The sequence below is a fragment of the Ramlibacter lithotrophicus genome, from assembly GCF_012184415.1.
GTDB classification, from domain to species: Bacteria; Pseudomonadota; Gammaproteobacteria; order Burkholderiales; family Burkholderiaceae_C; genus Ramlibacter; species Ramlibacter lithotrophicus.
On record NZ_VTOX01000003.1, the window covers coordinates 447,956 to 537,681 of the forward strand.

Below are 89,726 nucleotides of genomic sequence, written 5' to 3' on the forward strand. Positions count from 1 at the left end.
TGTGCTGCTGCAGCGCGGCGCGGGCCTGGTGGTACGGCGCCAGTTCCTGCTCGTCGCCGGAAATCGTGAAGCCGCGGTGGCCGTTCTGCAGGTCGACCAGCGCCGCGCGGGTGCGGGCGATCGTGGTCAGCACCTCCTGGGTGTGCGTCACCCACGCAGCGGCCCGGTTCTGCTGCAGCGAGAGCCAGTACGCGGCGCACGCAAGCACCACCGCGACGCAGGCGGCGGCGATGAAGCCGGACAACGTGAGGTCGCCGCGGCCGGATGGAACAGTCTCGGCGTGCACAGGAGTGGGAGGTACTACGGGGTTCGGCGATTCTAGGAAGTGCCCGGCCGCCCGGGGCGCGGCGATCGGCCCGCGCTTGACGTGCATCAATCGGCGGCGCGCGATTTCCGCTATGCCCATGCTGCCCGCGTGGCCATGGCCGCCCTCGCCGGCGGCTGGCCGTTGCGGCGCCAGCACGGGCGAAGGTCAATTCTCACGCACGCAGCCCGACCTGCGAGCCGCTTGAGAAATCTCTGGTGGCCCGCCGCCCGCTCCCCTTATCTTGTCTTCGTTGCGAAGCGCCGCCGCCGGCGCCGCGTGGCAGCCGTCGCAGTCCACCCTTCACCGTTGTCTTCAGCATGACCCCTCCCCTTTCTCCCGCCCGCGCACCGGCCCCGGCCACGCCCGTGGTGATGTTCCTCACCGGGCCGGCCGGCTGCGGCAAGACGACGCTGGCCGAAGCCTGGGTGCGCCACCAGATCCGCCACGGCCAGCCATGGACGCTCCTGGACAAGGACCTCGTCGGCGGCCTGCACGGCCAGCGGCTGCTGGAACTGCTCGGCGCCGATCCCAAGGACCGCGACAGCCCGCTGTTCAAGAAGGAGGTGCGCCACCTCGATTACGCCGCGACCCTGCAGGTGGCGGCAGCACAGCTGGCGCTCGGCGGCTCGGTCATCCTGCCGGGGCCGTGGACGCAGGAACTGGTCGAAGGCCTGCTGGCCGATCCGGTGCGGATCGGACTGCCGCCGGTACCGTCGGTCGTGGCCTGGCTCTCGATCTCGGACGCCACCCGCCGCCAGCGCATCGTCGAACGCGGCCATCCGCTGGACGCCTGGAAGCTGGCGCACTGGGAGTTCTACTCCAAGGGATCGCGCAACGGGGAGCCGCCACCGTGCCGCGGCCCGGCGCCGGACGTGATCGCGGCGGAACTGCCGCTGGCCGCGCAGATGGAGGCATTGGCCCGGCTGGTGGAAGCCAGGCGCCACGGCGACGTGCCGCAGGCGCCAGCACCGAAACACGGCGGCCAGCTGGCCCGGACCGGCGGCTGGGGCCTGCCGTCGCCGCAGCCGTCGGACCGCCAGCGCCTGTAACCCGGCGCGTCCGCCGGATGCACGCCGGTGCGCCGGCGTGTCCGGGATTACTCCGCGGTGATCTTGCGCTGGCGCACGATGTCGCCCCACTGCGCCGACTCCTTGCGCATGAACGCCAGCAGTTCCGGCCGCGTCGTCGGGTGCGGCGTGAGGCCATGCCTGGCCAGCGCCTCGCGCACCGAAGCGTCGTTGAGCACCTTGACGATCTCCTGGTTCCAGCGATCCAGGAGCGGCACGGGGGTCTTTGCGCTGGCGACGAAGCAGTACCAGTTCAGCGCCTCGAAACCCGGAAAGCCCGACTCGGCCACCGTCGGCAGGTTGGGCATGTAGGCCGGCCGGGTGAGCCCGGTCGTCGCGATCGGCGTCAGCCTGCCGGCCTCGATGTGCGGCAGCGCGGTGGGTGGCGCCGCGAAGTAGCCGGTGATGCGCCCAGCCAGCAGGTCCTGCATCGCCGGCGCGCCGCCGCGGTACGGCACGTGCACCAGCTCCACGTTGGCGCGCTGGGCGAACAGTTCGCCGGTGAGGTGCGACGCGGAGCCCGAGCCCGTCGACGCGAAGGTGATCGACCTCGGCTCCTTTTTCGCCTGCGCGATGTAGTCGGCCAGGTTCTTGATGCTGGAACTGGCATTGACCACCAGCACGTTGGGGAAGTGCACCGCCCCCGAGACCGGCGCCAGGTCCCTGAACGGGTCGTACGGCAGCTTCATCATGTGCGGTGCGATGGTCAGCGGACCGATCGAGCCGAACAGCAGCAGCGATCCGTCGGACGGGCCATTGGCGGTGAGCTGGTGGGCGATGTTGCCGCCGGCGCCGGCCTTGTTCTCCACCAGCACCGTCTGGCCGATGTTCTCGGTCAGCTTCTTGGCGATCAGGCGGGCGGCCGCATCGGCAGCGCCGCCGGGCGCGAAGCCCACCATCAGCGTGACGGGCTTTTTCGGCGGGAAGTCCTGGGTCCAGCCGGCCCCGGCGAGCAGCAGCGCGCCGGCTCCGAGTACGGCAACGCGCAGCAGGTGGCGCTTGTTCATCGTGTCAGTCTCCATTGAAAGAATGCGGCGGCGCCGCCCGGGCGCCCCGTGGGATCGGGGAAGGCGTGAGGGTACACCAGCGCCTGCGCGACGGCGTCGCCGCCGCCTCACCAGGCGGCGGACTGCCAGGCGCCGTGGCGATACCAGTGCACCTGGTCACGCCACAACAGCGAGCGATCGTCCAGGATCGCGCGCTCGCCGGTCACGCCCGACGCCAGCGCCGGCCGGGTGACCAGCCGCTGCCCGGCCACGTCGATCTCGAACCGCTGCAACTCGGTCCGGGTGAACTGGTACCACGTGTTCGCCGCGGCCGGCGCACCCGGCGACGGGGTCTCGTGCAGGCTCACCGGGAGGCTGGCGCGCACCGTGCCGCCCACCGTCTGCAGGGCGATCCCGTGGTGGTCGTGCAGCACCGTGGCGTCGGTCCCGCGCCGGCCGATCACCGTGCGGTCCGCCTCGCGCGGCCGCGCCGGGTCGCTCACGTCGATCAGCGAGACCTTCACGCCCTGGTACCAGGCAAACCGGCCGTCGCCGGCGCCCCCGTCCACCACCGCATCCTTGCCGACCCCGAGCAGGAGCGTCTCGCTCACCGGGAACAGGTAATCGGAATAGCCTTCCACGTGCAGCTCGCCGGCCATCTTCGGGTCGGCCGGATCGGACAGGTCCAGGACGTACAGCGGGTCGGTGAGGCGGTACGTGACGAGGTAGCCGCGAGCACCGATGAAGCGCGACGCATACAGCTGCTCACCCGGCTTGCCGAGCGGCTGCGGCCGTGCCGCGTTGGGCAGTTCGCCGACCACTGCCAGCGCGCCGCCGCGCTCCTGCAGCACCGTGAGGCGCGCCGGCGAGTCGATCGCCGCGGCCGGCGCGGCCGCCATGGCCATCGGAATGCCTATCCATTGCTCCTGAGTCTGCGTCACCACGCGCAGCGAGCCGTCGTGCTCGCCCAGGCGGAACGACTTGCGGTTCTGGTCGAAGCCGAGGTGGCCGCTCACGTTGCCCGAGCCGCGGTAGGCGATGTCGAGGCCGTCGAGCGCGAACTTGTGGATGTCGGTGCTGGTTTGCGGCGCGTACACGGGCAGCCCGCCGCTGGCGGCATAGGCGGTCCGGGTGGTGGCGAGATACAGGTTGCGCTCGGACATGTAGAACGCCTCGGTGCCGCCGACGAAGCAGCGCGCCGCGTGCCGGTCGCCGGCCAGGTCGATGCCGACGATGGTGACGATGTCCGGCGTGCGCTGGGCGTTGTCCTCCTGCACCAGGCACGAGGACGGCGACACCAGGGGCTGCGGCGCCGCGCCGTTCACCGAGATGGTCGGCAGCACCTGCGCCGGCTGCAGCGACTCCAGCAGGGTCCGGTTCGCCTCGGTCCGCGCCGGGCTCCACCAGGGATCGAATCCCGGCACCTGCGCCGGGTTGCGCAGCACCAGGTACAAGGTGGCGCCGATGCGGCGCGAGCCGATCAGGTGCGCTGCGATGCGCAAGGTGCGGCGCGGCTGCAGCGGCGCGGCCGCCCCGGCTGTGGCCAGCACCACCTCCGTGGCGCCCTCGCCCCACGACCACGGCGAGAACCACAGGTCGTACACGCCCCAGCCGGCCGGCCTGCGGCCCAGCGCAGCCACCTGCTGGCGCTCCTCGTCGAGATACAGCCCGGCGCCGCTGACGTCGGGCGAGAACGGAAGCTGCAGGCTGTCGACCGGCGCCAGCGCCGGCGCGCTCTCGTCCAGGCGCTGGCGGCGCAGCATGGTGCGCTGGCTCGAGTTCGTGCCCGGCGCGGCCGGATCGAGGCTGAAGACGTGGACGCCGTCGCTCTTGATCAGGTCGGCCTCGTCGACGCCGCTTTCCTGCAGCGTCGTGCCGGAGAACGCAGGTGCCGCCGGGACCGCGGCGGCGTCCATGGCCGTGACGCCCACGACGGTGCCCCAGCCGAACCCGCGGGGGCTCGTCGGGCCGAGGGCTTCGCGCAACCAGGCCGCCAGCCGCGCTTCGTCCGCGGCAACCAGCCGCCAGGGCGCGGGCGCGCCCGGCGGCGGGGCGGCGCCACCGCCGCCGCCGCATCCTGCCACCAGCACGCCAGCCATCAGGAAACCGGCAAGCTGCACCGCCTGCCGCAGTCGCAAGGCCATCGAAACCTCCACCTGGGCCGGCACCGGCCGGCGCGGCGGGACGAGCGCCGCCCCGCGGCGAAAGTGTGCGACCGGCACGCCGCCCCGGGTGTGACCGGCGTCACAGTCGGTCGAGAACGACCTGCGCCTCCTGCAGCAGCGAGCGCGCCAGCGGCACGCATGGCCCTTGCAGCGCCAGCACGATGCCGATGCGGCGCACCGGGGCACGGTCGGGCAGGGGGATGCGGACGATGCGAAGTCCTCCGCTCCACAGCGGCGGCCAGTCGGGCAGCAAGGCGACGCCGAGGCCCTGGTCGACCAGCGCGGCAATGGCCGCCAGGCTGTCGATCTCCAGCCGCTGGCGCGGGCGGATGCCATGGTCCCGCAGGTAGCGGTCAGCCAGCTGGCCGCCCACCGACATGCGGTCGTAGCGGATGTAGGGCTCGCGCGCCAGCAGGACATGGGCGTCGCTGCCGGCCAGCGCCGCCGGCGCGACCACGACCAGCGGCTCCTCGGTCAAGGCATGCCACTCGCAGTTCTTGGCCACGACGAATTGCGGCTCCACCACGATGGCGGCGTCGAGTTCGCCGGCGGCCACCCGGCGGCACAGGTCCACCGAGCTGCCCGGCGACACGAACACCGACAGCTCGGGGTGGCGCTGGTACAGGCGCCGCAGCACCGGGGGCAACACGCTGGTCAGCGCCGAAGAGAAGACACCCAGGCGCAACTCACCCGGCAGGTTGCTGTCATGGGCAATGGCACGCAGGTCGCGCAAATCGCGCAGCAGCCCGCGGGCGCGCTCGAGGATCTTGAGTCCGGCTTCGGTCACGCGCACCGAGCGGCCGGCCCGCTGGATCAGCGGCGTGCCGAGTTCCGCTTCCAGGGCGTGCAGCCGCGCCGCGACGGCAGCCGGCGTGATGTCCAGGCGCCGCGCGGCCTGCGCCATCGAGCCGGCCTCGGCCACGGTGACGAAGCTGTGCAGGAACTCGATGTTCATGGCCGGGAGTATCGCGCAGCGGCGACGCTCCCCAGCCGCGGGCGCTCAGGCCTTCGGCACGCGATCCACTGTCTGCGGCGGGCGCAGGAAGTCGAAGTCGACACCCTGGTCGGCCTGCGTCACCGTGTCGAGGAACAGCTTGCGGTAGCCGCGGTCGGCGCTGGGCACGGTCACCGGCGACTCCTTGGCGCGCCGCGCCAGTTCCTCCGCCGACACCAGCAGGCTGATCTCGCGCTGGCTCACCGACAGCCGGATCCGGTCGCCGGTGCGCACGTAGCCCAGGGGGCCGCCGATGGCCGACTCCGGCGTGACGTGCAGCACGATCGTGCCGAACGCGGTGCCGCTCATGCGGCCGTCGGAGATGCGCACCATGTCCTTGACGCCCTGGCGCGCGAGCTTGCGCGGCAGCGGGATGTAGCCGGCCTCGGGCATCCCGGGCGCGCCCTTGGGACCGATGTTCTTGAGCACCAGGATGTCGTCGGCGTTGACGTCGAGGTCGTCGCTGTCGATGCGCGCCGCCAGGTCGGCCAGCCCTTCGAACACGACGGCGCGGCCTTCGTGCTCCATCAGCTTCGGGTCGGCCGCGGACTGCTTGATGATGGCGCCGCCGGGCGCCAGGTTGCCTTCCAGCACGGCGATGCCGCCCTGCGGATAGATCGGGTTGTCGCGCGAGCGGATCACGTCCTGGCTGAATGGCGGCGCCGCCCGCTCCAGTTCCTCGCCGAGCGTGCGTCCGGTCACCGTCAGCGCGTCGAGGTGCAGCAGGGGCTTGAGTTCTCGCAGCAGCGTGGTCATGCCGCCGGCGGCGTGGAAATGCTCCATGTAGTGCTGGCCCGAAGGCTTGAGGTCGACCAGCACCGGCGTCTCGCGGCCCATGCGGTCCAGCGCTTTCAGGTCGATCTCGAATCCCATGCGGCCGGCGATGGCCGTCAGGTGCACGATGCCGTTGGTCGAGCCGCCGATGGCGAGCAGCACCCGCATCGCGTTCTCGAAGGCCCTGGCGGTCAGCACCTTGTCGATGGTGAGCCTGGCCTTGGCCATCTGCACGGCCACGGTGCCGGTCTCCTCGGCCACCCGCATGCGTGCCGACGTGACGGCGGGCGGCGCGGCGCCGCCCGGCACGGTCATGCCCAGCGCCTCGGCGATGCACGCCATCGTGCTCGCCGTCCCCATCACCGAGCAGGTGCCGACGCTGGCGACCAGCTGGTTGTTGACGTCGGCGATCTCGGTGGCGTCGATTTCGTCGGCGCGGTACTTGCCCCAGAAGCGGCGGCAGTCGGTGCACGCGCCGACGGTCTCGCCGCGATGCGAACCGGTGAGCATCGAACCGGTGATCAACTGGATCGCGGGCAGGCCGGCCGAGGCGGCGCCCATCAACTGGGCCGGCACGGTCTTGTCGCAGCCGCCGATCAGCACCACCGCGTCCATCGGCTGCGCCCGCAGCATCTCCTCGGTGTCCATGGACATCAGGTTGCGCAGGTACATGCTGGTGGGCTGCGCGAAGCTCTCGCCGATCGAGATGGTCGGGAACTTCACCGGCAGGCCGCCGGCCAGCATCACGCCGCGCTGCACGGCCTCGACCAGCTGCGGCATGTTGCCGTGGCACGGGTTGTAGCCGCTGCCGGTGTCGGCGATGCCGATCACCGGGCGGTCGAGGGCGTGGTCGGTCAGGCCGGCGCCCTTGATGAAGGCCTTGCGCAGGAACAGCGAGAAGCCGGCGTCGCCGTAGTTGACCAGGCCGCGGCTCATGCCGGTGGCGTCGCCGCCGCCGGGTTTCTTGGGATCGAATGGGGATGAGGACATGGGGAAACGCCTGGTGAATCCCCGATTATTCGTCGGCCCTGATGCCGGTCTGGTCGATCACCCTGGCCCATTTGGCGATTTCGCCCTTCAGGCGCTCGGCCGCGAGCGCGGGCGTCTGCGGCGCCAGCACGTAGACGCCCTGCTGCAGGAACTGCTCCCTGGCGGCCGCGTCCTGCATGACCTTGCCGATCTCGCTGTTGAGCCTGGCGACGATGTCGGCTGGCGTGCCGGCGGGCACCAGGACGCCGAAGGTGGAGGTCACGTCGAAATCCTTCCAGGCGGCCTCGGCCACCGTCGGCACCTCCGGCAGCATGGAGATGCGCTGCGGCGTGGTCACGGCCAGCGCCCGCAGCTTGCCCGCCTTGACCTGCTGAAGCGCCGCCGGCACCGTCTCGGCCATCATCAGCACCTGGCCGCCGACCAGGTCGTTCATGGCCGGGCCGCTGCCCTTGTACGGCACGTGGATCATGTCGGCGCCGGCCTGCAGCCGGAACATCTCGGCGGCCATGCGCTGCGGCGCGCCGGCGCCCGAGGATGCGTAGGTGAGCTTGCCGGGGTTGGACCTGGCGTAGGAGACCAGCTGGCCGAAGTTCTGCACCGGCACCGACGGGTGCACCACGAACACCAGCGGGACGTAGCCGACCACCTGCACCGCCGTGAGGTCCTTCTGCAGGTCGTAAGGGAGCTTGCCGCGCTCCAGCCTGGCCATGGTCGAATGCGAGGTCATGGCGCCCATCAGGATGGTGTAGCCGTCCGGTTTCGCCTTGGCCACGGCATCGGCGCCGATGTTGCCGCCGGCGCCGCCGCGGTTGTCGACGACCACCTGCTGGCCCAGGGCCGTCGACAGGCGCTGCGCCACGATGCGGCCGATGACGTCGGTCGCTCCGCCGGGCGGATACGGAACGATCATGCGGATGGGCTTGTCGGGATAGGCGGCCCAGGCCAAGGCGGGCAATAGCGCGGCGGCAGCGGCGGCGGCGCACAGGCCCCGGCGCAGGAAGCTGGCAATGGCGGTCATGTCCTTCATCTCCGGTTTGTTCCAGGAAGGGCGGCAGTGTCCGGCGGCGTCCGCGGGACGGCAAGCTGCCGGGCTTATCTTCACAAGAAAGAATTTCTGGGGCCGATGCGGTGAAAATCGGCCGGTCTGGCCGTCGAGCGGCGCCGCAAGGCCCGTCCGCGCGACCCGGCCCAGCCGTTTTCCAGTCGTTCACACGAGACCACCGTCATGACCACAGCACGCCTGAAGGGCATCTTCTCGCCCGTCCTCACGCCGTTCAACCCGGACTACACGCCGGATCCGGTACGCTTGCAGCGCCATTGCCGCTGGCTGCTGGAGCAGGACGTGGGGCTGGCGATCTTCGGCACCAATTCCGAGGCCAATTCGCTGTCGGTCGCCGAGAAGCGGCGCCTGCTCGGTGCGCTGCTGGAAGCCGGCCTGCCGGCCGCGCGCATGATGCCCGGCACCGGCGCCTGCGCCCTGCCCGATGCCATCGAGCTGACCAGGGCGGCCGTGGAAGCCGGCTGCGGCGGCGTGCTGATGCTGCCGCCCTTCTATTACAAGGGCGTGAGCGAAGAGGGCCTCTACCGCGCCTTCGCCAGCGTGATCGACGCGGTGGCCGACGAGCGACTGCGCATCTACCTGTACCACATCCCGCCGGTGTCGCAGGTGCCGATCACGCGCGGCCTGATCGCGCGGCTGCTGAAGGCCTATCCGCGCGCGATCGCCGGCATGAAGGACAGCTCGGGCGACTGGAACAACACCAAGGCGATGCTCGAGGAATTCGCGCCTCAGGGCTTCGACGTGTTCGCCGGCAGCGAGAACTTCCTGCTGCGCAACCTGCGCGGCGGCGGCGCCGGCTGCATCACCGCCACCGGCAACGTGAATCCGGGCGCCATCGTCCAGCTGTACAAGACCTGGCAGGGCAGCGAGGCCGACGCGCAGCAGGCGAACCTGGACGCCGTCCGTGCCGTGTTCGCGCAGTTCCCCATGATTCCGGCGATGAAGGCCGCGATCGCCTGGAAGAGCGGCCGGGACGCATGGCGGACGGTGCGCCCGCCGCTGGTGGAGCTCGACGCGCAGCAGCAGCAGGCGCTGCAGGCGGCGCTGGACCAGGCCGGGTTTGCCATGCCCAACGCTGCGTCGCTCGCCTGAACATGGCGGGCCAGCAGGAGCACCACCGCTTCAGCGCCGACGCGCTCGAGACGTTCGCGCGGACGCTGCTCGTGAAGTCCGGCCTGGCCGGCGACAAGGCGGCGGCCGTCGCGACCGTCCTGGTCGAGGGCGACCTGCTGGGGCACGCGACGCACGGACTGCAGCTGCTCGCCGGCTACCTGGACGACATCGCCAGCGGCGCGATGACCACCGACGGCGCTCCGGAGGTGGTGGCCGATCACGGTGCGGTGCTCACGTGGGACGCGAGGCGCCTGCCCGGCCCCTGGATCATGCTGGAGGCGCTGGACGCCGCCTGCGAACGGGCGCAGCGCTTCGGCATTGGCGCGGTGTCGGTGCGCCGCAGCCACCACATCGCCGCGCTGGCGCCGTATGCCCGGCGGGTCGCCGAGCGCGGCATGGTGCTGCTGCTCATGACCTCGGCGCCGTCCGGGGGCAGCGTGGCGCCGTACGGCGGCACCGGGCCGCTGTTCTCGCCGAGCCCGATCGGCGTCGGCTTCCCCACCGGCGCCGAGCCGGTGCTGGTGGATGTGTCGACCTCGATCACCACCAACGGCATGACCAACCTGCTGGCGCGCGAGGGCCGCAAGCTGCCTGGCCCGTGGCTGATGGACGAGGCCGGGCACGCCACGGACGATCCCACCGTCGCCGTGGCGCCGCGCAAGGGCACGCTGTTGCCCTTGGGCGGCATGGACGCCGGCCACAAGGGATACGGCCTCGGCCTGATGGTCGAGGCCTTCACGGCGGGCCTCGCCGGGCACGGGCGGTCCGACCCCGGACCGCGCTTCGGGGCGACCTTGTTCGTGCAGGTCCTCGATCCGCGTGCCTTCAGCGGCGCGCAGGCCTTCACCGGCCAGATGGACTGGATTGCCGAACGCTGCCACCAGAACCCGCCGCTCGATCCGGCGCGGCCGGTGCGCCTGCCCGGCGAACGCGGCCTCGCCCTGCGCCGGGAGCAGTTGGCCGGCGGGGTGCGGCTGCACGCGCGCATCGTGCAGGCCCTGTCGAAGTGGGCCGAGCAACTGGACGTGCCCCTGCCGGCAGCCCTCTGAAACGCTCGCCCGCCGGGGGCAGCAGCCCCGGCCGCAGCCTCCCACTCACCGACGGGCTTCCGCCCCATGGCTGTCCGCCGCCGCATCGCGGCGGCGCGCACCATCTCGCGCCACGCAGCTAACACTTTCTCGCCAATACTGCACGGCGGAATCAGTTCAACCCTATTGTCCTGCTGGTTTTTTGGGAACAGAATCCATCTGGTGGACATGGTCAATACCTGAAAACGACGAGATCTCCTGTTCCTTGCCGACGGGACGGGTGTGGGCCAACGGGAGTTCCGCCAGGAGGACGCCACTGCTGTCCAGGCGCCCATCTCTCTCGAACGTTTTTTCATGGGGGCCCACGTGGCGCGATTTGACCTAATCAGGAAGAGCCGCTGGATCGGGTTCGGGGCTGCGAGCTTGCTCGCGATCGCCCTGGCCGGATGCGGCGGTGGTGGTGGATCAACTGAACCGGAGGTGGTGACACCGCCGCCTGTCGTGACACCGCCGCCGGCGACCGGCACGGTCGTGAACGTGAGCGGCGTCCTCGCGCCCAGCGGCACCGTGGATGCCGCGGCGATGACGCCGGCGGAGTTCGCGGCCCTCGCACCCAGGGGAGCGATCACCAGCGTTTCCGTCCAGAGCCCGCCCGTGGTGACCTTCCAGCTGACGGATGGCGCCAACCGCGGCATCAAGGGCCTCGGGTTCACCAGCCAGAACGCGACCGCGCTGCGCCCCGGACTGAGCAACCTGGCGTTCGCGATGGCGAAGCTGGTGCCCGGCGCCAATGGCGCGCCGAGCAAGTGGGTGAGCTACATCGTGACCACCTCGCCGACGACGACGACGGGCGAGGTCCCGACGCGGCCGACGACCGACAACATCGGCACGCTGGTCGACAACGGCGACGGCACCTACAAGTACACGTTCCACCGCGACATCACCAAGGTGAAGGACGCCGTCGCGGCGGCGGCGCTGGCGGCTCCCAACGTGGCGGCCGACCTCGGCGACCTCACCTGGGATCCCACGAAGCTGCACCGCCTGGTGATCCAGGTCGGCGGCAACGCGCGCGGCACGGGGACCAACACCGCCAACGGCGCGAACTCCGGCGTCGCATCCGTGCCCATGGGGGCGCCGGCGAACGTCGTGCTCGACTGGTATCCGGCCACCGGAAAGGTGGTGACGAAGACCGAGGCCGACCAGCGCGAGGTCGTCTCCATCGACAACTGCAACGAGTGCCACGGCAAGCTGGCGTTCCACGGCGGCAACCGGGTCGACACCCGGTTCTGCGTCGTGTGCCACACGAACCAGCGCAAGTACGGCCAGGTCAACGTGGCATCCACCAACGGCAAGTTCCCGGCCCTGAAGGAAACGGCCACGGTCAACGCCACCACCGGCATCACCAGCTTCAGCTACTCGCCCGAAACGCGTGTCGCTGACGGCGAAGTCTCCGGCGACTTCACGACCATGATCCACAAGATCCACATGGGCAAGGAGCTGGTGAAGGAAAACTACAACTACGCCAACGTCGCCTTCAACAACAAGGGCTATTCGATGCTTGGCGGCGGCCAGCGCATGTGCAGCAAGTGCCACGACAACACCAAGGCGGCCCAGGCCGACAACTGGAAAGCCAAGCCCAGCCGGCTGGCCTGCGGCGCCTGCCACGACGGCATCAACTGGGCGACCGGTGCCGGCATGACCCTGGCCGACAAGGCGGCCGGCCGCACGACGGGATCCGGCCACGCCGGCAAGCAGGCAGCCGACGACTCGATGTGCGCCACTTGCCACCGGGCCGACCTGACGGTGTTGAACCACCAGACGGAAAACCTGACGAAGCACAATCCGGTCCTGCCGGCCGGCCTGAAGAACATCAAGTACGAGATCAAGTCCGCCGCGGTCGACGCGACGAACAAGGCCACGGTGGTGTTCCGCGTGCTCGTCGACGGCACCCCCGCGACGTTCAAGCCGGCTGCTGCCGGCATGTCGGCCCCGCTCGAAGGGTTCACCGGCGGTCCGAGCTTCCTGCTGGCCTACGCGACGGACGCCTCGGCCACTGACGGCATCGGTGCGCCGGCGGACTACACCAATGCCGGCGTCAAGCAGGCCCAGGCGATCAGCGTTTCGCTGGCGAACCTGCTCGACACGACCAAGGCCGCCGACGGTTCGCTGGCTGGCCCGGATGCGAGCGGCTACTACACGGCGACGCTGCTGGGCACGGGCACCAAGAAGTTCCCGGTCGGCGCGAAGATGCGCGCGGTGGCCCTGCAAGGCTATTTCACGCAGGTGAGCCCGGCCGCAGCGCGCCATGCGATCTCGGTCGTCAAGGAAGTTTCCGGCGACGCCGTGCGCCGCAAGGTCGTCGATCCCGAGAAATGCTCCAACTGCCACGAGTGGTTCGAAGGCCACGGCGGCAACCGCGTGTACGAGACGCAAGTCTGCGTGATGTGCCACACGCCCGGGCTGGCCACGAGCGGCCGCGGGATTGCGGATTCGGTGATGAATCCCTGGAACTTCGTTGGCGAAGCGCTGAAGATCGTGAACTGGTGGGGGTTCGACAAGACCAAGGCCAATGCCGCGCTGGCATTGCCGGTCACGACGAACAACTTCAAGGACATGATCCACGGCATCCACGCCGGCAGGGACCGCGTCAATCCGTTCCGTGATGCGCGGGATCGCACGCCCAGCACGATTCAGCTCCTTGATTTCGCGCGCATGGACTTCCCGGGCCGGTTGAACAACTGCGAAACCTGCCACATTGCCGGCACCTACAGCAGCGTGCCGCTCAATGCGTTGCCCTCGACGTACGAGTCGGTCGACGCGGCGTACGACGCGGCGATCGCCGCCGGGACCGCGACGCCGGCGCTGGCCAAGGCCGCCCTGTCGACCAACAGCGGCACCGACCGGGTCACGTCGCCGTTTGCCGGCGCCTGCGTGAGCTGCCACGACTCGGCCGCGACGAAGTCGCACATCCGTTTGCAGGGCGGGCAATTGCAGGTCAACCGCAACTCCGGCGTCGCCGGCAGCGAGTCGTGCGTGACCTGCCACGGTCCCGGCCGCAGCGAAGACCCGGCGATCGCCCACAAGCGGTAGGGAACGGACCGCGCGGCCACTGGCCGCGCGGCGTTCCAAAGCATCGAAGCCCCGCACCACCATCGGTGGTGCGGGGCTTCTCTGTTGCTGGCTGTCGAGCGCGTCTCAGCGCACCAGCGCCGGCCGCTTCGGATCGAACTTCCACCCAGGAACCAGGAACTGCATTCCGACCGCGTCGTCGCGAGCGCCCAGTCCGTGCTGGCGGTACAAGGCGTGAGCCTTTTCCACTTGGGCCAGGTCGATCTCGATGCCGAGGCCCGGCTTCTTCGGCACCTGCACGAAGCCGCCTTCGATCTTCAGCGGCTCCTTCGTCAGGCGCTGGCCGTCCTGCCAGATCCAGTGGGTGTCGATCGCCGTCACCTTGCCCGGCGCGGCGGCGCCGACGTGGGTGAACATCGCGAGCGAAATGTCGAAGTGGTTGTTGGAGTGCGAGCCCCAGGTCAGGCCCCAGTCCCGGCAGGTCTGCGCCACCCGCACCGAGCCGGCCATGGTCCAGAAATGCGGGTCGGCCAGCGGAATGTCGACCGACTGCAGCGCGAGCGAATGGGCCAGTTGGCGCCAGTCGGTGGCCACCATGTTGGTCGCCGTCGGCAGCCCCGTGGCGCGGCGGAATTCCGCCATCACCTCGCGGCCGGAGAAGCCTTCTTCCGCGCCGCACGGATCCTCGGCATACGCCAGCACGCCGTGCATGTCCCGCATCAGCCGGATCGCGTCCTTCAGCAGCCAGCCTCCGTTGGGGTCCAGCGTCACGCGCGCCTGCGGGAAGCGCTCGTGCAGTGCGCGGATCGCCTCGACCTCGTCCTCGCCGCGCAGCACGCCGCCCTTGAGCTTGAAGTCCTGGAAGCCGTAGCGAGCCTGCGCCGCCTCGGCAAGGCGCACCACGGCTTGCGGCGTGAGGGCCTCTTCGTGGCGCAGGCGGAACCAGTCGTTGCCGGCATCGGGCTCGCTGGCATACGGCAGGTCTGTCTTCCTGCGGTCGCCGACGTAGAACAGGTAGCCGAGCATCTGCACGGCGTCGCGCTGCTGGCCCTCGCCGAGCAGTGCCGCCACGGGCACGCCCAGGAACTGGCCCTGCAGGTCGAGCAACGCCGATTCGACCGCGGTCACGGCGTGGATGGTCGTGCGCAGGTCGAAGGTCTGCAGGCCGCGGCCGCCGGCGTCGCGGTCGGCGAATTTCGCGCGCATCGCATTGAGGATCGCCTGCAGGTCGCCGATCTGGCGGCCCTCCACCAGCGGGCGCGCATCCTCCAGCGTCTGCCGGATCTTCTCGCCGCCGGGCACTTCGCCGAGCCCGACATGGCCGGCGCTGTCCGTCGCGATGACGATGTTGCGCGTGAAGAAGGGCGCGTGCGCGCCCGAGAGATTGAGCAGCATGCCGTCCCGGCCGGCGACCGGGACGACCCGCATGCTCCTGACGACGGGAGTGCTCATGCGCCTTTCAGTCCGCGGTGATCTTGCCGGTCTCGATCACCTTCTTCCAGCGCGCGAACTCGTCGGCCTGGAACTTCGTGAACTGCTCCGGGGTGTTGGCGACGACCTCGAATCCCTGGGCGACGAGCTTCGCCTTGACCGCCTCGTCGTTGATCGAAGCCACCAGCGCCGCATGCAGCTTCGCCTTCAGGTCGGCCGGCAGTCCCTTCGGCGCCGCCACGGCCTGCCACGAGTACACGTCCACGCCCTTGATGCCGGCTTCGGCCAGCGTCGGCACCTGGGGCAGCAGCGGCGAGCGCTGCGCCGACGTGATCGCCAGCGCGCGCAGCTTGCCGGCCGCGACGTGCTGCACGACGGCGTTGATGTTCTGGAACGAGGCGTGCACCTGGCCGCCCAGGATGTCGTTCATGGCCGGGCCGCCGCCCTTGTACGGGACATGCAGCCCCTGGGTGCCGGTCTGCTGCCAGAAGAGTTCGGCCGTCAGGTGGTCGGACGAACCGTTGCCGGAGGAGGCGAAGCTCATCTTGCCGGGATTCTTCCGGTGCTCGGCGAGCACGTCGGCCACGCTCTTGAGCGGCGAGGCGACGGGCACCACCAGCACGTTCGGCGCCTGCACGGCGACGGTGAGGTAGTCGAAGTCCTTCAGCGGGTCGTACTGGACGCCCTTGATCAGGTGGGGAGCGATCACGAAGGGGCCGAGCGACGACACGAACAACGTGTAGCCGTCCGGCGCCGCCCGCTTGACGATCGCCGCGCCGATGGTGCCGGTGGCGCCCGCCTTGTTGTCCACGACGAAGGTGCCGCCGAGCTTCTCCTGCAGCTTGGGCGCCAGCACGCGGGCGATGGTGTCGGTGGAGCCGCCAGGGGGGAACGGCACAACCAGCGTGACGGGCTTTTCGGGATAGGCAGCCAGCGCCGCGGCGCCGGCGGCCGCCAGGGCAAGGGTCAGCAGGATCTTCTTCACGGGGTCTCCTTGGGTTGAAAAGACGTCACTGGGGGCCGAGCGTGCGGATCAGCGCCGCCAGCTGCTCGACTTCCGCCGGCTTGAGGTCCGCGAGCGGCGGGCGCACCGGCCCGGCGCCCTTGCCGACGATGGCCGCGCCGGCCTTGACGATGCTCACCGCGTAGCCCTCGCCCTTGTTGCGGATCTCGAGGTACGGCAGGAAGAAGTCCCTGATCAGGCGGCTGGTGGTCGCCGTGTCTCCGGCGGCGTAGGCGTCGTAGAACTCGATCGCCGTGCGCGGCACGAAGTTGAAGATCGCGGACGAGTACACCGGCACGCCCAGCGCCTTGTAGGGCGCAGCGTAGACCTCGTGAGTCGGCATGCCGCCGACGTAGACGAAGCGGTCGCCCAGCTTCTGCCGGATCGACACGATGCGCTCGATGTCGCCCAGGCCGTCCTTGAAGCCGATCAGGTTGGGGCAGCGCTCGGCCAGCTTCGCGAGCGAGTCCGCCGTCAGCTTGCAGGCGCCGCGGTTGTAGACGACCACGCCGATCTTCACGCTCTGGCACACCGCTTCCACGTGCGCCACCAGCCCGTCCTGGCCGGCTTCGGTCAGGTAGTGCGGCAGCAGCAGGATGCCTTGCGCGCCGCAGCGCTCGGCCTGCTGCGCGTAGCTGATCGCCAGCCGGGTGCCGCCGCCGGCGCCGGCGACGATGGGCACGCGGCCGCGGCAGGTCTCGGCGGCCGTGCGGATCACGTCGGCGTACTCGGCCGGTTCGAGCGAGAAGAACTCGCCGGTGCCGCCGGCCGCGAACAGCACGCTGGCGCCGTACGGCATCAGCCATTCCAGCCGCGCCGCGTAGCCGCGGGCATCGAAGCACAGCTCGCGGTCGAAGTCGGTGAGGGGGAAGGAGAGCAGGCCGGAGGAAAGGGCGGTCTTGAGTTCGGAAGGGGTCATGCAGAAATCCGATTGAGGTAAGACATCGTACAACCTCGCCGACTCGCGCGCAGCGATGTCCAACCGAGCCCAGAGGCTATTCAGCCGCGCCGGACAGCTTGCGCGGCGGCGCGCTGGCGCCGCTCCTTGCTGTTGGCGAGATGGGTGCGCATGGCCGCCCTCGCCCCTTCGGCGTCCTGCCGTTCGATGGCCTGCAGGATGTTCTCGTGCTCGGCGTTCACGCGGCGCAGGTACGCTTCGCGCTCCGCCGTGGCCGGCTGGGTGCGATCCAGGCGCGCGCGCGGGATCATGGAGCCGCCGAGGGTTGCCATGAGCTGCGCGAAGTGGGGGTTGCGAGTCGCGCGGGCGATCTCCAGGTGGAACTGGAAATCGGCACCGGCGCCGTCGCGGCCGTCGCGGATGGCGGAGCCGATTGCCTCGAGGGCGGCGCGCATCGCAACCAGGTTCTCGGCGGTGCGGCGCATCGCGGCCAGGGCCGCGCCCTCCGTCTCCATCCCGATCCGCAGCTCCAGCACGCCGATCACGTCCTGCAGCGTCGCCGTATCGATGCGAAACGTCGTCGCTTCGCCCTGCCCGAGGACGAAGGTGCCGATGCCGTGCCTGGTCTCGAGCACGTTGGCCGCCTGCAGCCGCGAGATGGCCTCGCGGACCACCGTCCGGCTGACACCGAACTCGGCCATGATGGCGCCTTCGGTCGGCAACTTGCTGCCGGCCGGCCAGCGGCCGTCGCGCACCCGGTCGCCCAGCGCCTGGACCAGGTCGGCGGTGAGGGAACGGGGGCGGCGCACGGCCGGGGTCTGCATGATCGTATTATGTCGTACGATGACTCAGGCAGCGCAGGCGTCGTGCCTCATCGTTCCCATCCCCCACCCCGCAGTACCCATGCCTTCCGCCTCCGAGCCCCTCTCCATCCTGATGCACCCCGCCGACAACGTCGCCATCGTCGCCAACGACGGGGGGCTTCCCGCCGGCACCACCTTCCCGTCCGGCCTCACTTTGCGCGAAAAGGTCCCGCAGGGCCACAAGGTAGCGCTGATCGACCTGCCGGCCGGCAGTGCCGTGCGCCGCTATGACGTTCCCATCGGCTACGCCACGCAGGACATCGCCGCCGGCAGCTGGGTCCACGAGCGCCTGTTGCGGATGCCCGAGGCGCGCGGACTGGACGACCTGCCGATGGCCACGCAGTGCGAGCCGCTGCCGCCGCTGGAGGGCTACACGTTCGAGGGCTACCGCAACGCGGACGGCTCGGTCGGCACCCGCAACATCCTGGCCATCACGCAGACGGTGCAGTGCGTGGCCGGGGTGACAGCGTTCGCCGTCGAGCGGATCAGGAAGGAGTTGCTGCCGCGCTATCCCAACGTCGACGACGTCGTCGCCCTCGAGCACGGCTACGGCTGCGGCGTGGCGATCGATGCAGCCGACGCCGTCGTGCCGATCCGCACGCTGCGCAACATCAGCCTGAACCCGAACTTCGGCGGCGAGGTGATGCTGGTCAGCCTGGGCTGCGAGAAGCTGCAGCCCGAGCGCCTGATGCCGCCCGGCACCATTCCGCTGGTCGACGAGCGCGACGCGAACGCCGGGCTCGACGTCGTGTGCCTGCAGGACGAGCAGCACGTCGGCTTCATGTCGATGGTGGAATCGATCATGAGCCAGGCGCAGCGGCACCTCGAGCGCCTGAACGCCCGCCGGCGCGAGACGGTGCCCGCGAGCGAGCTGGTGGTCGGAGTGCAGTGCGGCGGCAGCGACGCGTTCTCGGGCGTGACGGCCAATCCGGCGGTGGGGTTCTGCGCGGACCTGCTGGTGCGGGCCGGCGCCAGCGTCATGTTCTCGGAGACGACCGAGGTGCGCGACGGTGTCGCCCAGCTCACGGCGCGCGCCGCAAATCCGGAGGTCGCACGCGCCATCGTCCGTGAAATGGCCTGGTACGACGCCTACCTGCAGCGCGGCAGCGTCGACCGCAGCGCCAACACCAGCCCGGGCAACAAGAAGGGCGGGCTGTCGAACATCGTGGAGAAGGCGATGGGCTCGATCGTGAAGTCCGGCTCGGCGCCGATCACCGGCGTGCTCGCGCCAGGCGAGAAGCTCAAGCAGCGCGGCCTGACCTACGCAGCCACGCCGGCCAGCGATTTCATCTGCGGCACGCTGCAACTGGCCGCCGGCATGAACCTGCACGTGTTCACGACCGGGCGCGGCACGCCATACGGGCTGGCCGAGGTGCCGGTGATCAAGGTGGCGACCCGGACGGACCTCGCGCGGCGCTGGCACGACCTGATGGACGTGAATGCCGGCAAGATCGCCGACGGCGCCGCGACCATCGAACAGGTCGGCTGGGAGCTGTTCCGGCTGATGCTCGACGTGGCGAGCGGGCGCAGCAAGACCTGGGCCGAGCACTGGAAGCTGCACAACGCACTGGTGCTGTTCAATCCGGCGCCGGTGACCTGAACGGTCCGGCAGCCGTTGTGCGCCGGGTCACACCCAGGCTCAACGATTGCTTACAGCGACGCGGCAGGCGCCAGCCGGCGGTCTACATTGCGGCCGAGGCGGCCCCCTGCCGCCCGAGGGAGACCGCATGAGGAAACACCATCTCGTCGCGACGGTCGCGCTGGCCGTGCTGGGCCTCGCGGCCCCCGTCGCGCACGCCGCCGGCGACGCCACTTCCCGGCCCGTGGCCGGCAAGACCGCCAAGAAGTCGGTGAAGAAGAGCGTCCGGAAAGCCTCCAGGAAGCCGGCGGCGCCGCAGCCGCGGACCGCGTCGGGGACGGCCAGGTCCAAACTCGCGGCGCAGCCGGCCCGAAAGCCGGTCGCCGCCGGCCGGTCGGTGCAGCTGCCGGCGCAGACGATCAGTGCCGCGCAACATCGCACCGACGTGCGCAGCCGCCTCACCAGGCCGGGCGACTACCGGTTCGCACTCCAGCACGACGGCCGCACGCGCACGTACCGGGTGCACGTGCCGCCGGGCCTGGACTTCCACGAGCCGGCGCCGCTGCTGGTGGCGCTGCACGGGGGCGGCGCAGGCGAACAGGCCAATGCCGGCCTGTACGGGCTGGCGCACGAATCGGACCGCCAGCGTTTCGTCACCGTGTTTCCCGACGCCTACAAGGCGCCGGGCAGCCGCGCGGCCTGGAATGGCGCGGACCCGGCGTCCACGGACGACGTGGGCTTCATCGAGAAGGTCGTCGACAACGTGTTCCGGCAGCTGAGCATTTCGCGCCTGGAGATCTATGCCGCCGGCATGGCCGACGGCGGCAGCATGGCGTACCGGCTGGCGTGCGAGCGGCCGCACCTCTTCCGGGCCGTCGCGTCCGTCGGCGGGCCCGACCCGACCACGCAATGCGCACCCGACAAGCCGGTTTCGGTCCTGCACTTCCAGGCGAAGAACGATGCTGCCACGGTGCTGGCGTCGCTCGGCGGGGCCGGCGGCAGCGGCTCGGGCCAGGGCACGCAGGCGGCAGCCGCAACGGCCGCCAAGTGGGCGAAGCTGAACGGTTGCATGGAAGCGCCCCAACGCATCCTGGACATGTCGGGCGCGTATTGCGAGGCGTATTCGTACTGCCGCCAGCAGACCGAGGTGCGCCTGTGCGTGACCGATGGCGGCGGTCCGGCCTGGCCCGGGGCGCCCAAGCCCGGCGCCCGCCCGGCGTCGCACGCGATCTCCGCGACCAGCACGATGTGGGGCTTCTTCAGCAGCCGCTGAAAGGCGGCGCGGCGGCGGTGGATCCCTCCGCAGCGTCTCACCCGAACGGATTGGCCGTCGCGAACCACAGGCCGATGCCGGTGGCGATGATGAAGGCGCCGTCGGTCACTCCCACGGCCAGGAAGAACTTCGTCTGCAGCGCGGGCATCAGTTCGGGCTGGCGCGCGCTGGCTTCGAGCAGCTTCATCGAGGCCAGCCCGATGCCGATGCACGAACCCAGGGCGGGGATGCCGATGAGAAGCGCGACCGCGAGGGGAAGCAGGTTGTTGTCGGTCATGGAACCTCCGCAAGTCAGGATGCGGCCAGTGTGAATGCGGCGCGCGCGCCCGTCGATGACCTGTCAGGTAATCGCTTCGGGCCGGGCGGCGACTGCACGGCGCCGTGTAGCGGCGCGTCACAGGCTTCACGCGCGCTTTGCGCTCGGCGGTCGTCGCTGCAACACGCCGCGCGTTGAATGAGGGAACGGCAGGCTGGCCTGCCGCGGAAGGAGACGGAGTGACTCACCTCAAGGACGCACGAAGCACGCAGTTCCGCTTGTGCTTCCGGTCGCTGTTCGACAGCGGCCGCGGCTATGCCTTTCCCTGCGACAGCGACGGCAGGGTGAACCTCAACGATCTGAGCGAGGGCGCCCGCAACAACTACCTGTATGCCAGGGCGATGGTCGGACGGGAGGTCGCGGCGCCGGCCGTGGAGTTGGTCGAGCTGCACTAGGGCTTTCCCTCTGCGGGCATTCCCTCTGCGGACTTACCCGCAGCGCGGGCCAGCGCTTGATTCACGTCAAGGCCGCCACGGCGCGACGCGTTACGGTCGCCGGTTTTCTTCGCGGGACAGGACCGGCAGCGTGACTTCGTTGGACAGCAAGCTCTTTGCGTGGCAGCGTCTGCAGGTGCAGTGCGACGCCGCCCGCGTCCGCCTCAGGCAGGCCATGGGCAGCCCCACCGACGACCTCGGCATCGCCACCCTCCACGCCGACCTGCAGCGCCTGCAGGACGAGATGGCCGCCCTGCTGGCGGAGATCGACGCCATGCGGCGGCCGCGGTCCGCGCCCGAGCCGGACCACCGCTGAGCGGATTCCACCAGCCCCGGCGCCGCGCGCCGATGACCCGCACGGCGTGACGGCTTTAGGGTGCTGCGGTTTAAAGATGCACGTATGATGCATCTATTCCCGCCACCCGCCCCATTGCCGACCATGCTGCAAGTCGAACAGGAAGCCCCGCTGGTGCAGGCGCTGCAACAGCCGTACCGCCACGGCTTCGTGACGGACATCGAATCCGACAGCCTGCCGCCCGGCCTGGACGAGGACACGATCCGCGCCATCTCGCGGCGCAAGCGCGAGCCGGAATTCCTGCTGCGCTGGCGGCTCGCTGCGTTCGAGCGCTGGCTGGCGATGCCGCAGCCGGACTGGGCGCAACTGCGCATCGAGCCGATCGACTTCCAGGCCCTGTCGTACTACTCGGCGCCGAAGTCGCTCAAGGACGGCCCCAAGAGCCTGGACGAGGTCGATCCCAAGCTGCTGGAGACCTACGAGAAGCTGAACGTGCCGCTGCACGAGCGGGCCCGACTTGCCGGTGTCGCCGTGGATGCGGTGTTCGACAGCGTTTCGGTGGGCACGACGTTCCGTGAACAGCTGGCGGCCGTGGGTGTCGTCTTCTGTTCGTTCTCGCACGCGGTGGAACACCACCCCGAGCTGATCGAGCGCTACCTGGGCACCGTGGTGCCGCCCGGCGACAACTTCTATGCGGCGCTGAACTCCGCCGTGTTCTCCGACGGATCCTTCGTCTACGTACCGCAAGGCGTGCGCTGCCCGATGGAGCTGTCGTCCTATTTCCGCATCAACGCGCGCAACACGGGCCAGTTCGAGCGCACCCTGATCATCGCCGAGGCCGGCAGCCACGTGAGCTACCTGGAAGGCTGCACCGCCCCGCAGCGCGACGAACACCAGTTGCACGCCGCCGTGGTGGAACTGGTCGCGCACGACGACGCCGCGATCAAGTATTCGACGGTGCAGAACTGGTATCCGGGCGACGAACAGGGCCGCGGCGGCATCTACAACTTCGTCACCAAGCGCGGCCTGGCGGCCGGCAAGCGGTCCCGCATCGCCTGGACGCAGATCGAGACCGGATCGGCGATCACGTGGAAATACCCCAGCGTCGTCCTGCGCGGCGATGAGTCCAACGGCGAGTTCCACTCGATCGCGGTGTCGAACCACCGCCAGCAGGCCGACACCGGCACCAAGATGATCCACCTCGGGCGCGACACCACCAGCCGCATCGTGTCCAAGGGCATCAGCGCCGGACATGCCCAGAACAGCTACCGCGGGCTGGTGCGCGTCGCGCCGACGGCCGGCGGCGCGCGCAACCACACACAGTGCGACTCGCTGCTGATCGGCCCGCGCTGCGGCGCGCACACGTTTCCGTATGTCGACGCGGCGCGCGACGACGCGGTCGTCGAACACGAGGCGACCACCACCAGGATTTCCGAGGAGCGCCTCTTCTACTGCCAGCAGCGTGGCATCGCGCCGGAAGAAGCGACGGCGCTGATCGTCGGCGGCTTCTGCCAGGCCGTGCTGGAGGAACTGCCGATGGAGTTCGCGCTGGAAGCCAGGGCATTGCTGGCCGTGTCGCTGGAAGGCGCCGTGGGCTGATGCGCAACGACGAGAGCCAAGGAACCATGATGAACCAATCCCAACCCCTGTTGCAGCTCTCCGGCCTGCGCGTGGACATCGCCGGACGCAACGTGCTCAAGTCGGTTTCGCTCGACATCGACGCCGGCGCGCTGGTCGTGCTGATGGGCGCCAACGGCAGCGGCAAGAGCACGCTGGGCCTCACGCTGGCCGGGCATCCGCGCTACCGCGTCACCGGCGGCGAGGCCCGCCTGGGCGGACAGGACCTGCTGGCCATGAACGTCGAGGAGCGCGCGCGCGCCGGCCTGTTCCTGTCGTTCCAGGCGCCGCCGGACATCCCCGGGGTCAAGAACAACCTGTTCATCCGCAGTGCGGTCAACGCCGTGCGCGAAGCCCGCGGCGAGGCGCCGCTGGACGCATTCGACTTCCTCGGCGATGCGCGCGCGGCCGCCACCCGGCTCGGCCTGCCCGAAGCGATGCTGGGCCGGCCGGTCAACGACGGCTTTTCCGGCGGTGAGCGCAAGCGCAACGAACTGCTGCAACTGGCGCTGCTGCAGCCGAGGCTCGCGATCCTGGACGAGATCGATTCGGGCATGGACGTCGACGGCCTGCGCGCCACCGTGGACCTGGTGCAGTCGCTGCGGGCCAAGGGGACGGCGTTCCTCATCGTCTCGCATTACCTCAACCTGATCGAGTCGCTGGCGCCTGACGCCGTGCTGCGGCTGGAGCAGGGTTGCATCGCCGAGCACGGCGACATCGAGCTGGCGCGCGAGATCGCGCGCAGCGGCTTCGTGCGTGTCTCCGAACCAGCCGTGGCCTGACATGGATAGCGCACGCGCCGACGCCCTCGCCGCCCGCAGCCACCTCGAGCGGGGAGGCTGGATTCCGCGCAACTCGGAGCCGTTCCGGCACCTGCTGCCGCCGCAGGCCAGCGTGTGGCTGGGCGACGAGCCGGACGCCGCCTGCACCGCCTCGCGCCTCGAAGGCGGCTGGCAGCTGCACCCGGTTCCCACCACGCCCGGCGTGAGCGTGGAGGCGCGCTGGCTGGACGCCGCCGATGCCGGCCAACGCCGCGAGCTGCTCGCCGGGCTGCCCTCGCCCGGCGACGGCCCGGCCGCTCCGTACGCCTGGGCCCATCGCGCGCTGGTGCGCGACGGCTTGCGGCTGCGCGTCGGCGGGCAGGCGCGCGGCGACGCGCCCGTGTGGCTCCGCCTGGATCGCCGCCCGGGGGCGGCCGTCGAGGCGCCGTTGCTGGTGATCGAGCTGCTGCCGGGCGCGCGCTGCGTGCTCGTCGAATCGCACGAGCGCGACCTGGCGGCCACCGGCGGCGCCTGCTCGCACGGCACCGTGCAGAACCTGCAGGTGCACGTGCGGCTGGCCGCAGGCGCAACGCTGCAGCACCTGCGGCTGGCGCTGCCGGGCGCGGACGACCACATCGCCCACCACGTGGACGTGCGGCTGGAGCGCGACGCCGTGTACCAGCAGTGCCTGCTCGCCGGCGGCAGCCGCTACCACCTGCAGCGCCTCGCCCTCGACCTGGACGGCGCCCGGGCCTCGGCGCGCGCGGCCAGCGTGCTGCTCGCCGCCGACACCGCGCTGGACCAGCAGGTCCAGGTGCGGCACGCCGCGCCGCACACCCGCAGCAGCATGCACGCGCTGGCGCTTGGCAGCGGCAAGGCGCGCATGGTGGCCAACGCGCACGCGGCGATCGAGCCTGGCTGCGACGAGGCACAGGTGCGCCAGCGCCTGGCCGGCATCCCGACCGGCGGCCAGCCGAAGCTGGTGCTGCGCCCGCATCTCGAGATCCACCACGACCAGGTCCAGGCCTCGCACGGGGCGACCTGGGGCGCGCTGCCGCCCGAGGCGCTTTTCCACGCCCGCCAGCGCGGGCTGGACGAGCGCGCCGCCAAGGCGATGATCCTGCAGGGGCTGGCCGGCGCCGCGTTGGCCGGCGCACTGGGCGAGCAGGGCGTGCTGGAGGAAGCCGCCATCGAGCAGCGCCTCGCGCACGCCGTTGAGCGCCACCTCGCGGCGGAAAGCAGGGAGCCTAGCCATGGGTGACCTCCTCCAGCGCACCACGCTGCCTGGCGTCTTCCCGTGCCTGGCCCAGTCGGTCAACGGCGTGCCGCTGGCCTACCTCGACAACGCCGCGACGACCCACATGCCGCTGGCCGTTCTGGACGCGATGAGCGCCTTCGAAGGCCGGGACCGCTCCAACATCCACCGCGGCGTGCACACCTTGAGCCAGCGCGCCACCGACGCGTTCGAGCAGGCCCGCAGCGACCTCAAGCGCTTCGTCGGCGCCGGCCCCGCGCACGAACTGGTGTTCACGTCCGGCACCACCGACGCGCTGAACATGGTGGCCAACGGACTCGCCCTGGCCGGCGACGGACCGCCCTGGCTGCAGCCGGGCGACGAGATCATCGTCAGCGGGCTGGAGCACCACGCCAACCTGGTACCGTGGCAGCAGGCCGCCCGCCGCAGCGGCGCGCTGCTGCGCGTCCTGCGGCCCGACGCGCAGGGCCGGCTGCACGTCGACGACCTCGCCCGGCTGCTGACGCCGCGCACGATGGTGTTCGCCGTCACGGCGTGCGCCAACGCCACCGGCGAACGCCCGCCATACGAGGAGCTGCTGGCGCTGGCGTCCGAGGCCGGCGCCCTCACGGTGCTGGACGCGGCGCAGGCGGTGGCGCACGAAACGCCGCAGCTGATGGCACTGGCGTGCGACTTCATGGCGTTCTCGGGCCACAAGATGTACGGCCCCATGGGCACCGGCGCACTGGCGGGCCGGCGCAAGTCGCTGGAGCGGCTGACGCCCCTGCGTTTCGGCGGCGACATGGTGGAGCGCGTCGGCGAGCAGGACGCCTCGTTCGCGCCGCTGCCGGCGCGGCTGGAAGGCGGCACGCCCAATGTCGCCGGCGCCGTTGGCCTGGCCGCCGCAGCCGCCTTCATCGAGCAGACCGGCCGCGGCGCGATCGACGCCCACCTGCGCGCGCTGCGGGCGCACGCCGCCAAGGGCCTCGCGGCGCTGGATGGCGTGACGGTCCTCGCACCGCACGCGCACGGATCGGCCATCGTCTCCTTCGTCGCGCGCAACGCCCATCCGCACGACCTGGGGACCTTGCTCGACGAGCGCGGCATCGCGGTGCGCACCGGCCACCACTGCGCCCAGCCGCTGCTCGATCACCTGGGGCTTGGCCCGACGACGCGGGCTTCGTTCGCCATCTACAACACGCACGAGGAAGTGGAGCGCCTGCTCGCGGGGGTGGCGCAGGCGCTGGAGGTGCTGGGATGAACGCCGCCGATCTGCTCTACCAGGAAGTGGTGGTCGAACACAAGCGCGCGCCGCGCCACTTCGGAACACTCGAGGCGCCGACCCACGAGGCGCGCGGCCGCAATCCGCAATGCGGCGACGAGGTCGAGGTGCAACTGCGCGTGGAAGACGGCCGCGTCGCCGACATCGCCTTCCACGGGCAGGGCTGCGCCATCTGCATCGCGTCGTCGTCGATGATGACCGAGGCGGTGCTGGGCCGCGACGTCGGCGCGGCACGCGAGCTGCAGCAGCGCTTCCGCGCGGTGCTGACCGGGCAGGCGGAACCGCAGGCCGAGACCCTTGGCAAACTGGTCAGCCTGTCGGGCGTGTGCCGCTATCCCAGCCGCATCAAGTGCGCCCTGCTCGGCTGGCATGCCTTGATGCACGCGATCGGCGAAGCGTCCGATGCGCCCGACGAGGCGAAGGCGCTGCCATGAGGCGCCAGCGCGAATCCGTCGTCTTTCGCCGCCCGGTCCAGGTGGAGCGGATTCCCGACGGCGGGCGCTTCGAGCTGGATGCCGGAACGCTCGGCGAGATCACGCAGGCGCTCGGCACCAGCTTCACCATTCACGTCGACGGGCGCCTGGTGCGCCTGAAGGGTGCGGACGCCGACGCGATCGGCAAACCCGTACCGCTGGCCCCGGCGGCGGCGGACGATGAGCCGGGCGACCTGCAGGCGCGCATCTGGCGCACGATGAAGACGTGCTACGACCCCGAGATCCCGGTCGACATCGTCGAGCTGGGCCTCATCTACGGCTGCGAGCTGAGCCCGATGGAGGGCGGCCGCACCAGCGTCGCCATCAAGCTCACGCTCACCGCCCCCGGCTGCGGCATGGGCGAGGCGCTGGGCAACGAGGTCGCCGAGAAGGTGCTCGCGATCGAGGAGGTCGGCGAAGTCAGCGTCGACCTCGTGTTCGACCCGCCCTGGGACCGCTCGCGCATGTCCGAAGCGGCCCTGCTGAGCCTGGGCATGTGACGTTCATTCCTTTCTTTTCCGCCGAATTCCAATGACCTTGAAGATCCTGCTGCTGGAGGACGTCCATGCCAGCGCGACGCCGGTGCTCGAGACCATTCCGCGCGCCGAGATCACGCGGCTGCGCCACGCCCCCGACGCCGCCGAATTGAAGGCGCTGCTCGCCGACACCGACGTGCTGGGCCTGCGCTCGCGCACGGCGCTGGACGCGGCCATGCTGGCGCAGGCGCCGCGGCTGCGCGCCGTCGGCGCCTACTGCACGGGCACCAACAACATCGACCTGCAGGCCGCGGCCGAGCGCGGCGTCGCCGTGTTCAACGGTCCGTTCTCCAACACCCGGTCGGTCGCCGAACTGGTGATCGGCCATGCCATCCACCTGCTGCGGCGGGTTCCCGAGCGCCACGCGGCCGCCAGGCGCGGACAATGGTTGAAGGATTCGAAGGGCTCCAACGAGGTCCGCGGCAAGACGCTGGGCATCGTGGGCTACGGCAAGATCGGGACCCAGACCGGGCTGCTCGCCGAGGCGATCGGCATGCGCGTTGTCTTCCACGACGTCGAGGCCAGGCTGCCGCTGGGCAACGCCAGGCCCGCGCCGGACCTCGCCGCGCTGCTGCAGGAGGCGGACGTGGTCACGCTGCACGTGCCGCAGACGCCGCAAACCCGAAACCTGATCGACCGCGAGCGGCTGGCGCAGATGAAGCCGGGGGCCGCGCTGATCAACCTGGCGCGCGGCCACGCCGTCGACATCGCCGCGCTGCACGATGCCTTGCAAGGTGGCCACCTGCGCGGCGCCGCCATCGACGTCTTTCCGGTCGAGCCGGCCTCGGCGTCGCAGCAGTTCGAGTCGCCGCTGCGCGAGCTGGACAACGTGATCCTGACGCCGCATGTCGGCGGCTCCACCGTGGAGGCGCAGCGCAACCTGGGCGTGGAGGTCTCCGAAAAGCTGCGCGACTACCTGACGCTCGGCGCGGTGCGCGGCAGCGTCAACCTGCCCGAGCTCGGCGTGGGCGCCGTGCGCGGCGCGGCACGCCTGGTGCACCTGCACCGCGACCAGCCCGGCGTGATGTCGCATCTCAACGCGGTGCTGGCCGACGCCGGCCTCAACGTCACCCACCTGCACCTGGAGACCGATCGCGGCATCGGCATCGCGGCGGTCGACCTCAACCGCGTGCCGGACGCCGCGACCCTCGCCGCGGTCAGGCGGATCGAAGCCACGCTCGCGACGTTCACGGCCGCACAGGCCGATCCCGACGCGCGAGAACAGATATATTCCGTGCATGTTTGAGCCCCACGCCCCGCGGGGCCACGGGATTGCAGCATTGCCGGAGGCCGCATGCGTCTTGCCGAGTACACCGACTACACCTTGCGCGTGCTGATGTATTGCGCCGCGAATCCGGACCGCCTGATCACCATCGCGGAGATCGCGGAGGCGCACGCCCTGTCGAAGAACCACCTGATGAAGATCGTGAGCGACCTGGCGCGCCAGGGGCTCGTCGAGACCACGCGCGGCCGCGGCGGCGGCATTCGCCTGATCAAGCCCCCATCGCAGATCCGCATCGGCGACGTGGTGCGCGCGTCGGAGACCGACTTCCGGCTGGTCGAGTGCTTCGACCCGGACACCAGCACCTGCTCGATCTCGGCCTCCTGCCGCACGAAGGGCCTGTTCGGCCGCGCGCTGGCCGCGTACTTCCGCGAGCTCGACTCGGCGACCCTCGAGGACATGGTGGCGCCACCGCCCCGGCGCGGCTCGGTGATCCCGATCCGTGCGGCGCGGGCGGCGGCCCCGGCGGCCAGGCCGGGTCGCGCGAAGGGCTGACGCGAACGCACCGTGAAGCGCTCTCCCGAACTGGTGCCGCTGTCGCGGGAACATCACGAAGCCCTGGTGCTTGCGCGGCGCGCCTGCGAGCCGCAGCGCGCCGGCCCCGAGCCGGCGGCCTTGCGCGAGCACGTGCTGCAGCGGTGGGCGGAGCAGTTCGAGCCGCACTTCGCCGTCGAGGAACAGGTGCTGCTGCCGGCGCTCGCCGCCGCCGGCGCCGAGGCGGCTGCGGCGACCGCATGGCGCCAGCACCGCGGCCTGCACGCGCTGATCGCCCTGGTGCGCGCCGGCGACCTGTCGGCACTGCCCCGCTGGGGCGCGGCCATGCGCGAACACGTCCAGTTCGAGGAACGCGAGCTGTTCCCGCTGGCCCAGCGCGAGCTCGATCTCGCGCCGCTCACCGCCGGCCTGTCCCGGCCCGACTGAGGAGTACCACCATGCACGCTGCCGCCTTTCCGGAATTCTTCGCCGCCGCGCCGCGCATCCGGCTGCGCGATCCGCTCGCCGACTTTCTCGGCGCGTCCGCCGACGGCGTCCTCGAATACACATACGCCGACGTCGTGAAGCTGGCCGGCCACTCGTGTCCGACCGTGGCATCCGCCTACCTGATGGTGCGTGCCGCCTTGTACGCGCTCTTTCCCGGTACGGTGCCGGAGCGCGGCGCGGTGCGCGTCGACATGCCGCAGCCGGCGCACGAAGGCGTCAGCGGCGTTATGGGCAACGTGATCGCGTTCGTGACCGGCGCGGCCGGCGAAGGCGGGTTCCACGGGATCGGCAGCCGCTTCGACCGGCGCGACTTGCTGTCGTACGGTGCGTCCAACCTTGGCGACCAGGTGCGCTTTGCCCGGGGTGACACCGGAGCAGCCGTCGGCGTGCAGGCGCGGGCCGAGCGCGTGCCCGGCGACCCGCGCATCCGCGCGCTGATCCCGCGTTGCCTGGCGGGCGTGGCGACGCCCGACGAAGCGCAGCTGTTCCGCAGCCTCTGGCAGGACCGGGTGCGCCGGCTGCTGACCGAGCACGCCGATGATCCCGAGGTGATCGTGGTGACGGCGGCGGACTGACGGCGGCCGCCGTGCCATGCAGCTTGCGCCGCAATTCGTCCGGCGCAAGCGCAGCAACTCCCATGGCTGTGTACGGGACTGTAGGCGACGCCTTGCGCGGATCGCCGAACGCTGCTGATCCCGGCCCGCGGGCTCGCGGCGCACCCTGTACTCACAGTCGCGCATTCTCAAGCGCGGTAAGGAGTAACTCATGAAAGCGTATTACCTACTCGCCCCGCTGGGCCTGGCACTGGCCGGGTGCTCGGTCTACCCCCCGGCGCCGGTGGCCGTGGAACGGGTCTATACCCAGCCGGCGACCGTGGCCGTCACGCCGCCGAGCACCGTGGTGATGGGCGCGCCGCCCAGCCCGCACCTGATCGACAGCGATGCGGACGGCCACGCCAACTCGGTGGACCGCTACCCGTACGACGCGCTGCGCTACTGAGTGCCACCGGGGGCCGCGCCGGGCCGCAGCGCATCCGTGCGGCGGCCCGGCCGCGATGAGTAACAGGTGATGTCAGCCGCCCCGCCCGCCGCCCGTCTGGCGAGAATCGGGCGCATGAGATTGACGTACACGCCGCAGGCCCACCCGGGAACGGAATTCGAAATCGAGGCTGATCGCCATGGCAGCTACGTCATCCGCCTGAACGGAAAGGTGATCAGGCGCGTGACGGCGCTCTCCGATTACGTGGGCAAGCCGAAGTGGGGGAGCCGCAAGCTCGAGGCCGACGCGATCGAAGACGCCAAACGCGACATCGAGGCGCTCGCGGCACGCCCCAGCGAGGTTCGCTGACCGGTCCGCCGCTGCTACGACAGCGTCGCGCCGCCGTGGCTTCGCAGCCGCGCCGCGGCCTCGGCCGCCATGCGCTCGACGATCGTCCCCGCCGGCTCGATCGAGTGGATCACTCCCGCCGCCTCGCCGAACCAGACGGCGGTGTGGTCGGGGTCGCCGGCCTCGAACGCCTGCCGATAGCGCGGGCCTTCCTCGGCGACCGCCGCCTCCAGCGCGTCCTCGCGGCCGTGCCATCGGTCGGTGAACGCGTTGCGGCGGACGCGCGCGGTGAAGCCGCGCGGCCACGGAATCTGCCGGGCGATGTCGGGGACGCGCGTGCGCAGCGTCCCGTCGCCGTCGGTCTCGACGATGGCGCGATGGTGGCGCTCCTTCACCAGCGCCTCGGCCGACGCCCACAACCGCGTTCCCACCAGCACGCCGTCGGCGCCGAGCATCAGGGCGGCCGCGAGGGCGCGGCCGTCGCCGATGCCGCCGGCGGCCAGCAGCAGCGTGCGCGGCGCGTGCTGGGCGAGGTGGTCGGCCGCCTCCGGCACGAAGGCCAGCGTGCCGCGCAAGGCACCGTGCCCGCCCGCCTCCGCGCCCTGCGCGACGACGACGTCCGCGCCGACCTCGACGGCATCCATCACGTGGGCCATGTCCTGGCACTGGCAGATCAGCGTCGCGCCGGCGCCGCGGATTTCGTCGGCGAACGGCCGCGGGTCGCCGAACGACAGCATCACCGCGGCCGGGCGGTGCTTCAGCACGTCGGTCAGCAGCGACGGCGACTTGCGCAGTGACCAGGTGATGAAACCCACGCCCACCCGCGCGCCATCCGCCGCGGCGAACTGCTGCTCGAGCCAGGCCGGGTCGCCGTAGCCGCCGCCGATCAGCCCGAGGCCGCCGGCGCGGCTCACGGCCGCCGCGAGGGCGCCGCCGCCGGCGAACGCCATCGGGGCCGAGACGATCGGGTGGCGCAGGTCGAGGTTGCGGGTCAGGCGGGTGGCGAGTGCGGTCATCGTCGGGTCCACGGGCGTTGCAGGAGACGGACATTGTCGCCAACGCTGGAGGTGAAGCTGTAGTCGCTTTCCCACACCAGGACTCGCCTCGCGCCGACAGCCCGCGGGCGTGCGTCATCCATTGATAGAGGGTTCATCCATTCACGTAAAAGGAAACCGTCATGCACAAGCACCTCACCGCCTTCACGCTCACCCTGGCCGCCGCTTTCGCCGGCAGCGCGTTCGCCGCGGACGGCATGGACAAGGCCGCCTACAAGTCGGCCAAGGACAAGATCGAAGAGCAGGCCAAGGCCGACAAGAAGGCGTGCGAGTCGATGAAGGAAAACGCCAAGGACGTCTGCCAGGCCGAGGCGAAGGCCAAGGAAAAGATCGCCAAGGCCGAACTCGACGCGCAGAACAAGCCCGGTGCCAAGGCCGACGAGAAGGTGCGGATGATGAAGGCCGAGGGCGAGTACGAGGTCGCCAAGGAGAAGTGCGAAGACCAGAAGGGCAAGGAAATGGCGGCCTGCAAGAAGGATGCGAAGGTCGCCTACGACAAGGCCAAGGCCGACGCGCGCCAGGCCACCGCCCCCGCCGCCGCTCCGGCCAAGAAGTCCTGAGCGAGATCTCGCCGCCGCGCTGCGGCCGCAAGCCGCCGGCGGCCGTGCGGCGGCAGCACCATCATCCTCTTGGGCGACCCGCGCCCTCGGGTCGTGCCGCGCGCTGGCGGGCAGCCACTCGCGTCAGGTAAGCCGAGCCACTGTCTTCCCCGGTGAGCGCCGCGACGACCTCGCGGTTGCGCAGGTATTCGGCGCGGACCTGCGCTCGGGTTCGAACCGTTCGTCGGCTCGCCCGCAGTTCGCTTCCGGTGCGCGTCGCATGGTGCCGCGGCGGCCGCACGACGTGGCTCGCCGGGCGGCCATCCGCAGCAGGACTCATCTGACCCCGCGGACCGGCGCGAACCGGCTCGGCGTGTCCGGCTGCATTCAGCTGTGCAGGGCTCGCCGCCGGCCAATCGCTCGAGGATGGCGCAAGCTTGGCTCCGGCGGCCGGAGGGAGCGGCGGGAGCTCGACGGCTGCCACGATCTGTTCGCGTACCGGCTGTGGTACCGCCTTGGGCTGCGGCGGATCACGCGCAGTCCGGTGCCCGATGGCCAGCGACAGGGCGAGGAGCACGACGGCCGTGACCAGGCGCGACCACGAAATGCCGTCGCCGGCGATCACGTCGGCAATCAGGGCCGGCGGTGGCGGTGACTCGCGCATGAAACGTCAGACCATAGACTTGTACGGTGCCTTGGCCCTCGCACAAACTCTGCTGCTGCCGACGAAGACTCCCGGAATCCGCGCCTGCAGCACCATCGTACGCCGTACGCTGCGCGCCGGCCGTGCCCGTCATTCGACGGTCACGCTCTTTGCAAGGTTGCGCGGTTTGTCTACATCCGTGCCCCGGGCGCAGGCGGTGTGATAGGCCAGCAACTGCAGTGGCACCACGTGCAGCAGCGGGCTGAGCGGCCCGTAGTGCTCCGGCATCCGGATCACGTGAATGCCGTCGCTGCTCTCGATGCGCGAGTCGGCGTCGGCGAGCACGTAGAGCACGCCGCCGCGGGCGCGGACTTCCTGCATGTTGCTCTTCAACTTTTCCAGCAACGCGTCGTTCGGCGCAACAGTGACCACCGGCATCTCGTCCGTCACCAGCGCGAGCGGGCCGTGCTTGAGCTCGCCCGCCGCGTAGGCCTCGGCGTGGATGTAGGTGATCTCCTTGAGCTTCAGCGCGCCTTCCAGGGCGATCGGGTAATGCAGGCCGCGTCCGAGGAACAGTGCATGCTCCTTGTTGGCGAAGTCCTCGGCCCAGCTGATCACCTGCGGCTCCAGCGCCAGCACCGCCGCCAGCGCGGCCGGCAGGTGGCGCATGGCCTTCAGGTGGGCCGCTTCCTGCTCCTCGCTCAGACGGCCTTTCACCTGCGCGAGTGCCAGCGTCAGCAGGAACAGCCCGGCAAGCTGGGTCGTGAATGCCTTGGTCGATGCCACGCCGATCTCGACGCCGGCACGCGTGATGTAGGCCAGCTTGCATTCGCGAACCATCGCCGACGTCGCGACGTTGCACACCGTCAGCGTCTTGTTCATTCCCAGGCTCTGCGCGTGGCGCAGCGCGGCCAGCGTGTCGGCCGTCTCGCCGGACTGGCTGATGGTGACGACCAGCGTGCCCGGGTGCGGCACGGTGTCGCGGTAGCGGTACTCGCTGGCGATCTCCACCTGGGTCGGAATCTTCGCGATGCTCTCCAGCCAGTACTTCGCGGTGCAGCCGCTGTAGTAACTGGTGCCGCACGCCAGGATCAGGACCGAGTCGACTTCCTTGAAGACGCGGTGCGCCCCGTCGCCGAACAGCTCCGGCGTGATGCCTTGCACGCCTTCCAGCGTGTCGGCCACCGCGCGCGGCTGCTCGAAGATTTCCTTCTGCATGTAGTGGCGGTACGGACCCAGTTCGGCCGCGCCGCTGTGCGCCTGCACCGTGCGCACCTGGCGCTCCGCCGGCTTGTGCGACCTGTCGACGATCCAGTAGCGCCCCAGTTGCAGGTCGACGAGGTCGCCTTCCTCGAGGTACACGATCTGGTCGGTCACGCCGGCCAGCGCCATGGCGTCGCTGGCCAGGAAGTTCTCGCCGCCTTCCTTGCCCACGCCCAGGATCAGCGGCGAGCCGGCGCGCGCGCCCACCACGCGGTGCGGCTCGTCCTTGCAGAACGCCGCGATGGCGTACGCGCCGTGCAACTGCGAGCTGGCCTCCTTCACCGCCTCGAACAGGTCGCCGTCGTAGACGCTGTCGATCAGGTGGCAGATGACCTCGGTGTCGGTCTGGCTGGCGAAGTGGTAGCCCTTGCGCTGCAGGGCCGCGCGCAACTCCTCGTGGTTCTCGATGATGCCGTTGTGCACGATGGCGATCCGGCCCGCCTTGCCGCCGGCGTCCTTGCCGGGGCCATGGCTGAAGTGCGGGTGCGCGTTGTGGACGGCCGGCGCGCCATGGGTCGCCCAGCGGGTGTGGGCGATACCGGTCGTGCCCGTCACGCTCTCCTGCTGCACCTGCTCCAGCAGCTTGGCCACCCGGTCGGTGCTGCGTGCGCGCTTGAGGCCGTCCGAGTAGACCGCGACACCGCAGGAGTCATAGCCTCGGTATTCCAGCCGCTGCAGGCCCTGCACCAGGATCGGAACGATATCGCGCGTGGAAACGGCGCCGACAATGCCACACATGGAAGACCTCCCTATGGAAGGGAGGGACTGTAGGATCTTGCGATTGAAATATGTCTTCTATTTTCTGCGCTAGATGAATGACTATTTCACCAATGACGCTTCTCGGAATATACTTTCACGGATTGGATGACGCCGGAAGCAATGATTACTCTCGACCAGGTGGACATGGCTCTTTTGGACCAGCTCCAGACCGATGCCTCGCTGAACAACCAGGAGTTGGCCGAGCGTGTCCACGTGTCGCCGCCCACCTGTCTGCGGCGCGTGAAGAGACTGCGGGACGCCGGGCTGATCGAGCGGCAGGTGGCGATCCTGGACTGGAACCGGCTCGCGCCCGAGCTTGGCCACGGGTTGCAGGCGGTGGTGGAGATCACGCTGGACCGCCAGGGAGAGGAGTTCCAGCGCGCCTTCGAGGAGCGGGTCGTGCGCGACGGCGCGGTGCAGCAGTGCTACCGCGTCTCACCCGGCCCGGACTTCATCCTGATCGTGCAGACCCGCGACATGCCCGACTACCTGGCGCTCACCCAGCGGCTGTTCACGAGCGACGCGAACGTGCGCAACGTCAAGACCTTCTTTGCGGTGCGGCGCGCGAAGTTCGACCCGCGGGTTTCGCTGGGCCCGGCCTAGCCTTTGGGCGCCTTCTTCGGCCGCTGCCACCCCTCGATCGCCACCTGCCGGCCGCGCGCCACCGCCAGCGTGCCCGGCGCCGCGTCCTTGGTGATCGTCGAGCCGCCGCCCACCGTCGCGCCGCGCCCGATCTTCACCGGCGCCACCAGCACGCAGTTGCTGCCGATGTGCACGTCGTCCTCGATCACGGTGCGATGCTTGTTGGCGCCGTCGTAATTGGCCGTGATCGAGCCGGCGCCGTAGTTCACGCGCTCGCCGACCACGGCGTCGCCCAGGTAGGCCAGGTGATTGGCCTTGGCGCCACGCGCCAGCGACGAGTTCTTGATCTCGACGAAGTTGCCGACGTGCACGTCCGGGCCCAGGTCGGCGCCGGGCCGCAGGCGGGCGAACGGCCCGACCAGGGCGCCCTCCCCGACCTTGACGCCGCCGCGTTCGCCGTCGATGTGGGTGAACGGGTGGATCACGGCGCCGGCGGCGATGGCGGCATTCGCGATCACGCAGTTGGCGCCGATGCGCACCCCGTCGCCCAGTGACACGTTGCCCTCGAAGACGCAATTGACGTCGATGTCCACGTCCTGCCCACAGTCGAGCTGGCCGCGCACGTCGAACCGCGCCGGGTCGGCCAGCCGCACGCCTTGTTCCATGAGGCGCCGCGCCTGACGCAGCTGGAAGGCGCGTTCGAGCTGCGCCAGTTGCAGCGGGCTGTTGACGCCTTCGACCTGCAGCGGATCCGCGGCCTGGACCGCCACCACCTTGACGCCGTCCTTCACGGCCAGTTGCACGATGTCCGTCAGGTAGTACTCGCCCTGCGCGTTGTCGTTGGTGAGGCGCGACAGCCAGCGCTTGAGCATCGCATTGGGTACCGCCATGAAGCCGGTGTACACCTCGCGGATGCGGCGCTGTTCCTCGCTGGCGTCCTTCTGCTCGACGATCGCGCGCACCGACCCGCCTTGGCGGATGATGCGGCCGTAACCGCTGGGATCCACCATCTCCACGCTCAGCAATGCGAGTTGCTCGGCGTCGCCCTGCTCCAGCAAGCGGCGCAAGGTGGCGGCCTCGATCAGCGGCACGTCGCCGTTGAGGATCAGCGTGGTGCCGTCGTCGGGCAGCAGCGGCAGCGCCTGCTGCACCGCGTGACCGGTGCCCAGTTGCGGCTCCTGGCGCGCGAAGCGCGGCGGCTCGGCCCCACCGGCCTGCGCCCAACCGCTCACCGCCGCCTCGACGTCGGCAGCGCCGTTGCCGGTGATCACCACCACGCGCCGGGCGGCAAGGCTGTGGACCGTGTCCATCACGTGCCGCAGCAACGCACGGCCGGCCAAAGAATGCAACACTTTGGGCAGGCGGCTCTTCATGCGCGTTCCCTTGCCCGCTGCCATGACGACCACATCGATTGCTGACATGCAACTTCCTTCTTGCTGGAGGGCGCCTGCGTTGAGGCTTGCCCGGATTATGGTGCTGCTGACTGTGGCCGCGGGGCTCGCCGCCTGCAGCGCAGTCCGTTTGGGCTACAACACGCTGGGCGACGTCGCGTACTGGTGGCTCGACAGTTACCTGGACTTCACCCCGCAGCAGGCCAGCCGTGTGCGCGAGGACCTGGTGCGGCTGCATCAGTGGCATCGCTCCGAGGAACTGCCACGCTTCGAGCAGATGCTGCAGCGCATGGAGCAGCTGGTGCCGCGCGACGTGACGCCGGAGCAGGCGTGCGGCTTCATGACCGAGTTCCGCGAACGCCTGCTCGCCGTCGCCCGGCAAGCCGAAACGGCCGCCGTGCCGCTGGCAACAGGGCTCGAGCCCGACCAGTTGCTGCACCTCCAGCACAAGTACGAGAAGAACAACGCCGACTACACCAGCGAGTGGGTCCGGCTCGGTCCCGCCGAGCAGAAGGAAAAGCGCTACCGCCAGTTCCTCGACCGCGCCGAGATGATCTACGGCCGCCTGGACGAGCCGCAGCGCCAGGAACTGCGGCGCGACGTCGATCGCTCGATCTTCGATCCGAAGCGCATCCTCACCGAACGCCAGCGGCGCCAGCAGGATGCGCTGCAGACGGTCGGACGCATCGTGCGCGAGCGCGTGGCCTTCGACGAGGCGCGAGTGATGCTGCGCGGCTATGTCGAGCGCGCCCTGACGCCGCCCGGCGCGGCGGCGCGTGCCTACCAGGATGCGCTGGTGACCGAGGGCTGCCGACATTTCGCGATCCTGCACAACAGCACCACCTTGGCGCAGCGCGAAGCCGCGGTGCGCCGGCTGCGTGCCTGGCAGCGCGACCTGCGGGAACTGGCAACCGGCCGATGACGGCCATGTCCGTCGTCTGGCGGCTGGCCTTCGCCACCAGCCTGATCGTGCTGGCCTTTGCCATCGCCGCGCCGGTGCTGGCCATCATCCTTCAGCAGGCGGGACACGGCACGACGACGGTCGGTGCCTTCGCGATGATTCCGTTCCTGATGGTGGCCCTGCTGATTCCGGTGGTGCCGCGCGTGCTCGCCCGCTGGGGCATCGTGCGCGCCTACCGCTGGGGCTGCGTGCTGCAACTGGCGGCGATCCTTGGGTACGCGCTGGGCGACGGGTTGGCCGTCTGGTCGATCGCGGCCGTGTCGGGTGGGATCGGCGCCGCAGCCCTCTGGAACGCCACCGAAGCACTGCTCGCCCGCGAAGCGCCGCCGGAGCGCCGCGGGCGCGTGATGGGGCTGTACCAGACGGGACTTGGCGCGGCGCTGGCGCTCGGCCCGTTCGTGCCGGCGCTGCTCGGCTGGAGCGCCCGGCCCGTGCTGTGGGCCGCCGTGGTGCTGGTGGCCATCTGCTGCGCCATTGCCGTCGCCGTGCCGCGGCATGCGACGACCGAGCCGGCGCCCCACCCGGCCGCCGGCACCTGGCATGCGCTGCGCGCGGCACCGCTGCTGGCGGCGATCGCGTTGATCGGCGGGGTGTTCGAAGCGGGACTTTCGTCGGTCAGCGCCGCGTACGCCTCCGCCACCGGACTGGGGCTGGGTGCCGCCGCCACCGTCGCCGGCGCGATCGGCGTCGGCAGCTTCGCCTGCCAGTACCCCGCGGGCTACGCGGCCGACCACTTCCGGCCCGCCAACGTCTTCGCCGCGGCCGCCCTGCTGCTGTTCGCCGCCAGCGTGGCAGTGGCCTTCGCTGGCGTCGCGCCATGGCTGTTGTGGGCGGCGGGCGTGGTGTGGGGCGGGGTCGGAGGAGCGCTCTACACGCTCACCATGGTGCAGGTGGCGCACCAGTTCGACGGCCGCGCCACGGCGGGCGGCGCGGCAGCCATGATCACCGGGTACACCGCCGGGGGCACCGTCGGTCCGCTGGCCAGCGGGACGGCGCTCGATTTCGCCGGCGTCGGCGGGCTGGCCGCGACTCTGGGGCTGCTGGCCCTGGTGGCCTTGTGGGCGGCGCTGCGTCTGGAGGAACCGCGCCCCCGCTGATCAGCGCTCGCCCTTCGAGTGCGACTTGCCTTCGCGCTCGGCGGACTCCATGTCGCGCGCTTCCTGGTCGGAACGCGGCTTGGCCTTCTCGGCGTCGGCGTCGACGTCGGCCTTCTTCAGGTAGTCCTTGATGTTCTTCTGGTAGTCGCGCGTCGCCTCGTAACTGCCTTCCCCCATGTCCTGCTGGCCGGACTCGGCGCCGGGCTTGCGCTGCAAGTCGCTCGAGCCCGACTGCTGCTGTTCGAGGTCGGAGTCGCGCTCGGGTTGCTGCTGGAGGATGCGTGGCGTCTTGTCGGAAGGCATGGCTGGCTCCTGTTCACGGGTCGGCGAGAGGGGCAGCTTAGGAGTGGGAGCACAGCCGTTTTGTCGTCCGTGGCCCGCCGGAGATGTAGTCGTGCGCCTACGCAGAAGAACGCCAGATGAAATGTCGAGGGACCTGCGCTTTCCCGTGCGCCCGTACGTGCGGATGTCCGATTTCAAGCCTGCAAGGAGGCCCACATCTCCTTGTCCCGCTCGGCGGTCCAGATCCGCGGGTTCTTGATGCCGCGCGCCTCGTCGTAGGCCCGGCTCACGTCGAACGGCAGGCAGTGCTCGTAGATGAACACCTGGCCGAAGATCGGGTCCATGGCCTTGCGCGTGTGCGCCATCGCCGCCTTCAGGTCCATGTCCGCCGCGGCCGCTTCCCGCGCGCAGCGGTACAGCGTCTCCACCCAGCGCTTCGTGTAATCCAGCGCCTCGTTCACCTTCGCCGAGCCGCGCATGGCGGGGCCGCGCCCCGGCACCAGCGCCTGCGCGCCCAGCGCGCGCAGCGCCTCGAGCGTCGCGGGCCATTCCTCGAGATGGGCATCGCCGGTGTACACGCCGGCGTTGTATTCCACCAGGTCGCCCGAAAAGAGCACCTGCTCCGCGCCGACCCAGGCAATCGTGTCGCCGCGCGTATGGCCCGGCCCCGGATGCCACACCTGGACCTGCACGCCGCCCAGGTCCAGCGTCAGCCGGCCCGGCACCTCACCCTTGGTCGGGTCGCCGCCGCCGATCACCAGCGTCGGCCAGGTGAGGCCGGGCACCGATTCGGCGTTGCGGAACAGGCGCGGGAAGCGCTCCATCTCCGACTGCATGTCTTCCTTGCCGCGCTCGGCAATGAGCTCGTACGTGCCCTGGCTGGCGATGATCTCGGTCGCCCCTTCGGCGGCATATGCGCTGGCGCCGAGCACCCGCACCGCGTGGTAGTGCGTGAGCAACACGTACTTGATCGGCTTGTCGCTGACGGTGCGGATGCGCGCGATGAGGTCGCGGGCCATCGCCGGCGTCGCCGTGGCATCGCTGACCATGATGAACCGGTCGCCGACGATCACGCCCGAATTCGGGTCGCCCTCGGCGGTATAGGCCCAGCAATGCGGACTCAGCTGCTCGAAGGTGATCTTCTTGTCGGCCAGGTCGGCCTGGCTCGCGAATGCCTTGGACATATGCCACTCCCGTTGCGCCCCGGCGGGGCACACGCATGGTACTCAAGGCGCCGCCGGTCAGGCGGCCTGCGCCAGCCAGGCCACGGCGCGCGCGGCCACTTCGTCCAGCGGCAGGCTGGCATCCACCGACAGCACACCCGCCTCGCCGGACGGGTGCTCCAGCGCCTCGAACTGGCTGGCGACCAGGCTGGGCGGATAGAAGTGGCCGTCGCGCGCCGCCACCCGCTGCAGCGCCTGTTCCTGCGTGAGCGCCAGGTGGACGAAGCGCAGCGACCGCACGAAGCCCCGCAGCCGGTCGCGATACGAACGCTTGAGCGCCGAGCAGGTCAGCACGGCGCCGCCGGGGCGGGCCTGCAGTTCCTGGCCCAGCCGGTCGAGCCAGCCGGCGCGGTCCTCGTCCTGCAAGGCGATGCCGCGCCTCATCTTCTCGATGTTGGCCGGCGGGTGGAATTCGTCGCCTTCGACCAGCGGCAGGCCGGTGGACCGGGCGATCCGCTGCCCCACCGCCGACTTGCCGCACCCGGCCACGCCCATGACCACCACGAACAGGCCGGTCATGGCGCCGGGCCGGGGTTGGTGACCGGGCCCGCGGGCCTCCTCAAATGACTTCTCTGCCGGCATCCGCCCGATTATGCGGGCGCCCTCCCGTGAGCGCCGGCTACCTGCGCAAGACGCCTCGCCAGCGCCCGGATCGCCCGGCCCAGCCCCGCCGCGGACGCATCGCAGTCTGCCGCCCTAGCCTCCAGAGCCACGGCACCAGCGGGGTCGGCGACCGGCCGCCATTCGATCTGCGCTTCCTGCCCGTTCCTGGCCGCCTCCAGCACGAGCCGCTCGCCGGGCCGCAGCATGATCATCTCGCCGGCCTCCAGCACGTAGTCGCCACGGTCGTTGCCGGGTCCGGGGTGCGGCCCGTCGAAGGTGGCCCACACGCCGCCACGCACGACCCGCACCAAGCCGGCCCGCGCCGACTTCAGGCTCCACGCGTGCCCAGGCGCCAGGCGCCACGGACCCGCGGGGGGACAGGTTGTCGATGTGAATTGGACATTGGTGTCTGCCACGGCTTCGCTCCCGATGATGTCCTGGATGATGGACGCGCCGGGGTTGGCGGTCCAATGAATTCGAGTTAGGCTATTGATGTTCTACGGGCATCAATCATCGTGCGAAATTCGTCTCCCCTGCGAACCCGGCCGGTGTCGGCCGGGGCCTTGCGGACCTTCGAAGCCGTGGCACGGCACCTGAACTTCCGCGCCGCCGCCGCGGAACTGGCGCTGACGCAGCCGGCGGTCAGCCGCCAGATCCAGGCGCTGGAGGACGAGGTCGGGGTACGACTGTTCCTGCGCCACACCCGCGCCGTGGAACTGACCGGCGCCGGCGCCCTGCTGCTGGGCGCGGTGACGCACGCCCTCCCGCGCATCGATGCCGCCGTGCGGCAGGTCCGCCAGACCGCCGGCCGGCGCATCGTGGCCCTGAGCACCTTTGCGTCCTTCGCCTCGCTGTGGCTCATTCCGCGCATGGAACAGTTCCAGCGTGACCACCCGGACATCGACATCCGCATCGATGCGACTGACACCCCGGTGGACATGGACGTCGCGGACGTGGACCTGGCGCTGCGCCACGGACCGGACGCCACCATGCCGCCCGGTGCGACCCGCCTGTTCGGCGAGGAAGTGACGCCGCTGGCCAGCCCCTGGCTGCTGCGCAGCGCGGCGCCGCTGCGCGACGCTCGGGATCTGCTGCGGTTCGCGCTGATCGAGGATGCGCTGGTGGGGCGGCAGGAATGGCTGACCTGGCGCCACTGGTTCGACCAGCACGGCTTCGCCGCGCTCCAGCCGAAACGCTGGCTCTATTTCAACTACAGCTACCAGATGGTGCAGGCGGCGCTGAGCGGCCAGGGGATCGTGCTGGCACGGCTGCCGCTGGTGGCCGAGAACGTGGCGCGCGGCGAACTGGTGGAGGTGCTCCCGGGCCTGCGCATCGTCTCGCCCTGGGCGTACTGGCTGGTACCGGGCCCGCGAGCCAGGCCGCGTCCCGAGATCGAGGCCTTCGGCGCCTGGCTGCTGGCGCAGGCGGAGGTGACGCGGCACGCCACCGGCGAAGCGGCGGCCTCAGTCTCCGCCGAGCCGCCTCAAGGAGACTGAAGCCCCCTCCAGGGCGCAGCGAACGCCAGCGAGCGTGGGCGCCATGTCAGCGGATCGGCCAGACCACGCCCTGGTCGTTGAGGATGGCGTCCAGCGGCACGTCGTGCGGCTCCGGCTCGAAGTCCATCACGAAGTCCTGCGTGAAACCGAGCCCCACGGTGTACGGCTTCGGCTCGAGCGCGGTGAGCGTGCGGTCGTAGAACCCGCCGCCGTAGCCGAGGCGGTAGCCGCCCGACCCGTAGCCCACGCATGGCACGAACAGCAGCGTCGGCACGATCACTTCGGTCTCCTTCGGCTTCGGGATCCCGAAAGCGTCTTCTTCCATCGGGCAACCGGGGAACCATGCGTGGAACTTCAGCGTCCCACGCAGCTTGTCCACCACCGGCAGGCCGATGCGGCGCAACTGCGGCTCCTCCAGCAGTTCGCCGTCTTCCTTCCAGCGGTGCAGCGCCGGCAGCGGATCGAACTCGCCCTTGATCGGCCAGTAGGCGCCGATCACGGTGTCGCTGCGGTTGACGAGCCAGATGCGCATCACCCGCTGCAGCATCTCGCAGCGGCGCAGGCGGTCGGGCATGGCCAGCCGGCGCTGCACGAGCTGGGCGCGCAGGGCCTTTTTTTGTTGTGACTTGTCCATAATGCCCCGAATGATGTTGCGAAAGATTCTGACACTGATCCTGGCGCTCCTCGTCAGCGGCGCGCAGGCGCAGGTCCGGGGCGGGGACGAACAGATCCTGGAGATGCAGCAGGCCTTCCGGCAGGGCAACAAGGGCAAGCTGGCGCAACTGCTGCCGCAGGTCCGGGGCCACGTACTGGAGCCGTGGGCCGCGTACTGGGAGCTGAGAAGCCGCCTGGAGTCCGCCTCCAGCGCGGAGATCCAGGAATTTCTCACGCGCTACGCCGGAACCTACCAGGAGGACCGGTTGCGCAACGACTGGCTGCTGCTGCTCGGCCAGGTCCGCGACTGGAACACCTTCGCCGCCGAATATCCGAAGTACCGGATGAAGGACGACCGCGAGGTGCGCTGCTACGGCCTGTATGCCACGCAGTTGCGCGGCGGCGCGCCGGCGCCGGGCGTGGCGGAGGAAGTGCGGCGCCTGTGGCTCTCGCAGCGCGACGCCGACGACGGCTGCACGTTCGCCATGTCGCAACTGGTCCAGGCGCCGGGTCCCCATCGGCAGGCGGTGCAGGACGTCTGGATCAAGGCCCGGATGGCAGTGGACGCGAACCGGCCGCGCGCCGCCGCGGCGGCCGTGGAACTGGCCGCGCCGGACGCCTTGCCGCAACTGGCCGAATTGAATGCCAGCCCGGCACGCTACCTCGCGAGCCGGGTCTTCGCCGCGTCCCGCGCGCGCAAGGAGATGGTGGTGCTCGCCTTGCTGCGCATGGCGGCATCCGACCTCGACGTCGCAGCCACGCAGCTGGAGAGCAAGTGGGGGCCCCAGCTCTCGCCGGAGGAGCGCAACTGGGTCTGGGGCGCCATCGCCAGGCGGGCCGCGCAGCGCGTCGGCACCGGCGCGGACGCCCTCGCGTTCTATGCCAAGGTGACGCGCGACCAGGACCTCAGCGACGACATGCTGGCGTGGAAGGCGCGCGCCGCCTTGCGCGCCAGCCGCGGCCCCGAGTGGCGCCAGCTGCTGGCGGCGATCAACGCCATGAGCGAGGAAGCACGCCGCGAGCCGGCGTGGGTCTACTGGCGCGGCCGCGCGCTGCAGGCCCAGGGCGGCGACGAGCGGCTGGCGCAGGCGCGCGAGCTGTGGCAGTCGATCGCCTCGGTGCGCGGCTTCTACGAGCAGCTCTCGCTGGAGGAGCTGGGGAACAAGGTCACCGTGCCGGCGCGGCCCGAGCCGCCGACGGCGCAGGAGAAGGAGGCGGCGCGCCAACACCCCGGCCTGGCGCGGGCCATGCACGCGATCGGCATCGGCCTGCGCTCCGAAGGCGTGCGCGAGTGGAACTACTCGACCAACCTGGCCACGCCCGGCGGCATGGGCGAGCGCGAGCTGCTGGCCGCCGCGCAGCTGGCCTGCGAGCGCGAGGTATGGGACCGCTGCATCAACACCAGCGAGCGCACCGCCACCGCGTTCGACGCGGAGCAGCGCTTTCCGATGCCGCACCGTGACGCCGTGGTGCGGCGCAGCCAGGAGATCGGGCTCGATGCGGCCTACGTCTACGGCCTGATCCGCCAGGAAAGCCGCTTCATCACCGACGCCCGGTCGCACGTCGGCGCGTCCGGGCTGATGCAGGTGATGCCGGCAACGGCGCGCTGGACGGCGCGCAAGATCGGCATGGCGAACTTCACCACCGACAAGCTCAACGACCGCGACACCAACATCGCCATCGGCACCGGTTACCTGAAGCTGGTGCTGGACGACTTCGGCGGCTCGATGCCGCTGGCGGCGGCGGCCTACAACGCGGGACCGGGCCGGTCGCGCACCTGGCGCAACGGGCCGGTGATGGACGCCGCGGCCTGGGCCGAGAACGTGCCGTTCACCGAGACGCGCGACTACGTCAAGAAGGTGCTTGCCAACACCACGATGTACGCGGCGATCCTGACCGGCCAGCCGCAGTCGCTCAAGGCGCGGCTCGGCAGCGTCGGCCCGCGCGACGCGCGGCTGCCGGAAATCAACACCGACCTGCCCTGAGGTCCGCGCATGGCCTGGTGGGATGTCGTCGTTGCAACCGTTGCCAGGGAATTCTCCGACGTCGGCGACGCCGAGCAGTTCACGCGGCTGGCGGTGCGCCTGCTGGTGGCTGCCATCCTGGGCGGCATCCTCGGGCTGCAGCGCGAGCGCCACGGCAAGGCCGCCGGCGTGCGCACCCACATGCTGGTGGCGCTCGGCGCGGCCCTGTTCGTGCTGGTGCCACAGCAATGGGGCATGGACGAGGCCGACCTGAGCCGCGTGATCCAGGGCGTGGTGGCCGGCGTGGGGTTTCTCTGCGCCGGCAGCATCCTGAAATCGGATGACGACCACGTCCGCGGCCTGACGACGGCGGCCGGCATCTGGCTCACGGCCGCGATCGGCGTCGCCGCCGGCCTGGGCCGCGAGATGACCGCGGCGCTCAGCGCGCTGCTGGCGCTGGCGATCCTGTCCATGGAGGGCCCGCTGCGGCGGCTGGCCGGCCGCAGCGGGAAGGACAACGAGGATCCGGGCTAGGATCGCTGCCTGTGCAGCCCGGCGCCGCCGGGCGCGCCACAACGAGGAGACAACATGCTCAAACTCCATATCGGCAACAAGAACTACTCGTCCTGGTCGATGCGCCCCTGGGTGCTGATGAAGCAGGCGGGGATCCCGTTCGAGGAATGGCGGGTGCGTTTCGACTCGTTCGAGCCGGACTCGACGTTCAAGCAGACGCTGCGCGCCCTCACACCCGCCGGCAAGGTTCCGGTGCTGGTCGACGACGGGCTGGTCGTCTGGGACACGCTGGCGATCGCCGAATACCTGAACGAGCAGTTTCCGGACCGCCAGCTGTGGCCGGCGGACAGGCAGGCCAGGGCCCGCGCCCGCAGCGTCTGCGCCGAAATGCATTCGGGCTTCGCCGCGCTGCGCGGCACCTGCCCGATGAACATCGAGGCGTCGATCCCGCAGGTCGGCCCGCTCGCGATGCGCGACAACGCGGCCGTCAGGAGCGACGTGGAGCGCATCTTCTCGATGTGGACCGAGCTGCTGCAGCAGCATGGCGGGCCGATGCTGTTCGGCGCGTTCAGCATCGCCGACGCGTTCTTCGCGCCGGTGTGCATGCGCTTCCGCACGTACGGGTTCGAGCTGCCGCCGCACATCGGCGACTACGTGGAGCGCGTGCGCGCGCTGCCCGGCGTGAAGGCGTGGATCGACGACGCGCTGGCGGAGCACGACTTCCGCGAGTTCGAGGAGCGCTACCGCCTCGCGCCGCACTGGGCGCGCTGAGAAAGCCGACAGCCGGACCCGGAAGCCGTCCGGCTGTCCGCTCCCGCTTTCAAGGTCCCGCCGCCGCTACACTGCCCCGATGCGAACGTACATCGTCGGCGGCGCGGTGCGCGATGCCCTGCTGGGCCTGCCGGTGAACGACCGCGACTGGGTCGTCGTCGGCGCCACGCCGCACGAGATGATCGCCGCCGGCTACCTGCCGGTCGGCAAGGACTTCCCGGTCTTCCTGCACCCGGAAACGCGCGAGGAACACGCCCTCGCCCGCACCGAGCGCAAGACCGCGCGCGGCTACCACGGCTTCGCCTTCCACGCCGAGCCCGACGTGACGCTGGAGCAGGACCTCGCCCGGCGCGACCTGACGATCAACGCGATGGCGCAGGACGAACACGGGCTGGTGATCGACCCGTACGGCGGCCGCGCCGACCTGCAGGCGCGCACCCTGCGGCACGTGACCGACGCCTTCCGCGAGGACCCGGTGCGCATCCTGCGCGTCGCGCGTTTCGCCGCCCGCTTCACCGGCTTCAGCCTCGCTCCCGAGACGCTGGCGCTGATGCGCGAAATGGTCGCCGCCGGCGAGGTCGACGCCCTGGTCCCCGAGCGCGTCTGGCAGGAGCTCGCGCGCGGGCTGATGGAGGAGCGGCCTTCGCGCATGTTCCAGGTGCTGCGCGACTGCGGCGCGCTCGAGCGCCTGCTGCCCGAGGTGGAGAGGCTGTGGGGCGTGCCGCAGCGCCCCGAGTACCACCCCGAGATCGACACCGGGCTGCACCTGATGATGGTGCTGGACATGAGCGCCCGCCTGGCGGCGCCGCTGCCGGTGCGTTTCGCGTGCCTGACCCACGACCTGGGCAAGGGCACGACGCCGGCGGACGTCCTGCCGCGCCACATCGGCCACGAAGAGCGCAGCGCCCGCCTGCTGCGCGGCGTGTGCGAGCGGCTGCGCGTGCCGGTGGAATGCCGCGAGCTCGCCGACGTGGTGGCGCGCGAGCACGGCAACATCCACCGCAGCGGCGAGTTCGCGGCCGCCGCCGCGGTGCGCCTGCTGGAGCGCTGCGACGCGTTCCGCAAGCCGCAGCGCTTCGATGCGATCCTGCTGGCCTGCGAATGCGATGCCCGCGGGCGCCTGGGGCTGGAAGAAGCGTCCTATCCGCAGCGGCCGCGCCTGTTGCAAGCGCTCGCCGCTGCGCAGGCGGTCGACACACGCGCGATCGCCGCTTCCGCGCAGGAGCAGGGCATCGCCGGGCCGCGCATCGGCGAGCTGATCCACCAGGCCCGCGTCGAGGCCGTCGCGTGCACTAGCCCTTAGGTCCGGCCGGCGCATCGGCGCCGTTGGCCAGCAGCGCCAGCGCGGCATAGTCGCCCACGCGCTCGCCGAGCCCCGCCGCCACCAGCTCGCAGCCGGCCGTCAGCGCCGGAAAACGCGACGACACCTCGTGCTGCAGGCGCGGCAGCAGGAATTCGCTGTTGTTGGTGAAGACGCTGCCGCCCAGGCTGATGCGCTGCAGGTCGAGCGTCGCCGTCAGGTTGTACAGGGCGCGCCCCATCACGCGGCACAGGCCGGCGACGACCGTCTCCGCCGGAGCGTCGCCGGCCCTCGCCCGCTGCAGCACCGTGGCCGCGTCCACGCCGAAGCGCCGCTCGATCGCATTGCCCGCCACCAGCGCCTCCACGTCGCCGACGTTGCCGCAGCCGCACAAGGCGTCGTCGTTGTCGGACACGAACATGTGTCCCGCGTGGCCGGCATTGCCGTTCTTGCCATGCAGGAGCCGCCCGTCGACGCACAGGCCGACGCCGATGCCCGTGCTCCAGGTGACGTACGCGCAGTGGTCGTAGCCGCGCAAGGCGCCCCAGCGCCGCTCGGCCTCCAGGGCCGCGACGCAGTCGTTCTCGATGCGGACCTTCGCGAACCGCTCGCGCAGCGGCGCCTCCAGCGGCGCGGTGATCCAGTCGTTCGGCAGTCCGCGCTCGGGCCCGGCGATGCCGCCGCAGATGTTGGGCGCCGCCAGTTCGATCAGCCCGTCGCGCATCACGAACGGGCCGGCCGACGAGACGCCCGCCCGCTGCACCGTCTGCGGCGCGACGCCGATCTCGGCGCACGCCTCCTCGACGAGGCGCACGATCTGGCGGGCGAGCGCGTCGCTGGCGCCGGTCCTGGCGGTCGGTTCGCTGCGCCGGGCGAACAGCGCCAGCCCGCTGCCGCTGCTGAGGCTCACCGCCACCTTGGTCCCGCCGATGTCGATGCAGGCATCCATGCCGCAGCCCCTCAGAGAAGTCTGGAGATCAGTCCCGCCGCCAGGCTCAGCAACACCGTGGTGGTGAGCGGAATGAACCAGTCGCGGCCGAACAGCCTGAAGCGGAAATCGCCGGGCAGCTTGCCGAAGCCCAGGCGCTGCAGCAACGGACTGAACCAGTTGATGAGCATCAGGGCCAGGAAGATGACGATGATCCAGCGAATCATCCGCCGAGTCTAAGCGCCGATCAGAGCGTGTGGGTGCGGTCGCCTTCGCGAAAGCCCACCGCGTCCCAGAAGTCGCCGCGGTGCAGCGCGACGACCTTGAACAGTTCGCCCATCTCGTGTTCCGCGATGAGGCGCTGGCCGGCGACGCGCCCGCCCAGGTCCGCCGACGCCAGCATCTCCGCCAGGCCACAGTTGACCAGAAACCGCGCCTGCGTCGTGTAACCCAGCACCGACAGGCCGGTGTCCTGCGCCGCGACCGCGACGCCGGTGAAGTTCACGTGCGCGGTGATGTCCTTCGTGCCCACGTCGGCCAGCGGATCGGCATCGGCCAGGTGGCCGCGGTGACACATCAGGGTGCCCATGTGGCGCTGCGGGTGGTAGTACTCGCGCTCGGGGAATCCGTAGTCGATGAAGAACGCGGCCCCTTGCACCAGTCGGTCGGCCAGCGTCCGGATGAACGCCTCGGCCTGGGGGTGAATCTCGGTGACGTAGTCGTGCGTTCCCTCGGGCTCCACCGGCGGGCGCAGGTCCGTGACGCGGTCCTCCCACGCCAGCGCATCTTCGCCCGCCAGCGCCACGCCACGTTCGTGCCACGTGCCGTTCACGCGCGCCAGCAGCTTGACCGGCATCGCGTCGAGCACCTCGTTGCCGACCACGACGCCGCGCATTTGCGCCGGCAGCTCGCCGGCCCAGCGCACCTGTCCGGCATAGGCCGCGAGCGTCGTCTGCTGGCGTGCCCGCAGGCTGCCGGACAGGTCGACGATGGTGTAGCGGCGCACCTTGCGCCCGAGCGCCTGCAGCAGTTGCAGCGCCAGCGCCCCGGAGCCGGCGCCGAACTCCCACACTTCGTCGGTACCGGTGGCCCGCAGCGCCTCGGCGACCTGCACCGCGAGGGCCTTGCCGAACAGCGGGCTCATCTCGGGCGCCGTGACGAAGTCGCTGCCCGAAGCCGGCAACTGGCCGAACTTGCGCGAGTCGTTGGCGTAATACCCCAGGCCCGGCGCATACAGCGCGAGCGCCATGAACCGGTCGAACGGCAGCCAGCCGCCGGACCGCTCGATCGACTGCCGGACCAGGGCCAGCACGGCCCTCGTTACACTGTTTGCTTCTGTCGCCACCGCCGGATTGTCCCCGAATGAGCGAGCCGCCCCGCCCCCGCACCGCGCTGGTCACCGGATCGGCACGCCGGCTCGGCCGCGACGTCGCGCTGGCACTGGCCGCCGCGGGCTGGCAGGTGGCCATCCATTACCGCGGATCGGCGGTGCAGGCCGAGGAGACGGTGGCCGACTGCCGCCGGCTCGCACCCGGCCTCTGGTTCGAGGCGTTCCAGGCCGACCTCGCCGACGAGCTGCAGGCGCGCGAGCTGCTGCCGCGGGTCGCCGCCCGTTGCGGCAGCGTCCACGCCGTGGTCAACAACGCATCGGTTTTCGAGCACGACGACGCGCAGAGCTTCGGCTACGACTGCCTCGTGCGCCACCTGGCGACCAACACCGCCGCGCCGGTGGTGCTCGCCCAGGCCCTGCACCGCCACGTGCAGGGGCGCTCCGGCGACGGCGTGGTGGTGAACCTGCTCGACCAGAAGCTGTGGAACCAGAACCCCGACTTCCTCAGCTACACCTTGTCCAAGGCGGCGCTCGAAGCGGCCAATACGGCGCTTGCGATGGCGCTCGCGCCCCTGGTGCGCGTGGTCGGCGTCGCCCCCGGCCTGACGTTGACCAGCCACATGCTGACGCAGGAGAAGTTCGAACAGCTGCATCGCATGGCGCCGCTGGGACGCTCCTCGACGCCGGCGGACGTCGCGCATGCCGTGCGATTCGCGCTGGAGAACCAGGCGATCACCGGAACGACGCTGCTGGTTGACGGCGGCCAGCACCTGATGAAGCAGGATCGCGATTTTTCAGTCATGTGACTTTGGGGTCAGATCACGATTTCGGACGAGGTGGTTCAGGCAGGCGCGGTGGCTCAGAATTGTGCTCTGACCCCAACCGATCAAGAAAGCGAGCACCGATCAGCGATGTCCAAAGGCACCCAGATCCTCCAGCTGACCGGCCTGCGCTTCGACGCCAACCTCGGCATCCTCGACCACGAGAAGACCGCGCCCCAGCCGATCCAGGTCGACGCCGAGCTGAACCTCGGCGCGCAGCCGCTGGAGCCGCGCGACGACGACATCCTGCACGTGCTCGACTACCGCAAGGTGCGCAAGATCATCATCGACGAGTGCACCGCCGAGCACGTCAATCTGCTGGAGAGCCTGATCGGCAAGCTGGCGCAGCGCCTGATGCAGCTGCCCGGCGTCGTCGGCGTGCGCGTGCGCATCGCCAAGCTCGAGATCTTCGACGACTGCGAAGTGGCGATCCGGGTCGAGGCCGGCCTGTGGTGAGCGCCGGATGAACCTCGCGCTGTCCCTGCAACGCGTTGCACTGTGCGACCCGCGTCGCCCGGCGCTGTTCGAAGGCGAGCGGCAGGTGCGCGACTACGGCGAGCTGGCCGACCGGGTGGCCAGGCTGGCCGCCGCCTTCCGCCAGCATGGCCTGGCGCCCGGCGAGCGCATCGCCATCTTCATGCGCAACCATCCCGCCTACCTGGAGCTGCTCTACGGCGCCTGGTGGGCCGGCCTGGCGGTCGTGCCGATGAACGCCAAGCTGCACCCGCGCGAGGCGCAGTGGATCCTGGACCATGCGCAGGCGAGCTGGGCCTTCGTCACCCCCGACATCGGCGCCGGCCTCACCGCGCCGGGGCGCGTCATCGACGCCACCGGCCCTGGCTACGAAGCGCTTTTCGCGGCCGCGCCGTGCGAGATGGTCGCCCGCGCGGGCGAGGACCTGGCCTGGCTGTTCTACACCAGCGGCACCACCGGCCGTCCCAAGGGCGTGATGCTGAGCCATCGCAACCTGATGACGATGGGCCTCACGTACTTCGTCGACGTCGACCCGGTCGAGCCACGCGACGCCATCCTCTATGCCGGCCCGATGTCGCACGGCGCCGGCCTCTACGCCATCCCGCACGTCATGGCCGGAGCACGCCACGTCGTGCCCGCGTCCGGCGCCTTCGATCCGGCGGAGATCTTCGGCCTGGCCGCCGGCGTCGGCCGGCTGTGCCTGTTCGCGGCGCCGACCATCGTCAACCGCCTCGTGGGGCACGCGCAGGCGACCGGCGCCGACTGCGGCGGCTTCAAGACCATCGTCTACGGCGGGGCGCCGATGTACACGGCGGATGTCGAGCGCGCGATCGAGGTGATGGGTCCGCGCTTCGTCCAGATCTACGGCCAGGGCGAGAGCCCGATGGTGATCACGGCCCTGGCGCGCTCGCACCTGCTCGATGCGGCGCACCCGCGGCACGCGCAGCGGCTGGCGTCGGTCGGCGTGGCCCAGACGCCGGTGGAAGTGCGCGTGACCGACACCGAGGGCCGACCCTTGCCCGTGGGGGAAATCGGTGAAGTGCTGGTGCGCGGCGACACCGTGATGACCGGTTATTGGCGCGACGAGGCCGCCACGGCGGCCGCGATCCGCAACGGGTGGCTTTTCACCGGCGACATGGGCGCGCTCGACGCTGACGGTTTCCTGACCTTGAAGGACCGCAGCAAGGATGTCCTGATCAGTGGCGGCTCCAACATCTACCCGCGCGAAGTGGAGGAAGTGCTGCTGCTCGCTCCCGGCGTCGCCGAAGTCGCGGTGGTGGGCGCGCCCGATCCCGAATGGGGCGAGGTCGTGGTGGCGTTCGTCGTGCCGCAGGCTGGCCACGCGCCGCCCGAACCGGCGGCGCTCGACGCGGTGTGCCTGGACCACATCGGCCGCTTCAAGCGGCCCAAACGCTATGTCTTCGTCGATGCGCTGCCGAAGAACAACTACGGCAAGGTGCTGAAGGCGGCGCTGCGCGAGCGGCTGTCTGCGCACTCGCAGTAAGTCAAACCCCTATCCCGACAGCTTCAAAACACGTATAGCGCTTCCTCCTGCCCGACCGATGTCAAGGACATTGACTCGGAAGGCAGACGATGGAAGACGCAAGCATCGCCCCGCGGCCCGTGGCCGGCGCGGCGACGACGGTTCCGGCGGGACTCGCCATTGGCCCTGATTCGGCCTATCTCTTCGTCGCGGCAGCACCACCGCCACCGCCCTCGCCCCTGGCGTCGACCATCGCGGCCCTGCTCACGGGCGAGAAATGGAACGGCGTCGATCCGCACACGGGCAAGACCGTCATCAGCTATTCGTTCGCCGGCGAGACCTCTTCCTACTCCTATTCGGGAGCCGACTGGAACTCGTCGTACGCGGGCACGATGCGCCCGTTCTCGGACGCGGACCGCGTGGTGACCCGCCAGATCCTGGACACCATCGAGGCGGTGGCGAACGTGCAGTTCGTCGAGGTCCCCGACACCTACGATCAGGTGGGCCTCGTGCGCTATGCCTACTCCTCCGTCGTGCAAAGTCACGCCGGCATGGCGGGCATCGCCTTCTTTCCCGGCACGGACCCGTCCGCCGGCGACGTGTGGATCTCGACGGAGATATCGGGCGGCATGTGGGACTTCTTCCGGCCGAGCGTGATCCTGCACGAGACGCTGCACGCCATCGGCCTGGAGGACACCGCCGGCTCCGGCATACCGGCCAGTGCGAACATCATGCCGAACACCGTGATGAGCTACGCCACCATGGCCGGGGCGGTACGGGGCTTCCTGGCTGCCTACCCTGCCGAGCCGATGCCTTTCGACGTCGCCGCGCTCCAGTTGCTGTACGGCGCTGCGGCGACGAACGCCGGGGACACGGTGTATGACGTCTCCGCGCCCGGCTTCCGGACGTTCCGCTCGCTGTGGGACGCAGGCGGCACGGACACGGTCGACGCCAGCCGGGTCAAGAGCGCCGTCGACATCGATCTGACGCCTGGCGCGCGCAGCAAGATCGGCTTCGGGATCGGCGCCCAGGGTCACTTCGACGGGGGCGGCTTCCAGCAGGCGTTCCACAAGGACACCCTGGGCATCGTGCAGGGCGCGATCATCGAAAATGCCATCGGCACCGCACTGGCGGACACGCTCACGGGGAACGCGGCCGACAACCGGCTGGCAGGCGGCGCCGGCAACGACACGCTGCGAGGCGGTGCCGGCAACGACACCTTGCTCGGGCAGGCCGGCAACGACTGGCTGGACGGCGGAACGGGCGACGACACGGCCGAATACGAGGGCCCGCGCGCCCAGTACGTCGTCAGCCGCGCCGGGGACGGTTTTTCCGTCAAGGACAAGAACGGCGGCGTCGACACCCTGGTCGGGGTGGAACGCCTGGTGTTCAGCGACGCGCGCATGGCCCTGGACCTGGGCGACAGCGCCGGCACCGCGGCCAAGCTCGTCGGCGCGGTGCTCGGCGCGGCCGCGGTACGCAATGGCCCTTACGTCGGCGTGAGCATCGGGCTGCTCGAAGGCGGCATGACGGCGCACGAACTGGCCCGGGTGGGCCTGGATTACGTGCTCGGTCCCCGGGCGGACGACGCCTCGGTGGCGCAGCTGCTGTCGGCCAATCTGCACGGCGGCCCGGCGGCGGCCGGCCAGTACCTCGCATGGTTGCAGCAGGGCACCTACAGCCAGGAGGATCTGGTGCAGGCCGTCGCGCAGTCGGTGGAAAACAAGGCCAACATCGATTTCGTCGGGCTGGCGCAGGGCGGGCTCGATTACTTCGGGTGACGGCCTGCTACCCGCGCTGCGCGATCTCCCGTTCCAGCCGCTGACGCTCCTCGATCTCCTGCGCGAGCAGCGCTTCCACTTCCGCCAGTTCCTCGCTCGCCTCCGCCACGTTGGCGGCGGCCGCGCCGTTCTGGTCGATGGCCTTGCGCACGTCGCCCACCTTGTGCTGCGGCGGCAAGGCGCGCTCCAGGATCGTCGTCGTCAGTTGCAGTTCGGCTCCGGCGAGTTCGAGCTCCTGCCGGGCCACGCGGGTCTTTTCCCTGGCTTGCTGGATCGGATGCTTGCTGATCCGGTCCGTCCCGTTCGGCATCATGGTGCCCCTTGTTCGAGTGGTTCCGGAAACGAAAATAGCTGTGCTCGGGCGCGCTACGTGTCGGATGAAACCGTTCAGCAACGCCGGAGCAAGCCGCAGCCGGGCTACGGCGCGGGTCGCGGCGCCGCGGGGACGCCGACCGCGCCCAGGAAATCCAGGAACGACGGCATGTCGGACTTCGGGATCGCGGCGTCGGCACCGAGCGCGAGGCAATGGCGGTGGATGCCGGGGGTGACGTAGTCGCTGAGGACCACCACCTTGCGCGAGTCGGGCCGCTGCCGGCACTTCTTGATGACGCCGAAGCCCGTGCCCTGGTCGAGGACGAGATCGGCGATCAGAAGGTCCCAGGCCCGGGGGTGCTCCTCCAGCCAGAAGTTCGCCTCCGCTTCGGTGCCCGCGGTGCCGACGACGCGGAAATTGCCCACGCTGTGCAGGAGATCCTCGAGGACGGAGCGCAGGTGTGGCATGTCCTCCACCAGGAATACCCGCACCGGCTCGATTGCCATATGTCTCCAGGAAAGGTTGTGGGGAATTTGCGGGCAGGACGACTCTCGGCCGGCGTCCTGTGCCTCGCGTGAAACGTACCGAACGGGGCATGGTAGCCCAGATCCCCCCGGCGCAGGGGTCCGGCCGCGCTGCCAACGTGGCTTCGCCGTCCGGCCCGCGCGGGGGAGGCCGATGCGACAATCCGCACCATGAGCGCCGTCTGGAACGAAGAAAGTCGCCCGCTGCCGCTGGAGCGGGAGCACCGCCTCGAGCGCGAGGCCCACAAGCTGGAAAAGCGCCTGTGCCGCCTGGTGGGCCAGGCCATCGGCGACTACAACATGATCGGGCACGGGGACAAGGTGATGGTGTGCCTGTCCGGCGGCAAGGACTCCTACGCCTTGCTGGACATCCTGCTGAAGCTCAAGGCGCGGGCCCCGGCCGACTTCGAGCTCGTGGCCGTCAACCTCGACCAGAAACAGCCCGGCTTCCCGGAACATGTGCTGCCCGAGTATCTGACGCGGGTGGGCGTGCCCTTCCACATCGAGAACCAGGACACGTATTCCATCGTCAAGGACAAGATCGAACCCGGCAAAACCATGTGCAGCCTGTGCTCGCGCTTGCGCCGCGGCATCCTGTACCGCGTGGCGGACGAGCTGGGCGCGACCCGGATCGCGCTGGGCCACCACCGCGACGACATCCTGCAAACCTTCTTCCTCAACATGTTCTTCGGCGGCAAGCTCAAGGGCATGCCGCCGAAGCTGGTCAGCGACGACGGCCGCCACATGGTCATCCGGCCGCTGGCCTATGTCGCCGAGAAGGACCTCGTGCGCTGGGCGGAGCACCGGCAGTTCCCTATCATTCCCTGCACGCTCTGCGGCAGCCAGGAGAACCTGCAGCGCAAGCAGGTCGCGGCCATGCTGCGGGAGTGGGAACGGCAGCACCCGGGACGCATTGACACGATGTTCACGGCTTTGCAAAACATCGTGCCCTCGCACCTGGCGGATGGAACACACTACGACTTCAAGGGTCTCACCCTGACGGGCGTGGCCAGCGAAGACGGCGACCGGGCATTCGATCCACCCGATCTGCCGCCGCAGGCGAGGCTGCCCGATCTGCAAGTCATCAAGTTCTGAGCCTCGGGGAGGTCGTATGAATCGCTCGCTGTCGGGGCTGCTTGGCCTGTGCGTCGCCTGGTTGCTCGCCGGGTGCGCCAGCACGTTCCTCGTCGACAGCAACGTCCGGTCGTTCTCCAGCCTGGCGGCGCTGCCTCAGCAACCCACCTACCGCTTCGAGCGCCTGCCGTCGCAGCAGGAGCCCGGACAGGCCCAGCTCGAAGCCATGGCCGACGCCGCGCTGCACCGCGCCGGCCTGCGGCGCGACGACGCCACTCCCCGCTACGCGGTCCAGGTCTCCGGCCGGCTGCAACCGACGCTGTCGCCCTGGGCCGACCCCTGGCGCTGGGGCGGCGGCTGGGGCGTCGGTTACCACCGGCGCGGCCTCGGGCTCGGCTTCGGCGGTCCGTGGGGCGGCCTGGAATCGCCGTGGTACCACCGCGAGGTGGCCGTCGTCGTGCGGGAGCTGCCGTCCAACCGCGTCGTGTTCGAAAGCCACGCGTCCAACGACGGGCCATGGCTCGACAACCAGACCGTGTTCCCGGCGATGTTCCAGGCTGCCATGCAGGGCTTCCCGAACCCGCCGCCCGGCCCGCGCCGGGTCGACGTCCAGGTGGGCCGCGCCGCCTCCTGAGCGCCGCCGCGCGGCCAGCGCAAGCGCCGGGCTGTCCCTACAATCCGCCGATGGAAGCCACCCGCATCATTGCCGTGCGCCACGGCGAGACCGCCTGGAACGTCGCCGCACGCATCCAGGGCCAGCTCGACGTCGGCCTGAACGAGACCGGCCGGTGGCAGGCGCGGCGGGTGGGCGAGGCGCTCGCGGCCGAGGCGGTCGCCACCGTCTACACCAGCGACCTGGGACGGGCGCATGAAACCGCCCAGTCCATAGGCGCGGCCACCGGCGTGCCGGTAGTGCCGGATCCCGGATTGCGCGAGCGCTGCTTCGGCCTGTTCGAAGGCAAGACCTTCACCGAGATCGAGGAGACCTGGCCCGACCACGCCCACGACTGGCGCAAGCGCATCCCCGAGTGGCAGCCGCCGGAAGGCGGCGAGTCGCTGCTCCAGTTGCGCGACCGGGTCACTCGCACGGTGCAGGCGCTGGCGTCGCGCCACCGCGGCGAACAGATCGTGGTGGTGGCACACGGCGGCGTGCTGGATGCGCTGTACCGCGTCGCGACGCGGCAGGAAGTGAACGCCCCGCGGACCTGGGAACTGCCCAACGGCGCGATCAACCGCCTGCTGTGGACGCCCGAAGGCTTCACCCTCGTGGGCTGGTCCGACACCCAGCACCTGGACCATGAAGCCCTCGACGAAAACTCGCGCACCTGAAGCGCTCGGCCAGCTGGTCGGCCAGCCGGTGGGGGCCGTCGACACGCCGGCCCTGGTGATCGACCTCGACGCGATGCAGCGCAACCTGGTGCGGATGGCCGAGTTCGCGCGCAAGCACCACGTGCGGTGGCGGCCGCATGCCAAGACGCACAAGAGCGCTTCGCTCGCCCGGCGGCAGGTGCACGCGGGCGCGGCGGGCGTGTGCGTGCAGAAGACGGCGGAGGCCGAGGCGCTCGCCGCGGGCGGCGTCACGGACATCTACATCAGCAACGAGGTGATCGCGCCGCACAAGCTGGCGCGCGTCGCTGCGCTGGCGCACGAGCTCGCCGCCGAAGGCGGCCAGCTCGCGCTCGCCGTGGACAGCCCCGAGGGCGTGGCCCGGCTGGCGCAGGCGATGAACGACGCGCGGCACAGGCACGGCAAGCCGGCGGTGATCGACGTCTTCGTGGAAATCGACGTCGGCCAGGGCCGCTGCGGCGTGCCGCCCGGCGAGCCGGCGGTGCGGCTGGTGCACGACGTGCGCAAGCACCCGGCGCTGCGCTTTGCCGGACTGCAGGCCTACCACGGCCTGGCGCAGCACCTGCGCAGCCCGGAGGAGCGGCGCGCGGCGGTCGCCCGCGTGGTCGAACAGGTTCAGCTCACGCGCACGCTCATCGAACGGCAGGGCGTGGCGGTGGAACTCGTCACGGGCGCCGGCACCGGCAGCATGGTGTGCGAAGCCGCGAGCGGCGTGTTCGGCGAACTGCAGGCCGGCTCGTTCCTGTTCATGGACGCCGACTACGCCCGCAACGAACGCGATCCGGCCCAGCCCAACTTCGAGCAGGCGCTGTTCGTCAAGACCCAGGTCATCAGCGTGCAGCCCTGGCATGCGGTGTGCGACGCCGGCCACAAGAGCCACGCCATCGACTCCGGGCTGCCCCGCGTGCACGGCATCGCCGGCCTGGAGTACTGCAACGGCGGCGACGAGCACGGCATCCTGCGCGCCACCGGCGCTGCGAAACTGCCGCTGCTGGGCGATGCGCTGTGGCTGGTGCCCGGCCACTGCGATCCGACGGTCAACCTGCACGATTACATGATCGGCGTGGCGGGCGGGCTGCAGGCGGGCAGCGTGGAACGGATCGTGCGGGTTGACGCCAGGGGCGCTGCCACCTGAGCGCCCGGACAATGGGGCCGTGAGTCCATCCCAGGTCATCGTCCTCGCCACGCCCGTGTTCCTGCTGCTGATCGCGGCGGAAGTGGCGTGGGGCATCGCGCGCGGCCGCAACACCTATCGCCTGAACGACGCCGTGAACAGCATCGGCCTGGGCATGCTGAGCGAGATCACCAAGGTGTTCACGCGGCTGCTGCGGGTGGGCATCTACACCGCCGTGTACGCGCAGGTTTCGCTGGTGCCGCCGGAGGAGGCGAAGGCCTTCTGGAGCACCTGGTACGGCTGGCTGCTGGCGCTGCTGTTCTACGACTTCTGCTACTACTGGCTGCACCGCGCCGGCCACGAGGTGGCGATCTTCTGGGCGGCACACGTCGTGCATCACCAGAGCCAGGACTACAACCTCTCCACCGCGCTGCGCCAGACCAGTTCCGGGGCGCTGCTCGGCTGGATCTTCTACCTGCCGATGGCGCTGGCCGGCGTGCCGCCGCTGGTGTTCGGCATCGTCGCGCTGGTCGACCTGCTGTACCAGTTCTGGGTCCACACCGAGCATGTGCCCAAGCTCGGCTGGTTCGACCGCTGGTTCTGCTCGCCGTCAAACCACCGGGTGCACCACGCGGTCAACGACCGCTACCTGGATCGCAACTACGGCGGCGTGCTGATCGTGTGGGACCGGCTGTTCGGCAGCTTCCAGGAGGAAGACGAGCGCTGCGTCTACGGCACCCGCAGCCCCTTGAAGAGCTGGGACCCGCTGTGGTCCAACCTCGAGGTGTACTGGGCGCTGGCCCGCGATTCCTGGCACACCCGGCGCTGGTCCGACAAGCTGCGGGTGTGGATCAAGCCGCCCGCGTGGCGCCCGGCCGACGTGGCGACGCGCTTTCCGCGGCCGGCGTTCGACCTGCAGGCCGTGCGCCGGTTCGACCCTCCGGTGCGCCGGTCCGTGGCATGGACAGGCGCCGCGCACTTCACGCTGCTGCTGGGGGCGGTGTCCATGTTCCTGTGGCATGCGGATGGCATGGCGGCGACGCAGGCGGCCGTCTGGCTGGCGGCGCTGACGGCGGTGCTGTGGAGCATTGGCGCGCTGCTGCAAGGGCGCATCACGCAGCTGGAGCTGCTGATGCTGGAAGCGGCCGTGCTGGCGACCGCCACCAGCGCGCTGGGCCTGCTCGAGTGGCATCGCTGGTTCAAGCCGCTGGCGCTGCTGCTGGTGATGGGCATGGTCGCGGCGCAGATCCGACAAGGCCTCGGCAGCCGGCGCCAGCAGGCGCTGCTGCTCGCGGGGCTGGCGCTGTCGCTGGCCGGCGATTGCCTGCTGATGTTCGACGGGTTCTTCATCCCGGGACTGGTCGCGTTTCTCGCGGCGCACGTCTGCTACATCGCGCTGTTCAGGCAGGGCATGGGCTGGTTCCCGAGCCGCCAGGCGCTGTTCGCGACGCTCGCCGTCGGCGCCGCGATGTACGCATTCCTCTTCGTCCACCTCGGGCCGGTCCTCAAGGTGGCGGTGGGCGCGTACGTGATCGTCATCGCGCTGATGGCGGCCCAGGCGATCGGCCGTGCGACCGTGCTGCGCGACCGCGCGTCGATCGCCGTGGCCGCCGGCGCCGTCTTCTTCATGGCCAGCGACTCGCTGCTCGCCACCAACAAGTTCGCCCTGCCGCTGCCATTGGCGCAACTGTGGGTGCTGGCGACGTATTACGCGGCGCAGATCCTGATCTCTCGCCATGCGCTGGCGAGCGCGCCGGCGGCCGCGGCCGTGATCCCGGCCGCCGCGGGGCCAGAGTCGTCGTTGTCCTTGCGGACCTGATCCGGCGGTCAGCGGGTGGCGACCTGCGTCGTGTCGCTGGCGATCGTGCCGTCGATCAGTTCCACCACGCGATCGCACCGTGCCGCCAGGCGCGGATCGTGCGTGACGATCACGAACGACGTGCCCAGCTCCTGGTGCATGCGCCGCAGGTGCGCGAACACCTCGTCGGACGATGCGGTGTCGAGGTTGCCGGTCGGCTCGTCGGCGAGCACCAGCGGCGGCTGCTGCACCAGGGCCCGGGCGATCGCCACCCGCTGCTGCATGCCGCCCGACAACTGCGCCGGCCGCTTGTGCAGCGCGTCGGCCAGACCGACCGCCGCCAGCAGCTCGCAGGCCCGCTGCCGCTCGCGCGCGCTCACCCGGCCGTGCGCCATCAGCGCCGGCAGCGTCACGTTCTCCAGCGCCGTGAACGCCGGCAGCAGGTGGTGGAACTGGAAGACGAACCCCAGAGTCTGCCGGCGCCGGCGCGTGAGCTCCGCGTCGTCGAGGCCGCCCACCTCCTCGCCCTGCAGCCGGTAACTGCCCGAGGTCATGCGCTCCAGCAGCCCGACGATGTTGAGCAGCGTGCTCTTGCCGGAGCCGGACGGGCCGACCAAGGCCACGAATTCGCCGGGTGCGATGCGCAGGTTGATGCCGTGCAGCACCTCGGCTTCGTTCGGCAATCCGATGTTGTAGCGCTTGTGGACGTCGCTCAGTTCCAGCACCGGTCGGGAGTTGCCGTCCATGGCCGCGCTCACAGCCGGATCGCCTCGGCCGGGTCCATCCGTGCGGCGCGCCGGGCCGGGAAAATCGCGGCCAGCACGCCGGACACCGTCGCCAGCAGCGCGACCTGCAAGGCCGTGGCGGGCGGCAGGCTGATCGAAAACAGCGGCAGCCCGTCGGAGCCGCGCACGAAGTGGGTGAAGACCCAGATCATGACGACCGCCAGCAGGACGCCGATCAGCGAACCCAGCGCGCCGAGCACGGCGCCTTGCACCAGGAAGACACGCACGATCTGCGACCGCGTGGCGCCCATCGCCCGCAGGATGCCGATCTCGCGCCGCTTCTGCACCACCGACACCACCAGCACGCTGGCGATCCCCAGCACGACGACCACCAGCACCACGGCGCGGATCAGGGTCGTGCTGACCGACTGCGCGTTGAGCGCCGATACCAGTTGCGCATTGGCCTGCTGCCAGGACTCGACGTCGTACGGCAACTGCCGCTGCAGGTCGCGCGCCAGTGCGTCGGCCGTCCAGACGTCGTGCACCGTGAGGTCGATGCTGGTCGCGCCGCCGGGCAGCCCGAGCAGGTTCTGCGCCAGGCGCAGCGGCACGATCACGGTGCGCCGGTTCAGGTCGCGCACGCCGAGGTCCACCAGCGCGGTGATCCGCACCGGCTCGGCGATGCTGCCGGTGAGCACCGTCACCCGATCGCCAGGCCGCACGCCCAGGTCGGCGGCGAGCTCGCGGCCGACGACCGCGTCCCCCGGCGCGAGCCGCGCCTGCCCGGCGACCACCTTGCTGCGCAGGCTGACGATGCGGTCGTAGCGGTCCAGGTCCACGCCCAGCAGCGCGATCGCCTGCGTCGCCTCGCCGCGCAGCGCCAGGCCGCTGCCCGACACCATCGGCGAGACCGCCGCGATGCCGTCGCGCCGCTCCAGCAGCGGCACCAGCGCCTGCCAGTTCGCGATCGAGCGCGGCCGCTGCTCGCGCGCCTGGACTTCGGACATCACCCTGGTGTCCGCCGCCGGCGGCCGCGCCGGCAGCACCACGTCCTCCGGCGCCCGCACGGTGACGTGCGCCTGGGCGCCCAGCGTCTTGGTCAAGGTGTTGCCCTGCAGGCCGTTGATCAGCGCGGTGATGTAGGCGATCACGGCCACGCCCGCCGCGACGCCGACGATGATCAGGAGGGTCTGCATGCGGCCTTCGCGCAGGAACCTGAGCGCGACGCGGCGCTCGAAACCGAGCCAGCCGCCAAGGAGCGGCGGACGCTCAGCGGCCGAGGTTGCCAAGCATCGACCCCATGTCGTCGCGCGCGCCGCCGCCCGCGCGATCCTGGCCCGGCTCCCAGGGGACGACGGCGGGCCGCACCTTCTCGCCGGGCGCCAGGATGCCCCGGCGCAGCACGCGGTCGCCGGCGGCCAGGCCCTCGGTCACTTCGGCAGCATCGAGGGTGCGCAGCCCCAGCCGCACCCGGCGCTCCTGCGCGCGCCCGTCGGCCAGGACCAGCACGCTCTCGGCGCCATCGCTCCCAGTCGCGCGCAACGCGCTGAGCGGCACGACCAGCGCGCGCTCGCGCCGGCCGGTTTCGACGTCGACCGACAGCGTCATGTCCTCGCGCAGGAACGCGGGCGCCTCGCGCTGCAGCGCCAGCTTCACCTCGACGGCGCCGCGCTGCGCATCGACGGCCGGTGCGATGGAAAGCACGCGTGCCGGGAACGGCTGTCCGGGGAATGCATCGGCCACCACCAATGCCGGCTGCCCGACCTGCAACTGGTCGAGGAAACGCTCGTCCACCGGCGCCACGAGCTGGGTCGGGCCCTCCAGCGCGAGACTCAGCAGCGCCTTGCCGGGCTGCACGATCTGGCCCGGCTCCACCTGCCGCGCCAGCACCCGCGCAGCCGCAGGCGCCAGCACGTCGGCCTGCGCCAGCCGCACTCGCGCCGCCTGCGTGGCCGCCTGCGCCAGGGCGAGCTGGGCCTGGGCCTGCGCGACGTCGGTGCCGCCGTCGGCGCCGGCCTGCACCTGGGCGCGCGCGCTCGCCTGCTGCGCCTGCGCCACCTCGACGGCGCGGCGCGCTTCGTCGACGCGCGATTCGCTGACGAAGCCCTTGGCCACCAGTTGCTGTTGCCGCTCCAGCTCGGCCCGGGCGGCCCGCAGGGTGGCCTCGGCCTGGTCCAGGGCCGCGCGGCTGGCGGAGCGGCCGGTGCTGCGCAGGCCGGCAAGCCGAGCCCGCGCCTGGCGCTCGCTGGCCGCGGCTTGCGCCACGGCCGCGCGCAATTCATCGGATTCCAGCCGCACCAGCTTCTGCCCCTGCCGCACCCGCGCGCCTTCGTCGACCAGCACCTGCGCCACCCGGCCGGTGATGGTGCTGCCGACGTCCACCCGCGACAACGTCGCCACGCGCGCGGAGAACCGCAGCGTGCGCAGCAGCGGCCGCGGCTGCACCTCGACGACGTCGGCCGGCACGCCGCGCGTGGTGAAGGCGACATAGGCCAGCCCCATCAGCACGGCGAGTGCGGCGATGATCCAGAACCAGCGGTGCTTCATGGGGTGCGGACCGGCTAGCCTTCGAACAGGCCGCCGTTCGCCTGCGGCGGCGTCACGCCCAGGTGACGGAAGGCCGCCAGCGTGGCGATGCGCCCGCGCGGCGTGCGCTGCAGGTAGCCTTGCTGGATCAGGTAGGGCTCGATCACGTCCTCGATCGTGCCGGCTTCCTCGCCGATGCTGGCCGCGATGTTGTCCAGGCCGACCGGGCCGCCGTCGAAGCGGTGGATCACCGCTTCGAGCAACTTGCGGTCCATCACGTCGAAGCCCTGCGGGTCGACGTCGAGCATCGCCAGCGCCAGCCGCGCGATCTCCTGCGAGATGTGCCCGCTGCCCTTGACGTCGGCGTAGTCGCGCACCCGGCGCAGCAGCCGGTTGGCAATGCGTGGCGTGCCGCGCGAGCGCTTCGCGATCTCCATGCCGCCGGCCTCGTCCATCGGCGCCTTCAGCAGGCCGGCACTGCGCGTCACGATGCGGGAGAGTTCCTCGGCCGTGTAGAACTCCAACCGCGCGACGATGCCGAAGCGATCCCGCAGCGGGTTCGTCAGCATGCCGGCGCGCGTCGTGGCACCGACCAGCGTGAACGGCTGCAGTTCCAGCTTGATCGAGCGGGCGGCCGGGCCCTCGCCGATCATGATGTCGATCTGGTAGTCCTCCAGCGCCGGGTACAGGATTTCCTCGACCACCGGCGACAACCGGTGGATCTCGTCGATGAACAGCACGTCGTTCTTCTCGAGGCCGGTCAGCAGCGCGGCCAGGTCCTTGGGCTTTTCCAGCACCGGGCCCGAGGTCTGGCGCAGATTCACGCCGAGCTCGTGGGCGATGATGTGCGAGAGCGTCGTCTTGCCCAGGCCCGGGGGCCCGAACAGCAGCACGTGGTCCAGCGCCTCGCCGCGCTTGCGGGCCGCGCCGATGAAGATCTCCAGCTGTTCGCGGATGCGCGCCTGGCCGACGTACTCATCGAGCAGCTTGGGCCGCAGCGCCTTCTCGATCGCCTCTTCCTGCGGCGAGGCCGGCGCCGCGGAAACGACGCGGCGCGGCGGCGGGATCTCGAAATCGTCGGTGGTGATGGTCACAGCTGCCCGCTCACTTGGCCAGCGCCTTCAGGGCGAGCCGGATGCCCTCGGCGACGCCGACGTCCTTGGGCAGCGATTTGAGCGCGGCCGCCGCTTCCTTGTCGCTGTAGCCCAGCGCCACCAGCGCCTGCACGATGTCGGCGCCTTCATCGGTGCGGGGCGCGGCACCCGGCAGGCCGAGGTCGGCGCCCAGCTTGCCCTTGAGTTCCAGCAGCAGGCGCTCGGCGGTCTTCTTGCCGATGCCCGGCACCTTCACCAGCCGTCCCGAGTCCTGCGCGGTGATGGCCTGCGCGATGTCGCCAACGCTCATGCCCGAGAGCACCGACAGCGCGGTGCGCGGGCCGACCCCGGCGATCTTGATCAGCTGGCGGAAGGTGTCGCGCTCGCCGGGCGACGCGAAGCCGTAAAGGATCTGCGCGTCCTCGCGCACGACGAAGTGCGTCAGCAGCGTCACGCGCTCGCCGACGCCGGGCAGGTTGTAGAAAGTGCTCATCGGCACGTCGACCTCGTACCCGACGCCGTTGCAGTCCACCAGCACCTGCGGCGGGTTCTTGTCGCCCAGCGTTCCCGTCAATTTGCCTATCATGGGGTCCCCGGCCCCTCGGGCCGTATCGGTTGTCCCGGGATTATCGACTTGATTCTCAAACACACCTTCCCCTCGGCCAGCAACACGCGCCTGGCGCACCTGTGCGGCCCGACCGACGAACACCTGAGGACGATCGAGCTGGCGCTGCAGGTCACCATCGGCCACCGCAACGAGCACTTCAGGGTCGAGGGCCCCAAGGCCCAGGCGCAGCGGGCGCTGGAGGTGCTGCAGGCGCTGTACGAGATGGCCGGACGGCCGATCGCCCCCGACAAGGTGCAACTGATGGTCGCCGCCGAATCGGGGCTGGGCGAGGACGAGGCCGGCGCGCAGGTGCTGCACACGCGGCGCACCGACCTGAAGGCGCGCACGCCCAACCAGAGCGTGTACCTGGACAACATCGCCAACCACGACATCACCTTCGGCATCGGTCCGGCCGGCACCGGCAAGACCTACCTGGCGGTGGCCTGCGCCGTCGACGCGCTGGAGCGCAGCCAGGTCCAGCGGATCGTGCTGACGCGGCCGGCCGTCGAGGCCGGCGAAAAGCTCGGTTTCCTGCCTGGCGACCTCACCCAGAAGGTGGACCCGTACCTGCGGCCCTTGTACGACGCCTTGTACGACCTGATGGGGTTCGACAAGGTGGCCAAGGCCTTCGAGCGCAACGCGCTGGAGATCGCGCCGCTGGCTTTCATGCGGGGCCGCACGCTGAACAACGCGTTCGTGATCCTGGACGAGGCGCAGAACACGACGCCCGAGCAGATGAAGATGTTCCTCACCCGCATCGGCTTCGGCTCGAAGGCCGTGGTGACCGGCGACATCAGCCAGATCGACCTGCCCAAGGGCAACCTCTCGGGACTGGTGGAAGCCGAGCGCATCCTGCGGCGCGTGAAGGGCATCGCCCACACCCATTTCACCAGCGCCGACGTGGTGCGGCACCCCCTGGTGGCGCGCATCGTCGACGCCTACGACGCGGCGCGCAAGAGCCCGAATGCCAAGTAGGCCCGGCGTCGCGCGAGCCACGGCCGCGGCCACCCCGCCGCCGCTGGAGCTGTCCCTGCAATTCGCCCGCTTCCCCGGCGCCGCCGCCCATCGGGCCGCCTTGCCGGCCGCGCGCGTGCGGCGCTGGATCGCCTTCGCGCTGGCGCGGCCCGCGGAACTGTCGGTGCGCGTCGTCGGCGAGGAAGAAGGGCGGGCGCTGAACCTGCAGTACCGGGGCAAGGATTACGCCACCAACGTGCTGACGTTCGACTACGGCCTGGAGCCGGTGGTGATGGCCGACCTGGTGCTGTGCGCGCCGGTGGTCGAGCGGGAAGCCAAGGAGCAAGGCAAGACCTTGCAGGCGCACTACGCGCACTTGCTGGTGCACGGCGCGCTGCATGCGCAGGGCTGGGACCACGAGACGAACGAGCGCGACGCGCTGGCAATGGAGGCGGCGGAAATCCTGCTGCTGGGGGCGCTGGGGTTTGCGAATCCGTACTGACAACCCAACAACCGAACGCAGAAGCCGCAAAAGAGTCGCAAAAGCCGCAAAGAATTCAGATTTGAATGCTGTCTTTTCTGCGGCTTCTGCGTAGCCTTCGCGGCTTCTGCGTCCGGCTGTCCGCTCCCGCTCCCGCTCCCGGCTTCAGTTCACCCGCAGAGGAATCGTCACCGGCCCGTCGTTCACCAGCTGCACCTGCATGTGCGCCGCGAACTCGCCGGTCCGCACCACCGGATGCAGCGCGCGCGCCTGCGCCACGAAGTAGTCGTACAGCCGCCGTCCCTCGTCGGGCGCCGCCGCATTGGTGAAGCTGGGCCGGTTCCCGCCCGAGGTGTCGGCCGCCAGCGTGAACTGGCTGACCACCAGCAGCCCGCCGCCGATGTCCTGCACGCTGCGGTTCATCTTCCCGTTCTCGTCGCCGAAGATCCGCAGCTTGAGGATCTTGGCCAGCAGCTTGTCGGCCTGCGCCTGCCCGTCGCCACGCTCCGCGCAAACCAGCACCAGCAGGCCGGCGCCGATCTCGCTGACCGTCGCGCCGTCCACCGCCACGCGCGCCTGGCTCACGCGCTGCACGACGCTGATCACAACATGTCCTCCTGGTCCTGGGTATGCGCCTCGACGTCGCTGGGCAGCAGCTGGATCGTCGCGCGCAGGCCGGGCACGGCGCTCATGAGCGCCTGCTCAACGGCGGCGCGCACCGCGGCCGCCCGTCCCAGCGTCCAGCTCGCCGGCATGTGCATGTGCAGGTCGACGAAGCGGCGCTGGCCGGAGCGGCGCGTGGAGATATGGTCGAAGCGGATCGTGTGGTGCTCGAACTCGCGCAGCGTCTTCTCGATGTCGGCCATCACGTCCGGCTCCACCGCGTTGTCCATGAGGCCCTGCGAGGACTTCCACACCAGCGAAGCGCCCTCGCGCAGGATGTTCAGCGCCACGCCGATCGCCACCGCGGGATCGAGCCAGTTCCAGCCGGTGAGCGCGACGAGGCCGACGCCGGCCACGACGCCAGCCGAGGTCCACACGTCGGTCAGCAGGTGCCTGGCGTCGCCCTCCAGCGCGATGGACCGGTGATGGCGCGATGATTTCAGCATCGCCCAGGCCAGTGCGCCATTGAACGCGGAGGCGACCACCGACAGCGCCAGGCCCCAACCGAGCTGCTCCAGCGGCTGCGGCGCCAGCAGGCGCTGCACGGCGGCCCAGATGATCGCGCCGGCGGCCACGATGATCGCCAGCCCCTCGAACGCGGACGAGAAATACTCCGCCTTGTGATGGCCGTAGGGATGGTCCTCGTCGGCCGGCCGCAGGGCGATCTTCACCATCAGCAGAGCGAACACGGCGCTGGCCAAGTTGACCAGCGACTCCATCGCGTCGGAGAGCAGGCCCACCGAACCGGTGATCCACCATGCCAGCGTCTTCAGTGCGATGGTGAGCAGCGCGACCCCGATCGAGACCCGCAGCAGCAGCGACGGAGACAGTTCTTTCACGGCGAGGCCCATGGCTCGATTGTGCTGCAAGCGCCGTGGCGCCCTGCGTGCAAGAATCCGCGCCATGCCGCGCCCCAGTCTTCGCCACATCGCCGCCGCCGCCGCGTGGCTGGCCCTGGCGGTGCTCGGCTGCGTGGCGCTGGCGCGCGGCGAACTGGCCCGCCTGCGCGAGGCGTTCGAGACCGACGCGCGCATCGTGCACCGCCTGCTGAGCCAGCGCGCCGTGCAGCACGACGCCGTGCTGGCGACGCTGGCGCTGCTGCAGCCCGCGGACGGCGCCGGGCGGCCCGAGCAGCGTCTCGCGTCGGTGTACCCGCAGATCCTCGGCATCGAGCGCCGAGCGGCGGGCGCGGCCTGGTCCAACCCCCGGCTGGCGGCGGCCGAGGCGCAGTCCCGCTCGCGGCGGCTGCCGGTGCTGGCCGGTGCCGAGCTCGCCGCCTCGCGCTACCAGCTGGTGCTGGCCGCCGAGCCGGCCAGCTTTGCCCTGAACATGGACCTGCGGGCGGCCGTGCCCTGGGCGGAATGGCCGATGGCCGTCGACCGCAGCCCGGTGCGCGTGACGCTCGAATACGCCGGTCAGCAGTTCCTGGTGCAATCCGGCCGCATAGCCGACGGCGGCTGGCGCTTCGATTTCCGCAAGCAGCTGGCCACCGACAGCCAGCCGTTCGACGTGGTCGCGGCTCGGCAGGTCGGCTGGTCCGAGCTGCCGTGGGTCTGGATGGCCGCCTGGTGCCTGGCGGTCACGCTCGCCGCCGCCGCCGTGCTGGCCCTGTCGCGCGCGCGCGGCGCCCGGCAGCGCGCCGAGGAACTGGTGCGGCTCGGGCGCGTCGGCCGGCTCAATGCGCTGGGCGAACTCGCCGCCGGCATGGCCCATGAACTGAACCAGCCGCTCACGGCGGTGCTGGCCAACAACCAGGCGGCCAGCCGGCTGCTGCAGCAGGACCCGCCGGATCTCGCGACGGCACGCACGGCGATCGAGCAGGCGGTGCAACAGAGCCGCCGGGCGACCGAGGTGATCGGGCGGCTGCGCCGAGCCGTGGAGCGGCCCGGCGTGGCCGGCCAGATGCAGCCCGTGCCGCTGCAGGACGCGATGCGCAACGTGCTGTACCTGCTGGAGCCGGAGTTCAAGCGCTGCCAGCTGGCGCCCCGGCTGCAGGCGGACGCCGCCGCCGTCGTGATGGCCGAACCGGTGGCGCTGGAACAGATCATCTACAACCTCGTCACCAATGCGCTGCAGTCGCTGGAACAGGTGCCGGCGGGACAGCGCGAACTCACCGTGGAACTGGCGCGCCGTGCCGACATGGGGGTGCTGACCCTCACCGACAGCGGCGCCGGCATCGCCGCCGAGGCGTTGCCGCGCGTGTTCGAACCCTTCTTCAGCACCCGCGCCAATGGGCTGGGCCTGGGCCTGAGCCTGTGCGAAACGCTGGCGCAAGGCATGGGCGGCGCGCTCGCGGCCGAACGGCGCGAGCCGCGCGGCGCCCGCTTCCGGCTGTCCCTGCCGCTGGCGCCGGCATGAACCAGCCGTTGTCGCCGCTGGTGCACCTGGTCGACGACGACGAGGCCGTGCGCAGCAGCCTCGCCTTGCTGATCGCCACGATCGGGCTGCGGGTGCAGCCCTGGGCCGATCCGCAGGCGTTCCTGGCCGGCTTCGACCGGCAGGCGATCGGTGCCATCGTGCTGGACCTGCGCATGCCGGGCATCGGCGGACTCGCGGCGCTGGAGACCCTCGCTGCCCAAGGAGTGGACCAGCCCGTGATCATGCTCACCGGCCATGGCACCGTCGACCTGTGCCGGCGCGCATTCAAGGCCGGCGCCGCGGAGTTCCTGGAGAAGCCGGTCGAGGATCAGGTCCTGCTGGAAGCCCTGCAAGGCGCCATCCGCCAGCATGTGCGGTCGCGCGAAAGGCTGGAGGCCGGACGCGAGGCACGCGAGCGCTATGCCCACCTGTCGGAGCGCGAACGCGAGGTGCTCGGGCTGATCGTCGCCGGCCTGACCAACAAGGACATCGGCCGGGCGCTGGAGCTCTCGCCCCGCACCGTGGAAACGCACCGGGCGAACCTGTTCGCCAAGCTCGGCGCCGAATCGCTGGCCCAGTTGATCCGGCAGTATGCAGCGCTGGTCGACGAGATGGACGGTCCGTAGTTCTACGGAGCGGCGCGCGTAGCGGCACGAATGGTCGGGGGCGCTGCCGATTTCTACAGTCCTCCCACGGTTGATCGAACCGTGCCGCCGAGAACCCACCATGAACCAGCGCTACGTCCTCACCGCCCTTTCCGCGTCCCTGGCCCTGTTCTGCGCCGCCGCCGGCGCACAGTCCATCCGCTCCGAGCGCACCATGTCGCTCGAGCTTGCCAACCAGATCGCCTCGGCCACGGTCGCGGCCTGCGCCGCGGGGGGCTATGCCGTCGCCGCCACGGTGGTGGACCGCGCCGGCGTGGTGCGCGCCGTGCAGCGTGCCGACAATGCCGGCCCGCACACGCTGGCCTCCAGCCAGCAGAAAGCCTGGACCGCGGCGTCGGCGAAGAACACCACACTGGCGCTGATGGAAGCGGCGCAGAAGAACCCGGCCAGCGCCAACCTCGTGCACCTGCCCGGTTTCCTGCTGCTGGGCGGCGGCGTGCCGATCAAGGTCGGCAGCGACACCATCGGCGCCGTCGGCGTGGGCGGCGCGCCGTCGGGTGCGCTGGACGAACAGTGCGCCAACGCGGCGCTCGAGAAGGTCAAGGACCAGCTGAAGTGACGCCATGACTGCCTGCCTCACCTGGATGATGAAGGCGCGCCGCGGCGCGGCGGCGTTCGCCGCCCTGGCGCTGCTGGCGGCCGCCGCCGCGGCCCAGACCGCGCCGACCGCGGCCGATGCCGCCGGCTACAAGGGCCTGCATGCAGCGGCCTGGCGCGGCGACGCGGCGGCCATCGCCCGGCTCTCCCCTGCCAAGGCGCAGCTCGATGCGCGCGACGGGCATGGCCGCACGCCCTTGCACGTGGCTGCCTTCGCGCGCCAGCGCGACGCGATTCGCGCACTGGCGAAGGCCGGCGCGAACCTGGACGCGCTCGAGGCCGACCGCTACGACGCCGTCACGATCGCCTCGGTGGCCGACGACGAGGAAACGCTGCGGGTCCTGCTGGCGCTGGGCGCCAGCGCGAAACAGGTCACCAGCCGCTATGACGGCACGGCGCTGATCGCCGCCGCCCACCTGGGGCACGACGGTGTCGTGCGGCAACTGATCGCCGCCGGCGCGCCCCTCGACCACGTCAACAACCTGCACTGGACAGCCGTCATCGAGTCCATCGTGCTCGGCGACGGCGGGCCACGCCATCAGGCGACGCTGAAAGCGCTGGTCGATGCCGGCGCCAACCTGCAACTGGCGGACCGGCAAGGCAACACGCCGCTGCAGCTGGCGCGCTCGCGCGGCTACACGGCCATGGTGCGGGTGTTGGAGGCAGCCGGAGCGAAGTAGTCGCTTGCGCGCTAGTGGGCGCTCACGCCGTGAGCGTGACGCGCGCGAACTTGCGCTTGCCCACCTGCACGACGTAGGTGCCCGGCTGCAGCTTGAGGCCCTTGTCGGAAACCGTCGCCGAGTCGATCCGCACGCCGCCGCCATCGACCAGACGGTTGGCCTCGCTGCTGGAAGGCGCGAGCCCGGCCTGCTTCAGCAAGGCGGCGATGCCCAGCGGGGCGCCGCCCAGCTGCACCTCGGGAATGTCGTCCGGCACGCCGCCACGGCTGCGGTTGACGAAGTCCTGCTCGGCGGCGTCCGCCGCGCTGGCGCTGTGGAAGCGGGCCGTGATCTCCCTGGCCAGCAGCACCTTGGCGTCCTTGGGATTGCGGCCGCCCTCGATTTCCGCGCGCAACGCCGCCACCTCGGCCTCCGTCCGGAAGCTCAGCAGCGGGTACCAGCGCCACATCAGGTCGTCCGAGATCGACAGGACCTTGGCGAACATGGTGTTCGGGTCCTCGTTGATGCCGATGTAGTTGTTCTTGCTCTTGGACATCTTCTCGACGCCGTCGAGTCCCTCCAGCAGCGGCATCGTCAGGATGCATTGCGGCTCCTGGCCGTACTCCTGCTGCAGGTGCCGGCCCATCAGCAGGTTGAACTTCTGGTCGGTGCCGCCCAGCTCCAGGTCGCTCTTGAGGGCGACCGAGTCGTAACCCTGCATCAGCGGGTACAGGAACTCGTGGACGGAGATCGACTGGCCCTCGCGGAAGCGCTTGTTGAAATCGTCGCGCTCCATCATCCGGGCCACGGTGTAGCGGGCGGCCAGCTGGATCATGCCGCGCGCCCCGAGCGGATCGCTCCATTCGCTGTTGTAGCGGATCTCGGTGCGGGCGGGATCGAGCACCAGGCTCGCCTGCTTGTAATAAGTCTCGGCGTTGAGCCGGATCTGCTCGGCGGTGAGCGGCGGGCGGGTGGTGTTGCGCCCGGACGGGTCGCCGATCATGGAGGTGAAGTCGCCGATCAGGAAGATGACCTGGTGCCCCAGGTCCTGCAACTGCCTCATCTTGTTCAGGACCACGGTGTGTCCGACGTGGATGTCAGGCGCTGTAGGATCGAGACCCAGCTTGATGCGCAGCGGGACCTTCAACGCCTCCGATCTGGCCAGTTTCTGCGCCCATTCTTCCTCCGGGAGCAGCTCCTGGGCGCCACGGCGCGACACCGCCAGCGCCTCCCGCACACGATCGGTTACCGGATATCTTGTAACTTGGCCTTGATTCATAAGGATTTTTCGGAAAGCCGCGCAACAGGCGTGGCTATACTCGGGCTCGTCGCGGGAGATGCCGATTCTAGTTGTGGCCAAATCCGCGATTTCGGCTCACGCATGTAACGCAGGGGAACCGCCTACGGCCACGTAGGACAAAAGAGCTCCCCGTTGTGAGGAAGGGTCCATTGAATAACGGTTTCATCGCCACCGGCGAACAACTCCTGTCGCGCGTTTCGAAGGCCGTCGAGCAGCATCCGAGGAAGCTCACCGCCCTGATCGCGGCCCTGCTGTTCGGCGGTGGTGGTTTCGCGGCCGCCTCGCTGGACACTTCCGAACCGCTGCCGGACGACTTCGTCGTGCGCGAGGTGCTGGAAGCGGTGCAACCCCTGCCGGTGCAGGAGCAGGTGCAAAGCCTCGACGTGCACAGCTTCAACCTGTTCCGCACCGAGGCGACCCGTGCCAGCGACACCGTGGAATCGCTGCTGGCGCGCCTGGGCGTCGACGACCCCGCCGCCGCCAGCTTCCTGCGCCGCGAACCAACCTTCCGCACGCAGCTGCTGGGCCGCGCCGGCCGCAACGTGACCATCGAAACAACCCAGCAGCACGCCCTGAGCAAGCTCACCGCCCGCTGGGCGCCCCAGGACGACGGCACCTTCAAGCGCCTGGTGGTCGAGCGCGTCGGCGATGGCCGTTTTCAGTCCCGCGTCGAGGCCGCGCCCCTGACAGCGGCCACCCGGCTGGCCAGCGCCACGATCCGCAGTTCGCTGTTCGCGGCCGCCGACGAGGCCCGCATCCCGGATCCCGTCGTCGTGCAGATCGCCGACATCTTTTCCAGCGACATCGATTTCGAGCGGCAGCTGCGCGCCGGCGACCGCTTCAACGTGGTCTACGAAGCCCTGGAGGCGGACGGCGAGCCGATGCGCACGGGCCGGGTCCTGTCGGTGGAGTTCGTGAACAAGGGCAAGACCCACCAGGCGATGTGGTTCCAGGAACCGGGCCGCAAGGGTGGCTATTACGACCTCGACGGCAAGAGCCTGGAAAGCTCCTACCTCAGCTCGCCCATGGAATTCTCGCGCGTGACCAGCAGCTTCAAGATGCGGTTCCACCCGATCCTGCACCAGTGGAAGGCCCACCTGGGCACCGACTACGGCGGTGCGATCGGCACGCCCGTGCGCAGCGTCGGCGACGGCGTGGTCGAGTTCGCCGGCGTGCAGAACGGATTCGGCAACGTGGTGATCGTGAGGCACAACGCCACCGACGAGACCTTGTATGCCCACCTGAGCCGCATCGACGTGCGCCGTGGCCAGACCATCGCGCAGGGCCAGCGCGTCGGCGCACTGGGCCAGACCGGCTGGGCGACCGGCCCGCACCTGCACTTCGAGTTCCGCGTCAACGGCGTCCACAAGAACCCGCAGCTGATCGCCAGGCGCAACGACGCCGTGACGCTGTCGGCCGAAGCGAAGCCGGGCTTCGAGCGGCTGGCCCGCGCCATGAAGGTGCAGCTCGCAGCCGCCGGAACGGCCACCGCCGTCGCCAGCGCCGACTGATCCGGCAGCGTCGCGCGCCAGGCGTGCCGCTACCATCGCCGCATGCCTGATTTCTACATCGGCCTCATGTCGGGCACGTCGCTCGACGGCGTCGACGGCGTCCTGGTCGACTTCTCACCGAACACGCCGCTCGTCATCGAGCACGCCTGCGCGCCGTTCCCGTCGGCCTTGCGCGCCGAACTGCTGGCGCTGAACCGCAGCGGCCCCGACGAGCTGCACCGCGCGGCACTGGCCGGCAACGAACTGATGCGGCAGTACGCCGCCATCGTCCGTGAATTGCTCGAGAAGGCCCGAGCACAGGCAGCCGATATCCGGGCGATCGGCGCCCACGGCCAGACGGTGCGGCACCGGCCCCAGGAATTCGACGGCACCGGCTACACCTTGCAACTGTGCCAGCCGGCGCTGCTGGCGGAGCTCACCGGCATAGCCGTGGTCGCCGACTTCCGCAGCCGCGACGTGGCCGCCGGCGGCCAGGGTGCGCCCCTCGCGCCCTTCTTCCACCAGGCGCTGTACGGCCACCAGCAGGATACCGTGGGCGTCCTGAACATAGGCGGCATTTCCAACATCACCTTGTTGCGGGCCGACGGGACGATCCTGGGGTTCGACTGCGGCCCCGGCAATGCGCTCATCGACGGCTGGTGCGCGCGCCATACCGGCCAGGCGTATGACGCCGACGGCGCGTGGGCGGCGGGCGGCCGGGTGGTGCCGGCCCTGCTGGACGCGCTTTTGGGTGACCCCTATTTCCGCAAGGCGCCGCCCAAGAGCACGGGCCGCGACCTGTTCAGCCACGAGTGGGTGGAAAACCACCTGCGCGGCTTCCCCGACGCGGCGCTCGCCGACGTGCAGGCCACGCTGACCGAGCTCACGGCCGTGGCCTGCAGCCGCGACGTGCTGCGGCACGAGCCTTCGCTCACGCGCCTGATCGTCTGCGGCGGCGGCGCCCTGAACGGGCACCTCATGAAGCGGCTGAAGGCGCTGCTGCCGGCGGCGCAGGTTTCGTCCAGCGCCGATTTCGGCCTGCCGCCGCTGCAGGTGGAAGCAACCGCGTTCGCCTGGCTCGCCCGCAAGGCCGTCCGGCGCGAGCCGCTGGCGCTCCAAAGCATCACGGGCGCCAGAGGCGCCCGTGTGCTGGGGGGAATCTATCCGGCCTAGTGCTGGTCGCCAGGCGAGAAGCTGGAGCCGCAACCGCAGGTGGTGCCGGCATTGGGGTTCTTGATCACGAACTGGGCGCCCTGCAGGTCTTCCTTGTAGTCGATCTCGGCGCCGACCAGGTACTGGTAGCTCATCGCGTCGATCAGCAGCGACACGCCGTTCTTGCTCATCACGGTGTCGTCGTCGTTGGTGATCTCGTCGAACGTGAAGCCGTACTGGAAGCCGGAGCAGCCGCCGCCCTGGACGAAGACGCGCAGCTTGAGGTCGGGGTTGCCTTCCTCGGCAATCAGGTCCGCCACCTTCGCGGCCGCGCTGTCCGTGAAGATCAGCGGTGCGGGCATTTCGGTCTGGACGTTCTCGGCTACGGCGCTCATGGTCTGGGTCTCCGGGGAGAGGGTGCTCTGGATATGAATAGTACTGCCAATTGCTCGGGATTTCCGGCTCAAGGGTTATTGGCCGCCAGCTTCAGGACGGGCTTTTCCTCGCCCTCCACCGGCTGGAGATGCCCGGAAATGATGGCTCCCTGGTGCATCTCGAGCGCCTTGTACGTGACGTCTCCTTCGATCCGCGCCAGCGGCTGCAGTTCCAGCAATTCGGCCGCGTGGACCGGCCCCTTGACGGTGCCGTTGATGATGACGTGGTCGGCACGGATCTCGCCACCCGTCACCGTCACCGCTTCGGAAACCACCAGGATGCTGGGCTGGTCGCCGTCGGCGGTGACGCTGCCGGTCACCCGGCCGTCGATCCGCAATCCCTCGGTGAACCTGATGTTGCCGTCGATGACGATGCCCTCGGCGATCAGGCTCTTGATCGGGGGCTGTGCCCTGTTCCCAAACATGCTCGCTCCTGGTGTTGCTGCGCTTACAGGCGGATGCGGACTGCACGCCTTGGCCGTGACGTTTTGTACCACGCGTCCCGGCGGCGGGGCTATGGCTCCTTCGGCTCTGCGGTATCCGCGCAACTGCCATGGTCGAGCTGGGCGGCGCCGCGGCGGAAGGTGCCGGCGCCAATGCAAAAGCCGCCGAGGCGAACCTGGGCGGCTTTGCGGGTGGAGCGAAAGCGGCTTAGCGCTTGCTGAACTGCTTGCGGCGGCGTGCGGAGTGCAGGCCGACCTTTTTCCGTTCCACTTCGCGGGCGTCGCGGGTGACGAAGCCAGCCTGGCTCAGCGCGGGCTTCAGGGTCGCGTCCCAGTCGATCAGCGCACGGGTGATGCCGTGGCGGGTGGCGCCGGCCTGGCCGGATTCGCCGCCGCCGTGGACGTTGACCTGGATATCGAAGGTCTCGACATGGTTGGTCAGCACCAGGGGCTGCTTGGCGATCATGATCGAGGTCTGGCGGCCGAAGAACTCCTGGATGTCCTTGCCGTTGACCGTGATCTTGCCGCTGCCTTTTTTCATGAACACGCGGGCGACGCTGCTCTTGCGGCGGCCGGTGCCATTGTTCCATTCACCAATCATCGTTTGGCTCCTCAGATTTCCAGCGGCTTGGGCTGTTGGGCGGTGTGCGGATGCTCCGCGCCGCCGTACACCTTGAGCTTCTTGATCATGGCGTAGCCGAGCGGACCCTTGGGCAGCATGCCCTTGACGGCCTTCTCGAGCGCGCGGCCGGGGTGCTTGGCCTGCATGTCCTTGAAGTTGGTGCCGTAGATGCCGCCGGGAAAGCCGGAGTGGCGGTAGTACACCTTGTCGAGGGCCTTGTTGCCCGTGACGCGGAGCCTGGAAGCGTTGATGACGACGATGAAGTCGCCGGTGTCGACGTGAGGCGTGTAAATGGCCTTGTGCTTGCCGCGCAAACGGAGGGCTGCTTCGCTGGCAACCCGACCGAGCACCTTGTCGGTGGCGTCAATCACAAACCACTCGTGCTTCACGTCAGCGGGTTTTGCGCTGAACGTAGACATGAGATCTCTTTCGGAGAAGTGGCTTGGCGGGCCCTTTTCCACGGTCGGTGTTCCTCTGGACGGGAACCTCTTAGGTGGGGTCACCGGAAGGATCTGGGATCCGGCCGGTTCTCCGTCGCGGGGCCACAAGGCGCTGCGGAGCCCGACATTATACGAAGAATCAGGGACTTGGCGCCAGCCTGGCTACAACACCGCCTGCCGCGTGACCCCGTCGCGGAACATGAAGCGCTTGAGCTTGTGCAGCGCCTCGTTCTGGATCTGTCGCACCCGCTCGCGGGTCAGTTGCAGCCGGTCGCTGAGGACCTCCAGCGTCTCGGGCTCGCGATCGTACAGCCCGAAGCGCCCTTGCAGGATCTCGCGTTCGCGGCCGGAGAGCGCACCCATGCAACTGCCGAGGAGCTTTTCCAGCTGATGGTTCTGGACCACACCCGTGGGATCGGGGCTGACTTCGTCGGCCAGGGAGTCGCCCAGCGTGCGGTCGTCGTCCGAATGCTCGACCACGGCGTCCAGCGACTTGGGCGTTTCCGCCAGCGCCAGCAGGGCCGCCACCTCCTGCACGTCACGGCCCAGCAATGCCGCCACGTCGTCGGCACGCACGCCGTCGGCTTCGCCGCCGCTGCCAGATGCGGCGCGATCCGGATCGTGCTCGAGCGTGCGGCGGGCGCGCAGCACCTGGTGGAGGTCGCGCACCACGTGCACCGGCAGGCGCACCACCCGGCCCTGGGTGATGACGGCCCGTTCCACCGATTGCCGCACCCACCAGGTCGCGTAGGTGGTGAAGCGAAAGCCCCGCTCCGGCTCGAACTTGTCGATGGCGTGCATCAGGCCCAGGTTGCCTTCCTCGATCAGGTCCGACATCGGAACGCCCCGCCCCACGTAGCGCTTGGCTATGCTGACCACGAGGCGCAGGTTGTGCTCGATCATCGACTGGCGGGCGGCGAAGTCGCCGGCCCGTGCGAGCGTGGCCGTGGCCAGCTCCTCCTCGCGGCTGAACAGCTGGGTGCGCCGCACGTCCCGCAGGTAGAGCGTGAGGGCATCGCTCGAGTCGCCGGCGGGCTCCGCCGGGGCCTGGACAGGTTGGCTCGGGAGGGCAAGGTCCATGATGAACTCCGCATCCGGCAGCAAGCGCGGATGGCTCTCTCGCCTGCGGCCGTTCTTTCAATCTAGGTGCGGAGGCGGCGGCCGGGGTGATTCAGATCAAGATATCGGCCGCCCCAATGAGCGCGGTTCGCGCGGGTACCATCCCGGCATGTTCAGTTACCGCCACGCCTTCCACGCCGGCAGCCATGCCGACGTGCTCAAACACGCGATGCTGATCGCCATCGTGCGCCACCTGACGCAGAAGGAGGCGGCGCTGATGGTGGTGGACACCCATGCCGGTGCCGGCCTCTATCGGCTGGACAGCGATTTCTCGGGCACCTCGGGCGAGGCGGCCGACGGCGTCGTCAAGCTGTTCGCCGCGCTGGCGCCGGCGGGCAAGGCCAGGCCGCTGATCGCCGAGCCGGTGCCCATGCTGCAGGACTACCTGGAGACGATCGCGGGCTTCAACCCCGACGGCCAATTGAAGATCTACCCCGGCTCGCCCTTCATCGTGCAGAGCCTGCTGCGCCAGGACGCGCGCGACAAGCTCAAGCTGTTCGAGATGCACCCGACCGACAGCAAGGCGCTCGCGGCCAACATCGCGCAATTGCAGGCCGGGCGGCAGGTGGCCGTGGCGCGGGCCGACGGCTTCGAGGGCATGAAGGCCTTCCTGCCGCCCCCGTCGCGGCGCGGCCTGGTGCTGATCGATCCAAGTTATGAAATCAAGAGCGATTACGCCAAAGTGAGCGCGAGCATCCAGGACGCCTTGAAGCGCTTCGTCACCGGCACGTACGTGGTCTGGTATCCCGTGATCCCGCGGCCCGAGGCGCACGACCTGCCCCGCCGCCTGAAGACCCTGGCCAACCAGGCCGGCAAGTCCTGGCTGCATGCGACGCTGGCCATCGGGCAGGACGAAGCGCGCAACGTGCCGGGCGAGGCCGACCGCGGCCAGGGCCTGACGGCGAGCGGGATGTTCGTGATCAACCCGCCGCACACCCTGCGCGCGGCGCTGCAGGCCGCGCTGCCGCAGTTGCTGCAAGTGCTGGGGCGCGGCAAGGGGCAGGGGCAGACGCTGGAAGCGGGGGCGTAGCGACGAGAGCGGATTGCAAATCCGCGTGTCGGTGGTTCGATTCCGCCCGAGGCCACCAGTCCTCAAGCGCCTCCGCGACTCATCAGGGTCCGGGGGCGTTTCTACAAACGGACCCGGATTTCTACAATTCGCCAGCAGAGTCCCAGCTGACGATGGTCTCGAGGCCGAACTTTTCCAAACGCTGGATCGACACGCGCAACAGATCAGCTACTACTTCCGCTTCAAGAAAGAAGACGCGCCCTGAGGCGGGCGTCCCGGCGATGGCAATCCCGCAAAACCGCATTGCTGGCTCGCTGCAGAACCGCTCCTCCAGAGAAAACACGGGTGAGCCGCTGAAGCCCGAGAACGTCTCGAAATCTAGCGGGTTCTGCACCTCCAACTCGTGCACCGTTGCCTGGATGTTGGATATCCCTCGGTATCGACCGGGCAGCAATGCCTGGGAGTTGAGTATCCGCATCTCGTCGAAATCCACCTCGTTGATCTCCAGCGGATACCCGAATAAGAAGAACGTGGCCACATGTGCCCTATGCTTCCATTCCATGGTTCCTGGTCGGTCGAGCCAAATGATGCGAGCGCGCTTCGCATCGTGGGTCGGCACCTTGCGGAAGTCCACCTCGTACGCCAACACGTCATATTCAGTCGGGTCGTCGTCATGTTCCGGGGTCATGCGAAACCCATTGCTAAGGTGGAGCCAGTGAGCCGACCCCTCAACGGGAGAAATCATCACGGATTGAGAGTGGTTCTCACCCACGTTGTGCGCCGCTGTGATGGCAAAGACGCGGCCTCCGAGCCCAGCCAGAAAACATGTGCCCCAGACACTCACCGGAGCTTCCGCGATGCCCGTTCGAAAAAGCAGCGGACGAGCGGTGGTCCGCACCGGGAGGTTTGGTTTCTGCGGATTCTCTGGCAGTCGCACAAGTGCGATTATCGAGGCGACGTACTAGGCCTCTCTTTCTGCGGACGCAGGCACACGCGGTCATGGCCACTGCGGCTCGTGCGAACTGGCCGCTCGCCAGTAGCGGTCGCTAGTTGTTGCGAGCTCGCTTCCGTAACCACAATGCACGCGCAGTTACGCCGAAGTGCCTTTCGAACGGCGATCGCCTGCCTGGGATCTGAGGCACGTTCCGGGTGCCCCCGGCTACGTCAACCTGTATATTTCGACAGAACTCCACGGAGGTGGGGAATGAGCGAAGTCGCTGCTCCGGATCTTCCGGTTTCCGCCCGGGTGATCCAAGTTGAGGCGCAAGCGGATCACCTCAACTCGCTCGCTCGTGCGAAGCCGATCAATGCACTTGCCGAACTAATCTGGAACGCCTTAGACGCTTACGCCGACGTTGTTCACATCAACGTTGCTGACAACGAACTCAACACCCCGACTCACATCGAAATCGTAGACAACGGGCTTGGCATCCAGCTCTCCGATGCGGAGCGGGCTTTCGGGAACCTAGGCGGCTCGCTTCAGCAGCGTGAGGGTTCCGCAAGCAAATAGGCCGTTGGCCGCCTAGCCCCGCCCGCGACCGCCCGTGACCGCCCATTGACCCAGAGCAATGTGGTCGAGTTTCGCTTCGTTAGAGTGGCCACGGCGCCCTGTCTTCACCGCAGGCGTAGTCGTTGCGGTTTGCCTCGTTCAGTGAACTCTATTAGGGGCATCAAGGATCTAGCAGCAATGTAGATTGCGCTGACCAGCCCCAAGCCAAGCTGAGGTGCTCCTGTGATTGCTCGCTCTTCGCCCGTTCTCAAATTCTTTGTTGCGGCTCTTCTACTGTGCGGCGCCCAAGCGATATCCGCCCAAGAGGCTGGCATTCCCTTTCCGCGGGCTTCAGCTGAATTTAAGCCCAAAGTGACCTATGAGATCGACGTGGGGAGGGCTTGGAGAGCGGTGACGGCGGCGATAAACGAAAACAAAATTCCCATTGAAATTGCGTCACGAGAGACCAACCAGATTACTACTGGCTACCGGATGGGACCCTCCGAAGGCGGCGGAATATTCGCGGGAAAACTTCTCACGCAATACAGGTATGTTGTCTCTCTGGTGCCGACGTCCGCTGGCCAAACGCAGATTCAGGTAAGCGCCGCGCTTCAGGCGCGCAGGCTTGCAGCGACGCTCGGAAAGATAATGTCGGGGAACAACGCCGTCAGCGACGTGAACTGGTTCGATGCAACTGCAGAAAATCCAGCCGAAGTTGCTGCACTGGAGGCTTGGCTGTACGAGCAGATCGAGCTTAAGGTAGCCGCTGCCCCCGCCTCCCCCAATATTCAACCCCCGTCCGTGACCAAGGCGGCTGTGCCGGCCGTTGCGCCCGCGCCCGGATCGGACGCTGCGACCCCCAGCAGCGCTGGTATTGAGGACCAGCTCGAAAGGTTGAAGTCACTCCGACGCCGAAATGTGATAACTGAATCGGAATATAAGGCGCTCCGAGCAAAAGCGTTGGGCCTGTAACGGCGCAGTCGCTAATGCGAAATCGCACCCTGCAGCCGACCCAATATGATTTTCGCTGCTGAATGGAAAGCAATATGCGCGAAGTGACAAACCGGATGGAGTTTCCCTGGCGTACCGTCGTCATGATGGAAACCCAATTTCCGTCAGGCGCGCTCTTCCGGGGCTCCGGCGCAATTGTTGGCATTAACGATGTACTGACAGCGGCGCATATTATCTATAACGTACGGGAAGGTGGGTACGCCACCTCCATCCGTGTTTTTCCCGGGGCCGACCCACAGCCAGCCGATTTTCCGTACGGGGAGTGGAGCGACTGGGGCCTAGTAGATGCCCGCGATATAGCATTTGACCCTGACGGGGATGGTTTTTGGTCCTTCATGGCGGCAGAAAATGACATCGCCCTAGTCGGCTTTAGGAGCCGAATTGGGGAAGCCACCGGGTGGATGGGGACTTGGCCGTGGTCGGGAGACCTTACCGGGACGGCAGTCGGGTACCCCCTCTCGGCCACAGGAATGATGGCAGAAGACGTGCGTGCCGAAGCTGCCTTCTATTCGGACGTCTTCATCATCCCGACCGCTCTCGGTGCCGGGGCTTCGGGCGGGCCACTTGCAACAGTGGTGAGTGGCGAGACGTACGTTGTGGGTGTGTTATCTGCAGCAAGCGTGAACAGTGGTGATTCCGCCTATGCGCAGTTGAGCGGTGACGGGACTTGGGACTGGTTCATAAAGGCAGCTGAGCGGAATGATGCCCTTCTGCTGCCACCGACACAAAGCTTCTATGGTTTCGCTACCAACGACCGGCTCGTCGGCACGAGTCAAGACGATCAGCTGTGGGGCTACGCGGGCGCTGACGTCCTCACGGGTGGCGCCGGGAGCGACTTGGTCGTGGGCGGAGACGGCACAGACATCGCCGTGTTTGGGGGTCGGCAGTCAGACTATGCAGTCGAGAGTGCAGGGACCAATATCCTTGAGGTGCGACACTACACATCCGGCGCGACGGACTCGCTCTATAACGTTGAGCGATTGGTCTTTCAGGACCGCGGATTGGCGCTCGACCTCGACGGGGACGCTGGCGAAGCAGCCAAGGTCCTAGGGGCAGTTTTCGGTCCCGCTGCATTGAATAACCTGAGTCTAGTCGGCACGGCACTTCAGTACGCCGATCGCCTGTCTGAACTAGAGCTCATGGATTTAGCACTAACCGCGCGCCTGGGGTCTGCAAGGTCAAACTCGTCTGTAGTCAGCCTGCTGTTCACCAACGTCATGGGCTACGCGCCCTATACGTCAGAAGTCGCGAGCTACGTGGGTCTGTTGCTCGTAGGCACCTATACGCAGGCAGGGCTAGGGGTTCTGGCGGCTGAGTCGGGTTTTAACGCTTTGCGAATCGACCTGGCAGGACTCCATGAGTTCGGCCTGCTGTACATCTAAAACGCATATAGGTCGAGCTCAGCGTCGGGGCTCACATCGCGGAGCAGAATTCGCAGACTGGCCTCTATCCAGCGCTCGCGCGACCTTGCATGAGCAGGCACAGGCGAACCGGGGCATTCGAAGCTGTTCCAGAAATACGGAATGCTCGATGCGGCCGTGGAACAGGTCGCCGCGGACGCCGCATCCCCCGAGCAAGCGTCGCCGGCGCATGCTGCGCAGGTGCCGCCACTGGCCTATCGCACCGCCCTCAGGCCGGCCGCCCAGGTGCTGCTCGCCGACGGCGTGCCGTACCGCCTGGCCGCCGGCATGCAGGTCACCGCGGAAATCAGGCTCGGCGAACGCACGGTGCTGGAATACCTGCTGTCGCCGATTCGCAAAGCCTTCCACGAGGCGGGCCGCGAACGCTGATCGCGGCGCCGGGCGCCAGCGTCGCGCCGGGCGGAGCCGGCGGCAGGCTCACGACTCGACCAGCACCCGCGCGTCCACCTGCTCCCGTACCACGACCGGTTCGGTCCCATCCCCGAACACGACGACATTGTCGGCACCAGTGTCGCCGTGCAGCCTGCCCAATCCCAGCAGCATGCATTGCGCCGTGGGCGGTTCCACCTGCCAATGGCGATCCGCAGCTTCGCTGTCGCCGACGGAGTGCATCAGCAGCACCTCCACGGCCGGGTCGCCGTGATCGACGGCGTTCCCGACGACGACTCGGCCATCCCCGGCCGCTGACAGCAGCAGCGCGACGCCGGGCCGCGCTTGTCCTGGCGAGCTGCCCCGAATGGTGGTGGGCGCAGGACGCGGAGCCCGGCGCGCGGCAGAGGGTCGGCTGGAACAGTGCACGGGCCGCACCTTACCGGCACCGTTGCGCCCACGCCATCCATCGGACGGTGTAGCCGGCAACGGCTCGTAACTGTTGTGTCGCCCCCCAGGATCGGCCCGGCGTGCCCGACCGACTCCGTGGCTCAGCAGTGAGGGCGACCAGGCCGGAAGCCGGGCGACAAACGTGAAAAAGCAAATCCATTCACTTACCAAAGCTCGTCCGTACGCAGTCAACATCCAGCGCGAGCGCCAAGCTCAACCGCTTCATCCATCGTCCCGCCGTCGTAACAGCCCTCCATGAATATTTCACTTCGCCTGCCCCTGCTGGCCGCGCCGCTGGCCCTTGCCGTCCTCTCGGCCACCGCCCAGCCCGCCGGCCAGGATACCCCCAGCTTCCCCTCGACTCGCTCGCAGCCCATTCCCGGCCGCTACATCGTCGTCTTCAAGCCAGGCACCCGGGGCGCCGCGGCCGAGGCCGCGAAGATCGCCGGCGAACACCGCGGCCAGCTGCACCACACGTATTCGCACGCACTGCAGGGCTTTGCCGCCACGTTGCCCGAGGCGGCGCTCAACGGCATCCGCAACAATCCGAACGTGCTGTCGATCGAGCAGGACCAGACGGTTTCGGTCCAGCAGGTGGTCTCGCCGCAGAACCAGGCCACCTGGGGCCTCGACCGCATCGACCAGGCCGATCGGCCGCTCGACACCCAATACCACTTCGGCCAGACCGGCGCCGGGGTGACCGCGTTCGTCGTGGACACCGGCATCCGCAGCGACCACCTCGAGTTCTCCGGGCGGCTGCGGCCCGGCTTCACCGCCATCGCCGACGGCCGGGGCACCAATGACTGCAACGGCCACGGCACGCACGTGGCGGGCACGCTCGGCGGCACGACGTGGGGCGTGGCCAAGGGCGTGGCCATCACGCCGGTGCGCGTGCTCGACTGCAGCGCATCGGGAGCGTGGAGCGGCGTGATCGCCGGGATCGACTGGGTGGCGGCCAGCACCGCCCGGCCGGCAGTGGCCAACCTGTCGCTGGGCGGCGCCGCGTCGGCGTCGGTGGACGCCGCGGTGGCGGGCGCCGTCGCCAAGGGCGTCACCATGGTGGTGGCCGCGGGCAACAGCAACGCCGATGCCTGCCAGGCCTCCCCGGCGCGCGAGCCCAGCGCGATCACGGTGGGCGCCACCACGAGCATCGACTACCGCGCATCCTTTTCCAACTGGGGGGCCTGCGTCGACGTGTTCGCGCCGGGCGGCGGCATCACGTCCGCCTGGAACACCGGCGCCACGGCCAGCAACACCATCAGCGGCACGTCGATGGCGTCGCCGCACGTCGCCGGAGTGGCGGCCCTGGCGCTCGAGCAGAACCCGGCCGCATCGCCAGAGGCCGTCTCGTCGCTGATCGTCTCTTCCGCGGCGCCCAACAAGCTGGTTGCGGCGTCCATAGGCGCAGGCTCGCCCAACCTGTTGTTGCAGTCGCAGGCCGGCGGCATGACGGCGGTGCAGCCGGCCACCCGCCAGGTGGCCGTCCGCGCCATGGAAGGCAGCGCCACGAAATCCGGCAACAGCTGGCGGGCCTCGGTGACGGTTTCGGTGCGCGACATCGGCAGCGGCAGCGCCGTCGCCAATGCCACGGTCAGCGGGAGCTTCTCCCCCGGCGGCGCCGGCAGCTGCGTGACGGGTAGCACCGGCAGTTGCGTGCTGGGCAGCGCGGCCCTCAAGACGCGCTCGGTCGCCAGCACCACCTTCACGGCCACCGGCATCTCCGGCACGTTGATGAACTACGACGGCTCCCAGAACACGGTCAGCCAGGTCGTCGTCGGCCGGCCCTGATCGCGGCCGCTGGCCCGGCGCCGCGGCGCCGGGCCCATGCGCCTCCCCGCCGGATCAGCCGAACGCGACGTGGGAGCCGAGCAGGTCGACCCCGACCACCGTCACCGTCGTCACCTGCGCACCGGTTTCCGTGATCGTCACGATGCTGTCGGCGCCGCTGTTGTCGATGTTCGTCACGACCGCCGTCGCATCGCCGATCAGCACCAGCTTGTCGGTGGCGGTGTCGAACCCGGACACGTGATAGTCGTTCTTGGCGGTCTGCAGGTCGATGTTGAACGCGTCCTGTTCGGCCGCCGCGCCCACGAGGATGAAGTCGAACAGCCCGGCGATCTCGTTGGCGTAGAGGTCGGCCGAGAACAGGTCCGTGGCCGTGTCGCCGTCCTTGTCGGTCAGCGTGGCCGAGAAGTCGAGCTTCACGTCGTTGGCCAGGCTCTCCACCAGGGTGGTGAACCGGATTTCCGGAACCTTGATTTCCCCGTAGGCCATCGTCAGCTGGATCGCGTCGATCATCTTCCCGCCGCCCGAAACGACGAACGAAACCGGCTGGCCCTTGTTCGCCAGGCCCAGGTCCGTGGTAACCAGCACGTTGTTGGAGTCGGTACCGTCCTCGTAGAACACCTTGTAGTAGAGGATCTCACCGTCGCTATGGGTGTAGCCGCCGACCGAGTTGTCGACGAACACTTCCATGCTGCTCACCAGGCTCAGCGGATTGGCGACGAAGCTCTCGTCGGCGGCTTCCGTCGCAGCCGTACCGTAGCCCTGCAGGAGGTTGTTGTCCACGCCGATGCCGGACGTGCTGACGTTCATCGAGCGCGGATCGATGTAGCCGGGCAGCGGAACGGTCTGCAGCTGCGCCTCGGTCGGGTCGGGCGCGCCAATGCCGATCCCGGTCAGGATGTCGGCGTCGGCGGCCAGCGGCTTGGCCGAGAAGAAGACCACGGTTTCGGTCGGCGTGGCCGGCGGCGGCGGAATGTACAGCGTCTGCACGGGGTCGGGCCCGCCGGCGCCCAGGCCGCCGCTGGCGGTGCTGGTGGTCACCGTGGACGAGAACCCTTGCACCAGATCCAGTGCATAGGTTCCGTTCGCATACGCCGTCAGCGTGAAGTCCACCGAGGTGTTGGCCGTGCCCGGGTTGTTGTCGAAGTCGCCCGTGAGCGTCCCGCCGAACAGGTAGGCACCGGTGCCGTCCGGCGAGAGCGGCAGTTCGCCGAACGTGTACGTCCCGGTCGTCGTCGAGCTGTCCGGTCTGACCAGCGTGAATCCGGTGAGCGAGATGTCGAGCCCGGCGGCGCTGGCACCGTCGGCACCAAAGCTGCCGGTCCAGTAACCGATCTGCGGCAGTACCGTGCCGGTCCCGACCAGGTTCCCGACGGCCAGCGAGGGCCCATCGTCCTCGAAGTTGAGCCGGTCGCCGATGTTCAGCGCCGCCGAGGCGGTGTCGCCATCACCGTCGGTGGCCGTGCCGGTCAGGATCACCATGCCGGCGGCCAGGGTGGCCGGGGAGGTGCTTTCGTCGTGGTCGGTCACGTCGTCGTGCACCACCGCGCGCTGCTGGTCGAGGGTGACCACGCCGGCGGCGCTGACGCTGACGGTGAAGACGATGTCGCCGGTGATCGCGTCAGTGGCGTCTGTGCCTTCGCGGCCCACCACCACCCCTGCTTCGGTGCGCAGGAAGACGTTGTGGCCACTGGCAGTGTCCACCAGCAGCGAGTCCATGCCTTCGCTGCCGGCGGCCAGGGCGTAGCTGGCCGGCGTGGCGCCCATCCCGTCGGCGCCGAAGACGGCGCTGAAGTTCGAGGAGAAGTCGCCGGTGGCGTTGGTCGCCAGCACGGTCTCGTCCACGGTCAGTATTGGCAAGGTCCCGGTGGTGCTGACGCTCGGGCCGTCGTCCTCGAAGTTGAGCCGGTCGCCGATGTTCAGCGCCGCCGAGGCGGTGTCGCCGTCGCCGTCGGTGGCCGTGCCGGTCAGGATCACCATGCCGGCGGCCAGCGTGGCCGGGGAGGTGCTTTCATCGTGGTCGGTCACGTCGTCGTGCACCACCGCGCGCTGCTGGTCAAGGGTGACCACGCCAGCGGCGCTGACGCTGACGGTGAAGACGATGTCGCCGGTGATCGCGTCGGTGGCGTCGGTGCCTTCGCGGCCCACCACCACCCCTGCTTCGGTGCGCAGGAAGACGTTGTGGCCGCTGGCGGTGTCCACCAGCAGCGAGTCCATGCCTTCGCTGCCGGCGGCCAGGGCGTAGCTGGCCGGCGTGGCGCCCATCCCGTCGGCGCCGAAGACGGCGCTGAAGTTCGAGGAGAAGTCACCGGTGGCGTTGGTCGCCAGCACGGTTTCGTCCACGGTCAGTATCGGCAGCGTACCCGTGGTGCTGACGCTCGGGCCGTCGTCCTCGAAGTTGAGCCGGTCGCCGATGTTCAGCGCCGCCGAGGCGGTGTCGCCGTCGCCGTCGGTGGCCGTGCCGGTCAGGATCACCATGCCGGCGGCCAGCGTGGCCGGGGAGGTGCTTTCATCGTGGTCGGTCACGTCGTCGTGCACCACCGCGCGCTGCTGGTCGAGGGTGACCACGCCGGCGGCGCTGACGCTGACGGTGAAGACGATGTCGCCGGTGATCGCGTCGGTGGCGTCGGTGCCTTCGCGCCC

93 protein-coding genes (1 of these 93 cut by a window edge) are annotated in these 89,726 nt (G+C 69.7%); 52 read left to right on the plus strand and 41 right to left on the minus strand.

All coding sequences use genetic code 11. The features are described from left to right. Positions 1–286 carry the 5' portion of a CHASE3 domain-containing protein gene (locus tag RAMLITH_RS11990; RefSeq protein WP_168107630.1) on the minus strand. Its footprint begins 1,547 nt before the window's first position, so the window shows 286 of its 1,833 coding nt (coding positions 1–286); its start codon is at positions 284–286; the stop codon falls past the left edge of the window. Positions 287–624: 338 nt separating this feature from the next. Here RAMLITH_RS11990 and RAMLITH_RS11995 point away from each other — a divergent pair, with 338 nt between their 5' ends. After that, positions 625–1,356: a P-loop nucleotide/nucleoside kinase family protein gene (locus RAMLITH_RS11995; RefSeq protein WP_168107631.1), complete on the plus strand. Its 732-nt coding sequence runs from the start codon at positions 625–627 to the stop codon at positions 1,354–1,356. Between the two features lie 47 nt (positions 1,357–1,403). Here RAMLITH_RS11995 and RAMLITH_RS12000 read toward each other — a convergent pair whose 3' ends face one another. The 5 genes from RAMLITH_RS12000 to RAMLITH_RS12020 all read right to left on the minus strand — a co-directional run bounded on the left by RAMLITH_RS12000 (position 1,404) and on the right by RAMLITH_RS12020 (position 8,301). Beyond that, positions 1,404–2,381 carry a Bug family tripartite tricarboxylate transporter substrate binding protein gene (locus RAMLITH_RS12000; protein ID WP_168107632.1) on the minus strand — a complete coding sequence of 326 codons (978 nt, stop codon included), beginning with the start codon at positions 2,379–2,381 and terminating at the stop codon, positions 1,404–1,406. 107 nt (positions 2,382–2,488) lie between these two features. Beyond that, the gene (locus tag RAMLITH_RS12005; protein WP_168107633.1) at positions 2,489–4,504 is read right to left on the minus strand and encodes a beta-propeller domain-containing protein; all 2,016 of its coding nucleotides are present in this window, start codon (positions 4,502–4,504) and stop codon (positions 2,489–2,491) included. 100 nt (positions 4,505–4,604) lie between these two features. Further along, positions 4,605–5,480: a LysR family transcriptional regulator gene (locus tag RAMLITH_RS12010; protein WP_168107634.1), complete on the minus strand. Its 876-nt coding sequence runs from the start codon at positions 5,478–5,480 to the stop codon at positions 4,605–4,607. A 45-nt stretch (positions 5,481–5,525) separates the two neighbouring features. Further along, positions 5,526–7,283, minus strand: coding sequence for an IlvD/Edd family dehydratase (locus tag RAMLITH_RS12015; RefSeq protein ID WP_168107635.1), 1,758 nt, complete (start codon positions 7,281–7,283; stop codon positions 5,526–5,528). Between the two features lie 25 nt (positions 7,284–7,308). Beyond that, complete coding sequence (locus tag RAMLITH_RS12020) at positions 7,309–8,301, minus strand: tripartite tricarboxylate transporter substrate binding protein (protein WP_168107636.1); 993 nt, start codon at positions 8,299–8,301, stop codon at positions 7,309–7,311. Positions 8,302–8,508: 207 nt separating this feature from the next. Here RAMLITH_RS12020 and RAMLITH_RS12025 point away from each other — a divergent pair, with 207 nt between their 5' ends. The 3 genes from RAMLITH_RS12025 (at position 8,509) to RAMLITH_RS12035 (ending at position 13,574) form a co-directional block, all read left to right on the plus strand. Continuing rightward, positions 8,509–9,435, plus strand: a complete 927-nt coding sequence (locus RAMLITH_RS12025; protein WP_168107637.1) for a dihydrodipicolinate synthase family protein — start codon at positions 8,509–8,511, stop codon at positions 9,433–9,435. A gap of 2 nt (positions 9,436–9,437) precedes the next feature. Continuing rightward, positions 9,438–10,505: an Ldh family oxidoreductase gene (locus tag RAMLITH_RS12030; protein ID WP_168107638.1), complete on the plus strand. Its 1,068-nt coding sequence runs from the start codon at positions 9,438–9,440 to the stop codon at positions 10,503–10,505. 462 nt (positions 10,506–10,967) lie between these two features. Beyond that, on the plus strand, positions 10,968–13,574 hold the full coding sequence (locus RAMLITH_RS12035; RefSeq protein ID WP_168107639.1) for an OmcA/MtrC family decaheme c-type cytochrome: 2,607 nt from the start codon (positions 10,968–10,970) through the stop codon (positions 13,572–13,574). 105 nt (positions 13,575–13,679) lie between these two features. On the opposite strand, the gene gudD is transcribed toward RAMLITH_RS12035, so the two are convergent. The 4 genes from gudD to RAMLITH_RS12055 form a co-directional block, all read right to left on the minus strand. Continuing rightward, complete coding sequence (gudD, locus tag RAMLITH_RS12040) at positions 13,680–15,005, minus strand: glucarate dehydratase (RefSeq protein ID WP_168107640.1); 1,326 nt, start codon at positions 15,003–15,005, stop codon at positions 13,680–13,682. A 7-nt stretch (positions 15,006–15,012) separates the two neighbouring features. Continuing rightward, positions 15,013–15,969 carry a tripartite tricarboxylate transporter substrate-binding protein gene (locus tag RAMLITH_RS12045; RefSeq protein ID WP_168107641.1) on the minus strand — a complete coding sequence of 319 codons (957 nt, stop codon included), beginning with the start codon at positions 15,967–15,969 and terminating at the stop codon, positions 15,013–15,015. 25 nt (positions 15,970–15,994) lie between these two features. Continuing rightward, positions 15,995–16,906 (minus strand): 5-dehydro-4-deoxyglucarate dehydratase, encoded by a 912-nt coding sequence (gene kdgD, locus RAMLITH_RS12050; protein ID WP_168107642.1) that lies wholly within the window; start codon positions 16,904–16,906, stop codon positions 15,995–15,997. Positions 16,907–16,986: 80 nt separating this feature from the next. After that, positions 16,987–17,709 (minus strand): FadR/GntR family transcriptional regulator, encoded by a 723-nt coding sequence (locus RAMLITH_RS12055; RefSeq protein WP_168107643.1) that lies wholly within the window; start codon positions 17,707–17,709, stop codon positions 16,987–16,989. A 79-nt stretch (positions 17,710–17,788) separates the two neighbouring features. Between RAMLITH_RS12055 and garD the strand changes: the two genes are divergently transcribed. After that, positions 17,789–19,348 (plus strand): galactarate dehydratase, encoded by a 1,560-nt coding sequence (gene garD, locus RAMLITH_RS12060; RefSeq protein ID WP_168107644.1) that lies wholly within the window; start codon positions 17,789–17,791, stop codon positions 19,346–19,348. Between the two features lie 127 nt (positions 19,349–19,475). Continuing rightward, positions 19,476–20,600 carry a CE1 family esterase gene (locus tag RAMLITH_RS12065; RefSeq protein WP_168107645.1) on the plus strand — a complete coding sequence of 375 codons (1,125 nt, stop codon included), beginning with the start codon at positions 19,476–19,478 and terminating at the stop codon, positions 20,598–20,600. Positions 20,601–20,637: 37 nt separating this feature from the next. Here RAMLITH_RS12065 and atpE read toward each other — a convergent pair whose 3' ends face one another. Then, on the minus strand, positions 20,638–20,877 hold the full coding sequence (gene atpE, locus RAMLITH_RS12070) for a F0F1 ATP synthase subunit C (protein WP_168107646.1): 240 nt from the start codon (positions 20,875–20,877) through the stop codon (positions 20,638–20,640). A gap of 218 nt (positions 20,878–21,095) precedes the next feature. Between atpE and RAMLITH_RS12075 the strand changes: the two genes are divergently transcribed. The 14 genes from RAMLITH_RS12075 to RAMLITH_RS12140 all read left to right on the plus strand — a co-directional run bounded on the left by RAMLITH_RS12075 (position 21,096) and on the right by RAMLITH_RS12140 (position 31,158). After that, positions 21,096–21,311 (plus strand): hypothetical protein, encoded by a 216-nt coding sequence (locus RAMLITH_RS12075; protein ID WP_168107647.1) that lies wholly within the window; start codon positions 21,096–21,098, stop codon positions 21,309–21,311. A gap of 130 nt (positions 21,312–21,441) precedes the next feature. Beyond that, positions 21,442–21,666 (plus strand): hypothetical protein, encoded by a 225-nt coding sequence (locus RAMLITH_RS12080; protein WP_168107648.1) that lies wholly within the window; start codon positions 21,442–21,444, stop codon positions 21,664–21,666. A 123-nt stretch (positions 21,667–21,789) separates the two neighbouring features. Beyond that, positions 21,790–23,244 (plus strand): Fe-S cluster assembly protein SufB, encoded by a 1,455-nt coding sequence (gene sufB, locus RAMLITH_RS12085; protein WP_168107649.1) that lies wholly within the window; start codon positions 21,790–21,792, stop codon positions 23,242–23,244. Between the two features lie 29 nt (positions 23,245–23,273). Further along, positions 23,274–24,044 (plus strand): Fe-S cluster assembly ATPase SufC, encoded by a 771-nt coding sequence (sufC, locus tag RAMLITH_RS12090; protein WP_168107650.1) that lies wholly within the window; start codon positions 23,274–23,276, stop codon positions 24,042–24,044. Position 24,045: 1 nt separating this feature from the next. Further along, positions 24,046–25,284, plus strand: a complete 1,239-nt coding sequence (locus RAMLITH_RS12095) for a SufD family Fe-S cluster assembly protein (RefSeq protein ID WP_168107651.1) — start codon at positions 24,046–24,048, stop codon at positions 25,282–25,284. Next, positions 25,277–26,518 (plus strand): aminotransferase class V-fold PLP-dependent enzyme, encoded by a 1,242-nt coding sequence (locus RAMLITH_RS12100; protein WP_168107652.1) that lies wholly within the window; start codon positions 25,277–25,279, stop codon positions 26,516–26,518. The genes RAMLITH_RS12095 and RAMLITH_RS12100 overlap by 8 nt, the downstream gene beginning before the upstream one ends. Then, on the plus strand, positions 26,515–26,973 hold the full coding sequence (gene sufU / locus RAMLITH_RS12105; RefSeq protein ID WP_168107653.1) for a Fe-S cluster assembly sulfur transfer protein SufU: 459 nt from the start codon (positions 26,515–26,517) through the stop codon (positions 26,971–26,973). The genes RAMLITH_RS12100 and sufU overlap by 4 nt, the downstream gene beginning before the upstream one ends. Next, a complete protein-coding gene (gene sufT, locus RAMLITH_RS12110) occupies positions 26,970–27,512 on the plus strand; it encodes a putative Fe-S cluster assembly protein SufT (protein WP_168107654.1) in 543 nt (180 codons plus the stop codon). Before sufU ends, sufT begins: the two co-directional genes overlap by 4 nt. A 31-nt stretch (positions 27,513–27,543) precedes the next feature. Continuing rightward, complete coding sequence (serA, locus tag RAMLITH_RS12115) at positions 27,544–28,794, plus strand: phosphoglycerate dehydrogenase (protein WP_168107655.1); 1,251 nt, start codon at positions 27,544–27,546, stop codon at positions 28,792–28,794. Positions 28,795–28,842: 48 nt separating this feature from the next. Next, positions 28,843–29,325: an RrF2 family transcriptional regulator gene (locus tag RAMLITH_RS12120; protein ID WP_168107656.1), complete on the plus strand. Its 483-nt coding sequence runs from the start codon at positions 28,843–28,845 to the stop codon at positions 29,323–29,325. A gap of 12 nt (positions 29,326–29,337) precedes the next feature. Continuing rightward, entirely contained in the window at positions 29,338–29,751 is a 414-nt protein-coding gene (locus tag RAMLITH_RS12125) for a hemerythrin domain-containing protein (protein ID WP_168107657.1), read from the plus strand. 11 nt (positions 29,752–29,762) lie between these two features. After that, positions 29,763–30,386, plus strand: coding sequence for a hypothetical protein (locus RAMLITH_RS12130; RefSeq protein WP_168107658.1), 624 nt, complete (start codon positions 29,763–29,765; stop codon positions 30,384–30,386). Positions 30,387–30,576: 190 nt separating this feature from the next. Then, a complete protein-coding gene (locus RAMLITH_RS12135) occupies positions 30,577–30,810 on the plus strand; it encodes a hypothetical protein (protein WP_168107659.1) in 234 nt (77 codons plus the stop codon). Between the two features lie 114 nt (positions 30,811–30,924). Next, on the plus strand, positions 30,925–31,158 hold the full coding sequence (locus tag RAMLITH_RS12140; protein WP_168107660.1) for a hypothetical protein: 234 nt from the start codon (positions 30,925–30,927) through the stop codon (positions 31,156–31,158). A 14-nt stretch (positions 31,159–31,172) separates the two neighbouring features. On the opposite strand, the gene RAMLITH_RS12145 is transcribed toward RAMLITH_RS12140, so the two are convergent. After that, positions 31,173–32,228 (minus strand): NAD(P)H-dependent flavin oxidoreductase, encoded by a 1,056-nt coding sequence (locus RAMLITH_RS12145; RefSeq protein ID WP_337786142.1) that lies wholly within the window; start codon positions 32,226–32,228, stop codon positions 31,173–31,175. A gap of 86 nt (positions 32,229–32,314) precedes the next feature. On the opposite strand from RAMLITH_RS12145, the gene RAMLITH_RS12150 reads away from it, so the two are divergent. Next, the gene (locus RAMLITH_RS12150; RefSeq protein ID WP_168107662.1) at positions 32,315–32,752 is read left to right on the plus strand and encodes a hypothetical protein; all 438 of its coding nucleotides are present in this window, start codon (positions 32,315–32,317) and stop codon (positions 32,750–32,752) included. A gap of 61 nt (positions 32,753–32,813) precedes the next feature. Here RAMLITH_RS12150 and RAMLITH_RS12155 read toward each other — a convergent pair whose 3' ends face one another. Then, positions 32,814–33,395, minus strand: a complete 582-nt coding sequence (locus tag RAMLITH_RS12155; protein WP_168107663.1) for a hypothetical protein — start codon at positions 33,393–33,395, stop codon at positions 32,814–32,816. 129 nt (positions 33,396–33,524) lie between these two features. Then, positions 33,525–35,375 carry a glutamine--fructose-6-phosphate transaminase (isomerizing) gene (gene glmS / locus RAMLITH_RS12160; protein ID WP_168107664.1) on the minus strand — a complete coding sequence of 617 codons (1,851 nt, stop codon included), beginning with the start codon at positions 35,373–35,375 and terminating at the stop codon, positions 33,525–33,527. Between the two features lie 141 nt (positions 35,376–35,516). Between glmS and RAMLITH_RS12165 the strand changes: the two genes are divergently transcribed. Continuing rightward, positions 35,517–35,999 (plus strand): Lrp/AsnC family transcriptional regulator, encoded by a 483-nt coding sequence (locus RAMLITH_RS12165; protein ID WP_168107665.1) that lies wholly within the window; start codon positions 35,517–35,519, stop codon positions 35,997–35,999. On the opposite strand, the gene glmU is transcribed toward RAMLITH_RS12165, so the two are convergent. After that, on the minus strand, positions 35,996–37,399 hold the full coding sequence (gene glmU / locus RAMLITH_RS12170) for a bifunctional UDP-N-acetylglucosamine diphosphorylase/glucosamine-1-phosphate N-acetyltransferase GlmU (RefSeq protein WP_168107666.1): 1,404 nt from the start codon (positions 37,397–37,399) through the stop codon (positions 35,996–35,998). The two genes, RAMLITH_RS12165 and glmU, sit on opposite strands and share 4 nt — an antisense overlap. Before the next feature lie 49 nt (positions 37,400–37,448). Between glmU and RAMLITH_RS12175 the strand changes: the two genes are divergently transcribed. Further along, on the plus strand, positions 37,449–38,291 hold the full coding sequence (locus RAMLITH_RS12175; RefSeq protein ID WP_238344139.1) for a DUF6279 family lipoprotein: 843 nt from the start codon (positions 37,449–37,451) through the stop codon (positions 38,289–38,291). After that, positions 38,288–39,427 carry an MFS transporter gene (locus tag RAMLITH_RS12180; RefSeq protein WP_168107668.1) on the plus strand — a complete coding sequence of 380 codons (1,140 nt, stop codon included), beginning with the start codon at positions 38,288–38,290 and terminating at the stop codon, positions 39,425–39,427. Before RAMLITH_RS12175 ends, RAMLITH_RS12180 begins: the two co-directional genes overlap by 4 nt. On the opposite strand, the gene RAMLITH_RS12185 is transcribed toward RAMLITH_RS12180, so the two are convergent. The 4 genes from RAMLITH_RS12185 to RAMLITH_RS12200 all read right to left on the minus strand — a co-directional run bounded on the left by RAMLITH_RS12185 (position 39,428) and on the right by RAMLITH_RS12200 (position 41,951). After that, positions 39,428–39,730: a hypothetical protein gene (locus RAMLITH_RS12185; RefSeq protein WP_168107669.1), complete on the minus strand. Its 303-nt coding sequence runs from the start codon at positions 39,728–39,730 to the stop codon at positions 39,428–39,430. Between the two features lie 173 nt (positions 39,731–39,903). After that, positions 39,904–40,893 (minus strand): MBL fold metallo-hydrolase, encoded by a 990-nt coding sequence (locus RAMLITH_RS12190; RefSeq protein WP_168107670.1) that lies wholly within the window; start codon positions 40,891–40,893, stop codon positions 39,904–39,906. Between the two features lie 57 nt (positions 40,894–40,950). Beyond that, positions 40,951–41,451, minus strand: a complete 501-nt coding sequence (locus RAMLITH_RS12195; RefSeq protein WP_168107671.1) for a gluconokinase — start codon at positions 41,449–41,451, stop codon at positions 40,951–40,953. A 71-nt stretch (positions 41,452–41,522) separates the two neighbouring features. After that, positions 41,523–41,951, minus strand: coding sequence for a DUF2917 domain-containing protein (locus tag RAMLITH_RS12200; protein ID WP_168107672.1), 429 nt, complete (start codon positions 41,949–41,951; stop codon positions 41,523–41,525). Between the two features lie 96 nt (positions 41,952–42,047). On the opposite strand from RAMLITH_RS12200, the gene RAMLITH_RS12205 reads away from it, so the two are divergent. Continuing rightward, positions 42,048–43,031 carry a LysR substrate-binding domain-containing protein gene (locus tag RAMLITH_RS12205; protein WP_168107749.1) on the plus strand — a complete coding sequence of 328 codons (984 nt, stop codon included), beginning with the start codon at positions 42,048–42,050 and terminating at the stop codon, positions 43,029–43,031. 46 nt (positions 43,032–43,077) lie between these two features. Here the strand turns inward: RAMLITH_RS12205 and RAMLITH_RS12210 are convergent, their stop codons facing one another. After that, entirely contained in the window at positions 43,078–43,665 is a 588-nt protein-coding gene (locus RAMLITH_RS12210; protein WP_168107673.1) for a 5-formyltetrahydrofolate cyclo-ligase, read from the minus strand. A 10-nt stretch (positions 43,666–43,675) separates the two neighbouring features. Between RAMLITH_RS12210 and RAMLITH_RS12215 the strand changes: the two genes are divergently transcribed. From RAMLITH_RS12215 to RAMLITH_RS12230, 4 genes are all read left to right on the plus strand, one after another. Then, positions 43,676–45,670, plus strand: a complete 1,995-nt coding sequence (locus tag RAMLITH_RS12215; protein WP_168107674.1) for a lytic transglycosylase domain-containing protein — start codon at positions 43,676–43,678, stop codon at positions 45,668–45,670. 9 nt (positions 45,671–45,679) lie between these two features. Next, on the plus strand, positions 45,680–46,183 hold the full coding sequence (locus tag RAMLITH_RS12220) for an MgtC/SapB family protein (protein ID WP_168107675.1): 504 nt from the start codon (positions 45,680–45,682) through the stop codon (positions 46,181–46,183). Positions 46,184–46,237: 54 nt separating this feature from the next. After that, positions 46,238–46,933, plus strand: a complete 696-nt coding sequence (locus RAMLITH_RS12225; protein ID WP_168107676.1) for a glutathione S-transferase family protein — start codon at positions 46,238–46,240, stop codon at positions 46,931–46,933. Between the two features lie 79 nt (positions 46,934–47,012). Next, positions 47,013–48,236: a multifunctional CCA addition/repair protein gene (locus RAMLITH_RS12230; RefSeq protein ID WP_168107677.1), complete on the plus strand. Its 1,224-nt coding sequence runs from the start codon at positions 47,013–47,015 to the stop codon at positions 48,234–48,236. Here RAMLITH_RS12230 and RAMLITH_RS12235 read toward each other — a convergent pair. From RAMLITH_RS12235 to RAMLITH_RS12245, 3 genes are read right to left on the minus strand one after another with little or no spacing between them, the layout of a single operon-like run. Next, a complete protein-coding gene (locus RAMLITH_RS12235) occupies positions 48,226–49,182 on the minus strand; it encodes an ROK family protein (protein WP_168107678.1) in 957 nt (318 codons plus the stop codon). The genes RAMLITH_RS12230 and RAMLITH_RS12235 overlap by 11 nt on opposite strands. An 11-nt stretch (positions 49,183–49,193) precedes the next feature. Next, positions 49,194–49,388 (minus strand): DUF2905 domain-containing protein, encoded by a 195-nt coding sequence (locus RAMLITH_RS12240; protein WP_168107679.1) that lies wholly within the window; start codon positions 49,386–49,388, stop codon positions 49,194–49,196. A 20-nt stretch (positions 49,389–49,408) separates the two neighbouring features. Continuing rightward, positions 49,409–50,473 (minus strand): class I SAM-dependent methyltransferase, encoded by a 1,065-nt coding sequence (locus RAMLITH_RS12245; protein WP_337786143.1) that lies wholly within the window; start codon positions 50,471–50,473, stop codon positions 49,409–49,411. Positions 50,474–50,523: 50 nt separating this feature from the next. On the opposite strand from RAMLITH_RS12245, the gene RAMLITH_RS12250 reads away from it, so the two are divergent. The 4 genes from RAMLITH_RS12250 (at position 50,524) to RAMLITH_RS12265 (ending at position 55,050) form a co-directional block, all read left to right on the plus strand. After that, positions 50,524–51,297: an SDR family oxidoreductase gene (locus RAMLITH_RS12250; RefSeq protein WP_168107680.1), complete on the plus strand. Its 774-nt coding sequence runs from the start codon at positions 50,524–50,526 to the stop codon at positions 51,295–51,297. A 105-nt stretch (positions 51,298–51,402) separates the two neighbouring features. Further along, positions 51,403–51,768 carry a dihydroneopterin aldolase gene (locus RAMLITH_RS12255; RefSeq protein ID WP_168107681.1) on the plus strand — a complete coding sequence of 122 codons (366 nt, stop codon included), beginning with the start codon at positions 51,403–51,405 and terminating at the stop codon, positions 51,766–51,768. Between the two features lie 7 nt (positions 51,769–51,775). Beyond that, the gene (locus RAMLITH_RS12260) at positions 51,776–53,290 is read left to right on the plus strand and encodes an AMP-binding protein (protein WP_168107682.1); all 1,515 of its coding nucleotides are present in this window, start codon (positions 51,776–51,778) and stop codon (positions 53,288–53,290) included. Between the two features lie 89 nt (positions 53,291–53,379). Next, positions 53,380–55,050, plus strand: coding sequence for a M10 family metallopeptidase (locus RAMLITH_RS12265; RefSeq protein WP_168107683.1), 1,671 nt, complete (start codon positions 53,380–53,382; stop codon positions 55,048–55,050). Between the two features lie 7 nt (positions 55,051–55,057). Here the strand turns inward: RAMLITH_RS12265 and RAMLITH_RS12270 are convergent, their stop codons facing one another. Both RAMLITH_RS12270 and RAMLITH_RS12275 read right to left on the minus strand, forming a co-directional pair. Continuing rightward, positions 55,058–55,363: a hypothetical protein gene (locus RAMLITH_RS12270; protein WP_168107684.1), complete on the minus strand. Its 306-nt coding sequence runs from the start codon at positions 55,361–55,363 to the stop codon at positions 55,058–55,060. A 104-nt stretch (positions 55,364–55,467) separates the two neighbouring features. Continuing rightward, positions 55,468–55,869: a response regulator gene (locus RAMLITH_RS12275; RefSeq protein WP_168107685.1), complete on the minus strand. Its 402-nt coding sequence runs from the start codon at positions 55,867–55,869 to the stop codon at positions 55,468–55,470. A 189-nt stretch (positions 55,870–56,058) separates the two neighbouring features. On the opposite strand from RAMLITH_RS12275, the gene ttcA reads away from it, so the two are divergent. From ttcA to RAMLITH_RS12300, 5 genes are read left to right on the plus strand one after another with little or no spacing between them, the layout of a single operon-like run. Beyond that, positions 56,059–56,982 (plus strand): tRNA 2-thiocytidine(32) synthetase TtcA, encoded by a 924-nt coding sequence (gene ttcA, locus RAMLITH_RS12280; protein ID WP_168107686.1) that lies wholly within the window; start codon positions 56,059–56,061, stop codon positions 56,980–56,982. Positions 56,983–56,998: 16 nt separating this feature from the next. Next, the gene (locus tag RAMLITH_RS12285) at positions 56,999–57,595 is read left to right on the plus strand and encodes a DUF4136 domain-containing protein (protein ID WP_168107687.1); all 597 of its coding nucleotides are present in this window, start codon (positions 56,999–57,001) and stop codon (positions 57,593–57,595) included. A gap of 50 nt (positions 57,596–57,645) precedes the next feature. Next, positions 57,646–58,290 carry a histidine phosphatase family protein gene (locus RAMLITH_RS12290; protein WP_168107688.1) on the plus strand — a complete coding sequence of 215 codons (645 nt, stop codon included), beginning with the start codon at positions 57,646–57,648 and terminating at the stop codon, positions 58,288–58,290. Then, positions 58,259–59,443: a DSD1 family PLP-dependent enzyme gene (locus tag RAMLITH_RS12295; RefSeq protein ID WP_168107689.1), complete on the plus strand. Its 1,185-nt coding sequence runs from the start codon at positions 58,259–58,261 to the stop codon at positions 59,441–59,443. The genes RAMLITH_RS12290 and RAMLITH_RS12295 overlap by 32 nt, the downstream gene beginning before the upstream one ends. Before the next feature lie 19 nt (positions 59,444–59,462). After that, on the plus strand, positions 59,463–61,241 hold the full coding sequence (locus RAMLITH_RS12300; RefSeq protein ID WP_168107690.1) for a lysoplasmalogenase family protein: 1,779 nt from the start codon (positions 59,463–59,465) through the stop codon (positions 61,239–61,241). Positions 61,242–61,249: 8 nt separating this feature from the next. Here RAMLITH_RS12300 and RAMLITH_RS12305 read toward each other — a convergent pair whose 3' ends face one another. From RAMLITH_RS12305 to ruvA, 5 genes are read right to left on the minus strand one after another with little or no spacing between them, the layout of a single operon-like run. Beyond that, positions 61,250–61,966 carry an ABC transporter ATP-binding protein gene (locus RAMLITH_RS12305; RefSeq protein WP_168107691.1) on the minus strand — a complete coding sequence of 239 codons (717 nt, stop codon included), beginning with the start codon at positions 61,964–61,966 and terminating at the stop codon, positions 61,250–61,252. A gap of 8 nt (positions 61,967–61,974) precedes the next feature. Continuing rightward, entirely contained in the window at positions 61,975–63,234 is a 1,260-nt protein-coding gene (locus tag RAMLITH_RS12310) for an ABC transporter permease (RefSeq protein WP_238344140.1), read from the minus strand. After that, positions 63,215–64,492 carry an efflux RND transporter periplasmic adaptor subunit gene (locus RAMLITH_RS12315; protein WP_168107692.1) on the minus strand — a complete coding sequence of 426 codons (1,278 nt, stop codon included), beginning with the start codon at positions 64,490–64,492 and terminating at the stop codon, positions 63,215–63,217. The genes RAMLITH_RS12310 and RAMLITH_RS12315 overlap by 20 nt, the downstream gene beginning before the upstream one ends. A gap of 14 nt (positions 64,493–64,506) precedes the next feature. After that, a complete protein-coding gene (gene ruvB / locus RAMLITH_RS12320) occupies positions 64,507–65,565 on the minus strand; it encodes a Holliday junction branch migration DNA helicase RuvB (protein WP_168107693.1) in 1,059 nt (352 codons plus the stop codon). A gap of 10 nt (positions 65,566–65,575) precedes the next feature. After that, positions 65,576–66,151: a Holliday junction branch migration protein RuvA gene (gene ruvA, locus RAMLITH_RS12325; protein ID WP_168107694.1), complete on the minus strand. Its 576-nt coding sequence runs from the start codon at positions 66,149–66,151 to the stop codon at positions 65,576–65,578. A gap of 48 nt (positions 66,152–66,199) precedes the next feature. Here ruvA and RAMLITH_RS12330 point away from each other — a divergent pair, with 48 nt between their 5' ends. Continuing rightward, positions 66,200–67,147 (plus strand): PhoH family protein, encoded by a 948-nt coding sequence (locus RAMLITH_RS12330; RefSeq protein ID WP_168107695.1) that lies wholly within the window; start codon positions 66,200–66,202, stop codon positions 67,145–67,147. Beyond that, on the plus strand, positions 67,137–67,628 hold the full coding sequence (gene ybeY / locus RAMLITH_RS12335; protein WP_168107696.1) for an rRNA maturation RNase YbeY: 492 nt from the start codon (positions 67,137–67,139) through the stop codon (positions 67,626–67,628). Before RAMLITH_RS12330 ends, ybeY begins: the two co-directional genes overlap by 11 nt. A 144-nt stretch (positions 67,629–67,772) precedes the next feature. Here the strand turns inward: ybeY and dtd are convergent, their stop codons facing one another. Both dtd and RAMLITH_RS12345 read right to left on the minus strand, forming a co-directional pair. Next, complete coding sequence (gene dtd, locus RAMLITH_RS12340) at positions 67,773–68,213, minus strand: D-aminoacyl-tRNA deacylase (RefSeq protein WP_168107697.1); 441 nt, start codon at positions 68,211–68,213, stop codon at positions 67,773–67,775. Next, positions 68,210–69,121 carry a cation diffusion facilitator family transporter gene (locus tag RAMLITH_RS12345; protein ID WP_168107698.1) on the minus strand — a complete coding sequence of 304 codons (912 nt, stop codon included), beginning with the start codon at positions 69,119–69,121 and terminating at the stop codon, positions 68,210–68,212. Before RAMLITH_RS12345 ends, dtd begins: the two co-directional genes overlap by 4 nt. A 52-nt stretch (positions 69,122–69,173) precedes the next feature. Here RAMLITH_RS12345 and RAMLITH_RS12350 point away from each other — a divergent pair, with 52 nt between their 5' ends. The 4 genes from RAMLITH_RS12350 to RAMLITH_RS12365 all read left to right on the plus strand — a co-directional run bounded on the left by RAMLITH_RS12350 (position 69,174) and on the right by RAMLITH_RS12365 (position 72,570). Then, positions 69,174–70,628 carry a sensor histidine kinase gene (locus tag RAMLITH_RS12350; protein ID WP_168107699.1) on the plus strand — a complete coding sequence of 485 codons (1,455 nt, stop codon included), beginning with the start codon at positions 69,174–69,176 and terminating at the stop codon, positions 70,626–70,628. After that, a complete protein-coding gene (locus tag RAMLITH_RS12355; protein WP_168107700.1) occupies positions 70,625–71,254 on the plus strand; it encodes a response regulator transcription factor in 630 nt (209 codons plus the stop codon). Before RAMLITH_RS12350 ends, RAMLITH_RS12355 begins: the two co-directional genes overlap by 4 nt. A 100-nt stretch (positions 71,255–71,354) precedes the next feature. Then, entirely contained in the window at positions 71,355–71,852 is a 498-nt protein-coding gene (locus RAMLITH_RS12360; RefSeq protein WP_168107701.1) for a GlcG/HbpS family heme-binding protein, read from the plus strand. Positions 71,853–71,880: 28 nt separating this feature from the next. Then, entirely contained in the window at positions 71,881–72,570 is a 690-nt protein-coding gene (locus RAMLITH_RS12365) for an ankyrin repeat domain-containing protein (RefSeq protein ID WP_420376905.1), read from the plus strand. Positions 72,571–72,592: 22 nt separating this feature from the next. Here RAMLITH_RS12365 and tyrS read toward each other — a convergent pair whose 3' ends face one another. Then, the gene (tyrS, locus tag RAMLITH_RS12370; RefSeq protein WP_168107702.1) at positions 72,593–73,828 is read right to left on the minus strand and encodes a tyrosine--tRNA ligase; all 1,236 of its coding nucleotides are present in this window, start codon (positions 73,826–73,828) and stop codon (positions 72,593–72,595) included. A gap of 170 nt (positions 73,829–73,998) precedes the next feature. Here tyrS and RAMLITH_RS12375 point away from each other — a divergent pair, with 170 nt between their 5' ends. Together RAMLITH_RS12375 and RAMLITH_RS12380 are read left to right on the plus strand one after the other, a co-directional pair. Continuing rightward, complete coding sequence (locus RAMLITH_RS12375; RefSeq protein WP_168107703.1) at positions 73,999–75,360, plus strand: M23 family metallopeptidase; 1,362 nt, start codon at positions 73,999–74,001, stop codon at positions 75,358–75,360. Positions 75,361–75,402: 42 nt separating this feature from the next. Next, entirely contained in the window at positions 75,403–76,512 is a 1,110-nt protein-coding gene (locus RAMLITH_RS12380) for an anhydro-N-acetylmuramic acid kinase (RefSeq protein WP_168107704.1), read from the plus strand. Here RAMLITH_RS12380 and erpA read toward each other — a convergent pair. The 5 genes from erpA to RAMLITH_RS12405 form a co-directional block, all read right to left on the minus strand. Beyond that, positions 76,509–76,886, minus strand: a complete 378-nt coding sequence (erpA, locus tag RAMLITH_RS12385) for an iron-sulfur cluster insertion protein ErpA (protein ID WP_168107705.1) — start codon at positions 76,884–76,886, stop codon at positions 76,509–76,511. The genes RAMLITH_RS12380 and erpA overlap by 4 nt on opposite strands. 68 nt (positions 76,887–76,954) lie before the next feature. Then, the gene (locus RAMLITH_RS12390) at positions 76,955–77,350 is read right to left on the minus strand and encodes a bactofilin family protein (protein WP_168107706.1); all 396 of its coding nucleotides are present in this window, start codon (positions 77,348–77,350) and stop codon (positions 76,955–76,957) included. Positions 77,351–77,576: 226 nt separating this feature from the next. After that, complete coding sequence (rpsI, locus tag RAMLITH_RS12395) at positions 77,577–77,969, minus strand: 30S ribosomal protein S9 (protein ID WP_168107707.1); 393 nt, start codon at positions 77,967–77,969, stop codon at positions 77,577–77,579. An 11-nt stretch (positions 77,970–77,980) separates the two neighbouring features. Then, positions 77,981–78,409: a 50S ribosomal protein L13 gene (gene rplM / locus RAMLITH_RS12400; protein ID WP_168107753.1), complete on the minus strand. Its 429-nt coding sequence runs from the start codon at positions 78,407–78,409 to the stop codon at positions 77,981–77,983. 183 nt (positions 78,410–78,592) lie between these two features. After that, positions 78,593–79,510, minus strand: coding sequence for a sigma-70 family RNA polymerase sigma factor (locus RAMLITH_RS12405; RefSeq protein ID WP_168107708.1), 918 nt, complete (start codon positions 79,508–79,510; stop codon positions 78,593–78,595). 148 nt (positions 79,511–79,658) lie between these two features. Here RAMLITH_RS12405 and RAMLITH_RS12410 point away from each other — a divergent pair, with 148 nt between their 5' ends. Further along, a complete protein-coding gene (locus RAMLITH_RS12410) occupies positions 79,659–80,579 on the plus strand; it encodes a 23S rRNA (adenine(2030)-N(6))-methyltransferase RlmJ (protein ID WP_168107709.1) in 921 nt (306 codons plus the stop codon). Between the two features lie 121 nt (positions 80,580–80,700). Here the strand turns inward: RAMLITH_RS12410 and RAMLITH_RS12415 are convergent, their stop codons facing one another. After that, positions 80,701–81,246 (minus strand): hypothetical protein, encoded by a 546-nt coding sequence (locus RAMLITH_RS12415; protein WP_168107710.1) that lies wholly within the window; start codon positions 81,244–81,246, stop codon positions 80,701–80,703. Between the two features lie 516 nt (positions 81,247–81,762). Between RAMLITH_RS12415 and RAMLITH_RS12420 the strand changes: the two genes are divergently transcribed. The 4 genes from RAMLITH_RS12420 (at position 81,763) to RAMLITH_RS12435 (ending at position 84,848) form a co-directional block, all read left to right on the plus strand. Beyond that, the gene (locus RAMLITH_RS12420; RefSeq protein ID WP_168107711.1) at positions 81,763–82,068 is read left to right on the plus strand and encodes an ATP-binding protein; all 306 of its coding nucleotides are present in this window, start codon (positions 81,763–81,765) and stop codon (positions 82,066–82,068) included. A gap of 351 nt (positions 82,069–82,419) precedes the next feature. Continuing rightward, positions 82,420–83,019, plus strand: a complete 600-nt coding sequence (locus RAMLITH_RS12425) for an SHOCT domain-containing protein (RefSeq protein WP_168107712.1) — start codon at positions 82,420–82,422, stop codon at positions 83,017–83,019. Between the two features lie 62 nt (positions 83,020–83,081). After that, positions 83,082–84,440 carry a trypsin-like serine peptidase gene (locus RAMLITH_RS12430; RefSeq protein WP_168107713.1) on the plus strand — a complete coding sequence of 453 codons (1,359 nt, stop codon included), beginning with the start codon at positions 83,082–83,084 and terminating at the stop codon, positions 84,438–84,440. 141 nt (positions 84,441–84,581) lie between these two features. Further along, positions 84,582–84,848: a hypothetical protein gene (locus RAMLITH_RS12435; RefSeq protein WP_168107714.1), complete on the plus strand. Its 267-nt coding sequence runs from the start codon at positions 84,582–84,584 to the stop codon at positions 84,846–84,848. Positions 84,849–84,896: 48 nt separating this feature from the next. Here RAMLITH_RS12435 and RAMLITH_RS12440 read toward each other — a convergent pair whose 3' ends face one another. Next, the gene (locus tag RAMLITH_RS12440) at positions 84,897–85,106 is read right to left on the minus strand and encodes a hypothetical protein (protein ID WP_168107715.1); all 210 of its coding nucleotides are present in this window, start codon (positions 85,104–85,106) and stop codon (positions 84,897–84,899) included. A gap of 447 nt (positions 85,107–85,553) precedes the next feature. Here RAMLITH_RS12440 and RAMLITH_RS12445 point away from each other — a divergent pair, with 447 nt between their 5' ends. Next, on the plus strand, positions 85,554–87,086 hold the full coding sequence (locus RAMLITH_RS12445; RefSeq protein WP_202883262.1) for a S8 family peptidase: 1,533 nt from the start codon (positions 85,554–85,556) through the stop codon (positions 87,084–87,086). Between the two features lie 54 nt (positions 87,087–87,140). Here the strand turns inward: RAMLITH_RS12445 and RAMLITH_RS12450 are convergent. Continuing rightward, positions 87,141–89,726: DUF5801 repeats-in-toxin domain-containing protein (locus RAMLITH_RS12450; RefSeq protein ID WP_238344141.1), on the minus strand; the 2,586-nt coding region annotated here is incomplete at its 5' end.

Bases quoted from the DNA above. Each gene is read 5' to 3' on its own strand.
- RAMLITH_RS12285 (WP_168107687.1), top strand. From the start codon at position 56,999: ATGAATCGCTCGCTGTCGGGGCTGCTTGGCCTGTGCGTCGCCTGGTTG.
- RAMLITH_RS12430 (WP_168107713.1), top strand. From the start codon at position 83,082: ATGGAAAGCAATATGCGCGAAGTGACAAACCGGATGGAGTTTCCCTGG.
- serA (WP_168107655.1), top strand. From the start codon at position 27,544: ATGACCTTGAAGATCCTGCTGCTGGAGGACGTCCATGCCAGCGCGACG.
- RAMLITH_RS12270 (WP_168107684.1), bottom strand. From the start codon at position 55,363: ATGATGCCGAACGGGACGGACCGGATCAGCAAGCATCCGATCCAGCAA.
- RAMLITH_RS12250 (WP_168107680.1), top strand. From the start codon at position 50,524: ATGAGCGAGCCGCCCCGCCCCCGCACCGCGCTGGTCACCGGATCGGCA.
- RAMLITH_RS12415 (WP_168107710.1), bottom strand. From the start codon at position 81,246: ATGACCCCGGAACATGACGACGACCCGACTGAATATGACGTGTTGGCG.
- RAMLITH_RS12185 (WP_168107669.1), bottom strand. From the start codon at position 39,730: ATGCCTTCCGACAAGACGCCACGCATCCTCCAGCAGCAACCCGAGCGC.
- RAMLITH_RS12315 (WP_168107692.1), bottom strand. From the start codon at position 64,492: ATGAAGCACCGCTGGTTCTGGATCATCGCCGCACTCGCCGTGCTGATG.
- RAMLITH_RS12010 (WP_168107634.1), bottom strand. From the start codon at position 5,480: ATGAACATCGAGTTCCTGCACAGCTTCGTCACCGTGGCCGAGGCCGGC.
- ruvA (WP_168107694.1), bottom strand. From the start codon at position 66,151: ATGATAGGCAAATTGACGGGAACGCTGGGCGACAAGAACCCGCCGCAG.
- RAMLITH_RS12420 (WP_168107711.1), top strand. From the start codon at position 81,763: ATGAGCGAAGTCGCTGCTCCGGATCTTCCGGTTTCCGCCCGGGTGATC.
- sufU (WP_168107653.1), top strand. From the start codon at position 26,515: ATGAACGCCGCCGATCTGCTCTACCAGGAAGTGGTGGTCGAACACAAG.
- RAMLITH_RS12435 (WP_168107714.1), top strand. From the start codon at position 84,582: ATGCTCGATGCGGCCGTGGAACAGGTCGCCGCGGACGCCGCATCCCCC.
- ybeY (WP_168107696.1), top strand. From the start codon at position 67,137: ATGCCAAGTAGGCCCGGCGTCGCGCGAGCCACGGCCGCGGCCACCCCG.
- rplM (WP_168107753.1), bottom strand. From the start codon at position 78,409: ATGTCTACGTTCAGCGCAAAACCCGCTGACGTGAAGCACGAGTGGTTT.
- RAMLITH_RS11995 (WP_168107631.1), top strand. From the start codon at position 625: ATGACCCCTCCCCTTTCTCCCGCCCGCGCACCGGCCCCGGCCACGCCC.
- kdgD (WP_168107642.1), bottom strand. From the start codon at position 16,906: ATGACCCCTTCCGAACTCAAGACCGCCCTTTCCTCCGGCCTGCTCTCC.
- RAMLITH_RS12260 (WP_168107682.1), top strand. From the start codon at position 51,776: ATGAACCTCGCGCTGTCCCTGCAACGCGTTGCACTGTGCGACCCGCGT.
- RAMLITH_RS12445 (WP_202883262.1), top strand. From the start codon at position 85,554: ATGAATATTTCACTTCGCCTGCCCCTGCTGGCCGCGCCGCTGGCCCTT.
- RAMLITH_RS12405 (WP_168107708.1), bottom strand. From the start codon at position 79,510: ATGGACCTTGCCCTCCCGAGCCAACCTGTCCAGGCCCCGGCGGAGCCC.
- RAMLITH_RS12140 (WP_168107660.1), top strand. From the start codon at position 30,925: ATGAGATTGACGTACACGCCGCAGGCCCACCCGGGAACGGAATTCGAA.
- garD (WP_168107644.1), top strand. From the start codon at position 17,789: ATGCCTTCCGCCTCCGAGCCCCTCTCCATCCTGATGCACCCCGCCGAC.
- erpA (WP_168107705.1), bottom strand. From the start codon at position 76,886: ATGAGCGCCGTAGCCGAGAACGTCCAGACCGAAATGCCCGCACCGCTG.
- RAMLITH_RS12190 (WP_168107670.1), bottom strand. From the start codon at position 40,893: ATGTCCAAGGCATTCGCGAGCCAGGCCGACCTGGCCGACAAGAAGATC.
- RAMLITH_RS12225 (WP_168107676.1), top strand. From the start codon at position 46,238: ATGCTCAAACTCCATATCGGCAACAAGAACTACTCGTCCTGGTCGATG.
- RAMLITH_RS12055 (WP_168107643.1), bottom strand. From the start codon at position 17,709: ATGCAGACCCCGGCCGTGCGCCGCCCCCGTTCCCTCACCGCCGACCTG.
- RAMLITH_RS12155 (WP_168107663.1), bottom strand. From the start codon at position 33,395: ATGCGCGAGTCACCGCCACCGCCGGCCCTGATTGCCGACGTGATCGCC.
- glmU (WP_168107666.1), bottom strand. From the start codon at position 37,399: ATGTCAGCAATCGATGTGGTCGTCATGGCAGCGGGCAAGGGAACGCGC.
- RAMLITH_RS12000 (WP_168107632.1), bottom strand. From the start codon at position 2,381: ATGAACAAGCGCCACCTGCTGCGCGTTGCCGTACTCGGAGCCGGCGCG.
- RAMLITH_RS12210 (WP_168107673.1), bottom strand. From the start codon at position 43,665: ATGGACAAGTCACAACAAAAAAAGGCCCTGCGCGCCCAGCTCGTGCAG.
- RAMLITH_RS12410 (WP_168107709.1), top strand. From the start codon at position 79,659: ATGTTCAGTTACCGCCACGCCTTCCACGCCGGCAGCCATGCCGACGTG.
- RAMLITH_RS12295 (WP_168107689.1), top strand. From the start codon at position 58,259: ATGAAGCCCTCGACGAAAACTCGCGCACCTGAAGCGCTCGGCCAGCTG.
- RAMLITH_RS12355 (WP_168107700.1), top strand. From the start codon at position 70,625: ATGAACCAGCCGTTGTCGCCGCTGGTGCACCTGGTCGACGACGACGAG.
- RAMLITH_RS12305 (WP_168107691.1), bottom strand. From the start codon at position 61,966: ATGGACGGCAACTCCCGACCGGTGCTGGAACTGAGCGACGTCCACAAG.
- RAMLITH_RS12345 (WP_168107698.1), bottom strand. From the start codon at position 69,121: ATGGGCCTCGCCGTGAAAGAACTGTCTCCGTCGCTGCTGCTGCGGGTC.
- atpE (WP_168107646.1), bottom strand. From the start codon at position 20,877: ATGACCGACAACAACCTGCTTCCCCTCGCGGTCGCGCTTCTCATCGGC.
- RAMLITH_RS12195 (WP_168107671.1), bottom strand. From the start codon at position 41,451: ATGACCGGCCTGTTCGTGGTGGTCATGGGCGTGGCCGGGTGCGGCAAG.
- RAMLITH_RS12275 (WP_168107685.1), bottom strand. From the start codon at position 55,869: ATGGCAATCGAGCCGGTGCGGGTATTCCTGGTGGAGGACATGCCACAC.
- RAMLITH_RS12350 (WP_168107699.1), top strand. From the start codon at position 69,174: ATGCCGCGCCCCAGTCTTCGCCACATCGCCGCCGCCGCCGCGTGGCTG.
- RAMLITH_RS12095 (WP_168107651.1), top strand. From the start codon at position 24,046: ATGGATAGCGCACGCGCCGACGCCCTCGCCGCCCGCAGCCACCTCGAG.
- RAMLITH_RS12240 (WP_168107679.1), bottom strand. From the start codon at position 49,388: ATGATTCGCTGGATCATCGTCATCTTCCTGGCCCTGATGCTCATCAAC.
- gudD (WP_168107640.1), bottom strand. From the start codon at position 15,005: ATGAGCACTCCCGTCGTCAGGAGCATGCGGGTCGTCCCGGTCGCCGGC.
- rpsI (WP_168107707.1), bottom strand. From the start codon at position 77,969: ATGATTGGTGAATGGAACAATGGCACCGGCCGCCGCAAGAGCAGCGTC.
- RAMLITH_RS12165 (WP_168107665.1), top strand. From the start codon at position 35,517: ATGATTACTCTCGACCAGGTGGACATGGCTCTTTTGGACCAGCTCCAG.
- RAMLITH_RS12290 (WP_168107688.1), top strand. From the start codon at position 57,646: ATGGAAGCCACCCGCATCATTGCCGTGCGCCACGGCGAGACCGCCTGG.
- RAMLITH_RS12065 (WP_168107645.1), top strand. From the start codon at position 19,476: ATGAGGAAACACCATCTCGTCGCGACGGTCGCGCTGGCCGTGCTGGGC.
- RAMLITH_RS12255 (WP_168107681.1), top strand. From the start codon at position 51,403: ATGTCCAAAGGCACCCAGATCCTCCAGCTGACCGGCCTGCGCTTCGAC.
- RAMLITH_RS12120 (WP_168107656.1), top strand. From the start codon at position 28,843: ATGCGTCTTGCCGAGTACACCGACTACACCTTGCGCGTGCTGATGTAT.
- tyrS (WP_168107702.1), bottom strand. From the start codon at position 73,828: ATGAATCAAGGCCAAGTTACAAGATATCCGGTAACCGATCGTGTGCGG.
- glmS (WP_168107664.1), bottom strand. From the start codon at position 35,375: ATGTGTGGCATTGTCGGCGCCGTTTCCACGCGCGATATCGTTCCGATC.
- RAMLITH_RS12150 (WP_168107662.1), top strand. From the start codon at position 32,315: ATGCACAAGCACCTCACCGCCTTCACGCTCACCCTGGCCGCCGCTTTC.
- RAMLITH_RS12100 (WP_168107652.1), top strand. From the start codon at position 25,277: ATGGGTGACCTCCTCCAGCGCACCACGCTGCCTGGCGTCTTCCCGTGC.
- ttcA (WP_168107686.1), top strand. From the start codon at position 56,059: ATGAGCGCCGTCTGGAACGAAGAAAGTCGCCCGCTGCCGCTGGAGCGG.
- RAMLITH_RS12180 (WP_168107668.1), top strand. From the start codon at position 38,288: ATGACGGCCATGTCCGTCGTCTGGCGGCTGGCCTTCGCCACCAGCCTG.
- RAMLITH_RS12230 (WP_168107677.1), top strand. From the start codon at position 47,013: ATGCGAACGTACATCGTCGGCGGCGCGGTGCGCGATGCCCTGCTGGGC.
- RAMLITH_RS12005 (WP_168107633.1), bottom strand. From the start codon at position 4,504: ATGGCCTTGCGACTGCGGCAGGCGGTGCAGCTTGCCGGTTTCCTGATG.
- RAMLITH_RS12360 (WP_168107701.1), top strand. From the start codon at position 71,355: ATGAACCAGCGCTACGTCCTCACCGCCCTTTCCGCGTCCCTGGCCCTG.
- RAMLITH_RS12220 (WP_168107675.1), top strand. From the start codon at position 45,680: ATGGCCTGGTGGGATGTCGTCGTTGCAACCGTTGCCAGGGAATTCTCC.
- RAMLITH_RS12030 (WP_168107638.1), top strand. From the start codon at position 9,438: ATGGCGGGCCAGCAGGAGCACCACCGCTTCAGCGCCGACGCGCTCGAG.
- RAMLITH_RS12025 (WP_168107637.1), top strand. From the start codon at position 8,509: ATGACCACAGCACGCCTGAAGGGCATCTTCTCGCCCGTCCTCACGCCG.
- RAMLITH_RS12265 (WP_168107683.1), top strand. From the start codon at position 53,380: ATGGAAGACGCAAGCATCGCCCCGCGGCCCGTGGCCGGCGCGGCGACG.
- RAMLITH_RS12135 (WP_168107659.1), top strand. From the start codon at position 30,577: ATGAAAGCGTATTACCTACTCGCCCCGCTGGGCCTGGCACTGGCCGGG.
- RAMLITH_RS12020 (WP_168107636.1), bottom strand. From the start codon at position 8,301: ATGACCGCCATTGCCAGCTTCCTGCGCCGGGGCCTGTGCGCCGCCGCC.
- RAMLITH_RS12380 (WP_168107704.1), top strand. From the start codon at position 75,403: ATGCCTGATTTCTACATCGGCCTCATGTCGGGCACGTCGCTCGACGGC.
- sufC (WP_168107650.1), top strand. From the start codon at position 23,274: ATGAACCAATCCCAACCCCTGTTGCAGCTCTCCGGCCTGCGCGTGGAC.
- RAMLITH_RS12015 (WP_168107635.1), bottom strand. From the start codon at position 7,283: ATGTCCTCATCCCCATTCGATCCCAAGAAACCCGGCGGCGGCGACGCC.
- RAMLITH_RS12175 (WP_238344139.1), top strand. From the start codon at position 37,449: ATGGTGCTGCTGACTGTGGCCGCGGGGCTCGCCGCCTGCAGCGCAGTC.
- sufB (WP_168107649.1), top strand. From the start codon at position 21,790: ATGCTGCAAGTCGAACAGGAAGCCCCGCTGGTGCAGGCGCTGCAACAG.
- RAMLITH_RS12365 (WP_420376905.1), top strand. From the start codon at position 71,881: ATGAAGGCGCGCCGCGGCGCGGCGGCGTTCGCCGCCCTGGCGCTGCTG.
- RAMLITH_RS12130 (WP_168107658.1), top strand. From the start codon at position 29,763: ATGCACGCTGCCGCCTTTCCGGAATTCTTCGCCGCCGCGCCGCGCATC.
- RAMLITH_RS12215 (WP_168107674.1), top strand. From the start codon at position 43,676: ATGATGTTGCGAAAGATTCTGACACTGATCCTGGCGCTCCTCGTCAGC.
- sufT (WP_168107654.1), top strand. From the start codon at position 26,970: ATGAGGCGCCAGCGCGAATCCGTCGTCTTTCGCCGCCCGGTCCAGGTG.
- RAMLITH_RS12235 (WP_168107678.1), bottom strand. From the start codon at position 49,182: ATGGATGCCTGCATCGACATCGGCGGGACCAAGGTGGCGGTGAGCCTC.
- RAMLITH_RS12390 (WP_168107706.1), bottom strand. From the start codon at position 77,350: ATGTTTGGGAACAGGGCACAGCCCCCGATCAAGAGCCTGATCGCCGAG.